The 113,276-nt window shown below is 72.8% G+C and carries 101 protein-coding genes, 3 tRNA genes and 1 pseudogene (1 of these 105 running past the window's edge); 55 read left to right on the forward strand and 50 right to left on the reverse strand.

What is annotated here, in order from left to right; translation table 11 throughout:
• Positions 1-1,539, reverse strand: a pseudogene (locus HCC30_RS22315) (hypothetical protein); the annotation flags it as partial.
• Positions 1,540-1,562: 23 nt separating this feature from the next.
• The gene (locus HCC30_RS22320) at positions 1,563-2,561 is read right to left on the reverse strand and encodes an SMI1/KNR4 family protein (RefSeq protein WP_169444461.1); all 999 of its coding nucleotides are present in this window, start codon (positions 2,559-2,561) and stop codon (positions 1,563-1,565) included.
• 459 nt (positions 2,562-3,020) lie between these two features.
• On the opposite strand from HCC30_RS22320, the gene HCC30_RS22325 reads away from it, so the two are divergent.
• Together HCC30_RS22325 and HCC30_RS22330 are read left to right on the forward strand one after the other, a co-directional pair.
• Positions 3,021-3,635, forward strand: a complete 615-nt coding sequence (locus tag HCC30_RS22325) for a YwqJ-related putative deaminase (RefSeq protein ID WP_206324191.1) — start codon at positions 3,021-3,023, stop codon at positions 3,633-3,635.
• Positions 3,632-4,138 carry an SUKH-3 domain-containing protein gene (locus HCC30_RS22330; RefSeq protein WP_169444465.1) on the forward strand — a complete coding sequence of 169 codons (507 nt, stop codon included), beginning with the start codon at positions 3,632-3,634 and terminating at the stop codon, positions 4,136-4,138. The genes HCC30_RS22325 and HCC30_RS22330 overlap by 4 nt, the downstream gene beginning before the upstream one ends.
• A 21-nt stretch (positions 4,139-4,159) precedes the next feature.
• Here HCC30_RS22330 and HCC30_RS22335 read toward each other — a convergent pair whose 3' ends face one another.
• Positions 4,160-5,605: a histidine kinase gene (locus tag HCC30_RS22335; protein ID WP_169444467.1), complete on the reverse strand. Its 1,446-nt coding sequence runs from the start codon at positions 5,603-5,605 to the stop codon at positions 4,160-4,162.
• 177 nt (positions 5,606-5,782) lie between these two features.
• Here HCC30_RS22335 and HCC30_RS22340 point away from each other — a divergent pair, with 177 nt between their 5' ends.
• The 7 genes from HCC30_RS22340 to HCC30_RS22370 all read left to right on the forward strand — a co-directional run bounded on the left by HCC30_RS22340 (position 5,783) and on the right by HCC30_RS22370 (position 11,689).
• Entirely contained in the window at positions 5,783-6,646 is an 864-nt protein-coding gene (locus tag HCC30_RS22340) for a hypothetical protein (RefSeq protein ID WP_169444468.1), read from the forward strand.
• Positions 6,647-6,675: 29 nt separating this feature from the next.
• Positions 6,676-6,747: transfer RNA gene (locus HCC30_RS22345), tRNA-Gln, on the forward strand.
• Between the two features lie 197 nt (positions 6,748-6,944).
• Positions 6,945-8,426, forward strand: coding sequence for a bifunctional UDP-N-acetylglucosamine diphosphorylase/glucosamine-1-phosphate N-acetyltransferase GlmU (gene glmU, locus HCC30_RS22350; RefSeq protein ID WP_169444470.1), 1,482 nt, complete (start codon positions 6,945-6,947; stop codon positions 8,424-8,426).
• A gap of 97 nt (positions 8,427-8,523) precedes the next feature.
• Complete coding sequence (locus HCC30_RS22355) at positions 8,524-9,504, forward strand: ribose-phosphate diphosphokinase (protein WP_169444471.1); 981 nt, start codon at positions 8,524-8,526, stop codon at positions 9,502-9,504.
• 200 nt (positions 9,505-9,704) lie between these two features.
• Positions 9,705-10,292 (forward strand): 50S ribosomal protein L25/general stress protein Ctc, encoded by a 588-nt coding sequence (locus HCC30_RS22360; RefSeq protein ID WP_169444473.1) that lies wholly within the window; start codon positions 9,705-9,707, stop codon positions 10,290-10,292.
• Between the two features lie 130 nt (positions 10,293-10,422).
• Positions 10,423-11,028 carry an aminoacyl-tRNA hydrolase gene (pth, locus tag HCC30_RS22365; protein ID WP_169444475.1) on the forward strand — a complete coding sequence of 202 codons (606 nt, stop codon included), beginning with the start codon at positions 10,423-10,425 and terminating at the stop codon, positions 11,026-11,028.
• Positions 11,029-11,164: 136 nt separating this feature from the next.
• Entirely contained in the window at positions 11,165-11,689 is a 525-nt protein-coding gene (locus tag HCC30_RS22370; protein ID WP_169444477.1) for a hypothetical protein, read from the forward strand.
• 107 nt (positions 11,690-11,796) lie between these two features.
• Here the strand turns inward: HCC30_RS22370 and ppc are convergent, their stop codons facing one another.
• Positions 11,797-14,472: a phosphoenolpyruvate carboxylase gene (ppc, locus tag HCC30_RS22375; protein WP_346776765.1), complete on the reverse strand. Its 2,676-nt coding sequence runs from the start codon at positions 14,470-14,472 to the stop codon at positions 11,797-11,799.
• A 477-nt stretch (positions 14,473-14,949) separates the two neighbouring features.
• Here ppc and HCC30_RS22380 point away from each other — a divergent pair, with 477 nt between their 5' ends.
• Positions 14,950-15,978 carry an acyl-CoA desaturase gene (locus tag HCC30_RS22380; RefSeq protein ID WP_240979817.1) on the forward strand — a complete coding sequence of 343 codons (1,029 nt, stop codon included), beginning with the start codon at positions 14,950-14,952 and terminating at the stop codon, positions 15,976-15,978.
• Positions 15,975-16,649: a TetR/AcrR family transcriptional regulator gene (locus HCC30_RS22385; RefSeq protein ID WP_169444480.1), complete on the forward strand. Its 675-nt coding sequence runs from the start codon at positions 15,975-15,977 to the stop codon at positions 16,647-16,649. The genes HCC30_RS22380 and HCC30_RS22385 overlap by 4 nt, the downstream gene beginning before the upstream one ends.
• A 22-nt stretch (positions 16,650-16,671) precedes the next feature.
• Here the strand turns inward: HCC30_RS22385 and HCC30_RS22390 are convergent, their stop codons facing one another.
• The 3 genes from HCC30_RS22390 to HCC30_RS22400 all read right to left on the reverse strand — a co-directional run bounded on the left by HCC30_RS22390 (position 16,672) and on the right by HCC30_RS22400 (position 18,230).
• The gene (locus HCC30_RS22390) at positions 16,672-16,983 is read right to left on the reverse strand and encodes a helix-turn-helix transcriptional regulator (protein ID WP_346776758.1); all 312 of its coding nucleotides are present in this window, start codon (positions 16,981-16,983) and stop codon (positions 16,672-16,674) included.
• Positions 16,980-17,330, reverse strand: a complete 351-nt coding sequence (locus HCC30_RS22395; protein ID WP_169444482.1) for a type II toxin-antitoxin system RelE/ParE family toxin — start codon at positions 17,328-17,330, stop codon at positions 16,980-16,982. Before HCC30_RS22395 ends, HCC30_RS22390 begins: the two co-directional genes overlap by 4 nt.
• Positions 17,331-17,405: 75 nt before the next feature.
• Positions 17,406-18,230 (reverse strand): methyltransferase domain-containing protein, encoded by an 825-nt coding sequence (locus HCC30_RS22400; protein ID WP_169444484.1) that lies wholly within the window; start codon positions 18,228-18,230, stop codon positions 17,406-17,408.
• A gap of 72 nt (positions 18,231-18,302) precedes the next feature.
• Here HCC30_RS22400 and HCC30_RS22405 point away from each other — a divergent pair, with 72 nt between their 5' ends.
• Positions 18,303-18,800, forward strand: coding sequence for a MarR family transcriptional regulator (locus HCC30_RS22405; RefSeq protein WP_169444486.1), 498 nt, complete (start codon positions 18,303-18,305; stop codon positions 18,798-18,800).
• Between the two features lie 91 nt (positions 18,801-18,891).
• Positions 18,892-19,659 carry an SDR family oxidoreductase gene (locus HCC30_RS22410; protein WP_169444488.1) on the forward strand — a complete coding sequence of 256 codons (768 nt, stop codon included), beginning with the start codon at positions 18,892-18,894 and terminating at the stop codon, positions 19,657-19,659.
• 9 nt (positions 19,660-19,668) lie between these two features.
• On the opposite strand, the gene HCC30_RS22415 is transcribed toward HCC30_RS22410, so the two are convergent.
• Positions 19,669-20,370, reverse strand: coding sequence for a FadR/GntR family transcriptional regulator (locus HCC30_RS22415; protein ID WP_169444489.1), 702 nt, complete (start codon positions 20,368-20,370; stop codon positions 19,669-19,671).
• Between the two features lie 198 nt (positions 20,371-20,568).
• On the opposite strand from HCC30_RS22415, the gene HCC30_RS22420 reads away from it, so the two are divergent.
• Genes HCC30_RS22420 through HCC30_RS22435 form a run of 4 tightly spaced genes read left to right on the forward strand, consistent with a single transcriptional unit; the run spans position 20,569 to position 25,863 of the window.
• Positions 20,569-22,689, forward strand: a complete 2,121-nt coding sequence (locus tag HCC30_RS22420) for a beta-galactosidase (protein WP_169444491.1) — start codon at positions 20,569-20,571, stop codon at positions 22,687-22,689.
• Positions 22,686-24,026 carry an extracellular solute-binding protein gene (locus HCC30_RS22425; RefSeq protein WP_169444493.1) on the forward strand — a complete coding sequence of 447 codons (1,341 nt, stop codon included), beginning with the start codon at positions 22,686-22,688 and terminating at the stop codon, positions 24,024-24,026. The genes HCC30_RS22420 and HCC30_RS22425 overlap by 4 nt, the downstream gene beginning before the upstream one ends.
• A complete protein-coding gene (locus HCC30_RS22430; protein ID WP_169444495.1) occupies positions 24,023-24,937 on the forward strand; it encodes a sugar ABC transporter permease in 915 nt (304 codons plus the stop codon). Before HCC30_RS22425 ends, HCC30_RS22430 begins: the two co-directional genes overlap by 4 nt.
• Complete coding sequence (locus HCC30_RS22435; protein WP_169444497.1) at positions 24,934-25,863, forward strand: carbohydrate ABC transporter permease; 930 nt, start codon at positions 24,934-24,936, stop codon at positions 25,861-25,863. Before HCC30_RS22430 ends, HCC30_RS22435 begins: the two co-directional genes overlap by 4 nt.
• Before the next feature lie 14 nt (positions 25,864-25,877).
• Here HCC30_RS22435 and HCC30_RS22440 read toward each other — a convergent pair whose 3' ends face one another.
• The 4 genes from HCC30_RS22440 to galT all read right to left on the reverse strand — a co-directional run bounded on the left by HCC30_RS22440 (position 25,878) and on the right by galT (position 30,362).
• Complete coding sequence (locus HCC30_RS22440) at positions 25,878-26,666, reverse strand: response regulator transcription factor (RefSeq protein WP_169444498.1); 789 nt, start codon at positions 26,664-26,666, stop codon at positions 25,878-25,880.
• A gap of 365 nt (positions 26,667-27,031) precedes the next feature.
• Entirely contained in the window at positions 27,032-28,249 is a 1,218-nt protein-coding gene (galK, locus tag HCC30_RS22445; protein WP_169444500.1) for a galactokinase, read from the reverse strand.
• Complete coding sequence (galE, locus tag HCC30_RS22450) at positions 28,246-29,241, reverse strand: UDP-glucose 4-epimerase GalE (RefSeq protein ID WP_169444501.1); 996 nt, start codon at positions 29,239-29,241, stop codon at positions 28,246-28,248. The genes galK and galE overlap by 4 nt, the downstream gene beginning before the upstream one ends.
• Positions 29,238-30,362 carry a galactose-1-phosphate uridylyltransferase gene (gene galT, locus HCC30_RS22455; protein ID WP_169444503.1) on the reverse strand — a complete coding sequence of 375 codons (1,125 nt, stop codon included), beginning with the start codon at positions 30,360-30,362 and terminating at the stop codon, positions 29,238-29,240. The genes galE and galT overlap by 4 nt, the downstream gene beginning before the upstream one ends.
• 267 nt (positions 30,363-30,629) lie before the next feature.
• Here galT and HCC30_RS22460 point away from each other — a divergent pair, with 267 nt between their 5' ends.
• Both HCC30_RS22460 and HCC30_RS22465 read left to right on the forward strand, forming a co-directional pair.
• Entirely contained in the window at positions 30,630-32,300 is a 1,671-nt protein-coding gene (locus HCC30_RS22460) for a sodium:solute symporter family protein (RefSeq protein WP_169444505.1), read from the forward strand.
• Positions 32,301-32,323: 23 nt separating this feature from the next.
• Positions 32,324-32,710, forward strand: coding sequence for a hypothetical protein (locus HCC30_RS22465; protein WP_240979818.1), 387 nt, complete (start codon positions 32,324-32,326; stop codon positions 32,708-32,710).
• Positions 32,711-32,770: 60 nt separating this feature from the next.
• On the opposite strand, the gene HCC30_RS22470 is transcribed toward HCC30_RS22465, so the two are convergent.
• The 7 genes from HCC30_RS22470 to HCC30_RS22500 all read right to left on the reverse strand — a co-directional run bounded on the left by HCC30_RS22470 (position 32,771) and on the right by HCC30_RS22500 (position 42,950).
• Entirely contained in the window at positions 32,771-33,463 is a 693-nt protein-coding gene (locus HCC30_RS22470) for a LuxR C-terminal-related transcriptional regulator (RefSeq protein ID WP_169444507.1), read from the reverse strand.
• A gap of 256 nt (positions 33,464-33,719) precedes the next feature.
• Positions 33,720-35,459 (reverse strand): hypothetical protein, encoded by a 1,740-nt coding sequence (locus HCC30_RS22475; protein WP_169444509.1) that lies wholly within the window; start codon positions 35,457-35,459, stop codon positions 33,720-33,722.
• 246 nt (positions 35,460-35,705) lie between these two features.
• Entirely contained in the window at positions 35,706-37,553 is a 1,848-nt protein-coding gene (locus HCC30_RS22480) for an ABC-F family ATP-binding cassette domain-containing protein (protein ID WP_169444511.1), read from the reverse strand.
• A 104-nt stretch (positions 37,554-37,657) separates the two neighbouring features.
• Entirely contained in the window at positions 37,658-38,509 is an 852-nt protein-coding gene (locus tag HCC30_RS22485) for a DMT family transporter (RefSeq protein ID WP_169444512.1), read from the reverse strand.
• Positions 38,506-39,051 carry a YbaK/EbsC family protein gene (locus HCC30_RS22490; RefSeq protein WP_169444514.1) on the reverse strand — a complete coding sequence of 182 codons (546 nt, stop codon included), beginning with the start codon at positions 39,049-39,051 and terminating at the stop codon, positions 38,506-38,508. Before HCC30_RS22490 ends, HCC30_RS22485 begins: the two co-directional genes overlap by 4 nt.
• 165 nt (positions 39,052-39,216) lie before the next feature.
• Positions 39,217-40,869, reverse strand: a complete 1,653-nt coding sequence (locus HCC30_RS22495) for a penicillin-binding transpeptidase domain-containing protein (protein WP_206324194.1) — start codon at positions 40,867-40,869, stop codon at positions 39,217-39,219.
• A gap of 308 nt (positions 40,870-41,177) precedes the next feature.
• A complete protein-coding gene (locus HCC30_RS22500; protein WP_169444516.1) occupies positions 41,178-42,950 on the reverse strand; it encodes a phospholipid carrier-dependent glycosyltransferase in 1,773 nt (590 codons plus the stop codon).
• Between the two features lie 98 nt (positions 42,951-43,048).
• Here HCC30_RS22500 and rsmI point away from each other — a divergent pair, with 98 nt between their 5' ends.
• From rsmI to HCC30_RS22535, 7 genes are all read left to right on the forward strand, one after another.
• The gene (gene rsmI, locus HCC30_RS22505; protein WP_169444517.1) at positions 43,049-43,891 is read left to right on the forward strand and encodes a 16S rRNA (cytidine(1402)-2'-O)-methyltransferase; all 843 of its coding nucleotides are present in this window, start codon (positions 43,049-43,051) and stop codon (positions 43,889-43,891) included.
• A 212-nt stretch (positions 43,892-44,103) separates the two neighbouring features.
• Positions 44,104-44,403 carry a hypothetical protein gene (locus HCC30_RS22510; RefSeq protein ID WP_169444519.1) on the forward strand — a complete coding sequence of 100 codons (300 nt, stop codon included), beginning with the start codon at positions 44,104-44,106 and terminating at the stop codon, positions 44,401-44,403.
• A 75-nt stretch (positions 44,404-44,478) separates the two neighbouring features.
• Entirely contained in the window at positions 44,479-45,300 is an 822-nt protein-coding gene (locus HCC30_RS22515; RefSeq protein ID WP_169444521.1) for a TatD family hydrolase, read from the forward strand.
• 128 nt (positions 45,301-45,428) lie between these two features.
• Positions 45,429-46,790, forward strand: coding sequence for a ubiquitin-like domain-containing protein (locus tag HCC30_RS22520; protein ID WP_346776759.1), 1,362 nt, complete (start codon positions 45,429-45,431; stop codon positions 46,788-46,790).
• Positions 46,791-46,858: 68 nt separating this feature from the next.
• Positions 46,859-47,767 (forward strand): 16S rRNA (adenine(1518)-N(6)/adenine(1519)-N(6))-dimethyltransferase RsmA, encoded by a 909-nt coding sequence (gene rsmA, locus HCC30_RS22525; RefSeq protein ID WP_206324204.1) that lies wholly within the window; start codon positions 46,859-46,861, stop codon positions 47,765-47,767.
• Positions 47,768-47,870: 103 nt separating this feature from the next.
• The gene (locus tag HCC30_RS22530; RefSeq protein ID WP_346776766.1) at positions 47,871-48,791 is read left to right on the forward strand and encodes a 4-(cytidine 5'-diphospho)-2-C-methyl-D-erythritol kinase; all 921 of its coding nucleotides are present in this window, start codon (positions 47,871-47,873) and stop codon (positions 48,789-48,791) included.
• A gap of 324 nt (positions 48,792-49,115) precedes the next feature.
• Positions 49,116-50,411 carry a hypothetical protein gene (locus tag HCC30_RS22535; RefSeq protein ID WP_169444526.1) on the forward strand — a complete coding sequence of 432 codons (1,296 nt, stop codon included), beginning with the start codon at positions 49,116-49,118 and terminating at the stop codon, positions 50,409-50,411.
• A gap of 65 nt (positions 50,412-50,476) precedes the next feature.
• Here HCC30_RS22535 and HCC30_RS22540 read toward each other — a convergent pair whose 3' ends face one another.
• A complete protein-coding gene (locus tag HCC30_RS22540) occupies positions 50,477-51,292 on the reverse strand; it encodes an SDR family NAD(P)-dependent oxidoreductase (RefSeq protein ID WP_169444528.1) in 816 nt (271 codons plus the stop codon).
• Between the two features lie 95 nt (positions 51,293-51,387).
• Here HCC30_RS22540 and HCC30_RS22545 point away from each other — a divergent pair, with 95 nt between their 5' ends.
• Positions 51,388-52,269, forward strand: a complete 882-nt coding sequence (locus HCC30_RS22545; RefSeq protein ID WP_169444530.1) for an arylamine N-acetyltransferase — start codon at positions 51,388-51,390, stop codon at positions 52,267-52,269.
• Between the two features lie 13 nt (positions 52,270-52,282).
• On the opposite strand, the gene HCC30_RS22550 is transcribed toward HCC30_RS22545, so the two are convergent.
• Positions 52,283-53,494 carry a serine hydrolase domain-containing protein gene (locus tag HCC30_RS22550; RefSeq protein WP_169444532.1) on the reverse strand — a complete coding sequence of 404 codons (1,212 nt, stop codon included), beginning with the start codon at positions 53,492-53,494 and terminating at the stop codon, positions 52,283-52,285.
• Between the two features lie 85 nt (positions 53,495-53,579).
• Positions 53,580-54,125, reverse strand: coding sequence for a zf-HC2 domain-containing protein (locus HCC30_RS22555; RefSeq protein WP_169444533.1), 546 nt, complete (start codon positions 54,123-54,125; stop codon positions 53,580-53,582).
• 188 nt (positions 54,126-54,313) lie between these two features.
• Between HCC30_RS22555 and HCC30_RS22560 the strand changes: the two genes are divergently transcribed.
• Together HCC30_RS22560 and HCC30_RS22565 are read left to right on the forward strand one after the other, a co-directional pair.
• Positions 54,314-54,715, forward strand: a complete 402-nt coding sequence (locus HCC30_RS22560; RefSeq protein ID WP_169444535.1) for an SsgA family sporulation/cell division regulator — start codon at positions 54,314-54,316, stop codon at positions 54,713-54,715.
• 74 nt (positions 54,716-54,789) lie between these two features.
• Positions 54,790-58,284, forward strand: a complete 3,495-nt coding sequence (locus tag HCC30_RS22565; RefSeq protein WP_169444537.1) for a S41 family peptidase — start codon at positions 54,790-54,792, stop codon at positions 58,282-58,284.
• Positions 58,285-58,592: 308 nt separating this feature from the next.
• Here HCC30_RS22565 and HCC30_RS22570 read toward each other — a convergent pair whose 3' ends face one another.
• Genes HCC30_RS22570 through HCC30_RS22580 form a run of 3 tightly spaced genes read right to left on the reverse strand, consistent with a single transcriptional unit; the run spans position 58,593 to position 62,043 of the window.
• Positions 58,593-59,480 (reverse strand): SDR family oxidoreductase, encoded by an 888-nt coding sequence (locus tag HCC30_RS22570; protein WP_169444539.1) that lies wholly within the window; start codon positions 59,478-59,480, stop codon positions 58,593-58,595.
• Positions 59,477-60,478: an alpha/beta hydrolase gene (locus tag HCC30_RS22575; RefSeq protein WP_169444541.1), complete on the reverse strand. Its 1,002-nt coding sequence runs from the start codon at positions 60,476-60,478 to the stop codon at positions 59,477-59,479. Before HCC30_RS22575 ends, HCC30_RS22570 begins: the two co-directional genes overlap by 4 nt.
• A complete protein-coding gene (locus HCC30_RS22580) occupies positions 60,478-62,043 on the reverse strand; it encodes an NAD(P)/FAD-dependent oxidoreductase (RefSeq protein WP_169444543.1) in 1,566 nt (521 codons plus the stop codon). Before HCC30_RS22580 ends, HCC30_RS22575 begins: the two co-directional genes overlap by 1 nt.
• 343 nt (positions 62,044-62,386) lie before the next feature.
• Here HCC30_RS22580 and HCC30_RS22585 point away from each other — a divergent pair, with 343 nt between their 5' ends.
• Positions 62,387-63,142 (forward strand): MerR family transcriptional regulator, encoded by a 756-nt coding sequence (locus tag HCC30_RS22585; RefSeq protein ID WP_169444653.1) that lies wholly within the window; start codon positions 62,387-62,389, stop codon positions 63,140-63,142.
• Positions 63,143-63,189: 47 nt separating this feature from the next.
• Here HCC30_RS22585 and HCC30_RS22590 read toward each other — a convergent pair whose 3' ends face one another.
• A complete protein-coding gene (locus HCC30_RS22590) occupies positions 63,190-63,993 on the reverse strand; it encodes an exodeoxyribonuclease III (protein WP_169444544.1) in 804 nt (267 codons plus the stop codon).
• An 89-nt stretch (positions 63,994-64,082) separates the two neighbouring features.
• Between HCC30_RS22590 and HCC30_RS22595 the strand changes: the two genes are divergently transcribed.
• A complete protein-coding gene (locus HCC30_RS22595) occupies positions 64,083-64,604 on the forward strand; it encodes a GNAT family N-acetyltransferase (RefSeq protein WP_169444546.1) in 522 nt (173 codons plus the stop codon).
• Here the strand turns inward: HCC30_RS22595 and HCC30_RS22600 are convergent.
• From HCC30_RS22600 to HCC30_RS22610, 3 genes are all read right to left on the reverse strand, one after another.
• A complete protein-coding gene (locus HCC30_RS22600) occupies positions 64,571-65,386 on the reverse strand; it encodes an acyltransferase domain-containing protein (protein WP_169444547.1) in 816 nt (271 codons plus the stop codon). The two genes, HCC30_RS22595 and HCC30_RS22600, sit on opposite strands and share 34 nt — an antisense overlap.
• Before the next feature lie 85 nt (positions 65,387-65,471).
• Positions 65,472-66,032 carry an HdeD family acid-resistance protein gene (locus HCC30_RS22605; RefSeq protein WP_240979819.1) on the reverse strand — a complete coding sequence of 187 codons (561 nt, stop codon included), beginning with the start codon at positions 66,030-66,032 and terminating at the stop codon, positions 65,472-65,474.
• A 258-nt stretch (positions 66,033-66,290) separates the two neighbouring features.
• Positions 66,291-66,530, reverse strand: coding sequence for a chaplin (locus tag HCC30_RS22610; protein ID WP_169444549.1), 240 nt, complete (start codon positions 66,528-66,530; stop codon positions 66,291-66,293).
• Between the two features lie 351 nt (positions 66,531-66,881).
• On the opposite strand from HCC30_RS22610, the gene HCC30_RS22615 reads away from it, so the two are divergent.
• The 4 genes from HCC30_RS22615 to HCC30_RS22630 all read left to right on the forward strand — a co-directional run bounded on the left by HCC30_RS22615 (position 66,882) and on the right by HCC30_RS22630 (position 69,033).
• Positions 66,882-67,289, forward strand: coding sequence for a rodlin (locus tag HCC30_RS22615; RefSeq protein WP_169444551.1), 408 nt, complete (start codon positions 66,882-66,884; stop codon positions 67,287-67,289).
• A 294-nt stretch (positions 67,290-67,583) separates the two neighbouring features.
• The gene (locus tag HCC30_RS22620; RefSeq protein WP_277348022.1) at positions 67,584-67,775 is read left to right on the forward strand and encodes a chaplin; all 192 of its coding nucleotides are present in this window, start codon (positions 67,584-67,586) and stop codon (positions 67,773-67,775) included.
• Between the two features lie 270 nt (positions 67,776-68,045).
• Positions 68,046-68,429 (forward strand): hypothetical protein, encoded by a 384-nt coding sequence (locus tag HCC30_RS22625; protein ID WP_169444554.1) that lies wholly within the window; start codon positions 68,046-68,048, stop codon positions 68,427-68,429.
• A gap of 196 nt (positions 68,430-68,625) precedes the next feature.
• The gene (locus HCC30_RS22630; protein WP_169444556.1) at positions 68,626-69,033 is read left to right on the forward strand and encodes a rodlin; all 408 of its coding nucleotides are present in this window, start codon (positions 68,626-68,628) and stop codon (positions 69,031-69,033) included.
• 157 nt (positions 69,034-69,190) lie between these two features.
• On the opposite strand, the gene HCC30_RS22635 is transcribed toward HCC30_RS22630, so the two are convergent.
• Both HCC30_RS22635 and HCC30_RS22640 read right to left on the reverse strand, forming a co-directional pair.
• Positions 69,191-70,822: an HtaA domain-containing protein gene (locus tag HCC30_RS22635; protein ID WP_169444558.1), complete on the reverse strand. Its 1,632-nt coding sequence runs from the start codon at positions 70,820-70,822 to the stop codon at positions 69,191-69,193.
• Complete coding sequence (locus HCC30_RS22640; RefSeq protein WP_169444559.1) at positions 70,819-72,261, reverse strand: HtaA domain-containing protein; 1,443 nt, start codon at positions 72,259-72,261, stop codon at positions 70,819-70,821. The genes HCC30_RS22635 and HCC30_RS22640 overlap by 4 nt, the downstream gene beginning before the upstream one ends.
• 186 nt (positions 72,262-72,447) lie before the next feature.
• Between HCC30_RS22640 and HCC30_RS22645 the strand changes: the two genes are divergently transcribed.
• From HCC30_RS22645 to HCC30_RS22655, 3 genes are read left to right on the forward strand one after another with little or no spacing between them, the layout of a single operon-like run.
• Positions 72,448-73,509 (forward strand): ABC transporter substrate-binding protein, encoded by a 1,062-nt coding sequence (locus HCC30_RS22645; protein ID WP_240979820.1) that lies wholly within the window; start codon positions 72,448-72,450, stop codon positions 73,507-73,509.
• A complete protein-coding gene (locus HCC30_RS22650; RefSeq protein ID WP_169444563.1) occupies positions 73,499-74,608 on the forward strand; it encodes an iron ABC transporter permease in 1,110 nt (369 codons plus the stop codon). Before HCC30_RS22645 ends, HCC30_RS22650 begins: the two co-directional genes overlap by 11 nt.
• Positions 74,605-75,471, forward strand: a complete 867-nt coding sequence (locus HCC30_RS22655; protein ID WP_169444565.1) for a heme ABC transporter ATP-binding protein — start codon at positions 74,605-74,607, stop codon at positions 75,469-75,471. Before HCC30_RS22650 ends, HCC30_RS22655 begins: the two co-directional genes overlap by 4 nt.
• A 35-nt stretch (positions 75,472-75,506) precedes the next feature.
• Here HCC30_RS22655 and HCC30_RS22660 read toward each other — a convergent pair whose 3' ends face one another.
• The gene (locus HCC30_RS22660) at positions 75,507-76,178 is read right to left on the reverse strand and encodes a biliverdin-producing heme oxygenase (RefSeq protein WP_169444566.1); all 672 of its coding nucleotides are present in this window, start codon (positions 76,176-76,178) and stop codon (positions 75,507-75,509) included.
• A gap of 211 nt (positions 76,179-76,389) precedes the next feature.
• Here HCC30_RS22660 and HCC30_RS22665 point away from each other — a divergent pair, with 211 nt between their 5' ends.
• From HCC30_RS22665 to HCC30_RS22675, 3 genes are all read left to right on the forward strand, one after another.
• Positions 76,390-76,785: a helix-turn-helix transcriptional regulator gene (locus HCC30_RS22665; RefSeq protein WP_169444568.1), complete on the forward strand. Its 396-nt coding sequence runs from the start codon at positions 76,390-76,392 to the stop codon at positions 76,783-76,785.
• A gap of 129 nt (positions 76,786-76,914) precedes the next feature.
• Positions 76,915-77,697 (forward strand): molybdate ABC transporter substrate-binding protein, encoded by a 783-nt coding sequence (modA, locus tag HCC30_RS22670; protein ID WP_169444570.1) that lies wholly within the window; start codon positions 76,915-76,917, stop codon positions 77,695-77,697.
• A gap of 63 nt (positions 77,698-77,760) precedes the next feature.
• Entirely contained in the window at positions 77,761-79,689 is a 1,929-nt protein-coding gene (locus HCC30_RS22675; protein WP_169444572.1) for an ABC transporter permease, read from the forward strand.
• 105 nt (positions 79,690-79,794) lie between these two features.
• Here HCC30_RS22675 and HCC30_RS22680 read toward each other — a convergent pair whose 3' ends face one another.
• Complete coding sequence (locus HCC30_RS22680; RefSeq protein WP_169444574.1) at positions 79,795-80,019, reverse strand: hypothetical protein; 225 nt, start codon at positions 80,017-80,019, stop codon at positions 79,795-79,797.
• A gap of 202 nt (positions 80,020-80,221) precedes the next feature.
• Here HCC30_RS22680 and HCC30_RS22685 point away from each other — a divergent pair, with 202 nt between their 5' ends.
• Together HCC30_RS22685 and HCC30_RS29225 are read left to right on the forward strand one after the other, a co-directional pair.
• The gene (locus HCC30_RS22685; RefSeq protein WP_169444576.1) at positions 80,222-80,938 is read left to right on the forward strand and encodes a class I SAM-dependent methyltransferase; all 717 of its coding nucleotides are present in this window, start codon (positions 80,222-80,224) and stop codon (positions 80,936-80,938) included.
• 283 nt (positions 80,939-81,221) lie between these two features.
• A complete protein-coding gene (locus HCC30_RS29225) occupies positions 81,222-82,970 on the forward strand; it encodes a bifunctional metallophosphatase/5'-nucleotidase (RefSeq protein WP_346776760.1) in 1,749 nt (582 codons plus the stop codon).
• Positions 82,971-83,039: 69 nt separating this feature from the next.
• On the opposite strand, the gene HCC30_RS22695 is transcribed toward HCC30_RS29225, so the two are convergent.
• From HCC30_RS22695 to galU, 8 genes are all read right to left on the reverse strand, one after another.
• Positions 83,040-83,582, reverse strand: coding sequence for a hypothetical protein (locus tag HCC30_RS22695; protein WP_169444580.1), 543 nt, complete (start codon positions 83,580-83,582; stop codon positions 83,040-83,042).
• 214 nt (positions 83,583-83,796) lie between these two features.
• Positions 83,797-83,870, reverse strand: a tRNA-Ala gene (locus HCC30_RS22700).
• A gap of 136 nt (positions 83,871-84,006) precedes the next feature.
• Positions 84,007-85,233, reverse strand: a complete 1,227-nt coding sequence (gene glpR, locus HCC30_RS22705; RefSeq protein WP_346776761.1) for a gephyrin-like molybdotransferase receptor GlpR — start codon at positions 85,231-85,233, stop codon at positions 84,007-84,009.
• A 182-nt stretch (positions 85,234-85,415) separates the two neighbouring features.
• On the reverse strand, positions 85,416-86,042 hold the full coding sequence (locus tag HCC30_RS22710) for a GNAT family protein (RefSeq protein WP_169444654.1): 627 nt from the start codon (positions 86,040-86,042) through the stop codon (positions 85,416-85,418).
• Entirely contained in the window at positions 86,039-86,545 is a 507-nt protein-coding gene (locus HCC30_RS22715; protein WP_169444584.1) for a MogA/MoaB family molybdenum cofactor biosynthesis protein, read from the reverse strand. Before HCC30_RS22715 ends, HCC30_RS22710 begins: the two co-directional genes overlap by 4 nt.
• Positions 86,542-87,096 (reverse strand): cyclic pyranopterin monophosphate synthase MoaC, encoded by a 555-nt coding sequence (moaC, locus tag HCC30_RS22720; protein ID WP_169444585.1) that lies wholly within the window; start codon positions 87,094-87,096, stop codon positions 86,542-86,544. Before moaC ends, HCC30_RS22715 begins: the two co-directional genes overlap by 4 nt.
• A 118-nt stretch (positions 87,097-87,214) precedes the next feature.
• Positions 87,215-88,519, reverse strand: a complete 1,305-nt coding sequence (gene glp / locus HCC30_RS22725; RefSeq protein WP_169444587.1) for a gephyrin-like molybdotransferase Glp — start codon at positions 88,517-88,519, stop codon at positions 87,215-87,217.
• Positions 88,516-89,442, reverse strand: a complete 927-nt coding sequence (galU, locus tag HCC30_RS22730; RefSeq protein ID WP_169444589.1) for a UTP--glucose-1-phosphate uridylyltransferase GalU — start codon at positions 89,440-89,442, stop codon at positions 88,516-88,518. The genes glp and galU overlap by 4 nt, the downstream gene beginning before the upstream one ends.
• Before the next feature lie 92 nt (positions 89,443-89,534).
• Here galU and HCC30_RS22735 point away from each other — a divergent pair, with 92 nt between their 5' ends.
• The gene (locus HCC30_RS22735) at positions 89,535-90,122 is read left to right on the forward strand and encodes a 5-formyltetrahydrofolate cyclo-ligase (RefSeq protein ID WP_169444591.1); all 588 of its coding nucleotides are present in this window, start codon (positions 89,535-89,537) and stop codon (positions 90,120-90,122) included.
• A 56-nt stretch (positions 90,123-90,178) separates the two neighbouring features.
• Here the strand turns inward: HCC30_RS22735 and HCC30_RS22740 are convergent, their stop codons facing one another.
• Positions 90,179-92,881, reverse strand: coding sequence for a penicillin acylase family protein (locus HCC30_RS22740; protein WP_169444593.1), 2,703 nt, complete (start codon positions 92,879-92,881; stop codon positions 90,179-90,181).
• A gap of 299 nt (positions 92,882-93,180) precedes the next feature.
• On the opposite strand from HCC30_RS22740, the gene HCC30_RS22745 reads away from it, so the two are divergent.
• The 5 genes from HCC30_RS22745 (at position 93,181) to mscL (ending at position 99,036) form a co-directional block, all read left to right on the forward strand.
• On the forward strand, positions 93,181-94,722 hold the full coding sequence (locus HCC30_RS22745) for a potassium/proton antiporter (RefSeq protein ID WP_169444655.1): 1,542 nt from the start codon (positions 93,181-93,183) through the stop codon (positions 94,720-94,722).
• A gap of 302 nt (positions 94,723-95,024) precedes the next feature.
• Entirely contained in the window at positions 95,025-96,320 is a 1,296-nt protein-coding gene (locus HCC30_RS22750) for an MFS transporter (RefSeq protein WP_169444594.1), read from the forward strand.
• A 67-nt stretch (positions 96,321-96,387) separates the two neighbouring features.
• Positions 96,388-96,768, forward strand: coding sequence for an FmdB family zinc ribbon protein (locus HCC30_RS22755; RefSeq protein ID WP_169444596.1), 381 nt, complete (start codon positions 96,388-96,390; stop codon positions 96,766-96,768).
• Positions 96,769-96,835: 67 nt separating this feature from the next.
• Complete coding sequence (locus tag HCC30_RS22760; RefSeq protein ID WP_169444598.1) at positions 96,836-97,666, forward strand: S-methyl-5'-thioadenosine phosphorylase; 831 nt, start codon at positions 96,836-96,838, stop codon at positions 97,664-97,666.
• 836 nt (positions 97,667-98,502) lie between these two features.
• A complete protein-coding gene (gene mscL, locus HCC30_RS22765) occupies positions 98,503-99,036 on the forward strand; it encodes a large conductance mechanosensitive channel protein MscL (protein WP_277348021.1) in 534 nt (177 codons plus the stop codon).
• 52 nt (positions 99,037-99,088) lie between these two features.
• Here the strand turns inward: mscL and HCC30_RS22770 are convergent, their stop codons facing one another.
• Positions 99,089-99,319, reverse strand: coding sequence for a hypothetical protein (locus tag HCC30_RS22770; RefSeq protein WP_169444600.1), 231 nt, complete (start codon positions 99,317-99,319; stop codon positions 99,089-99,091).
• A 44-nt stretch (positions 99,320-99,363) separates the two neighbouring features.
• Here HCC30_RS22770 and HCC30_RS22775 point away from each other — a divergent pair, with 44 nt between their 5' ends.
• Positions 99,364-100,479 carry a P1 family peptidase gene (locus HCC30_RS22775; protein ID WP_169444602.1) on the forward strand — a complete coding sequence of 372 codons (1,116 nt, stop codon included), beginning with the start codon at positions 99,364-99,366 and terminating at the stop codon, positions 100,477-100,479.
• A gap of 308 nt (positions 100,480-100,787) precedes the next feature.
• Here the strand turns inward: HCC30_RS22775 and HCC30_RS22780 are convergent, their stop codons facing one another.
• From HCC30_RS22780 to HCC30_RS22795, 4 genes are all read right to left on the reverse strand, one after another.
• Complete coding sequence (locus HCC30_RS22780; protein WP_169444603.1) at positions 100,788-103,028, reverse strand: fructose-specific PTS transporter subunit EIIC; 2,241 nt, start codon at positions 103,026-103,028, stop codon at positions 100,788-100,790.
• Between the two features lies 1 nt (position 103,029).
• Entirely contained in the window at positions 103,030-104,058 is a 1,029-nt protein-coding gene (gene pfkB, locus HCC30_RS22785) for a 1-phosphofructokinase (RefSeq protein WP_169444605.1), read from the reverse strand.
• A 5-nt stretch (positions 104,059-104,063) separates the two neighbouring features.
• Positions 104,064-104,825, reverse strand: coding sequence for a DeoR/GlpR family DNA-binding transcription regulator (locus HCC30_RS22790; RefSeq protein WP_169444657.1), 762 nt, complete (start codon positions 104,823-104,825; stop codon positions 104,064-104,066).
• 280 nt (positions 104,826-105,105) lie between these two features.
• The gene (locus HCC30_RS22795; RefSeq protein WP_169444607.1) at positions 105,106-106,122 is read right to left on the reverse strand and encodes a sigma-70 family RNA polymerase sigma factor; all 1,017 of its coding nucleotides are present in this window, start codon (positions 106,120-106,122) and stop codon (positions 105,106-105,108) included.
• A gap of 171 nt (positions 106,123-106,293) precedes the next feature.
• Between HCC30_RS22795 and HCC30_RS22800 the strand changes: the two genes are divergently transcribed.
• The 5 genes from HCC30_RS22800 (at position 106,294) to HCC30_RS22820 (ending at position 110,618) form a co-directional block, all read left to right on the forward strand.
• Positions 106,294-106,830, forward strand: coding sequence for a GNAT family N-acetyltransferase (locus HCC30_RS22800; protein ID WP_169444608.1), 537 nt, complete (start codon positions 106,294-106,296; stop codon positions 106,828-106,830).
• 195 nt (positions 106,831-107,025) lie between these two features.
• A complete protein-coding gene (gene wrbA, locus HCC30_RS22805) occupies positions 107,026-107,652 on the forward strand; it encodes an NAD(P)H:quinone oxidoreductase (RefSeq protein WP_169444610.1) in 627 nt (208 codons plus the stop codon).
• A 308-nt stretch (positions 107,653-107,960) separates the two neighbouring features.
• A complete protein-coding gene (locus HCC30_RS22810; RefSeq protein ID WP_169444612.1) occupies positions 107,961-109,862 on the forward strand; it encodes a glycoside hydrolase family 3 protein in 1,902 nt (633 codons plus the stop codon).
• Positions 109,863-109,966: 104 nt separating this feature from the next.
• Positions 109,967-110,039: transfer RNA gene (locus HCC30_RS22815), tRNA-Arg, on the forward strand.
• Between the two features lie 75 nt (positions 110,040-110,114).
• Complete coding sequence (locus tag HCC30_RS22820; RefSeq protein ID WP_169444613.1) at positions 110,115-110,618, forward strand: hypothetical protein; 504 nt, start codon at positions 110,115-110,117, stop codon at positions 110,616-110,618.
• Between the two features lie 21 nt (positions 110,619-110,639).
• Here the strand turns inward: HCC30_RS22820 and HCC30_RS22825 are convergent, their stop codons facing one another.
• The 3 genes from HCC30_RS22825 to HCC30_RS22835 form a co-directional block, all read right to left on the reverse strand.
• Complete coding sequence (locus HCC30_RS22825) at positions 110,640-111,251, reverse strand: carbonic anhydrase (RefSeq protein WP_169444614.1); 612 nt, start codon at positions 111,249-111,251, stop codon at positions 110,640-110,642.
• 216 nt (positions 111,252-111,467) lie between these two features.
• Positions 111,468-112,304: a DUF3048 domain-containing protein gene (locus HCC30_RS22830; protein ID WP_240979821.1), complete on the reverse strand. Its 837-nt coding sequence runs from the start codon at positions 112,302-112,304 to the stop codon at positions 111,468-111,470.
• A 373-nt stretch (positions 112,305-112,677) separates the two neighbouring features.
• Positions 112,678-113,276 carry the 3' end of a Cmx/CmrA family chloramphenicol efflux MFS transporter gene (locus HCC30_RS22835; protein WP_169444616.1) on the reverse strand. It continues 628 nt past the right edge of the window, so 599 of the gene's 1,227 nt are visible here — the last part of the coding sequence; the start codon falls outside the window, past its right edge — the gene reads right to left on this strand; the stop codon is at positions 112,678-112,680.

Consider the following 113,276-nt stretch of genomic DNA (forward strand, 5'->3'; position numbering starts at 1 on the left):
CGGGGGGCCCGGCGGCGGGGGCGGACCCGGGGCCGCGGGCGGCGGGCCGGGGGGTGCGGGCACGCCGGAGGCGGCCGGGCCCATGGCGGAGGGGTCGGCCAGCATCGTCGCGGCGTGGTGGACGCCGCCGCCGGACGCGCCGTCGGTTCCGTCAGCCGGAGTCGGGGTGCCCTCGCCGGAGGTGGCGTCGCGGCTGTCGGTGCCGGAGCCGTCCGTGGGGGCGGCCTCGGCGGAACGGGCGTCGCTCTCGTTCACCTGCGCGGCCAGCGCCTCGGCGGAGACCATCTGCGTCGGCACGTACCCGGCACCCGGCGAACCCGGCACCCCGGGACCCGCGCCACCCGGCCTGGCCCCCGGCGCACCGGGCGCACCCGGCGGCGGCGGAACGGACGGACCGCTGCCCCGCGACGCCTGCGCACCCGGACCACCCGCACCCGGCACCCCGGGCGGCGGGGGCGGCGGCGGAGCACCGGGAACGGCGGCGGGCGGCGGGGGCACGCCCGGACCGGCCGCCGACGGGTCGGCCGGCGTCGTCGCCGCGTGGTGCGCACCGTCGCCGGAGGTGCCGTTCGGGCCGTCCGAAGTGCCGGACGGCTCGGGAGAGTTGGTGCCGGCGACCGGGGACGGGTCGTCCTCGGCGTCCTCGTCCGGGCCCGCGCCGTCCGCGAGCACCGCCGTGCGCGCCTCGGAACGCTCGCTGGGCGGCGGGGGCGGGGTGTCGTCCTCGTCGCTGCCGCTGATCGGCGGCGCGAAGACCGTCGCGGGCGGGTGCTGCGCGTCGAAGGCGGCGCTGCTCGTCGTGTCGGCGGCGTCCCACGGGCTCGGCTCGGCGCCGGAAGCCGACGCGTACCCGTCCGGGGCCGGGGCGTCGGCCGGGGGCGGCGGAGGCGCGGCGGGCATCGGCGGCGCCCCGGCCGGGAGCACGTCCTCGGGCCCGGGAGCGGCGGAAGTGTCCTCCGCGGACGGCGAGTCGACCGGAACGCCCGCCTCGGTCGGGGCCTCCGACGAGGAGGCGGCGGCGCCCTCGGCCTCCGCGACCCCCTCCTTGAACGCCTCGAAGGCCTCGATCCCCTCGATGCCCTCGGGCTCCGAATCCGTTGAACTGCCGGCGCCCGCCGGGCCGTTGGCGTCCGCAGCAGCAGGACCGCCCGCCGGTTCCTGACCACCGCGCTGGTCGGCCGCCTCCTGGAGCCATTCCGGCGGGGTCAGCAGGAAAGAGGTCGCCTCCAGGTCCACGGGGCGGGCGAACACGCCGCCCTCCGGCTCGGCGGGGGCGGGGGCCGGGCCGTACTCCTCCTCGTAGCGGCGGATGACCTCGCCGACCGGCAGGGCCGGCCAGAGCGTCATGTCACCGGTGTCGCGCGCGATCACCAGCCGCGTCCGGCCGCCGTCCGTCGTCGGGCCGTCCTCGCGGTCCTCCGCCCACGCGACGAAGCCGAGATCGAACTCCCGCACCCGCACCTCGCGCCGCTGGAACGCCGTCACCTCGGCGTTCGCCCAGCGCTCCGCACGCTCCTGCGCCTGTGCGAAGGTCACCATCGTCCGTCCACCTCACACACCGCTCACACCTGGACGGCGCGCGCGAAGCCGCCGTCCACCATCAGGTTCGCCACGGTCTCCAGCTCGGGCGGATTGCCCGCGAGCCGCAGCAGGAAGTCGTCGAAGTCCGCGCCGCAGGGCCGCAGCAGCAGCTCGACCCGCTGCCGCACGTCCAGCCCGTCCCGGTCCTTGGCGTCGTCGAACGCGCAGAACCAGACCGAACCCAGCGCCTCGCCCCGCACCTTCACCGCCACCAGGCCGCCCTGCACGAAACCGACGCCCAGGTAGTCCTTCGTCAGATGGTCACGCAGACACTTGTTCACGTACACCAGGTCGTTCACCGCGGGGTCGTCGCGCACGGTGAGGAACGGCTGGTCCACCAGCAGCCCCAGCTCCGCGTCCAGCGCCACCCCGCGCGGGGCGCAACCGCCCGCGGCCTTCAGGAAGTCGCGGTACGCGCCGGGCAGCCGGTAGCCGAGACGTTCCTCCGCGTCCAGCACCGCCTCCTCGCTCACCGCCACCCCGTGCGGCACCTCGAAGTGCACCGGACGCGTCTCCTGCAACGGCCGCGTGCCGCCCTTGTCGTGGTCCACCGCCGTCGTCGCCAGCCCGCCGTGGTGCCGCAGCAGCGCCTTGACCTCCACCGGGACCAGCTCCATGCGGCGGCCGCCCGCCACGTGGTGCCACGTCCAGCCGTGCGGGGTGGCCACCGGCGGCAGGTCCGTCCACAGCTCGTGACCCGTCGCGTGCAGGGCCGCGTTCGCCGACACGTAGTCCGTCAGGCGGAGTTCGTCACCGCCGAAGCCCTCGGGCGGCTCCGCCACCTCGGCCGCCGCGCGCGCGTACGGGGAGAAGTCGGGAAAGCCCGCCTCGTCCACCCGCACACCCCGCGTGTGCCGGGCCCGGCGCACCGGGTCGGGAAAATTCACCACCTGTCCGGCATAGGCCCGGTTCGGTGGCGCGGCCGTCCCGCGGCCCGAGGGGCCGGGAGGTGCCTCCGGCCCGAGCCGACCTGACGTCATGGCGGTAGCCCCCTGCTGCATCCGATGGTTCCGCACAGCCTATGCCGTACGTCATGGGCCGGTCATCGCACCTCGGCAGACCCCACACCCCCTCCGCGAACCCCGCGCCCCACCGTTTCCCGGCGCTCCCGCCTCCGGCCCAACTCCCGCCCGGAGCACGCCCCACGAGCCCCCGTGAGCGCCGCCCGCACGCCCCCACAACCGGCCGCGCCCCCTCCCGCCCCACGCGCACGCCGTACGGGCCCACTTGGGCCCCCGCCACGGAACACCGGCGCCGGTACGGCACGTTCCGGCCCCGCACGGAATCCGTCACGGAGCCGTGACACGACCGGCGGCATGATCGACTCGTACCGCACACTGCATACTTGGCCCCGCCCCACGGCAAGTACCGCACACAACCGGCACACACGACACACACCGCACACACGGCAGAAGGGGCCGCGCGGGGAGGAAGCGCCAATGAACACCGCACCGCTGGACACCGCACCCGCCGCGCAGTCCCCCGCGCCGGGCAGCATCCCCCACCCCGCCGCGCAGGACCCCCGCGTCGGCTGGACCGCGGCCGACGACCAGGCGCCCACCCTCCACCAGCGCCGCGACGGCATCCTGCCCGCGATCGCCGCCGCCCTCTCCGTCCGCGGCGAGACCCTCACCTGCACCGGCAGCAAGGCCGACCAGCCACCCCCGGCCCACCCCCTCGTGCAGGACTTCCTCGACACCCTCACCGCCGAACGCCGCGAGCGGTACACCGGACGCTGCGCCGAGACCGTCCTGTTGTCCCGCTTCCTCACCGCCACCGAGGAGGAACGCGCCAACAAGGGCGGCAAAGGCGGCAAGACCGGAAAACGCGGCGGCAAGAAACCAGCCAAACCCAAGCCGCTCACCCACAACGAGGCCAAGCGCGCCCTCAAGCACGGGAAGATCACCGCCCGCCACATCCGCGAGGACGGCGACCCCCTGCACGGCGCCTACGCAGCCCCCTGCCGCTCCTGCACCGCCCTGCTCCACCACTTCGGCGTCCGCGCGGTCGACCCAGGACCCCACCCCGAACACCCGCAGGAGGAGACCCGTTGAGCCCGTCCCCCGACCGCAGCTCCACCCGCTTCCCCGTCGCCGTCGACGACGCGCTCAACGCCGCGGGCTGGCACCCCGGACGCTGGGACATACGGCAGGCCGAGCACTGGGCCGACGTCCTCCGCGAACACACCACCCCCGCCGGCCACACCCACGCCGTCTTCCCCGCCGCCGTCGAGGTCTGGGCCGAGTTCGGCACCCTCGACATCGCCCCCACGGGCCCCGGCCGCCACATCGCCCCCGTCACGCTCCGCGTCGACCCGCTGCCCGCGCTGCACGCGGCCCGCACCCTCTCCGACCTCGGACGCACCCTCGGCACCGGCATCTGCCCCCTCGGCACCGAACGCGACAGCCGAGCCCTCGTCTGCACCGACACCCGCGGCCGCGTCTACAGCATCGACCACACCGGCGACTGGTACCTCGGCCCCGACTTCGACACCGCCCTCTCCGCCCTCATCACCGGCAACCAGCCCACCCGGCTCACGCTGCCCGCGGACACCTGACGGGCGGAGGACGCCCCCGCCTCAGCCGCGGTCCGGGATCACCGCCGACACCCGGAACCCCCCGGCGTCCGTCGCCCCCGAGACGAAACCGCCGCCCAGCGACGTCACCCGCTCCCGCATACCGACCAGACCGTTGCCGCCGCTCGGCAGCCCCGCGTCCCCGGCACCGGCACCCTCACCCGGCGGCTCGTTCTCCACCTGCACCGCGACCTCGCCCGCACGGTGCGCCAGCCGCACCCGCGCCCGCGCCCCCGCCGCGTGCTTGTGCACGTTCGTCAACGCCTCCTGCACCACCCGGAACGCCGTCTGCTCCACCGCGGCCGCATAGCACCTCGGCTCCCCCTCCACCGAGAAATCCACCACCATCCCCGCCGTACGCGACTGCCCCACCAGCACATCCAGCTCCTCCAGCGAAGGCCCGGCCACCTCACCGTCCCCCTCACCGGCAACCTCCCCCGGAACGTCCGCACCCCCGGCCGGACCCCCGGACTGCCCCTCGGCACCGCCCGAAGCCCCCGCACCCCGGCCCGAGGACGACGCCGCGAACTCCGCCAGCCGCGCCGGAACCTCCGACGCCCCCGACGCACGCCCCCCACCGGACGCACCGGCGCCCTCCGCCTCCGCACCGTCCATCTCGTCCGCCCGCAGCACACCCAGCATCGTCCGCAGCTCCGACAGCGCCTGCCGCCCCATGTCCCCCACCAGCTGCGCGTTCTTCGACGCCTTCTCCGGGTCCTTCAACGCCACCGCCTGCAACGCCGCCGCGTGCACCACCATCAACGACACCCGGTGCGCCACCACGTCGTGCATCTCCCGCGCGATCCGGTGCCGCTCCTCACTCCGCGCCCACTCGGCCCGCTCCTCCGCACGCTCGGCCAGCAGCGCCAGCTCACCCTCCAGCCCCTGCGCCCGCTCCCGCAGCGACTCCACCAGCCGCCGCCGCGCCCCCACGTACAGACCCAGCAGCACCGGCGGCGCCGACAGACCCAGCGACATCACCACCGACACCAGCGGAATCAGCCACGACGGCGGATCGAAATCCGGGTCCCGCCCCATGCTCTGATGCATCCGCACAAAGGTGATCACCAGCGTGCCCACCGCCTGCATCCCCGACAGCAACGCGATGATCCGCCGCGGCACGTCCGAGGCCGCCAGCGAGTACAGGCCCACCACGCCGAGCAGGAAACCCATCTCCGTCGGCGTCACCGCGATCGCCACCAGCACCACGGCCACCGGCCAGCGACGCCGCAGCACCAGCACCGACCCGACGACCACGCCCAGCACGACCCCGGCCCACACCGGAAGCCCCGCCTCCTCGGCGAAACCCACGCCCTGCCAGCCGCACTCCCCCGCCGACGCCACCGCCAGGGAGACATCCAGCGCCGCACCACGCCGCCGCTCCCACCACAGCGGCCCGCCGCCCTCGGCGGCCGCTCCGACGGCCCGGCCATCCCCCGTCTCGGTCATACCGCCCAGCGTACGACCGGCCACGCCACCCCTCTCCGGAGAGGGCCCGAACTCGGCATTCCGCCCCACAAGCAGCTTCGACCCCATTCCGCAGCGGAACCTCACACATCCCCTCGAACCGGTGAATCGACAGCATTTTCGCACCCACCGGACCTCTGTGCGACGACGCTGTCCCCCATGACCCCCGACGTACCGGCCCCCGCCGCCCACCACGAAGAACTCCGCGACCGGGCCGTCGCCCTCCGCCGCCAGGGCCTCAGCCGCCGCCGCATCCGCGACCACCTCAAGATCGGCAACAACGACCTCCTCAACCGCCTCCTGCGCGGCGAACCCCCACCGGACTGGACCCGCCGCCCCAACGCCAAGGACGCCCAACGCACCCGCGCCCGCGAACTCCGCCGCGCGGGCCTGACCTACGACGAGATCGAGCTGGAACTCGGCGTCTCGAAGGGCTCCGTCTCCCTCTGGGTCCGCGACCTCCCCAAACCCCCGCCCCGCCGGGACCGGCAGGAACAGGCCCGCCTCGCGGCCACGAAGCGCTGGGAACACGAGGCGGCCCTCCGCGAGACCGAACGCCGCCGCACCACGGCGGCCGCCCACGACGAGATCGGCGAACTGACCGACCGCGAGCTCTTCCTGATCGGGGTGGGGCTGTACTGGTCGGAGGGGGCGAAGAGCAAGCCGTACCGGAGGCGCGAGCGCGTCGTCTTCGTCAACAGCGACCCGGGGATGATCAAGGTCTTCCTGGCCTGGCTGGACCTGCTGGGGGTGGCGCGAGACCGCCTGCGCTTCACGGTGATGATCCACGAGTACGCGGAGGTCGCGACGGCGGAGGAGTTCTGGGCCCGGGAAGTCGGCATCGACCGGCATCAGTTGCTCAAGACGACATTGAAGAAGCACAACCCGAAAACGGTGCGCAAGAACACCGGCGAGAACTACCGGGGCTGTCTGACCGTAGGAGTTCTGCAAGGAGCCGATCTGTATCGTCGCATCGAAGGCTGGTGGTGCGGCATAGTAGGGGCGGCACCTCGACCGGACTGACAAAATGTCCGTTTCGGTCGGCTTTACCATCCCCCGTGGTGTAATGGGCAGCACGACTTACTTTGGATAAGTTGGTTCAGGTTCGAGTCCTGGCGGGGGAGCAGTGCCAAAGTTCGGGTCCCGGCTCACACCGAGCCGGGACCCTTCGTCGTTCCCCGGCCCCCCGCGCGCCCCCGTACGCCGGGCGGCTTCGCCGGACGGGCCGGCCGCTCCTCCCGCCCCTCCTCTTCGGGTCGCGACCCCCCGGTATCCTGCGGGTGTCAGCCCCCCGAACCCCCAGTAGCCGAAGGGCACCCCCGTGAGCGCCAATCGCCCGGCAGCCGTCGTCGTACTCGCAGCGGGTGAGGGCACCCGCATGAAGTCGGCGACTCCGAAGGTTCTGCACGACATCTGCGGCCGTTCCCTGGTCGGTCACGTCGTGGCCGCGTCCCGCACCCTGGACCCCGAGCACCTCGTGGTCGTCGTCGGTCATGCCCGTGAGCGGGTGACCGCGCATCTCGCCGAGTGCGACGCCCAGGTGCGCACGGCCGTGCAGCACGAGCAGCGCGGTACGGGCCACGCGGTGCGGACGGCGCTGGAGGAGCTGGCCGGCTCCGGTGCGGCGCTGGACGGCACGGTGATCGTGACGTGCGGTGACACTCCGCTGCTGCGGGGCGAGACGCTGCGCGCGCTGGCGGAGACGCACGTGCAGGACAAGAACGCGGTGACGGTGCTGACGGCCGAGGTGCCGGACGCGACGGGTTACGGGCGCATCGTGCGCGACCCGGACAGCGGTGTGGTGACGGCGATCGTGGAGCACAAGGACGCGTCGGACGCGCAGCGGGCGCTCCGTGAGATCAATTCGGGTGTGTTCGCCTTCGACGGGCGGCTGTTGGCCGAGGCGCTGGGCAAGGTGCGGACGGACAACTCGCAGGGCGAGGAGTACCTGACGGACGTGCTGGGGATTCTGCGCGGGGCCGGGCACCGGGTGGGTGCTTCGGTGGCGGGGGACCACCGGGAGATCGCGGGGATCAACAACCGTGTGCAGCTGTCCGCGGCGCGGCGGATGCTGAACGAGCGTCTGGTCGAGGACGCGATGCTGGCGGGCGTGACGGTGGTGGACCCGGCGTCGACGTGGCTGGACGTGTCGGTGACGTACGAGCCGGACGCGGTGGTGGAGCCGGGTTCGCAGGTGCTGGGTGCTTCGCATCTGGGCGCCGATTCGGTGGTGGGTCCGCATTCGCGGGTCGAGGACACCGTGGTGGGCGCCGGGGCGAAGGTGCGCAATTCCGTCACGGAGGGTGCGCGTATCGGTGCGGGGACTTCGGTGGGTCCGTTCGCGTATCTGCGTCCGGGAACGGTGCTGGGTGAGTCGGCGAAGGCGGGGAGTTTCGTCGAGATCAAGAATGCGGAGATCGGGGACGGTACGAAGGTTCCGCATCTGTCGTATGTGGGTGACGCGTCGATCGGTGAGCACAGCAACATCGGTGCGGCTTCGGTGTTCGTGAACTATGACGGTGTGGACAAGCACCGGACGACGATCGGGTCACATTGCCGCACGGGGGCGGACAACATGTTTGTGGCTCCGGTCACGGTCGGGGACGGCGCCTACACGGCTGCGGGTTCCGTGATCACGAAGGATGTGCCGGCGGGTTCGCTGGCTGTGGCGCGTGGTCAGCAGCGCAATATCGCGGGCTGGGTGGCGCGGAAGCGGCCGGGAAGTGCGGCGGCGCAGGCGGCGCAGGGCGCCGGTGAGCAGCGGCCCGAGGGTTCGGACGAGGGGCCCGGGCGGGCCGGTTGATGGTCTTCGTCTCGTCGCTGGTGGGTACACGGTCCCGCCGGGCGGGGCGTACGGTAAAGAAGCACGGACGCGCAGCGGAACGCAAGGAGACAGTGCAGTGACCGGGATCAAGACGACCGGCGAGAAGAAGCTGATGCTCTTCTCCGGCCGCGCCCACCCCGAATTGGCGGAGGAGGTCGCAGAGCAGCTGGGTATCGATGTGGTCCCGACCAAGGCCTTCGACTTCGCGAACGGCGAGATCTACGTTCGTTTTCAGGAGTCTGCCCGTGGTGCGGACTGCTTTTTGATGCAGAGCCACACGGCTCCGATCAATAAGTGGATCATGGAGCAGATCATCATGATCGATGCGCTGAAGCGTGCTTCCGCGCGGAGTATCACGGTGATTGTTCCGTTCTACGGATATGCCCGGCAGGACAAGAAGCACCGTGGCCGTGAGCCGATTTCGGCGCGGCTGATGGCGGATCTGCTGAAGACGGCGGGTGCGGACCGGATTCTCACGGTGGATCTGCACACGGACCAGATCCAGGGCTTCTTCGACGGCCCGGTGGACCACCTGTTCGCGCTGCCGATCCTGGCGGACTACGTGGGCGCGAAGGTGGACCGGAACAAGCTGACGGTGGTGTCTCCGGACGCGGGCCGGGTGCGGGTCGCGGACCGCTGGGCGGACCGGCTGGGTGCTCCGCTGGCGATCGTGCACAAGCGGCGTGACCCGGACGTGGCGAACCAGGTGACGGTGCACGAGGTCGTGGGTGATGTCGAGGGCCGGGTGTGTGTCCTGGTCGACGACATGATCGACACCGGTGGCACGATCTGCGCCGCGGCGGACGCGCTGTTCGCGAACGGTGCGGAGGACGTCATCGTGACGTCGACGCACGGTGTGCTGTCGGGTCCGGCGGCGGACCGGCTGAAGAACTCGAAGGTGAGCGAGTTCGTGTTCACGAATACGCTGCCGACGCCGAACGAGCTGGAGCTGGACAAGATCACGGTGCTGTCGATGGCGCCGACGATCGCGCGTGCGGTGCGTGAGGTCTTCGAGGACGGTTCGGTGACGAGCCTGTTCGAGGGCGACGACGCCTGAGGCTTCCGCCCGGTTGATCGATTTTTCGGCGGCCTTCCTCGCCGAGTAGACTCATGAGGTCGCTCGGCGAGGGAGGCCGTTCGTGCGTGTATCGCACGGCTTTCGGCGTATCCGTTATCGACGCGCGCTCTTCGTAGCTGGTCTGTCGTGGACGGACCGAGTGACACCGCAGTTCGTTTTCTACTACGAGGAGCGCAGCCATGGCTGACGTCAATCTCACGGCAGAGGTCCGCAAGGAGTTCGGCAAGGGCGCTGCCCGCCGTCTCCGTCGCGAGGACAAGATGCCCGCGGTCATCTACGGTCACGGCGCCGAGCCGGTCCACGTCGCGCTGCCGCGCTACGACATGATGATGGCCCTGAAGACCCCGAACGTCCTGATCAACCTGGACATCGAGGGCCGCAAGGAGCTGGTGATCCCGAAGGACGTCCAGCGTGAGGCGATCCGCAGCTTCCTGCTCCACGCGGACCTGCTCGTCGTGAAGAAGGGCGAGAAGGTCACCGTCGACGTGCCGATCCACGTCGAGGGCGAGCTGGCCCCGGGTCAGCACCTGCTGGAGCACGCGCTGAACACGCTGCCGGTCGAGGCCGAGGCGACGCACATCCCGGAGACGGTGACGGTTTCCGTCGACGGTCTGGCCGCGGGTGACACGGTCTACGCAAAGGACGTGCAGCTGCCGAAGGGCACGACGCTGGCCGTCGAGGCCGACGACGTCGTGATCCAGGTTCTGGCCGCGCAGGCCGAGGAGCCGGCTGCCGAGGCCGCCGAGGGCGAGGGTTCCGGGGAGTAATTCCCGGCTTCCGCCGTCGTTTTGTTGCGATTGCCGTCGCGTGCCAGGGGTGCGCGGCGGCAGTCGTGTATGTGTGGGCGTGTGTCCGCGCGTGGGTGCGCGGGCCGGTGTGGATTGGGGTCTGTGCGGGATGGCTGAGGTGAACGGCGGGGACGCGTCGGGGCCGTGGCTCGTGGTGGGGCTGGGGAATCCGGGTGCGGAGTACGCGGGGAACCGGCACAACGTGGGTTTCATGGTGACGGATCTGCTGGCGTCGCGGATGGGCGGGAAGTTCAAGACGCACAAGGCGCGGGCGCGGGTGCTGGAGGGCCGGGTGGGGGCTCCGGGGGTTTCGAGTACGCGGGTGGTGCTGGCGGAGCCGATGTCGTTCATGAATCTGTCGGGCGGTCCGGTGACGGCGCTGCGGGACTTCTACAAGGTGCCGCTGGAGCGGATCGTGGTGGTGCATGACGAACTCGACATCGATTACGGGGTGTTGCGGCTGAAGCGGGGCGGCGGGGACAACGGGCACAACGGTCTGCGGTCGCTGTCGAAGTCGCTGGGCCGGGAGTATTTCCGGGTGCGGTTCGGTGTGGGGCGTCCGCCGGGGCGGATGCCGGTGGCGGATTACGTGCTGAAGGATTTCTCGTCGGCGGAGCGGAAGGAACTGGACTACTTCGTGGACCGGGCTGCGGACGCGGTGGAGTCGTTGATCGTGGACGGTCTGGAGCGGGCGCAGTCGACGTACAACTCGTGAGACGGTGCGGGGAGTTCGTGGTCGCGGTGGTGGGTGAACCGGCCGAGAAGGCGTGAAAGCGCCGATAGTGCGTCATCCCTGGCAAGCGGGATGCGGAGGTTGACCGTCCACTGTTTCTTCACGAAGGATCGCGGACATGCCATCCCGAACATCCAGCAAGCGCAGCCGTACCCGACGGGCCGGGGAGGGGCTGTTCGGTGTGCTGTTGCTCGCGAAGGCGCTGCTGATGGCGTTGATCGCGCTGATGCTGGTGTGCGCGGGGCTGTGGACGTCCTGGCGTGCGGCGGAGCCGGCGATGTTCGGCGAGCGGACGGGGACGGTCCGGATCGAGGACTGCGGCGGTGACGTGTGCACCGGCCGGTACTTCCCCGGTGACGCGACGGGCGGTGCGCCGCCCGAGGAGCGGCACGAGGTGACGATCGGCGAGTCGGTGTCGGGGCGTCCGGGCGAGACGCTGGAGGTGGCGCTGCGTCCGGGCACGAACGAGGTGGTCCGCCGGGACATGGCGGGCGTGCTGTACGCCTGGGTGCCGTTCGGTGGTTCGCTGCTGCTGGCCTCGCTGGTGGTGGCGGGCGGTCTGCGGATGCGGCGTACGGCGTGGTCGATGGGGCTGCTGGGTGCGGCCTCGATGGCGGCGGCCTGGGCGCTGCTGACGTTCTGAGCCCGGTGAAGCGCTCGCGCGCGCACGGGAGTTGAGCCGTGGATGCGGCGGGGCCCCGGGGAGTCGGTGACTCCCCGGGGCCCCGCCGCTTTTGCGCGCCGCGCGCGTCAGCCGGTGTTGCGGAGGCCGGCGGCGACGCCGTTGACGGTCAGCAGCAGGGCGCGGCTGAGGGTCTGGTCGGGTTCCTCCTGCGCCTTGGCGGCCTCGCGCTGCCGGTGCAGCAGGCTGATCTGGAGGTACGAGATCGGGTCGAGGTAGGCGTCGCGGATGGCGAAGGTCTGCTTGAGCACCGGGTCGGCGTCGAGGAGTTCCCGTTCGCCGGTGATGCGGAGGACCTCGGCGACGGTGAGTTCGTGCTCGGCCCGGATGGTGTCGAAGACGTGCTTGAGCTCCTCGGGCACCAGGGTGTCGACGTATGCCTGGGCGATCCGCAGGTCGGTCTTGGCCAGCGTCATCTCGACGTTGGAGAGGAAGTTCTGGAAGAAGTGCCAGTGCTCGTAGGCCTCTTCGAGAACGGTGTCGAGTCCTGCCTCGCGGGCGGCCTTGAGGCCGCTGCCGACGCCGAACCAGCCGGGGACGATCTGCCGGGACTGGGTCCAGCCGAACACCCAGGGGATGGCGCGGAGTCCGTCGAGCCCGGCGCCGCTGTCGGGGCGGCGGGAGGGGCGGGAGCCGAGGTGGAGTTCGGCGAGCTGGTCGACGGGGGTGGAGGCGAAGAAGTACGCGGGCAGGTCCGGGTCCTCCACGAGCTGCCGGTAGGCGGCGTGCGAGGCGTCGGAGACGGTGTCCATCGCGGCGTCCCAGCGGGCCAGTGCCTCGTCGGACTGGCGGGGCGCGGTGTGCAGCGCGGACGCCTGGAGGGTGGCGGAGACGGTGAGTTCGAGGTTCTCGCGGGCGAGGGACGGCACGAGGTACTTGTCGGAGATGACCTCGCCCTGCTCGGTGACCTTGATCTCGCCCTCCAGGGTGCCCCAGGGCTGGGCGAGGATCGCGTCGTGGGTGGGGCCGCCGCCGCGGCCGACGGTGCCGCCGCGGCCGTGGAAGAGGCGCAGCCGTACGCCGTGCCGGTGGGCGACGTCGCGGAGCCGGCGCTGGGCGCGGTGGATCTCCCACTGGGAGGTGGTGATGCCGCCGAACTTGGAGGAGTCGGAGTAGCCGAGCATGACCTCCTGCAGGTCGCCGCGGAGCGAGACGAGCTTGCGGTAGGAGGGGTCGGAGAGCATCGCGTCGAGGAGCTCGTCGGCGATCTTCAGCTCGTCGGTGGTCTCCAGCAGCGGGACGATGCCGATGCGGGCCCAGCCGGCGTGCAGGTCGATCAGTCCGGCCTCGCGGGCGAGGACGGCGGCGGCGAACACGTCGTCGGCGCCCTGGCACATGGAGAGGATGTACGACTCGATGACCTCGGGCCCGAAGGTGTCGAGGGCCTTGCGGACGGTGTGGAAGACGCCGAGCGTCCGGGCGCCTGCCTCGTCGAGCGGGGCGTGCGGCGGGGACAGCGGGCGGCGGGCGCGCAGTTCGCGGGCGAGGAGCCGCTCGCGGTAGTCGCGGGGCATGTCGGTGTAGCGCCAGGACTCCTCGCCGAGCCGGTCGAAGAGCTGGCCGAGGGCGTGGTGGTGGGCCTCGGCGTGTTCGCGGACGTCCATGGTGGCGAGCTGGAGGCCGAAGGCGGCGAGGGTGCGCAGGATGCGCTCCAGGCGGCCGTCGGCGACGAGTTCGCCGCGGTGTTCGCGCAGGGACCGCTGGAGGACGGTCAGGTCGGCGACGAGTTCACCGGTGCCGAGGTAGTCGCGTCCGGGGACGTGCGGGATGTCGGAGGCGAGCCGCTCGCGGGTGTTGAGGAGCTTCTGCCGTACGCAGGTGGCCTTGAGGCGGTACGGCTCCTCGCTGTTGAGCCGCTTGTAGCGGGGGCTGATCTCGGGCAGCGCGTCGAGGTCGGCCTCCAGGGAGGCGAGGAGTTCGTCGGTGGCGCCGCTGTTGCGGATGGAGTTGGAGAGGGCGCCGCGGAGTTCGTCGACGTGTTCCAGCGCGTCGGTGATGCCGTGCTCGTGCTGGAGCAGCAGGACGTCCCAGGTGACCTGGGGGGTGACGTTGGGGTTGCCGTCGCGGTCGCCGCCGATCCAGGTGCCGAAGGTGAGGGGGCGGGTGCCTGTGGGCAACGGGGCGCCGGCGCGGTCGAGTTCGGCGGCGAGGTCCTCCAGGACGTCGCCGACGGCGCCGGCGTGCAGCTCGTCGAGGTAGTAGATCGCGTTCCGGGCCTCGTCGGCGGGCTCGGGGCGGGCGACGCGGAGTTCGTCGGTCTGCCAGATGAGGTCGACGTTCTCGGCGATGCGGAGGTCGGTGCGGCGCCGCTCGGCCGGGTCGGTCTGCTCCAGCAGTTCGGCGATCTTGCGGAGCTTGGTGAGGACGGAGCGGCGGGCTGCCTCGGTGGGGTGCGCGGTGAAGACGGGGCGCACGCCGAGGTTGCGGACGGTCTCGGCGAGGTGCTCGGGGTCGGCGTCCTTGAGCATGTCGGCGGTGCGGGCGAGGTTGCCGCCCTCGGCCGAGCGGCGGGCGCGCAGTTCGCGTCCGCGGTGCACCTGCTCGGTGACGTTGGCCAGGTGGAAGTAGGTGGAGAAGGCCCGGACGAGCTTGCTGGCGGTGGCCAGGTCGGTCTTCGCGAGCAGGGCTGCGGCGGCGTCGCCGTCGCTGCGGGTCAGGGCGCGCACGCGCTCGACGAGGTCGAGGAGTTCGGAGCCCTCCTGGCGTACGAGGGTCTCGCCGAGGAGGTCCCCGAGGCGGCGGATGTCCGCACGGAGCGCGGAGGGGTCGGCCTCGTCGGTGGACCCGGTGACGGGTGCGGATCCGGCGGCCCGGTGCTGGTGGCTGTCGGCACTGCTCACAGGTGCGGCTCCTTGCGGCGTTCTCGGCGTCTCGGCTTCCCGTCCGGTCCCGGCCGGCGAGGGCAGGTCCGGGCTGTGTACGGGCGGGTCCGAGCGTTTCGGCTCAGCGGCTTGTGGCTCTGCGCAGCATGCTCCCGGTGCCGCTGCGCTCTGGCGGGTGCGGACCGCGCTGTCCGACGCTTCCCAGGATAGGTCGCCCTGCTCGGGGGCATCGGTGCCGTCCGATGGGTGACCACAGTTACGTATCCCCCGAACCCCCCTTGCTACGCGTGTGAGGGCTGCCATACTTACGAAGCCGTAGGTTACGGTCCCGTAGCTCCGCTCGGCTCACGGCCGTGGCCCGCGAAGATCCGTCCCCCCTCCGTATCGACGAGGAACCCCATGACCACAAGCCCGGACTTGCTCGACAGTGCCCGGGAGCCGTCCCCAGGCGGCGGCTCCGACGGCGCCTCCGACGACAGGCAGAAGCTCCCCGACCCGTCCCAGGTGTCCGCGACGCTGGGCGGCGAGAAGCGCCGCTCCGTCGAACAGATCACGCTGCTGCTCTTCATCACCCTCCCGTTCGTGGCGCTGCTGGCCGCGGTGCCGCTGGCGTGGGGCTGGGGCGTGAGCTGGCTGGACCTCGGCCTGATGGTGGCGATGTACTTCATCGGCTGCCACGGCATCACCATCGGTTTCCACCGCTACTTCACGCACGGCTCGTTCAAGGCGAAGCGCCCGCTGCGGATCGCGCTCGCGGTGATGGGCTCGATGGCCGTCGAGGGCCCGCTGGTCCGCTGGGTCGCCGACCACCGCAAGCACCACAAGTTCTCGGACGCGGAGGGCGATCCGCACTCGCCGTGGCGGTACGGGGAGACGGTGCCCGCGCTGCTGAAGGGCCTGTGGTGGGCGCACGTCGGCTGGATGTTCGACGAGGAGCAGACCCCGCAGCACAAGTACGCGCCCGACCTGGTCAAGGACCCGGTGATCCGCCGCGTCTCGCGGCAGTTCGTGCTGTGGACGGCCGTCTCGCTGCTGCTGCCGCCGCTGGTCGGCGGGCTGGTGACGATGTCCTGGCAGGGGGCGCTGACGGCGTTCTTCTGGGGCTCGCTGGTGCGGGTCGCGCTGCTGCACCACGTCACGTGGTCGATCAACTCGATCTGCCACGCGGTCGGCAAGCGGCCCTTCAAGTCCCGTGACCGCTCGGGCAACGTGTGGTGGCTGGCCGTCCTCTCCTGCGGCGAGTCCTGGCACAACCTGCACCACGCGGACCCGACGTGCGCGCGGCACGGCGTCGAGCGCGGGCAGATCGATTCCAGCGCGCGGCTGATCCGCTGGTTCGAGCGCGCGGGCTGGGCGTACGACGTGCGCTGGCCGAAGGCCTCGCGTATCGACTCCCGCCGCAAGGAGCCCGCGGCCGACGCGGCATGATGGTGTCCGTGCCGACCGACGACAGCAACGCCAACAGCGCGAAGAAGGAAAAGCGTACGCGCCGCCGCATGACCGGCAAGGAGCGGCGGGAACAGCTGCTGGACATCGGCCGCACTCTCTTCGCCGAACGCGGCTTCGAGGGCACGTCGGTCGAGGAGATCGCGGCGAAGGCCGGGGTCTCGAAGCCGGTGGTGTACGAGCACTTCGGCGGCAAGGAAGGGCTGTACGCGGTCGTCGTGGACCGTGAGATGCGGCAGCTGCTGGACATGGTGACCGGCGCGCTCACCGGCGGTCACCCGAGGGAGCTGCTGGAGCAGGCCGCGTTCGCGCTGCTCGACTACATCGAGCAGTACACCGACGGCTTCCGCATCCTCGTCCGCGATTCGCCCGTCGCCCAGTCGACGGGCACCTTCGCCTCGCTGATCAGCGACATCGCGACCCAGGTCGAGGACATCCTCGGCCGGGAGTTCAAGTCCCGCGGCTTCGACCCGAAGCTGTCCCCGCTGTACGCGCAGGCCCTGGTGGGCATGGTCGCCCTCACCGGACAGTGGTGGCTGAACGTCCGCAAGCCCAAGAAGGCCGAGGTCGCCGCGCACCTGGTGAACCTCGCCTGGCACGGCCTCGACGGCCTCGAGGCCAAACCCCGCCTCATCGGCCACCGCCGCGCCTGACCAGGGGGACGGGACGGCCGCCTCAGGCCGTCGCCGTTCCGCGGGGGGACATCGCCACGTGCAGGTCGAGCTCCAGGGCGCGGGCCAGCCGGTCCAGCACCGGGATGCTGGGCACCGTCCCGCCCCCCTCGAACCGCGCGACGGCGGACTGCGTCATCTGCGCCCGCCGTCCCAACTCCTCCTGCGAGAGCCCGAGTTCGAGCCGACGGGTGCGGACGGTGGAGCCGAGCTCGAAGCGGAGCCGCGCGGCCGCGTACTCCTCCTCGATCTCCGCCGTGATCGGCCGGGCCCGCCGGGCCTCGGCCAGGCCGGTGGTCCTGCGCTTCTCCGTCACTGCTGTTCCTCCTCCGCCGTGTGCCCCTCTGCCTGGCAACGCTTCATGGCCTGCCGCGCCCGCTCCACCTCGGCGAACTCCCGCATCCGCGTCTTGGGGAAGACCGTGAGCAGAACGATGCGCCGGTGGGGAGCGATCCAGTACGAGATGCGCATCCGCTGACCGCCGCAGTAGAAGCGCAGTTCACGGAGCTTCCCGTCGAGCTGTCGGGTGTAAGGCTCTCCCAGGTGAACGCCGTAGGCCTCCAGCAGGTCCAGGTGCATCAGCGCCTGGGCCCAGTGCTTGTCGTCCAGGCTCTCGAGCCATGACGAGACCTCAGGCTCGAGTTCGACGGTACCCCAGTTCATAGCATTGACGCTATGACCCTGCCGCCTGCCCGGACGGGGAAAAGCCGTCACCTCACCCGAAAGAGGCCACCCCCGTCACCCCCGCTTCCGCGCCACCGTGAAGATGCGGCGGAAGGGGAACGGGGTGCCGTGGGGGGTGGTGGGGTAGGCGGTGCGGAGGGCGGTGAGGTAGTCGGCGAGGAAGGCCTCGCGGGTTTCGGGGTCGTCTTCGAGGAGGGTGAGGACGGGGCGGAGGGTGGTGCCCTTGGTCCACTCCAGTACGGCGTCCTCGCCGGGGAGCAGGTGCAGGTAGGTGGTCTCCCAGGTGTCGACCTCGCAGCCGAGCGGGGCGAGGGTGGCGAAGTAGCCGGCGGGGTCGAGGACGGTGGCGCGGTGCGGGGCTTCGTCGTGCCGGGTGCCGAGGCGGGCGCGCCAGCGCGGGGAGTCGCGCAGTTCGTCGAGGAGGGTGTGGGAGGCGGCACCGTCGTTGCCGGGGACCTGGAAGGCGAGGACGCCGCCGGGCGGGAGCGCGTCGATCCAGGCGGGGAAGAGGCGGGGGTGCTCGGGCACCCAGTGGAAGGCCGCGTTGGAGAAGATCAGGTCGACGGAATCCGTGGCGGGGCGCCAGTCGGCGATGTCGGCCGGGGCGAAGTCGAGGCTGCCGCCGCCGGTGGTGGGTCCCGCGTGGGCGCGGGCCTCGTCGAGCATGGCGGGTGAGCTGTCGTAGCCGGTGACGCGGGCCGCGGGCCAGCGTTCGACGAGGTGGCGGCTGGGTTCGCCGGGGCCGCAGCCGAGGTCGGCGACGCGGGGTGCGGGGGCGCCGGGTGGTTCGGGGACGCGGGCGAGGAGGTCGCGGAGGGCGCGGGTGCGGGGTGTGGAGTGACGGAGGTACTGCTGCGGATCCCATGCGGAAGTGGTCACGGGCGCAGAATCTACCCCGGTTTGTCTCGACGTCAAGAGACTTCACGTCGACACAACTACTACACTGATCGCATGGAGGACGAGGTCGACCGACTGGTGGCAGCCTGGCGCCGCGAGCGCCCGGACCTCGACGTGGAACCGTTGGAGGTGCTGAGCCGCGTCAGCAGGCTCGCGCGCCATCTCGACCGCGCGCGGCGCATCGCCTTCGCCGAGCACAACCTGGAGCCCTGGGAGTTCGACGTGCTCACCGCGCTGCGGCGGGCCGGAGCACCGTACCAGCTCTCCCCCGGGCAGCTCCTCACGCAGACCCTCGTCACCTCGGGCACCATGACCAACCGGATCGACCGGCTCGCGAAGAAGGGCCTGGTCGAGCGGCTGCCCGACCCCAGCGACCGGCGCGGTGTACTGGTACGCCTCACCGACGAGGGCCGGGACCGGGGCGACTCGGCGCTGGCCGGCCTCCTCGACCAGGAGCGCGCCATCCTCGTCGAGCTCTCCTCCGCGCAGCGCGCCGAACTCGCGGGCCTGCTCCGCCAGTTGACGGCCCCGTTCGACAACATCCCGACGTAGCCGGGCGGCCGTCCGCGCCCGCTTCACTCCCGGGTGGACCGGCGGCGCGCGCCATGGCCGCGAGGCGGCGGCGGGGCCTAGCATGCGGCGCATGGACGGGGCTTGGGGACGTTTCGCGGACCGTACCGTCGTGGTGACCGGGGGCGGGGCCGGGATCGGGGCCGCTGTCGCGCACCGGGTCGCCGACGAGGGCGGGGCGGTCGTGCTGCTCGACAACGAGGAGGCGGGCGGGCACCGTACGGCGCGGGAGATCACCGCCGCCGGGGGCCGGGCCGCGTGCGTGCTGGGGGACGTGACGGACGAGCCCGCCTGGGAGCGGGTGCTGCGGACCGCGCACGACGGGTTCGGCGCCCGCGTCGACGGGCTGGTGAGCAACGCGGCGCTGATGCGGCCGGGGACGGCGGGCACGCTCTCGCTGCCCGAGTGGGAGGCACAGCTCGGGGTGAACCTCACCGGCGCCTTCCTCGGCTTCCGCGCCTGCCTGGACGACCTGCGCGAGCGGCGCGGCGCGGTGGTGCTGATGTCCTCGGTGCACGCGCACTTCGGGCTGCCGGGACGGCCCGCGTACGCCGCGACCAAGGCGGGGCTGACCGGGCTCGGGCGGCAGCTGGCCGTCGAGTACGGGCCGGAGGTACGGGTCAACTGCGTGCTGCCCGGGCCGGTTTGGACCCGGGCCTGGGAGGGCGTCGGCGAGGAGGACCGGCGGCGGACGGTCGAGCAGACGGTCGCCGGGCGGCACGGTTCGCCCGAGGAGGTCGCGGGGGCGGTGGCGTTCCTGCTGTCGGCCGACGCGTCCTATGTGACGGGGCAGGAGCTGGTCGTCGACGGGGGCTGGAGCGTGTACAAGACCTCGGCCTGACGGGCCGGCTCAGGGGTCGCGGCGGGTCTCGTCGCGGCGGGCCTGGGCGAGGAGGCGGCGGACGGCGGACTCGGCGGCCTCGGGGTCACGCGCGCGGACGGCGTCGAGGACGGCGCGGTGCACCGGCACCGGGTCCTCGTGCGGGGCCGCGTGGACGAGGCGGTCGCGCTGGGCGAGGCCCGCCTCGATGAACAGGTCCATGCGCGCGAGGAGTTCGTTGTGCGAGGCGGCGAACAGGGCGCGGTGGAAGGCGAGGTCGGCCTCGACGGCGCGGGCCGGGTCGCCGTACGCGGCGGCCATCGCGGCGAGCGCCCCGTCCAGCGCTTCCAGGTCGGCCTCGGTGCGGCGGAGGGCCGCCGAGCGGGCGCAGGCGGGCTCGACGGCGGCGCGGACCTCGGCGAGGTCGCGGAGGAGGCCGCCGCCGCGTTCCGGTCCGGCGGCGGCGAACTCCCAGCGCATGACGTCCGCGTCGAGGAGGTTCCAGCGGCCGCGCGGGGTGACGTAGGTGCCGCGGCGCTGCCGGGCGTCGACGAGGCCCTTGGCGGCGAGGACCTTCAGGGCCTCGCGGAGCGCGGTGAGACTGACGTCGAGTTCGGTCTCCAGGGCGGCGAGGTCGAGGGTGTGGCCCTCCGGCATCCGCCCCGAGACGATGCGGGTGCCCAGGTCCTCCACGGTCTTGCCGTGCACTCCGCGTCCCCGATAGGCCGCCATCCGCCGCGCTCCTCTCCCCGGGGCCGCGCGGCCGGTGCCGGCGGTTTCCCCTGACGTCTCCGGAACTTCGTCCGGATTTCACCGCTTTCCAGGGGTTCGGCCCGTTACCGCAAGAGGGTTGACCCCCGTTGAACTCATTAATTACTCATTAATGAATCAAGTCCACGCGTGTTCTTCCCGTCAAGGGGTGTGCGGCACATGGCAGTTGACCGGAACAGCGACAGTGGCGAAGCCGTCGGGGACCGCCGGGGACGGGTGTGGAGCCCGGGCACCGGCGGCCTGCTGTACGGCGGTGACTACAACCCCGAGCAGTGGCCCGAGCCGGTGTGGGCCGAGGACCTGGAGCTGATGCGGGAGGCCGGGGTCTCCATGGTCACGGCCGGGATCTTCTCCTGGGCGAAGGCCGAACCCTCCCCCGGCCGCTACGAGTTCGGCTGGTTCGACCGCGTCATGGACGGCCTCGCGGGCGCCGGGGTGCGGGTGTGCCTGGCCACGATGACGGCGTCACCGCCGCCGTGGCTGTCGCACGCGCACCCGGAGACGCTGCCCGTCGACGCCGAGGGCGTCCGGAAGTCGCCGGGCTCGCGGCAGCACTACTGCCCGTCCAGCCCGGTCTACCGGGAGCACGCGGCGCGGCTGGTGGAGCGGCTGGCGACGCGGTACGCGGACCATCCGGCGCTGGCGATGTGGCACATCGGGAACGAGTACGGCTGCCACACCCGGCAATGCTTCTGCGAGGTCTCGGCCGCGGAGTTCCGGCGCTGGCTGCGCGAGCGGTACGGCACCGTCGAGGAGCTCAACACGGCCTGGTCGACGGCGTTCTGGTCGCAGGCGTACGGCTCCTTCGCGCAGGTGCTGCCGCCGCGCGCGGCGCCGACCTTCCCCAACCCCGCGCACCAGCTGGACTACCTGCGGTTCAGCGACGAGGCGCTGCTCGGCTGCTACCTGACCGAGAAGGCGGTGCTGGACCGGGTCACCCCGCACGTCCCCGTCACCACCAATGTGATGCCGAACCACAAGCCGGTGAACGCCTTCGCCTGGGCCGCGCACCAGGACGTGCTGTCCCTGGACTACTACCAGGACCCGCACGAGCCGCTGCCCGAGGTGCGCGCCGGGTACACCTTCGACCTGATGCGCTCGGCCGGCGGCGGCCGCCCCTGGCTGCTGCTGGAGCAGGCGCCAGGCGCGGTCAACTGGCGGCCGCGGAACGGGCCCAAGGCGCCGGGGCTGATGCGGCTGTGGAGCTGGCAGGCGGTGGCGCAGGGCGCGGACGCGGTGCTGTTCTTCCAGTGGCGGCAGTCGCTGGGCGGGGCCGAGAAGTACCACTCGGCGATGGTCCCGCACGGCGGCCGCGACACCCGGATCTTCCGCGAAGTGACCGAGCTGGGCCGGGAGTTGGCGTCCGTCCCGGAGATCGCGGGCAGCCGCTCGGCGGCGGAGGCGGCGCTGCTGCTCGACTGGGACAGCTGGCGGGCGCTGGAGCTGGCGGCCCGCCCGTCGACGCTGAACCAGACGGAGCTGTCCCTCGGCCACTACCGGCCGCTGTTCGAGGCGGGCGTGGCCTGCGACGTGCTGCCGCCGGACGCGGACCTGACCGGCCACCGGCTGCTCGTCGCGCCGAACCTGTACCTGCTGAGCGAGCGGGACGCCGAGCACCTCACCGGGTACGTGACGGGCGGCGGGCACCTGCTCGTCTCGTTCTTCTCCGGCATCGTCGACCCGCACGACCGCGTGCACCCCGGCGGCCACCCGGGCGTGCTGCGGCGGCTGCTGGGGCTGCGCACGGAGGAGTTCTGGCCGCTGGCCGAGGACGAGCGGGTGACGCTCGAGGGCCGGGTCAACGGCCGGGCCGACCTGTGGTCGGAGGCCGTCGAGCCGGAGGGCGCCGAGGTGCTGGCCGTCTTCGGCAAGGACCACCCGGCCCTCGCCGGACGGCCCGCCGTCACCCGCCACCGGGTCGGCGCCGGCACCGTCTGGTACCTGGCGACCCGACCCGAACCGCGCGCCATGCGCGCCCTGATGGACACCGTACGGGCGGCCGCGGGCGTCGAGCCGGTGCTCCCCGGGCTGCCCGACGGGGTGCAGGCCACGCGCCGCGAACGGGCCGACGGCTCCGGCGGCTTCCTGTTCCTGCTCAACCACTCCGGGGCGGCCGCCGAGGTCGCGCTGCCCGAACCGATGACGGACCTGCTGACGCCCGCGCCCGGCGGGCCGCTGCGCGAGGTCCGGCTGGAGCCGTCCGGAGTGGCCGTCCTGTCCCGGCCCGGCACGGCCCGCGCACGGGACGGCGCACCGGACGGCGGGAGGCGAGGGGCATGACGCTCAGCCGGAGAAGTGCGCTGCGCGGGGCCGCCGTCGCCGGTTCGGCGCTGGCCGGCGCGGGGCTCGCGGGGTGCGCGGACGTGCCGGGCGCGGCCCGGACGACCCGGCAGGCGCCGCGTCGCGGGGACGGGCCCGTACGGCTGGTGTTCTGGACCTGGGTGCCGCTGCACCGGGCCGTGAAGCTGTGGAACCGCACCCGGGAGGACATCAAGGTCGAGCTCCAGATCATCCCGGCCAACATCAACGGCGGCTACCAGAAGATGCACGCGGCCCTGAAGTCCGGGAACCCGCCGGACCTGGCGCAGGTCGAGTACTACGAGCTGCCCGCGTTCATGCTGGTCCAGGGCCTGACCGACCTCTCCCGGTACGGCGCCGAGCGGCTGCGGGACGCGTATGTGCCCTGGCAGTGGGAGCAAGGGGTGTTCGACGGGCGGGTGTTCACGGTGCCGCAGGCCTCGGGCCCGATGGCGATGTTCTACCGCCGGGACCTCCTCGACCGCTGGGACATCCCCGTCCCCCGCACCTGGGGCGAGTTCGAGCGGGCCGCGCGGACGGTGAAGCGGCGCGGCGGCGGGGCCAGGCTCACCGCGTTCCCGCCGAACCAGCCGCAGTGGTTCACCGCGCTGGTGTGGCAGCACGGCGCCCGGTGGATCACGACCGAGGGCGACGAGTGGGTCGTCGACCTGGCGCATCCGGCGGCGCTGGAGGTCGCCGAGTTCTGGGAGCGGATGGTGCGGGACGGGCTGGTGTCCACGATGGCCGACCAGCAGAGCGGCTGGTACCGCGCACTCCAGACCGGCGAACTGGTCTCCTGGGTCGGCCCGCAGTGGGGCGACGCGCTGCTGCGCGGCAACACGCCCCGCACGAAGGGCAATTGGCGGGTGGCGCCGATGCCGCGCTGGGAGACCGGCGCCTCCGGCTCGGGCAACTGGGGCGGCTCCTCGACGGCGGTGCTCCAGGGCAGCCGCCACCCGCGGGAGGCGCTGGAGTTCGCGCACTGGCTGAACACCGCGCCGGAGAGCATCGCGCTGCTCACCGAGGCCGGGTACGGCTGGCCCGGCGCGCGGAACGCCGTCGAGGGCACCGGCCTGGACCGTCCCGACCCGTTCTTCGGCGGCCAGCGCTACAACGAGGTCTTCGCCGCCTCGGACCGGAAGGTCGACACCTCCTGGGCCTGGTCGCCGACGCAGGACCAGCTGTTCTCGCACGTCATTGACGCCTTCGGGGCCGCCGTCTCGGAACGCGGCTCGCTGGTGGAGGCGTTGCGCGACTGCCAGGGCCGCGCCGTCGACGACCTGCTCGCCAAGGGCCTGCGGGCGAGGAGCGCGCGGTGAGCGCCCGGCGCCGGTCCGCGCGCCCCGACCGGGCCGCCTGGTGGTTTCTCGGCCCGTTCGTCGCGCTGTTCCTGCTGACCTTCGCCGCGCCCGTGGTGTACGCCGTCTACCAGTCGCTGCTGACCACCGAGCGGCACGGGCCGCTCGGGCTCGGCGGCGCGAGCACCGGCTTCGCGGGGCTGGAGAACTACCGGCTGGCGCTGAGCGAGGCCGGGTTCCTGGAGGGCTTCGGCCGGGTGCTGCTGTTCGGCGTCGTGCAGGTGCCGCTGATGCTGCTGCTGGCGACGGTGCTGGCGCTGCTGCTGGAGCACGTCTCGCGCCGCTGGGCCGGGCTGCTGCGCGCCACCTACTTCCTGCCGTACGGGGTGCCGGGCGTGATCGCGTCCATCCTGTGGGGCTTCCTCTACATCCCCGGGGTGAGCCCGGTGGTGGAGCTGATGGGCGGGCTGGCCCCGGACTTCCTGGGGCACGGCACCGTGCTGTGGTCGATCGCGAACATCGTGATCTGGGAGTTCGCGGGCTACAACATGCTCGTCATCGTCGCCCAACTCCAGTCCGTCCCCCAGGAGTTGTACGAGGCGGCGCGGATCGACGGGGCCGGGCCCTGGCAGACGGCGCTGCGGATCAAGCTGCCGCTGATCCGTCCCGCGCTGGTGCTCACCGCTGTGTTCTCGATCATCGGGACGCTGCAGCTGTTCTCCGAACCGCTGCTGCTCAAGCCGCTGACGCCGAGCATCAGCACCGCGTACACGCCGAACCTCAGCGCCTACACCGACGCCTTCTCCAACAACAACGTCTATCTGGCGGCGGCCAAGTCCGTGCTCCTCGCGTCCGTCGCCTGCGTGCTCTCGTTCGGATTCCTCAGCCTGACCACCCGCAAGGACCGCGACAGCCGGAGGCGCAGCCGATGACGACGACCGCGACCCGGACCCGCGCCGACGACGAGCCCGGCGGCGGCCCCGCCCGCGCGGGGGCGCCCGCGCAGCGGACCGCGCGCCGCCGCCCGCGCCCCGGACGGGTGCTCATGGCGGGCTTCCTGACGGTGGCCGCCTGCTACTTCCTGCTGCCGGTCTACTGGCTCGCGGTGGCCTCCACCAAGAGCACCGACCGGCTCTTCGGCAGCTTCGGGCTCACCCTCTCCGACCCCCAATGGCTGCACAACATCAGCCGGCTGTTCTCCTACGACAGCGGCATCTACCTGCGCTGGGCCGTCAACTCGCTGCTGTACGCGGGCGTCGGCGCCGTGCTGGCCACGCTGCTGGCGGGCGCGGCCGGGTTCGCGCTGGCCACCTACCGGTTCCGGGGCCGGGAGGCGGTGTTCAAGGGCATCCTCGCGGGCGTCCTGCTGCCGACGACGGCCCTGGCGCTGCCGCTGTACCTGCTCTTCGGCAAGCTCGGGCTGACCGACACCTACTGGTCGGTGCTGCTGCCCTCGCTGGTCAGCCCGTTCGGCGCGTACCTGTGCCGGATCTACGCGGAGTCGGCGGTGCCCACGACGCTGCTGGAGGCGGCACGGGTGGACGGCGCGGGCGAGGGGCGGATCTTCTTCACACTCGTCCTGCGGATCATGAGCCCGGCGCTGGTGACGGTGCTGCTGTTCCAGTTCGTGCACATCTGGAACAACTACTTCCTGCCGCTGGTGATGCTCGCCGACGACCGCAAGTACCCCATCACCCTCGGCCTCGCGACCTGGCGCACCGCCGCCGACCGGCACCCCGAGCTGTACCAGCTGACCATCGGCGGCGCCTTCGTCTCCGTCGTCCCACTGGCGGTGGCCATGCTCGTCCTCCAGCGGTACTGGCGCACGGGGCTGACGGAGGGCGGGGTGAAGGAGTAACCGGCGGGCGGGGGTCAGCGCACGGGCGCCGGGTCGAGGTCGGCCGGGCCGACGCCCGCGCGGCGGGCCAGCGCGACGGCGGCGAGCGTCGAGTGCACGCCGAGCTTGCCGAGCACGTTCTGCATGTGGGTGCGGACGGTGTGCGGGGAGAGGTAGAGCCGCTCGGCGACGGCCTTGCGGCCGAGCCCCGCGACCATGCAGCGCAGCACCTCGCGCTCGCGCGGGGTGAGCGCCTCGACGAGGAGTTCGCTCTCGGTGCGGTGCTTGCGGGTCGCGGTGAGCTCGCGCAGGACGTGGGTGAGCAGCGCGGGCGCGAGGTGCGTCTCGTTCCGCAGCACGCCGCGGATCACCTGGAGCAGCCGCGAGAGCGAGCAGTCCTTGCCGATCCAGCCGCCCGCACCGGCCTGCAACGCGGCGGCGGCGCGCGCCGCGTCGTCCCGCTCGGCGAGGACGACGGTGCGCAGCCGGGGGTGCGCCGAGGCGACGCGGGCCAGGAACGGCGCCGGGGCGGCCGCGGGCTCGGCGCCCGAACCGCCCTCGGCGGGTGCGCCGTTGGGGCCGCCGTTGGCGGGGGCCGTCCCGTTGGCGGCGGGGTCCTGGCCGTCGAGGCCCGCGAGGCCGTCGTCGACGAGGACGACGTCGAAGCGGCGGCCGTCCGCCGCCGCCCGGTCCAGCGCACGCAGCGCGGCCGGGACGCTGCCGGCCGCGACGACCTCGACGTCCTGCTCGGCTGCCAGGGCCGCGGCGAGCGACTCGGCGAAGATGCGGTGGTCGTCGACCACCAGAACCCGGATCCGTGCCATGGAACCCCCTGCGTCGCGGGTACGGCGCCCGGCCCGGGGGCGGGCCCCGGCCGCGCGGCCGCCGCCGCGCGCGGGACCGACTGCCCCGCTCCGGGCGTCGTACCCGGTGCGCTCTCGCCCCCTGATCGGCGATCGGCACCGGCCCCCACCGGTGCCGCGCATACGCTTTCTACAGTACGGCCGGCCCCCGGCCACGGGAACAGATTCACCGAACTGCTTGGCCCCGATAGGGGCGCGGGGAACTGCGCGAACAACCACGGCGCACGGGGTGGCCCGGTGACGGCGTTGCGCACCCCGCGCCGTGGCGGGCGCTGCGCTTGCCGGCCCTGCGCCTTCGCGCAGACCTCCCAAGCGCAGCGCCCGGTTCAGCCCGTGCGCCGGGCGCCCCCGCCCGGCACCGCCTCGAAGACGCGCGGCTCCCGGTAGCCCGCCGCGGCGAACGCCGAGGCGACGGCCGTGCCGACCCGCTCCGCCACCGCGTCCTCGACCAGCACGATCGCCGAGCCGCCGAAGCCGCCGCCGGTCATCCGCGCACCCAGCGCCCCCGCCGCGTTCGCGGACTCCACGACGGTGTCCAGCTCGGGGCAGGAGACGGCGAAGTCGTCCCGCAGGGAGGCGTGTCCGGCGGTGAGGACGGGGCCGATGGCGCGCGGATCGCCCGCGTCCAGCAGCCGGATCGTCTCCTCGACCCGCCGGTTCTCCGTGACGACGTGCCGCACCAGGCGCCGCACCTCCGGGTCGTCGAGCCGCGCCAGCGCCTCGTCCAGCCCCTCGTAGGGCACGTCCCGCAGGGCGCGCACGCCGAGCGCGGCGGCCCCCGCCTCGCACCCCGCGCGCCGCTCCGCGTACGCGCCGGTGCCGAGCGCGTGCTTGACCCGGGTGTCGACGACGAGCAGCCGCAGCCCCCGCGCCGCGAGGTCGAACGGGACCTGGCGCTGGGTGAGATCGCGGGTGTCGAGGTGCAGGGCGTGGCCCGCGGTGCAGCAGGCGGAGGCCATCTGGTCCATGATGCCGACGGGTACGCCGACGAAGTCGTTCTCCCCGTGGCGGCAGATCCGGGCGATCTCCTCGGGGGTGAGCTCCAGCGCGTTCAGCTCGTCCAGCGCGAAGGCCGTGGCGACCTCCAGCGCGGCGGAGGAGGAGAGTCCGGCGCCGACCGGCACCGTCGACTCGATGTGCAGGTCGGCACCGCCGACCCGGTACCCGTGCGCGCGCAGCGACCACAGCACGCCGGCCGGGTACGCGGCCCAGCCGCCGCGGTCGCCGACCGGGCCGCGCGGCTCCAGCGTGTCCAGGTCGAGCTGGACGACGCCGGAGCCGATCTCCCCGGAGTGCAGCCGCAGTACGCCGTCGTCGCGGCGTGCGGCGGCGACGCGGCAGGTGTGCGGGAGGGCGAGCGGCATGACGAAACCGTCGTTGTAGTCGGTGTGTTCGCCGATCAGGTTGACCCGCCCGGGCGCCGCCCAGACGCCGTCGGGCGCGGGCCCGTAGACCTCGCGGAAGCCGTCGGCCGCGCGTGCCGCGTCGACCGCGTCCGTCGTGTCCCCCGTGCCCGTGCCGCTCGTTCCGCCCGTACCGGTCATCGCCTCGCTGCTCCCTGCTCCTGGTGTGCCACCTGTGCGAACTGCCACGCGTCCTCGACGATCCCGGCGAGGCCGGAGCGCGAGGGCTGCCAGCCGAGCCGCTCCCTGGCCCGCTCGGCCGAGGCGACGAGCACGGCGGGGTCGCCGCCGCGGCGCGGCGCGGTCACCTCGGGGACGGGGTGCCCGGTCACCTTCCGTACGGTGTCGATGACTTCGCGGACGGAGAAGCCGTTGCCGTTGCCGAGGTTGCAGACGAGGTGCTCACCGCCGGTGGCCGCGTCCAGCGCGAGCAGGTGGGCCTCGGCGAGGTCGGCGACGTGGATGTAGTCGCGGACGCAGGTGCCGTCGGGCGTCGGGTAGTCCTCGCCGAAGACGGAGACGGACTCGCGGCGGCCCTGCGCGACCTGGAGCACGATCGGGATGAGGTGCGACTCGGGGTCGTGCCGCTCGCCGAGCACGGTGCCCTCGCGGGAGCGGTAGGCGCCGGCGACGTTGAAGTACCGCAGGGAGGCGGCGGCCAGGCCGTGCGCCCGGCACTCGCCGCCGATCATGTGGTCGACGGCGAGCTTGGAGGCGCCGTAGGGGCTGGTCGGCTCGGTCGGGTCGGTCTCCGTGATGGGTGTGCGGACGGGCTCGCCGTAGGTGGCGGCCGTGGAGGAGAAGACGAGCTTGCGCACCCCGGACTCCCGCATGGCGGCGAGGAGTTCGATGGTGCCGCCGACGTTGTTCCGCCAGTACTTGTCCGGGTCGGTGACGGACTCGCCGACCTGCGAGTGCGCGGCGAAGTGCAGCACGCCGTCGTAGCTGCCGTCCAGGACGCGGCCCGCCTCCTGGATGCGTCCCTCGACGAACTCCGCGCCGGCGGGCACCCCTTCGGCGAAGCCGGTGGACAGGTCGTCCAGAACCGTGACGGTGTGCCCCGCCTCCAGCAGGTGGGCGGCCACGACGCTGCCCACGTATCCCGCTCCACCGGTCACCAGGTACTTGCTCATGTGCTCGCTACCTCTCGGAGTCGCTGCGCCGCGGCTTCCGGCGGCACGTCGTTGATGAATACGTTCATGCCGGATTCGGAACCCGCGAGGAACTTCAGCTTTCCGGAAGTGCGGCGGACGGTGAAGAGCTCGAGGTGCAGCGCGAACTCCTCGCGCGCGGCGGCCCCCTTGCGCCCCGTGCCGCGGGCCCGGAAGGGCGCCTGGTGCCAGGCCGCGATGTACGGGGTGCGCGGCTCGTGCGGACCGAAGATCCGGTCGAAGCGGCGCAGGAGTTCCAGGTAGACGCCGGGGAACTCGGCGCGGGCCGCCTCGCTCAGCGCGAGCAGGTCGGGCACCCGGGGCTTGGGGTAGAGGTGCACCTCGTACGGCCAGTGCGCGGCGTGCGGGACGAAGGCGACCCAGTGCTCGGCGTCGAGCACGATCCGCTGCCCGTCGGCGATCTCGGAGGCGACGACGTCGTCGAACAGGTTACGCCCGCCGGTGCGTTCCGCGTACTCGGCGGCGGAGCGCAGCATCCGGGCCGTGCGCGGGGTGGTGAAGGGGTACGCGTAGATCTGACCGTGCGGGTGCTGGAGCGTCACGCCGATCTCCTCGCCGCGGTTCTCGAAGCAGAAGACCTGCTCCACGCCGGGGTGCTGGGCGAGTTCGGCGGTGCGGTCGGTCCAGGCGTCGAGGACGAGGCGGGCCTGTTCCCCGGTGAGGGAGGCGAAGGAGGCGTCGTGGTCGGAGGTGAAGCAGACGACCTCGCAGCGCCCGGCGCCGGGGCGGTGCGCGAACAGCCCGTGCGGGCCGTCCTCGGTCTGCGGGCCGGGGCCTCCGGTGAAGGAGGGGAAGCGGTTCTCGAAGACGGCGACGTCGTAGTCCGCCTCGGGGATCTCGCTGAGCCGGCCCTCGCGTGAGGGGCACAGCGGGCACTCGTCGGCCGGCGGGTGGTAGGTGCGGCCCTGCCGGTGCGCGGTGACGGCGGTCCACTCGGCGAGCAGCGGGTCGTAGCGGATCTCGGAGGCGGTGGAGGTCGCGTCCAGGGGGCGCTGGTCGGGGGCGTCCCGCACCGCGTCGTCCCGGAGGTCGTAGTAGACGATCTCCCGGCCGTCGGCGAGCCGGTTCGAGGTCTTCTTCACGTGCGGACTCCCCATGTACGTCAGCTGTACGCCAGCCCCAGCAGCCTCAACTTCTCAAACATATTCGCACACGATAAATCACGAGCCAACAGCCCTCGGAGTCGTGCGCGGGTCCTAGGTTACATACCGGACATTAAGCACAATGGGCCCGATCAAGCGCAGAGGATCATCACAATCAAACAAACCTCAGCAACAACTCTCTTCAGAAAGGGACCCTCAGCGAGTAGCTTCACGTCCGTTCCGATCGCGCAATGAAGCGGGTACTCCATGCTCTATCTGGCCGAAGGGCTTCGGCTCCCCACCAACGGACTCGACTACACAATCCTGGGCATCTACTTCGTCGTCGTCCTCGGCATCGGCTTCGCGGCCCGCAAGAGCGTGAAGACGAGCCTCGACTTCTTCCTGTCCGGCCGGTCCCTGCCCGCCTGGATCACCGGCCTGGCGTTCGTCGCGGCGAACCTCGGCGCCACCGAGATCCTCGGCATGGCCGCCAACGGCGCCCAGTACGGCGTCTACACCGTGCACTGGTACTGGATCGGCGCCATCCCGGCCATGGTCTTCCTCGGCCTGGTGATGATGCCCTTCTACTACGGCTCGAAGGTGCGCTCCGTACCGGAGTTCCTGCTGCACCGCTTCGGGCCCTCCTCGCACCTGCTGAGCTCGGTCATCTTCGCCGTCTCGGCCGTGCTCATCGCGGGCGTGAACCTCTACGCGCTGGCGATCGTGCTGGAGGCGCTGCTCGGCTGGCCCGAGTGGGTCGCCATCGTCGTCGCGGGCTTCTTCGTGCTCGCGTACATCACGCTCGGCGGGCTCTCCTCGGCGATCTACACCGAGGTGCTCCAGTTCTTCGTGATCCTCGCCGCGCTGATCCCGCTGACCGTGCTCGGGCTCAAGCGCGTCGGCGGCTGGGACGGGCTCTCGGACAAGCTCACCGACTCGCAGGGCGCCTCGTTCGTGACCGCCTGGGAGGGCACCGGGATCGGCAGCGACAACCCGCTCGGCGCCAACTGGCTCACCATCGTCCTCGGCCTCGGCTTCGTCATGAGCTTCGGCTACTGGACGACGAACTTCGCCGAGGTGCAGCGCGCGCTGTCCGCCAAGAACGCCTCGGCCGCCCGCCGTACGCCGCTGATCGCGGCCTTCCCGAAGATCCTCATCCCCGCGGTCGTGGTCATCCCCGGCCTCACCGCGCTGGTCATGGAACCGGACCTGGGCAAGCCCGGCAGCGGCCTGGACTACAACCACGCGATCCCGGTGCTGATGCGCGACCTGCTGCCGAACGGCGTCCTCGGCATCGCCGTGACCGGCCTGATCGCGGCGTTCATGGCGGGCATGGCGGCGAACATCTCGTCCTTCAACACCGTGTTCACCAACGACATCTGGCGCGCGTACCTGAAGAAGGGCAAGCCCGACGAGCACTACGTGGCGACCGCGCGCTGGGTCACCGTCATCGGCGTGCTGATCGGCATGGGGACCGCGTTCATCGCGTCCACCTTCGAGAACATCATGAACTACCTGCAGACGCTGTTCTCGTTCTTCAACGTCCCGCTGTTCGTCGTCTTCATCATCGGCATGTTCTGGAAGAAGACGACCCCGGCCGCCGGCTTCTGGGGGCTGCTCTCCGGCACCGTCGCGGCGATGATCAACTACTTCTGGTTCTACCAGCAGGGCGTCATCGAGATCCCCAGCGACCAGGGCGCCAACTTCGTCTCGTCCATCGTGGCGTTCGTCGTCGGCGGCGTCGTGATGGTCGCGGTCACCTTCGTCACCAAGCCGAAGCCCGTGGAATCGCTGGCCGGACTGGTCTACGGGACGGTCTCGCCCGGACTGGCCGAACCGCCCGCCGAGGGCGACGACGCCTGGTACCGCAAGCCGGCGCTGCTCGGCTGGGGCGCGATCGTCCTGGCGGCCCTCTGCTACATCCCCTTCTCCTTCTGACCAGCGAAGGACACTGATCCACCATGAGCGACAACAACACCCACGGCGGCTCCGCGCAGGGCGGCCGCCCCGAGGAAGAACTCGGCGACCCGTTCGCCGTCGCCAGAGAAGTCGAGGAACTGGAGCGGAAGTCGGAGACCGCGGCCCGGCTCTTCGACGTACGCCGCATCATCGGCGGCCTGTTCGTGGTCTACGGCCTCATCGTCACGATCGCCGGGTTCTTCACGACCGACGCCGACCTGAAGAAGGCCCAGGACGTCAACATCAACCTGTGGACCGGCCTGGCCATGCTCCTGCTCGGCCTCGTCTTCCTGGTGTGGCTCAAGCTCAGCCCCACCATCCCGCCGCCGCCCGCCGACGAGCCGGCACCGGACGCGGGAGACGGCCCCGCCCCGGGCGGCGGTGCCTGAACCGCGCCCCGCTCCGCGCCCGCGCCCACCCGGGCGCGGGCGCGCGTCGTTCCCGCGGGGCTACGCCTCCGGGGGGCGGCGCGGCACCGGGAGGCCCGCGCGCTCCAGCAGGCCGGTGCGGGCCGCCAGGGCCGCGGCCTCCAGGCGCGAGCCGACGTCCAGCTTCATCAGCACCCGCTGCACATGCGTACGGGCCGTGCTCGGCGCGATGTCCATGCCCGCCGCGATCAGGCGGGTGTCCTCGCCCTCGGCGACCCGCATCAGCACCTCCGCCTCGCGCGGGGTGAGCAGCCGCAGCAGGCGCGCGCCCTCGTCGTCCGGCTCGGCGGCCGGATCGAGCAGCTCGGCGAAGGACTCCTGGAGCAACTGCGGTGCCACGGCGGCCTCTCCGGCCCGCGCCTTCAGCATCGCGCGCTCGACGCCCTCCATCCGCTCGTCGTGCCGTACGTAGCCCGAGGCGCCGGCGGCGAACGCGGCGGCGATGCCGCGCGGGCTCGGCACCGGGCCCAGCACGACCACCGCGATCTGCGGCTTCTCCCGCTTGATCCGGGCCACCGGGTCGAAGGCGCCCGGCTCCGCCGGGGCCGCCGTGCCCAGCAGGCACACCTCCGGGGCGCGGCTCAGCACCACCTCGGCCGCGCCCGCGCTGGGCGCGGCGGCGGCCAGCACCCGGTGCCCGCGCAGTTTCAGTGCCGAGGCCAGCGCCTCGGCGAGCAGACGGTGGTCGTCAACCACCATGAGCCGCACGCCCATTGAGCACCCCCACACACTCCTGTGACCCGGGAAGCTACACGCCCGAGGGGGCGCGGGGAACTGCGCCCGTCAGGGGCGCGGGGAGGATCGCCCCTCAGGGGCGCGGGGAACTGCGCGAACGGCCACGGCGTACGGGGCGGTCCGGTGACGGCAGTTGCGCACCCCGCGCCGTGGCGGGCGCTGCGCTTGCCAGCCCTGCGCCTCTGGCGCAGTTCTCCCAAGCGGGGCGGGCCCGCGAAAAGGCGCCCCGCAGGGGCTACTTCACCCCGAAGCCCACCGCCAGCTTCGGCTGGGACCCGGCGCGCGGCTCGGACACCAGCTTCTCCTGGAGGAACAGCTTGCCGTCCTCGAAGAGGATCGGCTGCCGCACCGAGTACGTGCTCAGCGAGAACGCCTGCTCCCCCTGCCCCACCTCGGACTTCGGCATCCGCAGCAGCGTCTTCTGCGCGCCGGACCCCGGCGTCACGCTGACGATCTCGCCGCCCTGCTGGTAGCCGGGCAGCTTGTACCCGAGCACCTTGCCGTCCTCCACCGTGAACGGGACGATCTGCCGGTCCTCCCCGGCCTCGGACTTCCACTTGGTCTTGCCGCTGTCCATGTCGAACGCCATGATCTCGTTCGTCCGGCGGCCCGCCTCACCGCTGCCCGCGTGCTCGGTCGTCGAGAGGTACACCTCGTCCTCGCCGACGGCCATGCCGAAGCAGGACTGCACCTCGGTGCCGCAGGGCTTGTTGTAGCGGTCGCCGAGGGAGATGCGCGCCTTCAGCTTGTGGTCGTCGCCGACGGTCATCACGTCCGTCGGGGTGCTCTCGCCCGCGCCGACGACCACGACGAGCGGGTCCGTCGAGGCGACCCGTACCGACTGGACGCCCTTCGGGGCCTGGAAGCGGCCCTGGGACTTGCCCGTCGCCGGGTCCAGCTTCTCCACGGTGTACTTCTGCGAGGAGTCGAAGCTGTGCCCGCACTGGACCACCGCGTACAGCTCCTCGCCGCCCGCGTACCCCTGGTCCTCGCACTGCGCGTCGTCCTTGGCCTTCCAGATCTGCTGGCCCGAGGAGACCCGGTACCCGGCGGCGCCGCCGATCCAGGCGGTGGCGACGGTGTCCCCGCTGATGGTGACGTTGTCGTTGCTGCGGGACGGGCGGTTGGGCAGCGGCTTGTCCCACTCGACCTTGTGGCGGGTCAGGTCGACGAGCACCAGCCGGTCGCAGTTGGCGTCCGAGGCGGTGCTGCCCTTGGCGACGAGCGCGACCTTGCCGTCGTCCGTCTTCTCCTGCGAGGCCGCGCAGATGCCGCCCTTGAGCGGGATCGTCCACGCCCGCGAGCCGTCGGTGACGCTGGTGCCGACGATCTCGGTGGCGGAGCTCTTGGCGAAGACGTCGCCGACGAGCCAGCCGCCGGACACGTTGGTCACCTCGCTGACGGTCGGCGCCTTCACGTCGATCAGCTGCTCGGCCTCGGCCCCGCCGCCGCCCGTGCCGGTGCCCGAAGTGCCGCCGGTGGCCGTGGTGTTGCCGCCGTCGTCACCGGAGAGGACCAGCCAGCCGCCGATACCGACGGCCACCACGAGCACCACGGCGACCGCGATGATCGCCGCGACCTTGGCGCCGCTGTTCCCGCCGCCGGTCTTGCCCGGACCGCCGGGGAAGCCCGGCCCCGGCATCCCCGGGTACATGCCGGGCGGCCCGGCCTGCGGGGCGCCGAAGGGCGGGCCCGGCTGCTGGGGCGCCCCGAAGGCGCCGCCGGGCGGCGGGCCCTGCTGCGGGTAGCCGTACCCGCCGCCCTGCGGGGGCGGCCCCGGCTGCGCGGGCATTCCGGGCTGCGTCGGCTGCGAGTGCGGCGAACTCCCGGGCTGCGGGGCGCCGGGCTGCTGCGGGTAGCCGTACGACGGGCCGCCGGCGGACGGGTCCTGCGGTCCGCCGAACCCGCCGGGCGGCGGCTGGTTCGGCGGCTGGTTCGGCGGTTGACCGGGCGGCGGGGGCGGCGGCTGAGTCATGCGGTTCCCTCGTTGACGGCCGGCCGGACGCCCCGTCCCTCAAACCCCCGTAGGGCGGAGCGAATCGGACATCCAACCCGCCCATGGATGGCTGGTGAACGGTAGTTCTTTCTACCACCGGACATCCCGCGCATCGCCCCCGGTTCCGCACCCCGGACCCCGGCGCCACGCCTCCGGAACGGAGTCGTGGCGGCACGCGGACCTGAGCACGGACCCCGGGGGCCGCCCCGGAAGACCCGCTACGCCCTATTCGTCATCGGCGAGTTCCAGCCAGCGCATCTCCAACTCCTCGCGCTGACCGGCGAGTTCGCGCAGTTCGGCGTCGAGCTCGGCGACGAGGGCGAAGTCCGTGGCGTTCTCCGCCATCCGCGCGTGCAGCCCGGACTCCTTCTCCCCCACCTTGTCCAACTGCCGCTCGATGCGGGACATCTCCTTCTGCGCGGCCCGCGAGAGACCGGCGGACCGGCCCGCCTTCCCCGCGTCCGCCGCACCGGAGGGCGCCGCGCCCGCGGACCCCGCGCCGGGCGCCGCCGGAGCGGCCACCGCCGCCTGCTGCTTCTCGCGGCGCTCCAGGTACTCGTCGATGCCGCGCGGCAGCATCCGCAGGGTGCCGTCGCCCATCAGGGCCAGCACGTTGTCCGTCGTCCGCTCGACGAAGAACCGGTCGTGGGAGATCACCACGAGCGACCCGGGCCAGCCGTCGAGCAGGTCCTCCAGCTGGGTCAGGGTCTCGATGTCGAGGTCGTTGGTGGGCTCGTCGAGGAAGAGGACGTTCGGCTCGTCCATCAGCAGCCGCAGCACCTGGAGCCTGCGCCGCTCACCGCCGGAGAGGTCGCCGACCGGCGTCCACTGCTTCTCCTTGACGAAGCCGAAGCGCTCGCACAGCTGCGAGGCCGTCATCTCCTTGCCCTTGCCGAGGTCGACGCGCGAGCGGACGCCCTCGACGGCCTCCAGCACCCGCAGCGTCGGGTCGAGTTCGGCCACCTCCTGCGAGAGGTACGCCAGCTTGACCGTCTTGCCGACCTTGATCCGGCCGCCCGACACCAGCTCCGAGGGACGCTCCCCGCCGGTGGCCGCGGTGTCGGCGAGGGCCCGCAGCAGCGAGGTCTTGCCCGCGCCGTTGACCCCGACCAGGCCGACCCGCTCGCCCGGCCCGAGCTGCCAGGTCAGGTGCTTGAGCAGCACCTTCGGCCCGGCCTGCACGGAGACGTCCTCCAGCTCGAACACGGTTTTGCCGAGGCGGGAGTTGGCGAAGCGCATCAGTTCGGCGGTGTCCCGGGGCGGCGGCTCGTTCGCGATCAGCGCGTTCGCCGCCTCGATCCGGAAGCGCGGCTTGCTGGTGCGGGCCGGGGCGCCGCGGCGGAGCCAGGCCAGCTCCTTGCGCATCAGGTTCTGCCGCTTGGTCTCCTCCTGCGCGGCGATCCGCTCCCGCTCGTTGCGGGCGAAGACGTAGTCGGAGTAGCCGCCCTCGTACTCGTGCACGGCGCCGCGCTGCACGTCCCACATGCGGGTGCAGACCTGGTCCAGGAACCAGCGGTCGTGGGTGACGCAGACCAGCGCGGAGCGGCGGGCGCGCAGGTGGCGGGCGAGCCAGGCGATGCCCTCGACGTCGAGGTGGTTGGTGGGCTCGTCGAGGACGATCAGGTCCTGCTCGGAGATCAGCAGCTTGGCCAGCGCGATCCGGCGCCGCTCGCCGCCGGAGAGCGGGCCGATGACGGTGTCCAGGCCGTGGCTGAAGCCGGGCAGGTCGAGCCCGCCGAACAGGCCGGTCAGCACGTCGCGGATCTTGGCGTCGCCGGCCCACTCGTGGTCGGCCATGTCGCCGACGACCTCGTGCCGGACGGTCGCGGCCGGGTCGAGGGAGTCGTGCTGGGTGAGGACGCCGAGGCGCAGGCCGCCGTTGTGCGTGACCCGGCCGCTGTCGGCCTCCTCCAGCTTGGCCAGGATGCGGATCAGGGTGGTCTTGCCGTCCCCGTTCCGTCCGACGACACCGATCCGGTCTCCCTCGCTCACCCCGAGGGAGATCCCGTCGAGCAGGGCTCGGGTGCCGTAGACCTTGCCCACGGCTTCCAGATTGACGAGGTTGACAGCCATCTCACTCCTGTACGCGGACCGGTCAGCCCTCCAGGGTAGTCACTCGCCGGGGGCTCCCCTCCCCCGGGAGACCGGAGGAGGGGAGCCCCCGGGCGGGACAGCGCTCAGCCGCCGTGCAGCATGAGCGCGATACCGCCGACCATGAGCACGGAGGCGGCTATCCGCGGGGCGCCGAAGCGCTCCTTGAAGAACAGCGCCCCGATCGCGGCCCCGGCGATGATCGAGGACTCGCGCAGCGCCGCGACCGGCGCCAGCGGCGCCTTGGTCTGCGCCCACAGCACCAGCCCGTAGGCGAGGACGGACAGCGCGCCGCCGAGCAGTCCGCGCAGTGCCACGGGCCGCAGTTGCGCGACGATCCGGCCACGGCGCGTGATCAGCGCGTACGCCGGTATGGCGAGCCCCTCCAGCAGCATCAGCCAGGCGATGTACCCGAGCGGCGACCCGGCGGCGCGGACGCCGATCCCGTCCACCGTGGTGTACGCGGCGATGGCGAGCCCGGTGGCGACGGCGGCGGCCAGCGCGCCCCAGTGCGGGCGGCGGCCGGCGCCGCGGATGCCCCACAGGGCGACGCCGACGAGCCCGGCGGAGGCCACCGCGACGCCGGCCAGCTGCCAGGCGTCCGGCGTCTCGTGCACGAAGACCGCGGCGAGGACCGTCACCACCAGCGGGGCGGTGCCCCGCGCGATGGGATACACCTGGCCGAAGTCGCCGAGCCCGAACGAGCGCATCAGCAGCAGCTGGTAGACGACGTGCAGCGCGGCGGAGACGAGCAGCGGCGGCCAGGCGGCGGCCGCGGGGAGCGGCGCGAAGCAGGCGAGGACGGCGCCGCAGAGGGTGCCGCCCGCGCCGACCAGGGTGAACGCGAGCACCTGGTCCTTGATGCCGTGCGCGAGCGCGTTCCACGAGGCGTGCACGACCGCGGCCGTCACGACCGCGGCGACGACCAGCGGGGTCACCGCACCGTCCCGGCGGCCGCGACGCCGGGCTGTCCGTCGCTCAAGTCGCTGGCCCCGGCGGGCCGTTCGCGGACGTCGGCAAGGCCGGCGCCCGCGTGCCGGACGAGTTCCTCGGGGCCGAGGGGGAAGACGGTGTGCGGGGTGCCGGCGGCCGCCCACACGGTGGTGTGCGCGAGCAGCCCGCGGTCGGCGAGCACCCGCATCGGGCGCGCGTGCCCGAAGGGCGGCACCCCGCCGATCGCGAACCCGGTGGCCTCCCGCACGAGTTCGGCGTCGGCCCGCCGGACGCGGCCCGCGCCGAGCTCGGCCCGTACCCGTTCGCGGTCGACGCGGGAGGCGCCGTCCATCAGGACGAGGACGGGTTCACCGTCGGCCTCGAAGATCAACGACTTGGCGATCTGGCCGAGTTCGCAGCCGACGGCCTCGGCCGCCTGGACCGCGGTGCGGGTGGCCTCGGGGAAGGTGCGGACCTCGACGCCGGCGAGCCCGCGCTCGGCGAGCGCGGCGGCGAACCGGGGGTGTGCGGGGGATGGCTGTGTCATGCATCCGACGCTATCCAGCGCCCCGCCGGGCACGCGACGGGATTCCACGCCGCGGACACCGGCCCGGAACGGGGCGCCGGGAGGGAACGACGACGGCCCCCGGCGGTGTGCCGGGGGCCGTCGTGCGCGTGGTGTGGGTGGGTGGCCCGGAGCGGGCCGGGGCCGTCAGCTCGCGCCCGCCTCCAGGACCTTGCGGACGATCGGGCCGGCGTTGGTGCCGCCGTGTCCGGCCGCCGGGACGACGGCGGCCGCGGCCACGTCGTCGCGGTAGGCGGTGAACCAGGCGTTCGGCTTCTTCTGGTTGTCGACCTCGGCCGAGCCGGTCTTGCCGCCGATGTCGCCGCTGAGTCCGGCCATCGCCTCGGCGGCGGTGCCGCTGGTGGCGGTGAGCTTCATCAGGGACTTCAGGTCACTGGCGACCTTCGGCTTCATGTCGCGCGGCGCCTTGGCGAGCTCGCGGCCGTCGATCTCCGGGGAGACGATCACGGGCTGCTTGAACGAACCGGACTGGACCGTCGCCGAGACGGAGGCCATCGTCAGCGGGTTCATCCGGACGCCGCCCTGGCCGATCAGCGAGGAGGCCATCTGCGCGTCGGACTGGACCGGGATGCTGCCGTCGAAGGTTCCGGTGCCGACCTGCCAGTCGAGGCCGATGCCGAAGACCTCACGGGCCTCCTTGGTGAGGTCGTCGTCCTTCAGCTTCTTGGCCTGGCTGATGAACGCGGTGTTGCAGGAACGGGCGAAGCTCTGCGCGAAAGTGCCGTTCTTGATCTCGAACTTGTCGAGGTTCTGGAACTTCCAGCCGCCGTACGTCTCGTACTTGGGGCACGGGTGCGGCTTGCCCGGCGAGGCGAGGCCCTTGTCGAGCAGCATCGCGCTGGTGACGACCTTCATCGTGGAGCCGGGCGCGTAGCTGCCGCGCAGCGCCGTGTTGAAGGACTTGGCCGGGGCGTTGGCGACGGCCAGGATCTCGCCCGTGCTGGGCTTGACCGCGACGACCGACCCCTTCTTCTTGGCCTTGACCGCGGCTTCGGCGGTGGTCTGCATCTTCTTGTCGAGCGTCGTCTTGAGCGTGCCCGGCGTGCCCTTGGAGAGGACCTTCAGGGTGGTGCCGGTGTCCTCGCCCTTGGCGTCGACGATGCGGGTCTCGACCCCCGGGGTGCCGTCGGTCTTGTCGCCGTACCGCTTGCGCAGGTCGTCGAGGACGCTGCCGAGGTCGGGGTGTTCTTCCTTGGTGATCGGGGAGCCGTTGCGGTCGACGGCCTTGATGGGCGGGGTGCCCGCTTCACCGGTCTTGACCGACTGGCCGTCCTGGAGCTTCGGGTAGAGCACCGAGGGCTGCCAGTCGACGACGGCCTCGCCGGTCTTCTTGTCCCGGACGACCTCCAGGGAGGAGGTGTAGGACCAGGACTGGTGGGACTCGCCGTAGGAGATCTGCGCCGTGGTGTCGAACGGCACCTTGGCGCCCGAGGCGCTGGACGGCGAGAGCGCGACCTTGACGACGCGGCCCTCGGTACGGAAGTCCTTCAGCGCCTTGGCTGCCTCGGTGGGGTCGTCGGTCAGCTTCGCCGCCTTGGCGGGACTGCCCGACTCCCACGCGGCGAGGAAGTCCTTCGCCGTGGCGGCGACTTCCTTCTTGCTGGGCGGACCGGTCTCCACGGAGTCCTGCTGCACGCCCTCGCCCGCGGTGGTGACGCTGTCGCCACCGCCCGCGCCGCCGTCCTCACTTCCGGTGAGGGCGTACACACCGAAACCGGTGGCACCGACGACCGCCGCGGCGACGCCGCCGATCACCGCCATCTTCTGACTGTCACGCATCGAAAAACTGCCCCTCCACCCCGCCTCAGCCACGCGACCAAGGACTGTTCGAGGCACCCTAGGGCACGAACGTGACGGAACGTGCCCCGGTATGCCCGTTCAGCGGCTTATCGCGGGGATGTGGATTCGAGGATTCACCGGATCCGGGGGTTTCGGGCCCGGACTGGAACCACAGTGGCAGACGCGTCAACCGGACTGTTCGGTTCCCCCCTTGTCGGGACGAGTTGCGGCGGGATGGTGTACCTGCGCGCACGCACCGGCGCGAGGAGTGGATCGCCCCAGGTCGGCACGGATGCCCAAGACCCGCCTCAGATCCAGGTGTCGAGCCACATCCGTTGTCGCCAGTCGTCCAGCGGCAGGGTGATTCCGGTGTAAATCGGCCAGAAGAACACGAAGTTCCAGATGATGAGCAGCACCAGGACGCCGCTGCCGACGATCCCCACCGTCCGCCTCCGGTCACCGACCCCCGGCGGACCGGCGAGCGCACCGATCAGCATCGCCAGCGCCAGGCACAGGAACGGCAGGAAGATCACGGCGTAGAAGTAGAAGATCGTCCGCTCCTGGTAGAGGAACCAGGGCAGGTACCCGGCGGCGATCCCGCAGAGGATCGCGCCCGCGCGCCAGTCGCGGCGCGCGATCCACCGGTAGAGCACGTACAGCACCGCGAAGCAGGCCGCCCACCACAGCAACGGCGTGCCCAGCGCGAGGACTTCACGGGCACAGCCCTCGGCCCGGTCGGTGCACCCGTCCTGGCCCGCCTTCGGGGAGTCGTAGAAGTACGAGACGGGCCTGCCGAGGACGAGCCAGCTCCAGGGGTTGGAGTCGTAGGTGTGTCCCGAGGTGAGCCCGACGTGGAAGTCGTAGACCTGCGACTCGTAGTGCCACAGGCTGCGCAGCGGTCCGGGCAGCCAGCCCCAGGGGCCCGCGGCGCCCTGCTTCTCGGCCCAGTCCCGGAAGTAGCCGCCCGAGGTGGCGAACCAGCCCGCCCACGAGGCGACATAGGTGACGACGGACACCACGACCAGCGAGACGAACCCGGGCAGCGCGTCCCGCCGCAGCATCGCGAGCGCGGGCCGGGAGGCACCGGCGGTGCGCCGCGCACCCATGTCCCACAGCACGAGCAGGATGCCGAACGCGGCCAGCACGTACAGCCCGTTCCACTTGGTGGCGCAGGCCAGCCCGAGACAGAGCCCGGCCGCCAGCCGCCAGGGGCGCAGGCCGAACCGGAGCCGGTCGCCGGTCTCCGCGTCCGGCCGTACCTCGCGGCCGCCGGGCCCGCTGCGGCCCGGGTCCTCGGGCAGGGCGCGCAGGAGTCTGCCGCGTACCCGGTCCCGGTCGACGAGGAGGCAGCCGAAGGCGGCCAGCACCCAGAACATGACGACGAGGTCGAGCAGCGCGGTGCGGCTCATCACGAAGTGCAGCCCGTCGACGGCCATCAGGCCGCCGGCGAGGCAGCCGAGGAACGTCGAGCGGAACAACCGCCGTCCGATGCGGCAGAGCATCAGCACCGAGAGGGTGCCGAGCACGGCCATCATGAAGCGCCAGCCGAACGGGTTCAGCCCGAACAGGCCCTCCCCCAGGCCGATGATCCACTTCCCGACGGGCGGGTGGACGACGTACGAGCCCTCCGGCGAGAGCGGGATCGTCTGCGGGTCGCCGAGGATCTGCTCGTTCGCCTTGTCCGGCCAGGTGCCCTCGTAGCCGTACTGCATGAGGGACCAGGCGTCCTTCGCGTAGTACGTCTCGTCGAATATCACCGCGTGCGGGGAGCCCAGCTGCCAGAACCGCAGCAGGCCCGCGACGAGCGCCACCAGCAGCGGGCCGCCCCAGGCCGCCCAGCGCGCCAGCCGCGCGCCCGCCTCGGGCGAGAAGCCGAACAGCACACCGATCCGCGGGTCGGGCTTCGGGAAGGACGGCAGCAGCCGCTGCGCCGTACCCGTACGCGGCCGCTCCTGGTAGCCGAAGCGGCGCAACCGGGCGCGCCAGGACGGCGGTTCGTCCGGTACGTCCGCCGCGCTCGCCCCGCCCGGCCCGTCGTGCGGCCCCGTCCGCCTGGCTGCCTCGGTCCCACTGCTCGTCACCGGCCCATCTTGACATCCGCCCCACCCGGGGCCGCCCCGCACGCCGTTGACGCTCGCCCCGTGCGGACGGGGTGCCGGCGGCTGGGAGGATGGGGCGCGTGACAGGGATGCTCGTACTTGCCGGAACGCCCATCGGGGATGTCGAGGACGCGCCGCCGCGGCTCGCGAAGGAGCTGGAGACGGCGGACATCGTGGCCGCCGAGGACACCCGGCGGCTGAAGCGGCTGACGCAGGCGCTCGGGGTGCGCCCCGCGGGCCGGATCGTGTCGTACTTCGAGGGCAACGAGGCGGCCCGCACCCCCGAGCTGGCGGAGGCGCTGGCCTCCGGCGCGCGGCTGCTGCTGGTGACCGACGCGGGCATGCCCTCGGTCTCCGACCCGGGGTACCGGCTGGTCGCGGCGGCCGTGGAGCGGGACGTCCCGATCACGGCCGTGCCGGGGCCCTCCGCCGTGCTGACGGCGCTGGCGCTGTCCGGGCTGCCGGTCGACCGCTTCTGCTTCGAGGGCTTCCTGCCGCGCAAGCGCGGGGAGCGCCTCTCCCGGCTCGGCGAGGTCGCCGCCGAGCGGCGCACGCTCGTCTACTTCGAGGCGCCGCACCGGCTCGACGCGACGCTGGAGGCGATGGCCGAGGTCTTCGGCGCGGAGCGCCGGGCCGCCGTCTGCCGCGAGCTGACGAAGACGTACGAGGAGGTCAAGCGCGGCCCGCTCGGCGAGCTGGCGGCGTGGGCGGCCGAGGGCGTGCGCGGCGAGATCACCGTCGTCGTCGAGGGCGCCCCCGAGCCCGACCCCGGTGAGCTGGACGCGACGGAGCTGGCCCGCCGGGTGGCCGTCCGCGAGGAGGCGGGCGAGCGGCGCAAGGAGGCCATCGCGGAGGTCGCCAAGGACGCCGGCGTCCCGAAGCGGGAGGTCTTCGACGCGGTGGTGGCGTCGAAGAAGGGCTGAGCCGGGTTTTCCCCGCGCTCCGGTAAAGGCGGGTAAACCCCGGTAAAGCAGTTTCCCGGTACGGCAAAGAACGGGCGCCCAAAAACCTCAGAGAGTCGCTCCCGCACCACACAGAGCCAAAACTCCGCCAATACTTGGCGCGACCTGGTGCATTCTCCGCCGAAAAGGAGTCCACTGAAAGTGGGCCTCAGGCTCGGATGAGAGGAGCTGCCATGCACCACGTCAGGACCAGCACGAGGACCACCTTCGACGAGGTCAGCGCCCTGGGGGGCACCGTTCGCGAGGCCTACTCCTTCGCCTGCATGAAATGCGGGCACGCCTGGGAGCAGGAATACGAGATAGAGCATCTCGAATACCCGGACGGAAGCCCGCTGTACGTGTACTACGCGGACGGAGAGCGCGTCCGTTCCCCGCTGAAGCATCCCCGGTGCATGTTCTGCGACGGGCGGGTACTGAGGATCATGCGGGCCGGCCGGGCCTCCGCCGCGATCGCGGCCGAACGCACCGGGTGACACACCCCCGGCGACGGCCGCGAGTGCCCCGAGGGGGGCGCTCGCGGCCGTCGTCGTGCCCTCTAGGATCGCGGCATGTCCCGCTCCGACGCCCCCAAGCCCGCTCCCCCGCTGCCCGAACCGCTGCGGGTGCCGGTCGCCGACTCGCACACCCACCTCGACATGCAGGACACCTCCGTGCCGGAGGCCCTGGAGGCGGCCGCCTCGGTCGGTGTGACGACGGTCGTGCAGGTCGGCTGCGATCTGGAGCGTTCCCGCTGGGCCGCGCGGACGGCGGCGGAGCACGCCTCGGTGCACGCGGCCGTCGCCCTGCACCCCAACGAGGCGCCCCGGGCTCCCGACCTGGACGCGCAGCTGGCCGAGATCGAGAAGCTGGCGGCCCTGCCGCAGGTCCTGGCCGTCGGCGAGACGGGCCTGGACTACTTCCGCACCGGCGAGGAGGGCATCGCGGAGCAGCAGCGCTCCTTCCGTGAGCACATCGCCATCGCCAAGCGGCTGGACAAGGCCCTGGTGATCCACGACCGGGACGCGCACGAGGACGTGCTCCGCGTCCTGGCGGAGGAGGGGGCGCCGGAGCGCACCGTCTTCCACTGCTACTCGGGGGACGCGGCGATGGCCGAAGTGTGCGCCGCCAAGGGCTACTTCATGTCCTTCGCCGGAAACGTCACGTTCAAGAACGCACAGCCGCTGCGGGACGCCCTCGCGGTGGCCCCCGCCGAGCTCGTGCTCGTCGAGACGGACGCGCCCTTCCTCACCCCGGCGCCGTACCGCGGGCGGCCGAACGCGCCCTACCTCGTTCCGGTCACCCTGCGGGCGATGGCCGAGGTAAAGGGGATGCCGGAGGAGGCGCTGTCCGAGCACGTCGCGGCCAACACCGCGCGCGCGTTCGGTTACTGAACGGGCCCCGTACGGCCCTCTCCGGCTCGCGACACGAAACACACCCTGTAATCATCTGACTTTGTTTAGTTACCACCGCTCGGCTACAGTCCGGCGCGCTGTCCCATCGGACCTGGGAGTGCGTTGTCGTGACTCAGCATCAGGGAAGCCCACGAGGGAACCGGCAGCACGAGCGCCCGGCGCGGGAGACCCCTCCCGAACGCCGGGCCGAACGGCCGGGCAGACGCCGTCTCCGCGTGCGGCGGCTGGACCGCGACCGGCGTGACACGGGCGGCGAGCCCGCCAGACCCCGCAGCCTCCGAAAACCCGAGGCCCCCGCGGCCGACGCGCTGCGGCGCCTCCTCCCCCGCGCCCTCGTCCTCGCCGTCCTCGCGGGCGGGACGACGGCCTACGTGCTGCACGACAAGCAGGTCGAGCTCAGCGTCGACGGCGCCCCGAGATCGCTGCACACCTTCGCCGACGACGTGGACGGACTCCTCGCCGAGGAAGGCGTCGAGACCGGCCACCGCGACATCGTCGCCCCCGGCCGCGAGGCCCGCCTGAACGGCGGCGACCACATCGCCGTACGCCACGGCCGCCCCCTCGTCCTCACCCTCGACGGGCAGCGCCGCGAGGTGTGGACGACCGCCGGCACCGTCGACGGGGCGCTGCGCCAGCTCGGCGTCCGGGCCCAGGGCGCGTACCTGTCCGTCTCCCGCGCGGCGCCCATCGGCCGCGAGGGACTCTCGCTGGACGTGCGGACCGAGCGCACCGTCACCCTCGTCGCCGACGGCCGCTCCCGCACCGTCCGCACCAACGCCGCCACCGTCCGCGGCGCGCTCGCCGAGCACGGGATCTCCCTCGGCGCCGAGGACACCGTCTCGGCCCGGCCCGACAGCTTCCCCCGCGACGGGCAGACGGTGACCGTCACCCGGGTCGCCACCGAGGAGAAGGTGCGCGAGGAACGCATCGGCTTCCGGCACGTGCGCCGCGAGGACCCGGACCTGGCGCGCGGCACCGAGGTCGTGGCCCGGAAGGGGAAGCCGGGCCTCCGCCGGGTCACCTACCGGCTGCGGACCGTCGACGGGGTCGCGCAGGAGCCGCGCCGGACCGGTTCCGAGACGGTCCGCAGGCCACGCGCCGAGATCGTCGAGGTCGGCACCAGGCCCCGGCCGAAGCCCCCGTCCACCCCCTCGCCCTCGGCGTCCCCGCACAAGCCGGCCAAGCCGAAGCCCTCCAGGACCGGCTCCGGCAGCGGCCCGTCGAAGGCGGACGGGCTCAACTGGCGGGCGCTCGCGCAGTGCGAGTCCGGGGGCAGACCGAACGCGGTGGACCCGACCGGCACCTACGGCGGGCTGTACCAGTTCGACCTGCGGACCTGGCGCGGCCTCGGCGGCACCGGACGGCCGCAGGACGCCCCGCCCGCCGAGCAGACGGCCCGGGCCAAGCAGCTCTACGCGGAACGGGGGGCGAATCCGTGGCCGGTCTGCGGCCGTAAACTGACGCGGTGAGCAACGCCCCCTCCCCCGACGATTCCGGCGCCACCGACGAGTCCGGCGCCACCGGTGCGCCGGGCGCCTTGGACGCTTCCCCCGAAGCGCCGGAGGCGCCCGGCGCGGCCGAGCCCGGCACGGACGCCCTGCTCGGCGCCGCCGACATCCGCGAGCTCGCCGAGGCACTGGGCGTCCGCCCCACCAAGCAGCGGGGGCAGAACTTCGTCATCGACGCGAACACCGTCCGCCGCATCGTCCGCGGCGCGGACGTCCGCGCCGACGACTCCGTCGTCGAGATCGGCCCGGGGCTGGGCTCGCTGACGCTGGGCCTGCTGGAGACGGCCGAGCACGTCACGGCGATCGAGATCGACGACCAGCTGGCGGCCGGCCTCCCCGCCACCGTCGAGGCCCGACTGCCGCACCGCGCCAGGCACTTCACGCTGGTGCACGCGGACGCCCTGCGCGTCACGCCCGAGGACCTCGGCGAGCGGCGGCCGACGGCACTGGTCGCCAACCTTCCCTACAACGTGGCCGTTCCGGTGCTGCTGCACATGCTCGCCACCTTCCCCAGCATCGAACGCACCCTCGTCATGGTGCAGTCGGAGGTCGCCGACCGGCTCGCCGCGGCGCCCGGCTCGAAGGTGTACGGGGTGCCCTCGGTCAAGGCCGCCTGGTACTGCGAGGTGAAGCGGGCCGGGGCGATCGGGCGGAACGTCTTCTGGCCCGCGCCGAACGTCGACTCCGGCCTGGTCTCGCTGGTGCGCCGGGCCGAGCCGCTGCGGACGGAGGCGAGCCGCGAGGAGGTCTTCGCCGTCGTCGACGCCGCGTTCGCACAGCGTCGGAAGACGCTGCGGGCCGCGCTCGCCGGGTGGGCCGGCTCGGCGGCGCTCGCCGAGGAGGCGCTGACCGCCGCCGGCATTTCGCCGAAGGCCCGGGGCGAGGCGCTGACCGTCGAGCAGTTCGCCGCCATCGCGGCGCACAAGCCCCGCGCCTGAGCACCACAACTCCCCGTCCCCGTAGTCCCGCAGAGGAGAACGCCGCGTGACCGGCAGCACCACCGACGTCAACAGCACCGAGGCGGACGGCGCCTCCGGCGGGATACGGGTGCGCGTGCCCGCGAAGGTCAACGTCCAGCTGGCGGTGGGCGGTCTGCGCCCCGACGGCTTCCACGGGCTGGCCAACATCTTCCTCGCCGTCGGCCTGCACGACACCGTCACCGCCTCCCCCTCGGAGACGGACGGGGTGACGCTCAGCGCCTCGGGGCCGTTCGCCCGCCGCGTCCCGCTGGACGGCACCAACCTCGCGGCCCGGGCCGCACGGCTGCTCGCCGAACGGCACGGGCTCGGCGAACCGCGGGTCCGCCTGCACATCGCCAAGGACATCCCCATCGCGGGCGGCATGGCGGGCGGCAGCGCCGACGCGGCGGGCGCGCTCGTGGCCTGCGACGCGCTCTGGGGCACCGGCACGCCCCGCGAGGAACTCCTGGAGATGTGCGCCGAGTTGGGCTCGGACGTGCCGTTCAGCCTGCTCGGCGGGGCCGCGCTCGGTCAGGGGCGCGGCGAGCTGCTGACGCCGCTGGTGACGGGTGGCGCGTTCCACTGGGTGTTCGCCGTCGCCGACGGCGGGCTCTCCACCCCGGCCGTCTACCGCGAGTGCGACCGGCTGCGCGAGGAGGAGGGGACGGGTGCGGACGTCGCCGCCGTCCCGGAGCCCGAGCCCTCGGCCGCCGTCGTCGAGGCGCTGGCCTCCGGGGACGCGCGGGCGCTGGCCGCCGCGCTCACCAACGACCTGCAGGCGGCGGCGGTTTCGCTCCGGCCCGCGCTGGCCGACACGCTCGCCGCGGGGACGGCGGCCGGGGCGCTGGCCGGGATCGTCTCCGGGTCCGGGCCGACGTGCGCGTTCCTCACGGGGGACGCGGAGAGTGCGACGGCGGTGGCCGAGGCGCTGGTCGCCTCCGGTACCTGCCGCGCGGCGTATCCGGCCACGGGGCCGGCTCCGGGGGCGACACTTCTCGGGTAGGCGCCTTCTCGGGGTGCGGGTGCGTCGTGGCTCGGGGTTTGCGCAGTTCCCCGCGCCCCTGATCGCGGGCCCGCCCCGCTTGGGAGAACTGCACCATAGGCGCAGCGCGGTCACCCCCGCGCGGGGTGCGCAATGCCGTCACCGGACCACCCCGTACGCCGTGGCCGTTCGCGCCGTTCCCCGCGCCCCCACACAGGGGCGCGTCGCACGGACGGACTTTCCGGGATGGCACGGGGGCGCGGACGATCGTTGACTGTCACGCAGCGTGCTTGACCGCGTGCCATGCGTCCATGGCGCTCGCCCCTAGTTCCGTGGAGTTCCCGTATGTCCTCCGAACCACGTATTCGCGCCACCGGCGGGGCCGATCCGCTCGTGGCCGACCTGCCCGAAGAGCCCGTCCCGGTCGCGGAGGCGGAGGCCGTGCCGGACGCGGCGTCCGTCCGCACGCTGCTGTGGACGGCGGCCACCGAGCGGCCGCTCGACGAGGTCGCCTGCCTCGTCGAGCTGCTGAAGCGCGTCGACGGGTTCCCCAACCCCGGTGACGAGGCGCTGCGGGTGGCGGCGCTCGCGCGTCCGGTCGGCGAGATCCGGCAGTTGATCTCGCTGCTCAACGAGCCACCGCACACCCCGGATTCCGGCGAGGCCGCGCTGCGCGCCGTCGCCGTCGGCAGGCCGGTGGAGGACGTCGCGCAGCTCGCCGTGCTGCTGAGCGAGGCGAGGAAGGCGGCGGACGGGGAGGAGGCGGGGAGCGGCATCCCCGGCGTCACCGATCCGGACCGGGAGGCGGACGACACCTTCGACCTCACCGCCGCCCTGCGCGTCAACGGCCATCCGACGGGACGCCCCGGGCCGGAGAGCGCCAAGTCCCCGCCCGAGCCCGAGGATTCCCCGGACGAGCACCACATCCCGGAGAGCCGCGCCGGCTTCGGCCCCGAAGCACCGGACGAGGAGAAGGACGAGGACACCGGCCCCGAGCTGACCTGGGGCACGCACCCCCCGGAGCCCGCAGCCGACCGCACCGCCGAACCGGAGCCGGAGACGGAACCGCGAACGGAGGCGGAACCGGAGGCCCCGTCCGGCGCGGCCCGCCGGACGGCCGTCACCCCGGCGGCGCTCAGCGACGACCGCTTCTTCGACGCCCTGGGCCGCGGCGGCAGGGCCGGCCGCAGGGACCACGAGGCCCGCGCCGAGGAGAAGGAGTCCCACGGCCGCGAGCCGGGCGGGGCGCCCCGGTTCGCGCTGCGCTTCTGCACCGCCGTCGCGCTGGCCGTCAGCGGGCTGGCGCATCTGATGGTGAGCCTCTGGCCGGTGCCGACGGCCTCGCTCGGCACCGCGCTCTCGCTGGCCGTCACCGCCGTGTGCCTGCTGGCCGCGCTCTGGCTGGCGGCGCGGGACACGGTGCCGGCCTGGCTGCTGGGCACGGCCGTCGCGGTGGGCGTGATCGCGCTCCATCTGCTGTCGCGGGTGGGCGCGTTGGACGTGTTCGCCTCGGCGCAGAGCAGGGTGGCCGACGCGTCCGCCGTGCTGGCGGTGAGCTTCGCCGCCGTCAGCGTCGTCCTCGCCGGGACGGCCCTGATCCGGCGCCCCCGCCGGCTGGAGACCGCCCCGGCCGCCGCCTGACCGGACGGAAACCCACGGAAGGCCCCTCCTCGGAGGGGCCTTCCGCTGTGCCGGGGCGCTGCCCGTCAGCCGGTGGCGCGGGGCCGGTCCGGGTGCAGGGCGCGGAAGAGGCCGAGGTTGCCTGAGGTGAGGCCGCCGTCGACGGGCAGTGTGACGCCCGTGATCCAGGCCGCGTCGGCGGAGGCCAGGAAGGCGACGGCGGCCGCGACGTCCTCGGGCAGGCCCACCCGGCCCAGCGGGTACTGCCCGGCCGCGCGCTCCAAGGCGTCCTCCCGGTCCGCCCAGTTGGGCGTGCGGACGGTGCCGGGCGCGACGAGGTTGACCCGGACGCCGCGCTCCGCGTTCTGCCCGGCGAGCGTCCGCGTCAGCGAGCCGAGCCCCGCCTTGGCGGCGCTGTACGCGTGGTTGCCGAAGTCCTGGAGGCCGTTGACGGAGCCGATGCCGACGACGGCCCCGCGCCCGCCCGCCGCCGCCAGGTACGGCATGGCCGCGCGGGCGCAGCGGAAGGCGCCGCCGAGGGTGATGTCCACATCGCGCCGCCAGTCCTCGTCCGTCTCGTGCTCCAGCAGCTCGGCGTCGCCGTGGCCGGAGAAGGCGTTGTTGACGAGGACGTCGAGGCCGCCGGAGCGTTCGGCGGCCTCGGTGACGGCCGCGTCGACGGCCCGGCTGTCGCCGACGTCGAGGGTCAGCGCCTCGGCCCGGCCGCCGTCGGCCCGTACCCGTTCCGCGGCCGCCGTGGCGCGGGCGCCGTCCCGGTCGGTGAGCCACACCCGGGCGCCCTCGCGCGCGAGCCGCCGCGCGACGGCCTCCCCGATGCCGCGCCCGGCGCCGGTGACGAACGCCGTGTGCCCCTCGAACCGCCCGCCGTCGTATCGCCGCATCGGCCGAGCGTAGCGCCGGTCCGCCGGGCCGGGAACAGGGCGAGGGAGCAGGCTGGGAGGGGAATGCGGCGGGCGCGCGAGGTGCTGGAGAGGACATGGAGCAGCACATATGGAGCGGCGACGGGTTCGGCCTGGACGCCTACCTGGACCGGATCGGGTTCGAGGGCGAACGCGCCCCGACGGCACGGACGCTGCGCGCCCTGCACCGCGCCCACACCCTCTCGCTGCCGTTCGAGAACCTGGAGGTGCTGTTCGGCCGCGAGGTGCCGCTCGATCTCCCGTCGCTGGAGCGGAAGCTGCTGCGCAGCCCGCGCGGCGGCTACTGCTACGAGCACATCTCGCTGTTCGCCGCCGCGCTGGAACGCCTCGGCTTCGGCGTCACGGCGCTGGCCGGACGCGTCCGCATGGGCATGGACAAGATCCTGCCGACGACGCACGCGCTGCTCCGCGTGGAGACCGCTCCGGAGGCGGACGGCACCTCCCGGGTGTGGCTGTGCGACGTCGGGTTCGGCGCGAGTCCGCTCGTCCCGCTCGAACTGGCCGACGGGGCCGAGGAGTCGGAGGGGGACTGGCACTACCGGCTGCGGCACGAGCGGGAGGTCACCCCGGGCGCCGAGGGCTGGGTGCTCTCCTCCTGGGAGGCGGACAGCGGCAGTTGGCTGGACCGGCACGACTTCACGCTCACCCCGCAGTACCCGGTGGACTTCGAGGTCGGCAACCACTTCATCGCCACCCACCCGCGCTCCCCGTTCGTCCCCCGCGCCTTCGTGCAGCGGGTCTTCCCCGACCGGCTGCACGTCCTGGACGGCAACGCGCTGACGGTCTTCCGCCCGGGCGACGGCACCCGCGAGACCCGCGACATCCCGCCCCGGGAGCTGCCCGAGGCGCTCGACGAGCTGTTCGGCATCCGCCTCGACGGTCCGGACGCCCGTGCCCTGGCGGCGAGTTCGGGCCGCCGCGTCGCCCCGGCGCTCTGAGCCGGAGGGCGCGTCAGAGGCAGGTGGCCAGGGCGCGGACGAGGGCCTCGGCGCGCGGGTCGGAGGTGACGGACTGCTGGAGCCCGCCCGTCACGTAGCCGAAGGCGATCCGGGACTCGGGGTCGGCGAAGCCGAGGGAGCCGCCGCGTCCGGGGTGGCCGAAGGAGCCGGGGCCGAGCATCGGCGCCGAGGGCCCGTGCAGCATGAAGCCGAGCCCGAAGCGGGTGCCGACGACCAGGACCCGGTCGGGTCCGGCGGACTCCTCGGAGCGGGCCTGGGTGAGCGTCGCCGGGGTGAACAGCCGCGGCGCCCCGGGCAGCGGGCCGATCAGCGAGGCGTAGAAGCGGGACAGCCCGCGCGCGGTGGCGACCCCGGCGGAGGAGGGCAACTCGGCCGCGCGGTAGGCCGGATCGTTCTCGTCCGGATGCGGGGTGATGACGGCGAAGGCGCGCCGGGTCAGCGAGTCCGGGTCGCTCCAGGCCGCCGTCACGGACGGCTTGGGCCGCACCCGCAGACCGGGCCCGGCGGGCGTCTCGGGGGTGGGCACGTCGTGGACGGGGGCGACGCGTCCGGCGCCCTCGACCTCGGGCGGCAGGCCCATCCACAGGTCGAGCCCGTAGGGGCGGGCGACCTCCTCGTCGAACCAGCGGCCGATGGTGCGGCCGGTGGCCCGGCGGACGACCTCGGCCAGCAGCCAGCCGTAGGTCTGCGCGTGGTAGCCGTGCGTGGTGCCGGGCTCCCAGGCGAGGCCCTGGGCGGCGAGCGCGGCGGGCCCGCTGACGCCGTCGACGGCCTCGGCCGGGGTGAGCGGCACGTCCAGCACGGGCAGTCCGGCGCGGTGCGAGAGCAGGTGGCGGACGAGGACGCGGTCCTTGCCGTTGGCCTTGAACTCGGGCCAGTAGGTGCCGACCGGCGCGTCCAGGTCGAGGCGTCCGCGCTGGTGCAGGATGTGCAGCACGGCGGCGGCCGGGCCCTTGGTGGCGGAGCGGACTATGGCGGCGGTGCCGGCGTCCCAGGCGGAGCCGGCGCCCGTGGTGCCGCCCCACAGGTCGACGACCGGCTCGCCGTCCCGGTGGACGGTCAGCGAGGCGCCGGTGTCCCCGCGCTCCTCGAAGTTCCGGATGAAGGCGTCCCGGACCGGCTCATAACCGTCCGCCACCGTGCCCTGGACGTCGACCACGTTTCCTTCGCTCCCGCCGTTTTCGGTCTGCTGTGCACCATCCATGGTGCTACGCGCGGGGGAGCGCCCGAGCGCGGGGGTGGCGGCCACGCGGAAGCCCCGCACCGGGTACGGGAGTTGACGGCGCGGCTCAGCCGGGCGGTCGGGCCGGGGCCGCGCGGGTGCCGAAGCGGAGCGGGCCGAGGACCACGCCGGTGCCGGTCCCGCGCCCGCCCAACGGGCGCAGGCCGGCGCCGTCTTCGGCCGAGGACAGCTCCAGCAGCGCGGCGGTGACCGGGATGCGCCGCCCGGCGCGGGCCAGCGCCCGCGCGCGCTCCCGGCAGTCCGCGCAGCCGGCGAGGTGCGCGTCGAGGGCCTGGGTGGCGCGGACGGAGGCGGCTCCCCTGGCGTACGCGGGCAGCCTGGCCCAGTGCGGCGCGCACGCGGGGCCGAGCGGGGCTCCGGGCTGTTCCCGCAGGTACGCCTGGCGGACGCCTTCGCGGGCGCGGTGCAGCAGCAGGACCGTCACGTCGGGTCCGGTGCCGAGTCTGCGGCTGATCTCCTCGGCGGAGGCGCCCTCGATCTCCGCGAGCCACAGGGCCTTCACCTGCTCCTCGGGCATCCGCCGCAGCAGCCGCACCAGCAGCCCCACGCCGCCCGCGCCGCCGGTCCGGTGATCCGTTCCGTGGTCCGTCATCGGGGAGCTCCTGTCCGTGAGCACTGATCAAGACCCGTACGTACCGAATGTCCTCTTTGAGAGTGTGGGGGGTCACAGCCCGATCGGTCTGTGGTGTACCTCACCCCGGCCCCCGCGTGACTCTCCCGGCGCGCCGCACGTCTGTCACAGCGAAGGGACTGTGCGTCCCGACCGCTTAAGGAGTCACGATGTCCGCAGTCATCGACCACACCGTCTCGGCCCAGCTGCTCGCGGAGCGCCCCCGGACGCTGTCCACGGTGCTCCGCTTCACGACGTGCGATCCGCTCGCCGTGCAGCTGCGCTTCGCGGCGGACGCGTCGCTGGACGGGACCGAGGTCGTGTGGACCTTCGGGCGGGAGCTGCTGGAGGCGGGCACGCACGCGCCCTCCGGCGAGGGCGACGTGCACATCCGGCCCGACGCCCCGGGCCGGACGGTGATCGAGCTGCACTCGCCGCAGGGCGTCGCCGTCCTGGAGTTCCCCACGGCCGCGCTCCGCCACTTCCTGACCCGCAGCTACGCGGCCGCGCCCGACGGCCAGGGCCACCCGGAACTCGACAGCGCGCTCACGGCCCTGCTCCGCGGCGTCTGACGCCGGCGCCCGGGCTCGCTCCCCGTACCGCGACCGTCACGCACGAGTTGCCGGGCCCCCGGGGGCGCCGAACCATGGGACGGGTGACGGACCGACGCGCGAGAGACGACCGGCAGGCGGCGCACAGGGACGGACCCGGCTCGTACCTGCGCCAGCCGCACCTCCACGGCGACCTGGTCTGCTTCGCCGCCGAGGACGACCTGTGGGTCGCCCCGATCTCCCCGCACGGCGGCCCGGACCCCGCACCGGGACCGCTCCAGGCGCGGCGGCTGACCGTCGACCGCACCCGCATCGGCTTCCCCCGCTTCTCGCCGGACGGCACCGGCATCGCGTACACGTCCTGGCGCAGCCTCGACCCCGAGGTGTACCTGGTGCCCGTGGACGGCGGCCCGGCCCGCCGGCTCACCTACTGGGGCGCCACCGACACCCGGGTGTGCGGCTGGACCCCCGAGGGCGACGTGCTGGCCGTCGCCTCGCACGGGCAGCCGTTCTCGCACTTCACCTGGTCCTACCGGCTGCCCGTCGACGGCAGCCCCGGCAGCCGCCTGCCCTGGGGCCCGGTCTCCGACATCGCCGTCGCCGAGCTGGAGGGCAAGCGCCGCACCCTGCTGCTGACGGGGACGCCGCCGCACGAGCCCGCCTCGTGGAAGCGGTACCGGGGCGGCGCCACCGGCCGGATGTGGCTGCACGGCGAGCAGCTGCTGGCCGGTCTCGGCGGGCACCTGGAGTCGGTGATGTTCGTCGGCGCGCGGATCGCGTTCCTCTCCGACCACGAGGGCATCGGCAACCTGTACTCCTGCCGCCCCGACGGCTCCGACCTGCGACGGCACACCGACCACGACCGCTTCTACGCCCGGCACGCGGCCACCGACGGACGCCGCGTCGTCTACCAGTGCGCGGGCGAGCTCTGGCTCGTCGACGACTTCGCCGCCGCGGCCGGCCCCCGCCGCCTCGACATCACCCTCGGCGGCGCCCGCACCGGCCGCCGCCCGTACCAGGTCCCGGCCGCCGCGCACGTCGAGTCGCTCGCCGTGGACGCGACGGGCCGGGCCAGCGCGGTCTGCGTGCGCGGCAGCCTGTACTGGCTCACCCACCGCGACGGCCCGGCCCGGATCATCGCCGACACCCCGGGCGTCCGGGTGCGGCTGCCGGAGATGCTCGGCGGCACCGGCGCGATCGCGTACGTCACCGACGCGGAGGGCGAGGACGCCGTCGAGATCGCCGACCTCCCCCGCGCCCTGCGGGCCAGGCCGCCGCGCCGCCTCGCGGCCGGGCGCCTCGGCCGGGTACGGGAGCTGGTCGCCTCACCGGACGGGGCGACGCTCGCGCTCGCCTCGCACGACGGGCGGCTGCTGCTGCTCGACGCGCGCCCGCCCGGGGACGGCGGCCCGGCGGAGGGCGAGGACCCCGTCACGGAGCTGATCCGCTCGCTCAACGGCCCGGTGCACGACCTCGCCTTCTCGCCCGACTCGCGCTGGCTGGCGTGGGCACACCCCGGGGTCGGCCGCTCGCTCAGCCAGATCAAGATCGCGAAGCTGGGTGCGAGCGCGCCCACCCGGCTCACCCAGGTCGCGGGGCCCGGCGAGGACGCGATGCCCGGGACCGCGACGGCGACCGCCGCCTCCTGCACCGTCCTCGACGTCACCGACGGCCGGTTCGAGGACGAGCAGCCCGTCTTCACCCGCGACGGCCGCTACCTCGCCTTCCTCTCCTGGCGCGGCTTCGACCCGGTGTACGACGTGCACACCGGCGACCTGTCCTTCCCGCTCGGCTGCCGCCCCTACCTCGTCCCCCTCTCCTCCGCGACGCCCTCGCCGTTCGCGCTCTCGCCGGAGGGCCGCCCGGCGGCCGGGGGGCTCGACCCGCAGGACGCCGGCCCCGCCGGGCAGGAGGAGGGCGCGGTGCTGGTGGAGGCGGAGGGGCTGGCGAGCCGGGTGACGCCGTTCCCCGTCACCGCGTCCAAGTACTCCTCGCTGCGGCCCGTCGCGGGCGGCGGGCTGCTGTGGCTGCGCTACCCGATCTCCGGCGCGCTCGGCGAGACCTTCGCCAACCCGGCCGACACCTCGGGCCGCCCCACCCTGGAACACTTCGACCTGACCAAGGCCAAACGCTCCGAACTGACCGCCGACGCCGACCAGTTCGCCGTCAGCGGCGACGGCAGCCGGATCGTGGTGAGCGCCGAGGGCGAACTGCGCGCCGTCCCCGCGTACGAGCCGCCGGACGCGGACACCGTCGCGTACATCGACATGCGCCGCATCCTGCACGACGTGGACCCGCCCTCCGAGTGGCGGCAGGCGTTCGAGGAGGCGGGGCGGCTGATCCGGGCCTACTTCTGGGAGCCCGGCATGTGCGGCATCGACTGGGACGGGGTGCTCGCGCAGTACCGTCCGCTGGTCGAACGCGTCGCCTCCCCCGACGAGTTCGCCGACCTGCTCCGCGAGGTGCTGGGCGAACTGGGCACCTCGCACGCCTACGTCAGCCCGGCCCGCCGCAACGAGGGGCCGCCGCACTACCAGCGCCCCATCGGCCTGCTCGGCGCCAACCTCAGCCACAGCCAGGACGGCGAGTGGATCGTCTCCCGCGTCCTGCCCGGCGACTCCTCCGACTCCAAGGCCCGCTCCCCGCTGGCCGGTTCGGGCATCCGGGAGGGCGCGGTGCTCACCCACGTCGACGGCCGTCCCGTCGACCCCGTCACCGGCCCGGGACCGCTGCTCGCGGCGGCGGGCGGCACCACCGTCGAACTCTCCTTCACCCAGCCCGAACCCGGCGCGCGGGACGGGGAATCGGACGAGGAGAGCGAGGAGGACGAGGAGCCCGCGCCGCGCCCGCCCCGGCCGCAGCGCCGCGTGGCCGTCGTCCCGCTGATCGACGAACGGCCGCTGCGCTACCAGGACTGGGTGGCCAGACGCCGCCGCGTGGTCCGCGAGATGAGCGGCGGCAAGTGCGGCTACCTGCACATCCCCGACCTGGGCGGCTCCGGCTGGGCCCAGTTCAACCGGGACGTGCGGATGGAGGTCTCCCGCCCCGCGCTGATCGTCGACGTACGGGGCAACGCGGGCGGCAACATCAGCGAACTCGTCATCGAGAAACTGACCCGCACCATCCTCGGCTGGGACCTCACCCGCAACGCCCAGCCCGTCAGCTACACCAGCAACGCGCCGCGCGGCCCGATCGTCGCCCTCGCCGACGAACTGACCTCCTCCGACGGCGACATGATCACCGCCGCCTTCCGGCTGCTCGGCCTCGGCCCCGTCATCGGGGCGCGCACCTGGGGCGGCGTCGTCGGGATGACGGGGCGGCACCGGCTGATCGACGGCACCGTGATCACCGTGCCGATGAACGCGGCCTGGTTCGACGCGTACGGCTGGTCCGTGGAGAACCACGGGGTCTCGCCCGACATCGAGGCGATCCGGACGCCCGTCGACTGGGCCGAGGGCCGCAACGCCGTCCTGCACACCGCGATCAGCACCGCGCTCGACCTGCTGGAGCGGCACCCGGCGGCCGAACCGCCCGACTACAGCGACGTCCCCGACCGCCGCCGCCCCCACCTGCCACCGCGGCGCCGCTGACGCCCGGAATGCGAGCCTCCGGCACCCGTGGCACGGTGGGGAACAGCCCCGCGCGAGGGGTGAGCGGTCCAGGAGGGGAGGGCGCCACCGCGACCGCAACGATCCCCAACGCGGCACGCCTTCCCCTCCTTCCGGCCCCCGAAAGGGGCGCGGGGAACGGCGCGAACAACCCCGACGGGGGCCGCAGCCGACGACGCACGGACAGGGGCACCCCGACAGGGGGCGCGGGGAACGGCGCGAACAACCCCGCACGCACCCGCACCCCGCGACGTACCAAACGGGGCACCCCGGACCGCCAGCGCAGCGCCCTACCGCTTCACGCGGAACCGCTCGTCCGCCGCCCCGCCCGCACCGACGAGCCCGGTGGACGTCCCGTCCGCCTCCAGCCGCGGCGCGAACCTCCGCATCTCCCGCTGCCCGACCGCCCCGCCGATCACCGACGGCAGGTACCCGCGGATGCCCTGCATCCCCCGCAGCCACCACTGCGCGTACACATGCACCGAGCGCCGCTCGATCCCGGCCACGATCCGGTCGATGGCGGGCCCCAGCGGATACGTCTTGTTCGCCGGCCAGGGCAGGCTCTTGCGCAGGTCCCGCATCACGTCGTCCTGGTCGGCCCCGCGCACCATGTCGGTGTCGGTCCACGACAGATAGCCGACGCCGACCCGTACGCCCTTGTAGCCGACCTCGGCCCGCAGGCTGTGCGCGAACGCCTCGACGCCCGACTTGGAGGCGCAGTACGCCGTCATCATCGGCGCCGGGGTGATCGCCGCCAGCGAGGCGATCTGCAGGAAGTAGCCGCGCGACTCCGCGAGCACGGGCAGGAAGGCCCGCCCCGTCACGGCGCCGCCGATCAGGTTCACCTCGATGACCCGCCGCCACGCCACGGGGTCGGAGTCCATGAACGGACCGCCCGCCGCCACACCGGCGTTGGCGACGACGACGTCGACCTTGCCGAAGTGCTCCTTGACCTCGCCCGCGACCCGCGCCATCGCCTCGTGGTCGGTGACGTCCACGTGCCAGTGCGCCGAGTCGGTGTACAGCGAGTCGCTGACCCGCTTCAGCTCCTCCGGTTCCAGACCGAGCAGCGCGATCCGCGCGCCCCGCGCGGACAGCTTGCGCGCCAGCAACTCACCGACCCCGCGCGCCCCTCCGGTGACGACGGCGACCTGACCCTCAAGGCTCCAGCGGCTCACGAGTCCTCCTTCTGCTGCGTTCCGGTCTTCCGCTTCCGGCTCCCCCGCTTCTCCGGCTTCGGCACGCTCCCGGCGTCCGCCGTCAGATGGTCGCGGGCCAGCCCCTTCAGCACGGAGGCCACCGCCTCCGGCGCCTCGACGGGTGCCATGTGGCCCAGGCCCGTCAGCGTGTGCAGGCCCGCGCAGTCCGGGAGTTGCTCGGCCAGCTCACGCGCGTGCACCTGCGGCGTGAGCCGGTCCTCGGTGCCGATGACGACGGCGGCCGGCGCCGTGAGCGCGCCGACCTTCGCGCCGAGGTCGAGGTGCGCGAGCACCTTGCCCCAGGCGGCGCGCACCCCGGTCGGGCAGGAGTGCACGATCCGGGCGGTGAAGTCCACCTGCGCGGGCGCCGAACCGGCGCCCATCGTGGCGTACTTGAGCGCCTTCTTGGTCAGCGGCGAGACGGGCCCGAGCGGCGCGCTCGAACCGAGCACCAGCTTGTGCGCGCGGGCCCGCGCCCCGGGCGTACGGAAGGGCAGCACCCGCGCCTCGCTGAGCAGCCGCCGCGCGCCGGTGCTGCACAGCAGGTAGGCGGCCGCGTGCTGCTCCAGCTCGGGGCGTCCGGCGGCGGCCATCAGCGTCATGCCGCCCATGGAGTGGCCGCCGACGACGGCGCGTTCGCCCGCGGCGAGGGCCGTGCCCAGGACGGCGCACAGGTCGTCGGCGAGCGTGGCCGGGCTGTACGCCTGCGGCGTCGCGGCGGGCGTACGCCCGTGCCCGCGCTGGTCGTAGGCCACCACGCGGTAGCCGGCGGCGGTGAGTTCGCGGATCACGGGTGCCCAGAAGGCGATGGAGCAGGTCCAGCCGTGCGCGAGCACGATCGCCGGGTCGCTCTCGTCGCCGAACACCTCGGTGTGGATGCGGACCCCGTCGGCCGAGACCGCCGACAGCTCCCGCGTGGGCACCGGAAGCGGAATGCCGCGCCGGGTACCGGCCAGGCTCTGGGTGAGGCGCGCCATCAGGCCTCCTCCCCCGCGTGGAACGCCGAGGCGCCGCTGCCCCGGCCGCTCACGGCCCCTGCCAGGGCCCGGGACCCGTTCGTCCCGCCCGCGCGTATCACGTCGTACTCCTCCAGCCGTACTTCCTTGGTGACCTTGCGGAACTCGGCGGTGGTGCCCGGCCAGACGGTCGTGTTGCGGCCGTTGGCGTCGAGGTACCAGCTGTCGCAGCCGGTGTTCCACACGGTGCGCTTCATCCGGTCCTGCACGTGGTCGTTCCAGGCCGTGACGGCCTCGGGGCGCGGGTCGAGGGCGACCTTGCCGCCCAGCGTCTCCAGCTTCTTCACGTAGTCGACCATGTAGTTCAGCTGGGCCTCGATCATGAGGATCATCGAGCTGTTCCCGAGGCCCGTGTTGGGGCCGATGATGGTCATGAGGTTGGGGAAGCCCTCGGCGGTGCAGCCGCGCAGCGCCTCCATCCCGCTCGACCACTTCTCCGACAGCCGCGTCCCGTCGGCACCCTTGATCCGGTGCGAGACCGGCATGTCGGTGACGTGGAAGCCGGTGCCGAAGATGATCACGTCCACCTCGGCCTCGGTGCCGTCGGCGGCGACGAGGGTGTTGCCGCGGATCTCCTTCAGGCCCGAGGCGACGACGTCGGTGTTGGGCGCGGCGAGCGCCGGATAGTAGCTGTTGGACAGCAGGATGCGCTTGCAGCCGATGCGGTAGCGCGGGGTCAGCTTCTCCCGCAGCACCGGGTCCTTCACGGCCCGCTTCATGTGCGCCCGGGCGAGCTTCTCGACCAGGCCCAGCTGGTTCGGCCGCTTGGTGAACGCGCCGACCTGCAACTCGCGGATCGTCCACAGCAGTTGGCGGCGCGCGTACCGGGTGGCCGGCAGCTTGCCGTGCAGCCACCGCTCCACGCCGCTGATCTCCCGGTCGGCGCGCGGCATCACCCATGCCGGGGTGCGCTGGAACAGCGTGAGCCGGCCGACCTGCGGCTGGATCGCGGGGACGACCTGGATCGCGGAGGCGCCGGTCCCGATGACGGCGACGCGCTTGCCGCGCAGGTCGTAGTCGTGGTCCCACTGCGCGGTGTGGAAGACCTTGCCCTCGAAGCCGTCCAGCCCGGGGATGTCGGGCAGCTTCGGGTCGGACAGCGGACCGGTGGCGGAGACCACGACGTCGGCGGTGAGCCGCCGTCCGTCGGTGATCTCGATCTGCCAGTGCAGCTCCTCCGGGTCCCAGCTCATCAGCTGCACCTCGGAGTGGAAGCGGATGTGCTGCCGCAGCCCGAAGGTGTCGGTGACCCGCTCCAGGTAGGAGCGGATGTGCTCCTGCCCGGAGAAGTTCCGCGGCCACTCGGGGTTGGGCGCGAAGGAGAAGGAATACAGGTGTGAGGGCACGTCACAGGCGCACCCGGGATAGGTGTTGTCGTGCCAGGTGCCGCCGACACCGTCCCGCCGCTCCAGTACGACGAAGTCCGTGATTCCGGCGCGGCGCAGCCGTACGGCAGCCCCCAGGCCGCCGAATCCGGATCCGATCACCGCCACCCGTACGTGCTCTTGCTCGCGCTCGGCCGCCATGCCGCCGCCTCCCGAGGGTCTGCCGTCCCGCCAGTTATTGCGCCAGTGATTACTGGCACGGTGGGAGAGTAAGGCCAGACGGCTACCGGAAGGTAGGGGTTGAACCGAGGAAAGTTACCGCTGGTTGCACCCCGGGCCTCCCGGCAGTACGCACATACGACCGACCGCCCTGGATAGGCTCCCTCCCGTGCCCGAACCGCCCACGGAACCCAGCGCCGCACCCCACGCCGACGCGGACAGCACCCCCGTCCACCCGCCCGGCGAGCCCCCGCACGCCCCGGACCAGGACCCGGCCGACGACGCCGGGGACACCCAGGAGGCGGACGGGAAGCGGGAGTTCCGGATGGCCGAGCTCGCCGAACGCGCCGGCATCACCACCCGCACCCTGCGCTTCTACCGCGAACGCAAGCTGCTCTCCCCGCCCCGCCGCGAGGGCCGCATCGCCTGGTACAACGAGCACCACCTGGCCCGCCTGCGCACCATCTCGGCACTGCTCGCGCGCGGCCACACCCTGGGCGGCATCCGGGAGTTGCTCCACGCCTTCGAGCACGGGCGCGACTCCCGCAGCTCCGCCGAGGCCCTCGGCCTCGACCCCGCACTGATCTCCCCCTTCACCGAGGAGACCCCCGTCCGCCTCACCCCCGAGGCACTCGCCGACCACTACGCGGGCGAGGTCACCGTCGACAACCTCGCCACGTCACTCGACATCGGCTATGTCGCCGTCGACGGCGACGAGTTCATCCACGTCAGCCCGCGCCTGCTGAACGCCTCGGCGGCACTGGTGAAGACCGGCATCCCGCTCTCCGCCGTCCTGGAGGCGGGCCGCACCGTCCGCTCGGCGACGGACTCGATGGCCGAGGCGTTCACCGAGATCTTCCGCACCCACCTGCTCCCGAAGAAGCTCGCCGACGCCCCCGACGGCCTCGACGCCACCCGCGTCAACGCCCTCCTCGCCGAACTCCGCCCCCTGGCCAAGGAGGTCGTCGAGGCCGAACTGGCCCTCGCCCTCGACCGCCACACCCGCACCCACCTCGACACCTGGCTCACCCCGGACAACGCCCCCACCCCCGACGAAGCCCCCGACGACGAGCAGCCCTGACCGGGGAGGTCAGGGCTGCTCGGAGGGCTCACGCGGAGGCGGGCCCGCTACCGCTCGAAGGTCACCGTCACCGGGGCGTGGTCGCTCCAGCGTTCGTCGTGGGTGGCGGCGCGTTCGACCTCGGCCTTGAGGGCGCGGTCGGCGAGGCCCGGGGTGGCGACCGCGTAGTCGATCCGCCAGCCCGAGTCGTTGTCGAAGGCCCGGCCCCGGTACGACCACCACGAGTACGGCCCCGCGACCTCGGGGTGCTGCTCGCGCACGACGTCGCGGTAGCCGCCGTCCGCGGCGTCGAAGACGCGGGTGAGCCACTCGCGCTCCTCGGGGAGGAAGCCGGAGTTCTTGCGGTTGCCGCGCCAGTTCTTCAGGTCGGCCTCCTGGTGCGCGATGTTCCAGTCACCGCAGACCAGCACCTCACGCCCGTCGGCGGCCGCCCGCTCCCGCAGCTCCTTCAGGTACGGCAGGAAGGCCGCCATGAAGCGCTCCTTCTCGTCCTGCCGCTCCGTGCCGACCTCACCGGACGGCAGGTACAGGCTGGCCACCGTCACACCGGGAAGATCGGCTTCCACGTAGCGGCCCGAGTTCTCGAACTCCTCGACGCCGAAGCCGATCCGCACCCGCTCCGGCTCCCGCCGCGTGAGCAGCGCCACACCGGCCCGGCCCTTCGCGGCGGCCGGCGCGTACACCGTGTACCAGCCCTCGGGCTCGCGCACCTCGTCCGCGAGCTGGTGGGCCTCGGCGCGCACCTCCTGGAGGCAGACCACGTCCGCCTCGGTGGCCGCCAGCCACTCCACGTAGCCCTTCCTGGCCGCGGCGCGCAGGCCGTTCACGTTCACCGTCGTCACCTTGAGCAAGGCGTGCTCCTCACCTCCGCGCGAGGAGTCGCAGACCTCACGTGCGCGGTCGTCACCTTCAGCTTCCGAGCCACCCTACGATGCCCCGTATGCGGATACGTCCCGTGCGCTACGACCACCCCGACGCCCTGAAGCTCGACGGCATCGTCCAGCAGGAGTACGCCGAGCTGTACGGGAACGACGGCGACGCCACCCCGCTCGCGCCCGCCATGTTCGCCCCGCCCCACGGCCTGTACCTCCTCGCCCACGACGAGACCGGCCGCCCCGTCGGCACCGGCGGCTGGCGCGCACAGGACGACACCTCGGAGGGTTACGAGGAGGGCGACGCCGAGATCAAGCGGATGTTCGTCGTCCGCGAGGCACGCGGCCGGGGCCTGGCCCGCCGCATCCTGGCGCTCCTGGAGGACGACGCCCGCCGGGCGGGCCGCACCCGCATGGTGCTGGAGACGGGGGCACGGCAGCAGGAGGCCATCACGCTCTACGAGTCCTCCGGCTACGTCCCCGCCCCGCGGAAGTTCGGCCTGTACCGCTTCGAGGCCCTCAGCCGCTGCTACACCAAACCGCTCCGGCAGCCCGCTCAGGCCCCGCCGCCCCAGCCGCCCGCCAGATAGCGGCCGGTCGCCGCGTCCCAGCCCTCGCCCGCGAGGGACGGATCCGCCGGCTCGTCCTCGGGCACGGCCGAGGGGTCACCGCCGCGCGCGAGGACGGCCGCGTCCGCGATCCCGTGCTCCTCGACGGAGACGACCCGCAGCCCCGGCATCTCCTCGCCCGCACGGTCCGCGAGCACCCGCCCCGGCGGCAGCTCCAGCACGTACGCGGCGCCCTCGCCGGTCATCGCCGCGGCCAGCGCCGGCAGCCGGGGCGGCCTGGCCGCGGACTGGGCGAGGTCGTCGAAGACGGCGTTGGTGTCGTCGTGCAGGCACCGGCCGAGCACGGTGCTGACCCAGGGCAGCGCCTGCGGCCGCCGCCCGACCGTCGCCAGGTGCTGCGCCAGCCGGACGGCGACGTGCCCCGGCGGCAGCCCCCGCTCCAGCAGCTCGCCGCGCAGCCGCACCGCGCGCAGCGCCTCCTCGAAGGTCAGCACCCCGGCCGTCACCGCCGCCGCGTAACCGCCCGCGTCGAGCCCCACGACCAGCAGCGGGCTCAGCCCCTCGTCCTCGGCCAGCGCCCGGGCCCCCGCCACCCCCGCGACCAGCAGCGCGGTGTGCCCGGCGACGGGGGAACCGAGCGCGTCGGGGGTGTCGAGCTCGGCGATCCCGCCCGGGACGTCCAGCTCCCGCAGCGCCATGTCGGCCTCGGCGAGCACCGTCGCGGACGCGGTGGTGTCGGGAAGCCGGTGCAGCATGCCGGGACGCTGCGAGCCCTGGCCGGGGAAGAGGAACGCGATGCTCATGGGGCAAGCCTCACCCGCGGCCCGCCACCGGCGCCAGTAGAACCCGCCCCGTGGCCCCGGCTCCCTTTCCGCCGGTCACCACCGGCTAGCCGGCCCTGCGGGTACGGGCGCGGAGGCTGAGACCCGTGACGATCTCGGCGAGGCCGAGCCCGAGCAGCCACACACCGGTGAAGATCGTCAGGGCGGTGATCGATTCGAGGGGCGCGAGCAGCAGCACCAGACCGCCCAGCAGGCTGACCACGCCGAGCGTGATCTGCCAGCCGCGGGCGGGCGCGTCCGGGTCGCCCGCCGCGCCCGCGATCTGCGTGATGCCGCGGAACAGCCAGCCGATCCCGATCCACAGCGCGAGCAGCAGCACCGACTGGAGCTCGTCACGGAAGCAGAACAGCCCCAGCAGGACGCCCACCGCGCCGCTGACGACACCGATCACCCGCATCGGCGTCGTCATCCGCGTCCCGAACGCCGACACCACCTGCACGATCCCGCTCACCAGCAGATACGCGCCGAAGAGAATCCCGGCGGCGAGCAGCGTCGCCCCGGGCCAGACCAGCGCCAGCACACCGAGGATCAGCGCGACGACGCCCGAGGCCAGCAGCGACTGCCAGCTGCCGCGCACCGCGAGCCGCACCAGCGGCGAGTCCGGCAACGGCCCCCACCTCTCCCGCGCCGGTCCGGCGTCACCGGCGTCGGCGTCACCGGACGCGGGGCCGGGGGGCCGTGTGACGCGCTCGGCGCCATGGGAACTGCGAGGTCCGTACGGGTCACCAGGGGGCGAGAAATCCGACATGTCAGCATTCTCCCTCCCGTAGCCACGGGCCGTCGTACGGGGCCCGGCCGAACACGCCCCGCGCACACGCGAGAGGCCCCGTCCGGGGACGGGGCCTCAGGCGCGCGGCAGCGGGACTCAGCTGTTGACGCAGGTGTTGCCGAACGTCGGGTTGAGCAGGCCGATCACGTTGATCGTGTTGCCGCAGGCGTTGACCGGGATGTGCACCGGAACCTGGATGGCGTTGCCGGACACGACGCCCGGGGAGTTGGACGCGCCGCCCTGCGCCCCCGAGTCGGCGAGCGCCGAACCGGCAGAGGCACCGGCGGCGAGGCCGGCGCCGACGACGACCAGTGCGGCCTTCTTGGCAGTCTTCATGGAGTACTCCTGCAGATGAATCGTCAGCGGCGCTGGGTGACGCCGCGCACAGGAGAGAACGCTGCGCACCGGCGCGGGACACGGACCCCCCGCGCAATACCTTCGATCGGCTGAGCAGGCCGGCACCTCTTCGCAAAGCTCTCCGCACAACTCCCGTACGGCTCCCCGCGGTTCTCCCGCTACTCCCCCGGCACGGAAAACCCGCCCCGAAATAGCCCTCGACAAGGGCCCGTTCCGTGCCGATCTCCCTACTAATTCATTCCGTTCGGGTGACGCTCCAGAACCAAACCCGCACAGGGGAGTTGTTCAGATAGCTCCGCCAACGGGACTCAGTAACAAGAAGGGTTAATCGTGATCAAGAAGGCTCTGGCTACGGCCGCCGTGGCCGCCTCCATCGTCGGTGTCTCGGGCGCGACCGCCTCTCAGGCGATGGCCGACGACGGCGACGGCACCAAGTCCATCACCGGTAACGGCTCCACGCAGTCGCACGGCAACTCCGCCACCAACGGCAAGATGAGCCCCCAGCTCGGCCTGGTCCAGGGCACCCTGAACAAGCCGTGCGTGGGCCTCCCGCTGAAGGCGAACGTCGGCTCGCTCATCGGCATCGTTCCGATTACGGTCCAGGACATCAACGTGCTGTCCAGCCCGCAGAACCAGCAGTGCACCGAGAACTCGACCCAGGCCAAGGGCGACGAGGCGCTGTCGCACCTGCTGGACGACATCCCGGTTCTGTCGAAGAACGGTGTCGGCAACGACTGACTCCCGGAGTCAGAAGGTCCGGGCCGTCTCCCTTCCTCCTGAGCGGCCCGGGCCTTTCCCTCACCTCACGCGAATGTCCCCCTGCTGGGCCATTCGCGTGGTTACCGAACAACTCCCGTTCCGAGAGCTCGACTTGAGGCCGGGAGGCCGTTACGCATACCGGCAGCGGTGTGACGGGCGGCGATTCGATCGCCGCCCGGGGCGGCACGAAATCCGTGCCGCCGCCGGCTCCGCTGCAGAAAGGGCTGAACAATGAAGTACAAGAAGAGCGTGGTCATCGCTGCCGGATCCCTGATGGCCCTGGGCACCGCCGCCCCCGCCATGGCCGACTCCGGTGCCCAGGGTGGCGCCAACGGCTCCCCCGGCGTCATTTCCGGCAACGTCGTGCAGGTTCCGGTGCACGTCCCGGTGAACGTCTGCGGCAACACCATCGACATCATCGGGCTGCTGAACCCGGCGTTCGGCAACACCTGCGTGAACAGCTGAGGTTGACCCTTCGGGCCGCGTGCCCGGAAAGCCTCACCGTGGCCCCGGAACCCCTCGAGTGTTCCGGGGCCACGGGCCGTTCACGACCGTTTCCCCCGGGAAGCGGTCTCGTTGTGCAGGAGGACCGCAGCGCGCGGAACGGGAATCCGCCGGCCCGCACTCCCGTCGCCCCGGAGAAATCCGCGGCGGCGGCCGGTGATTCGGACGGACCCGGGCAGAGCGAAGAATCGCCTCCGTGACAGCCGCTGCCCTCGAGAAGGAAGGCCGAAAGTGAAGTACGCGAAGTCCGCCGCTCTCGTCGCCGGTTCGATGATGGCTCTGGGATCGGCGGCCCCCGCCTTCGCCGCCGACACCGAGGGCGGCCCGTACAAACCCCAGGCGTTCAGCCTCAACGGTGGCCTGCAGGAAGGGCTGACGAAGAGCCTGCCGCAGGGAATCGCGCACAGCGCCGGCGCCCAGCCGTCCATCGGTTCCCAGATCCGGCCGCTGACGGACACGGTGACGGGGACGACGGACAAGGTGCAGGGCGCGGGCGAGAAAGTCCTCGCGCCGGTCGAGGAACTGACGCAGAACAAGGCACTCGCCCCCGTTTCCCAGGCCGCCGAGGGCGTCACCGGATCGACGCCGCTGCTCGGCGGGCTTCCGGTCCGCTGACGTCGCCGGGAAGAAGCACGGAAAGTGAATTCCGGGCAACACGTCCGGAGCTCAAGGGAATTCGAGACGGTTTTCGGTACCGGCCGGGGATTCCCGTCACGGCGGCACCGTTTGAGTGAAGCCGCACAACCAATCCTGTTGACGCCGAGTTGTCCAGAGAGCTCCGCCAACGGGTACCGCAAAAGAAGGGTAAATCGTGATCAAGAAGGTTATGGCTACGGCCGCTGTGGCCGCCTCCATCATCGGCGTCTCGGGCGCGACCGCCTCCCAGGCCATGGCCGACGACGGTGACGGCACCAAGTCCGTGACCGGCAACGGCGCCAGCCAGAACTACGGCAACTCCGCGACGCACGGCGACATGAGCCCGCAGTTCGCCCTCATCCAGGGTTCGCTGAACAAGCCGTGCATCGCTCTGCCCGCGAAGGCGAACATCGGCTCGCTCCTCGGCCTGGTGCCGATCAGCGTCCAGGACATCAACATCCTCTCCTCCCCGCAGAACCAGCAGTGCGTGGAGAACTCGACCCAGGCCAAGGGCGACGAGGCGCTGTCCCACCTGCTGGACGACATCCCGATCCTCTCCAAGAACGGCGCCGCGAACGACTGACGTTCCGGTACGGAAGCCCGGGCCCGGCAGGTTCTACCTCGCCCCTGCCGGCCCGGGCTTCCCCCTGTCCGGTGCTTCCCGGAACCGGACAGGGGGTGGTGTGTGCCGCCGGACAGGGCCTGGCAACCGGCGGCACACACCGTGGAGGGCTGGACCGTCAGCCCTCCGACGCGCGGCGGCGCACAGCACAGACCGCCGCCGCACCCGCCGCCACCAGGGCGGCGGAGCCTCCGAGGAGGAGGGGAGAGGAGACACCGGCGCCCGTGGCGGCCAGCGAGCCGCCGCCACCCGCCACCGCGCCGTCCCCGGAGCCGCCCCCTGCGACGCCTCCGATCGCGGTGTCTCCTCCGTCTGTTCCCGTACCGCCGGCGGGGCCCGCTGCGGGGCCGCCGGACGATGCACCCCCCGATGCACCGCCCGACGCTCCGGAGGCGTCACCGGCCGGACCGGACGGCAGTTTCGCGTCCTTGTCCAGCGACACGGCTGCCGTGACCGGGTCGAGCGCGTCGCCCGGACGGTAGAAGCCGCCGAAGGCTTCCGCGCCCTTCGCGGTGAGCGCGGCCGGTGCCCGGTCGAGGGTGACGACACCGTTCTTCGGCGTGAGGCCGCCCTTGGGCAGCTTCAGCTTCGCGACCGGGAGGCCGTCGTGCCGGGTGACCTTTCCGGACTCGCGGTCCTTGGACGAGACGTCGGCGACGAGGGTTCCGCCGTCGCCTCCGGCCCGCACGCGGATACGGGAGAAACTCAGGTCCAGGGCGTACGCGCCGCCCTGCTGGTGGGCGCGGAACCGGACGCCGCCGTCGAAGCCCGCGTCCAGGGACGGGGACTTGGCGTCGAAGGTGCCGCTGCCGCCGGGGAAGCGGTAGCCCGCGTTCCCCTGTTTTTTCGCGCCGCCGGACACGTCGGCCCTGCCGTTGCCGATGGGGCCGGTGACGTAGTCGCGGAAGGACTTTTTCACGCCCCAGTCGAGGGTCCCGTCGACGATCCGGCCGGACTCGGGGCGTGCGGCCCTCTTGGCGGTGGGGCGGTCCGCGGCCGGGGTTTCGGTGACGGGGGTCTTCGTCGTGGGGGCCGGGGTGGACGGTTTGGCGCTTCCCGGGGCCGTGGCGGGTTCGTCCGTGGGGGCCGTCCCCGGGGTGAGGGCGAGGGTGACGGGGTCGAGTTCCTCGTCCTTGTCGTACATGCCGTCGAAGGCCGCGGCGCCGTCCGCGGTGAGGCGGGCGGGGATCTCGGGGAAGGCGAGGGTGCCGTCGGCGGCGGCGCGCGGGGTGGTGTCGGTGAGGTCGAGGGTGGCGAGTTCGACGTTCCGGTCCGTGCTGCCGTCCGTGGTGACGTCGGCGCTGATGCGGCCGGAGGTGCCCGGCCCGGTGACGAGGCGGAGGCCGCCGAGGGTGATGTCGAAGCCGTGCAGTTTCGAGCGGAAGCGGACCTCGCCGTCGAAGGTGGCGGTCACCGCGTGGTCCTGCGCCGCGTACGTGCCCTCGCCCGGGCCGAAGCGGAAGGTGCCGTCCGGGCGTTCGGAGGCGCCGTCCGAGGTGGTGATCTCGCCGAAGGCGATGCCCTGCACATAGCCGCGGAAGGACTTCTTGAAGCCCCAGTCCAGCGTCGCGTCCTCAAGGGCCGTCCGCTGGGCCGCCGTTGACGCCGTGGCGGACGGTTTCGCCGCGTCGTCCCGCGCCGTCCCGGTGGCCGCCGGGAGGGTGAAGCCGGTCGTCGCCAGCACGGCGGCGGTGGCCGCCGTCACGGCGAGCGCGCCGGCGAGGGGTCTGCGGGCCGGTATCGAGGTCATGGTGTGCGGGTCTCCTTCTGCGCGGAGTCGGCTTCCGGCGCGGTGGCCGGAGTGGCGTCGGAGGTGTCGGTGGCACGGGTGCGGCGGGCGCGTACGGCCACGGCCGCGCCGGCGGCGAGGAGGACCGCCGCGCCGCCCGCGGCGACGGGCACCAGGACGGAGCCCGTACCGGACGCGGCGGCGGACGGCGAAGCGGAGGCGTCGCGCGGGGCGGCGGACGGGTCGCTGCCGAGGTCGGGCAGGGCGGGGAGTTCGGCGTCCTCGTCGAGGGGGACGGCGAGGGAGACCGGGTCCATGGCGGTGCCCTCGCGGTACATGCCGCCGAAGGCGCGGGCGCCGTCCGGGGTGAGCCGGGCCGGGGCCTCGGTGAGCCGGACCAGGCCCTTCTCGGGTTTCGTCTTCTGCGGGGGCGCGTCGAAGGTGACGAGGGGGCGGCCGGGGCGCGGGGTGCCGCCGTCGCGGGTGACGTCGGCGGAGACGGTGCCCTTGCCGTCGCGGACGCGGACCGTGAACCCGTCGAGTTTCAGGTCGAGTCGGTGGCCGGTGAAGCGCACGGCGCCGGTGAAGCGGGCGTCGAGTGCGCCGGATTCCGGGTCGTGCTCGCCCTTGCCGGCCGGGAAGCGGAACAGTGCTCCGCCGTCCTGTGCGCCGCCGGTGAGCTTCCAGGCGCCGTCCGCGACGGGGCCCGAGACGTACTCCCGGAAGGTGCGGCGTACGCCCCAGTCGAGGGCGGCGGCCGTGAACTCCCCCTTGTTCTGGCGGGGTTCGGACTTCTTGTCGCCGTCCGGCTTCCCGGACGGTGCGGGGCCGTCCTTGACGTCCGTCGAGAGGCTGACGGGGTCGAGCGGTGTCCCCTCCCGGTAGTAGCCCGCGAAGCCCTGGGCGCCCTGTGCGGTGAGCCGGGCGGGGACCCGGGTCAGGGCCACGGGGGACTTCGCGCCGCGCATGTCGACGCCGCTCAGGTCCAGTGCGGCGAGGGGGACTTGGGCACGCTCGGTGACCTTGCCCGTCGCCTTGTCCTTGCTGCGCAGGTCGGCGTGGAGGGTGCCGCTCCGGGAGCCGGCGGGGATGCGGACGGTGGGGCTGCTGAGGGTGAGGTCCAGCGCGTACCCGCCGTCCGGGCCCCGGTGTCCGGTGAAGTGGACGCCGCCGGAGAAGGAGGCGTGGAATCCGCCGTCGTCCGGGTCGTAGCCGCCGCGGGCGGAGTGGAAGCGGAACAGGTCCTGGCCCACCGTGGCCGCGCCGCCTTCGAGGCGCCAACTCCCCTCGGCGACGGGGCCGGTGACGTAGCTCTGGAAGGACGCCTTGACGCCCCAGTCCAGCCGTCCGCCGGACACCGTGCGCTCGGCCGCCTGCGCGGGGAGTGCGGGCAGCAGCGCCACCGTCAGGGCGGTGAGCGCGGCCACGGCGAGCGCACGCACGGGTCCGGCGGACAGCATGAAACGTCCCCTCCTCCAGCGGAGTCCGAGCGGACCCCGCTTCCAACTAAGGGAAGGCTAACCTAAGCTATTGTCGGCTTCACCGAAAGTCCACCGGACGATTCCGCCGCACGCCCGTCCTCCGCGGTCGCGCCCAACGGCCGGTCGAGCGGCGGCAGTCGAGCGAAAGGCCCACCCTTGCCTCCCTTGAACCCCCGGCAGCTCAGACCCGCGCGGAGCCGGGCGACCGGCGCGCTGGTCGCCGTCCTGCTGCTCGCGCTGCTCGCCACCGGCTGCGGAAGCGGAACGTCCGGGACGGACGGGGGCGGTGAGAAGGCAGCTCGGAGTGCGGCCGCCGACCGCGTCGAGCCGCTGGCGGGTCCCGTGCCGGAGCCGGAGCTTCCGGTGACGGCCGAGTCGGCGGACGGGAAGCGGAGCGAGGTGCGCAGCGCGCGGCGGATCGTGCCGCTGTCCGGCTCGCTCTCCGAGATCGTCTTCAGCCTGGGCCTGGGCCGGAACGTCGTCGCCCGCGACGTCACCACCACCTTCCAACAGGCCCGGAAACTCCCGGTGGTGACCCGCGCGCACGACGTCTCGGCCGAGAGCGTCCTCTCCCTGAAGCCGAGCGTCGTCCTCGCCGAGACCAGCACCGGGCCGGAGGAAGCCGTCGAACAGATCCGTGACGCGGGCGTCCCCGTGGTCACCGTCGCCCCGGCGAAGGGCCTGGACGACGTGTCGCGGAGGATCGACGCCGTCGCCGGCGCGCTGGGCGTCGAGGACGCGGGCCGGAAGCTGGACGCGCGCACCGGCGAACGCCTCGACGCGGTCCGCGCGCAGCTGCCGGACGGAAGCGGAACCGGAAACGGAAGCGGCGGGAAGCCGCGCGTCGCCTTCCTCTACCTGCGCGGCTCGGCCTCCGTCTATCTGCTCGGCGGCGCCCGCTCGGGTGCCACCTCGCTGATCGAGGCGGCGGGCGCGGTGGACGCGGGCGCCGAGTCCGGCCTGAGGAAGGACTTCACACCGCTCACCAGCGAGGCCCTCGCCAAGGCGGCGCCCGACGTGATCCTCGTGATGCGCAAGGGCCTGGAGTCGGTGAACGGGGTCGACGGCCTGCTGAAGATCCCCGGCGTGGCCCAGACCCCGGCGGGCATGGACCGCCGCGTCGCGAGCGTCGACGACGGCGTCCTGCTCAACTACGGCCCGCGCACCGACCGCGTCCTCGCCTCCCTGGCCGAGCAGATCCACGGCCGGCCCGGCGATGACCGCTGACCCGGCGACGGTGACGGCGGACGAGCGCGGAACCGGAACCCCCGCCCCGGCGGAACCTGGCCCCCGTCAACGCCCCGCCCGCACCGCCCTGTTGACCACCGTCCTCACCGCCGCCCTGGCGCTGGCCGCCCTGCTGTCGGCCGGAATCGGCGCCTACGGCATCCCCTTGGGGGACGTGCTCGCCTCGGTCGCGCACCGTGCCGGGGCCGGCGGGCACCCGCTGGACCGGGTCGCGGAGAGCGTGCTGTGGAACGTGCGGCTGCCGCGCACCGTGCTGGCGCTGCTCGTCGGCGCCTCCCTGGGCTGCGCGGGCGCGCTGATGCAGGGCGTGTTCGGCAATCCGCTCGCGGAGCCCGGGGTCATCGGCGTCTCCTCGGGTGCGGCAGTGGGCGCGGTGGCGTCGATCGCGCTGGGGCTGACCTTCGCCGGCACCTGGACGGTGACGGTGTGCGCCTTCGTCACGGGACTGGTGACCGTCACCCTGGTGTACTTGCTGTCACGTGCCGAGGGGCGCACCGAGGTGGTGACGCTGATCCTCACCGGCATCGCGGTCAACGCCTTCGCGGGCGCGCTGACCGGCCTGTTCGTCTTCCTCGCCGACGACGCGCAGCTCACGCAGATCGCCTTCTGGCAGCTCGGCTCGCTCTCGCAGGCGACCTGGCCGAAGGTCCTCGCCGTGCTGCCCTGCGCGCTCGCGGGGCTGCTCCTCGCCCCGCTGTCCGCGCGCCGCCTCGACCTGCTGGCGCTCGGCGAACGCGCGGCGCGGCACCTGGGCGTCGACGTCGAGCGGCTGCGCGTGGTGCTGATCCTCGTCGTCGCGCTGCTGACGGCCGCCGCCGTGGCCGTCGCCGGGATCGTCGGCTTCGTCGGGCTGCTCGTCCCGCACCTGCTGCGGATGGCCGCCGGGCCAGGGCACCGGTTCCTGGTGCCGGGCAGTGCGCTGGGCGGGGCGCTGGTGCTGGTCGCGGCGGACCTGGCGGCGCGGACGCTCGCGGAACCGGCGGAGCTGCCGCTGGGTGTGCTGACGGCGCTGCTGGGTTCGCCGTTCTTCTTCTGGCTGCTGCGCAGGACGCGGCGCGGACAAGGGGGTTGGGCATGAGACGGCTGCCGTGGGCACGGCCGGCCGACGCCGCACCGGTACGCCCGGACGCCGGGGACGAGGCGGCCGCCGCCGAGGGGCTGACGGTGCGGCTCGGCGGGCGGACCGTGCTGGACGGCGTCGGCCTGACCGTCACCGCAGGTGAGGTGCTGGCGCTGGTGGGGCCCAACGGGGCGGGAAAGTCCACGCTGTTGGCGGCGCTCGCCGGTGACCTCCCGGCGCGCTCGGGCACCGTACGGATCGCGGGCCGGCCCGTGCGGGAGTGGACGGCGCGTGAACTCGCCGTCCGGCGCGCGGTGTTGCCCCAGTCCGCTTCCCTGGCCTTCCCGTTCACCTGCGAGGACGTCGTCCGCATGGGCCGCGCCCCGTGGACGGGTATCCGCGCCGGGCGGGACGGGGACGAGACCGCGGTGGCCGCCGCGATGGCCGCGACGGAGGTCACCGGCTTCGCCGCGCGCCGCTTCTCGGCGCTCTCCGGCGGGGAGCGCGCCCGCGTCGCGCTGGCCCGCGTACTCGCCCAGGACACCGCGCTGCTGCTGCTCGACGAGCCGACCGCGGCGCTGGACCTGCGGCACCAGGAGCTGGTGCTGCGGGTCTGCCGGGAGCGGGCGGCGCGGGGTGCCGCCGTCGTGGTGGTGCTGCACGACCTGAACCTGGCGGCGGCCTGCGCCGACCGCGTCGCCCTGCTGCACGACGGCGCGGTGACGGCCGTGGGTACGCCCGCCGGGGTGCTCACGGCCGAGCGGCTCACCCTCGCGTACCGGCAGCCCGTCGAAACGCTGCCGCACCCGGCCGACGGCAGCCCGCTCGTCCTGCCCGTCCGCGGGCGCCCGGCCGGGGGCACGCGGACGGGCCGGGCGTGACGGTCGCGTCGCGGCCCGGCCCGCGCCGGAGCGGCTCAGGCGGAGATCGGGTGCTCCCGGCCCAGGTCGCGGAAGACGGCCGTGTTGAGGGTGAAGGCGTGCTTGCACTCCTCGACGATCCGCCGCTTCTCCAGGGCGTCGGCGGGGACCGCGTCCAGCAGGGCGCGGTACTCCCGCTTGAACGCCGCGGGGTTGGGGATGCCGTCGAAGGTGTAGAAGCGCACGCCGTCGCCCTTGCGCGCGAAGCCCCAGTTCTTCTCCGCCGTGCCGCGGATGATCTGGCCGCCGGAGAGGTCGCCGAGGTAGCGGGTGTAGTGGTGCGCGAGGTACCCGCCCGGCCACTCCCGCGCGACCTCGCGCACCCGCTCCACGTACGCGGCCGTCGCGGGCAGCGGCACCAGGGCGGAGCGCCAGCCCGAGCCGCCGTGCAGATGGTCCAGATCCTGCTCCAGCGCGGCCAGGCGGGGCAGCCCGGGGTGCAGGAACGGGCCGACCACCGGGTCCTCGGCCAGCCGCTCGACGTGCGCCTCCAACTCCCGGTAGATGCACCACAGTTGCTCGGTGTAGTGCGTGTACGCGCCGACGCCGAGCCCGCCGCCCAGGAGGTCGCCGACGAAGGAGGAGTTCTCCGCCTCGGTGTGCTGCTCGCGGGAGGCGGTGCGGATCAGCGTGGAGAACGGGGTGTCGTCGGGAGCAGTCAAGGTCATCCTCCGGTGCGGAGCGGTAGCGGGCGCAAGCACGACGTACAGCAGATCCTGCCCACTTAGGCTTGCCTAAGTCAAGAGTTTACCGACGCCTTGTCGGAAACTTCGCGAGCCCCTCGCAGCTCCCGCCACTCACCCTCGGAACCCGGCAACTGCGCCTCCAAATCCCGGAAGCCATTGCAGATGCCAGCCGGGCGGGCATATGTTTCCGCACATGCAGTCGTACACAATCGGCCGGGCGGCGCGGCTGCTGGGCGTCAGCCCCGACACCGCGCGCCGCTGGGCGGACGCCGGACGCGTCGCGACCCACCGCGACGAGACCGGCCGCCGCCTGATCCGCGGCCGCGACCTCGCCGCCTTCGCCGTCGAACACGGGCAGGGCGGCGGCACGGACGAGGACGTCGCCTACACCTCGGCGCGGAACGCGTTCCCCGGCATCGTCACCGCCGTGAAGCTCGGCGACGTGTCGGCCCAGGTGGAGATCCAGGCCGGACCGCACCGCCTCGTCTCCCTCCTCACCCGCGAGGCGGTCGAGGAACTGGGCCTGGAGGTCGGCGTCGAGGCCACGGCACGGGTGAAATCCACCAACGTGCACATCGACCGCACCTGAACCGGCCGCCACCCGGTCTCCCCTCGCGGCGCCGCCCGTCCCCGGCGCGCGTGTCCGTATCCGCCGCCGTCTCTCCGCCGTCCCGCTGCCGCCGCAGCCGCACGGCGAGCACCGCCAGGAGTCCCGCACATGCCGCTCACCTCACCCGTCGCCCGCCGCACCGCCGCCGTCGCCGCGTCCGCCGCACTGCTCCTCCCGCTGACCGCCTGCGGCGGCGCCGCGCAGGACAGCGCGGAGGGCGGGGAGAAGAAGGAGCTGACGGTGCTCGCCGCCTCCTCCCTCACCGACGTGTTCAAGAAGGCGGGCGCCGCCTACGAGAAGGACCACCCGGACACGAAGGTCACGTTCTCCTTCGCCGGTTCGCAGGAACTCGCCGCACAGGTCCGCCAGGGCGCCCCCGCCGACGTGCTCGCCACCGCCGACACCAAGACGATGGACGGCCTCCGGGCCGACACCGGAAAGCCCGACATCTTCGCGAAGAACCGCCTCGTCATCGCCACCCGCGAGGGCAACCCGCGCGAGATCGGCTCCCTCGACGACCTCACCGGCGACCGGCTCAAGGTCGTCCTCGCCGCGTCCGAGGTCCCCGTCGGCCGCTACAGCGCCCAGGTCCTGGACAAGCAGCACCTCGACGTCGAACCGGTGTCCCGCGAGACGAACGTCCGCGCGGTCCTCAGCAAGGTGGAACTCGGCGAGGCCGACGCGGGCCTCGTCTACCGGACCGACGCCGCCACGGCCCCGGGAAAGGTCGACGCCGTGGAGATCCCCGACGAGCAGAACGCCGTCGCCTCCTACCCCGCCGCCACCCTCAAGGAGTCCGAACACACCGGCGAGGCCGACGCGTTCGTGACATGGCTCGGCTCGCCCACCGCACAGAAGCTCATGCACGACGCCGGCTTCCAGAAGCCGTAACGTCGACGCGCCGCCGGCCCCCGGAGCGCGCATCCCGTCCACCGATCCGCCGATGAGCCGCCCATGAGCCAGCACCCCCGCACCCGCCCGCCCGTGGCCCTCGCGCTGCCCGCACTCGTCGCCGTCGCGTTCCTGCTGCTGCCGCTGCTCGGCATCCTCGCGCGCACCCCCTGGGGCGACTTCGCGACACACCTCACCAGCCCGGACGTCCTCCAGGCGCTGCGGCTCTCGCTCGTCGTGTCCTTCTGGGCGCTGGGCCTGTCGCTGCTGCTCGGCGTCCCGCTGGCCTGGCTACTCGCCCGCGCCGAGTTCCGCGGCAAGGCGGTGGTGCGTTCGCTGGTCCTGCTGCCGATGGTGCTGCCGCCGACGGTCGGCGGCGTGGCGCTGCTGCTCGGCTTCGGCCGCCGCGGGCTGCTCGGACCGTGGCTGGAGGACACCCTCGGGGTGACGCTGCCCTTCCACACCTCCGGCGCGGTGATCGCGGCGGCGTTCGTCGCCATGCCGTTCCTCGTCATCAGCCTGGAGGGCACCCTCGCCGGGCTGCGCCCCGCGTACGAGGAGACCGCCGCCTCCCTCGGCGCCTCCCCGCTCCGGGTCTTCTTCACCGTCACACTGCCGATGGTCGCCCCGGGACTCGCCGCCGGTGCCGCGCTCACCTGGGCGCGGGCGCTGGGTGAGTTCGGGGCGACGATCACCTTCGCGGGGAACCTGCCGGGCACCACACAGACCCTCCCGCTCCAGGTCTACCTGCTGCTCCAGGACGACCCCGAGGCCGCCACCTCCGTCTCCCTGCTGCTGCTCGCCACCGCCATGGCCGTCCTCGTCGGCCTCCGCGGCCGCTGGACGGGCGCCACCTCCCGCACCCCCGCACGGAAAACGGAAGCCGAACCGGAATCCCCGGACCCCACTCCCCCGCCCCCGGCGGACGATGACGCCACTGCACCCGGGGACGCCCGCTGGCCGCTGCACGCCGAACTCACCGGCTTCACCACCCTCACCCTCGACGCGGAACCCGGCACCACCGTCGCCCTCGTCGGCCCCAACGGCGCCGGCAAGACCACCCTGCTCCGCGCCCTGCTCGGCCTCACCCCCCGCGCCCACGCCGCGCTCCGCGTCGGCGACCGCGAGCTCGGCGCGCTGCCCCCGCACCGGCGCGGCGTCGCCTGGGTCCCGCAGGACGGCGCGCTCTTCCCCCGGCTCACCGCGCTCGACAACACCGCGTACGGGCCGCGCGCCCAGGGCGTGCCCCGCGCCGAGGCCCGGCGCGGCGCCCAGCGGTGGCTGGACCGGCTCGGCGTCGGCCACCTCGCGCACCGCAGACCGGCGCAGCTCTCCGGCGGCCAGGCCCAACGCGTCGCCCTGGCCCGCGCCCTCGCCGCACACCCCCGCCTGCTCCTCCTCGACGAGCCGCTCGCCGCGCTCGACCAGACGACGCGCGCCCGCGTACGGCACACCCTCCGCACGCACCTCGCGGGCTTCGGCGGCGTCTGCCTGATCGTCACGCACGACCCCGTCGAGGCCGTGTCCCTCGCGGACCGGGTACTGGTCCTGGACGACGGCCGGGCCGTGCAGTACGCGCCCCCCGCCGAGGTCACCCGGCACCCCCGCTCCCCCTGGGTGGCCCGCATGCTGGGCCGCAACGCCTGGCGCGGCACGGCCTCGGCGGACGGCACCCTCGCGCTGGCCGGCGGCGGCACCCTCGTCACGGCCGACGGCCCAGGACCCGGCACGGACGCGCTGGCCGTCGTCGCCCCCGAGGCCGTGTCGCTGCACCGCGACAAGCCGGGCGGCAGCCCGCGCAATGTCTGGCCGGGCACGGTCCGCGAGATCACCGCGGTCGGCAGCAGGCTGCGCGTCCTGGTCACCTCCGACCGGACGCCGGACGTCGTCGCCGAGATCACCGCGGAGGCGGCCGGCGACCTGGGCCTGGGCGACGGCGTGCCGGTCTGGACGAGCATCAAGGCGACGGAGGTCACCGTCGTCCCGCTCTGAGCCGGAATTCCTCCGGACACACACCGGGGCCCCGGCCGGAACGGCCGGGGCCCCGAACCGGGAATCCGCCGTCGGAACGGCGATTTCCGCGGTGCTCGGCCGACGTCAGCGGCCGATGTGCTCGTTCTCGTCCTCGAAGTTCATGTCTCCGATGATGATGGAGTCCTCGATCTCCTTCTCCCAGATCTTGGTGAGGTCGAAGTCCCAGCTCTTGTTCGACTCGTAGGAGTAGTGCTTGGGGTGGGACATGGCCTGGGCCGACCCGGCACCCACACCGGCGAGACCGAGAACCGCGAGCCCGACGACGACGGGGCGAAGAACACGACGCATGAAGAACCTCCGCGTGCTGAAAGGGGAACAGCACCAATATCGGCCGCCCCTCCCGGAGGCTCACAGGAAACACGCGCGCCGGTTTCGCAATTACCCCCGGTTGTACGTATAGCCGGAAGACCGCATCAGCTGCATTCACCCGTCTCGCGCATTCCTTTCCCGGCCGGAACGGAAACGACGGACCCCGCCTATGCTGAGCGTGATGTTCACCCCCGAGGGCCCCACCGTCCGCGAACTCGCCGTCCAGGCACTGTCCTCCGTCGAGCGCGGCTACGACCTGCTGGCACCGAAGTTCGACCAGACGCCCTTCCGCACCCCGGACGCCGTACTGGACGCGGTGACCGACGCGCTCGCCCCCTTCGGGCCCTTCCGCGACGGGCTGGACCTGTGCTGCGGAACCGGCGCCGGCACCCGCGTCCTGCGCGAACTGTGCGAGGGACGCACCGTCGGCGCCGACCTCAGCGAGGGCATGCTCACCGTCGCCCGGACCGGAACCGGAAGCGGAGGCGACTGGGTGCGGGCCGACGCGCTCGCGCTGCCCTTCCGCTCCGCCTTCGACCTCGTCGTCAGCTTCGGCGCCTTCGGACACTTCCTGCCCTCCGCGCGCCCGGCCCTCTTCGCCCAGGCCCACGGGGCGCTCCGGCCCGGCGGCCGCTTCGCCTTCCCCGTCGCCGCGCCCCCGCCGGTGCGCTCCTGGGGCCACTGGGCGCTGCTCGGCTTCGACGTGGCCATGCGGGTACGGAACGCCCTGTGGCGGCCCCCGTTCGTCATGTACTACCGGACGTTCCCCCTCGGCGCCGTGCGCCGCGATCTGGCCGCCGCCGGCTTCGGCGTCGACGTGCTGCCGCTGCCCCGGCTCGGACTGCGACCCGACGGCTCGCCCCGCTGCGCCCTCGTCGTGGCCACCCGCCCCCGCTGAACGCCCCGAACTCCCCACCGCAGGAAGGCAGTCCGGCGCGGAGGAGCTCGTACGAGTGGATTGGCGCGGGCGGCCCCGTGTCACCGGCCGCGGCACCGTACCGGCTCACTACGCTCCCCGCGGCGTCGCAGGTCACGGCCCTTCCGCGGCCGGTCCGGCGCGCCCCGAGGCGGCGTGGGCAGGCCCGCAGCGTCTCGGTCCCGCAGACCGCTCCTCCCGAAAGGCAGCCTCCGTGCACGGAGCCCAACGGCCTCCCCTTCTCCGCCGTCTCGCCCTCCTCGGCGTGGTGACGGCATCCGTCCTCGCGCCCGCGCTCGCCGCGTCCCCGGCCACCGCGCAGCGGAACGCGGACACCGTCCCCGTCCAACTCCTCGCCCTCAACGACCTGCACGGCAACCTCGACGCCGTCGAGGGCCCCGCGGGCGCCGTCACCCGCACCGGGCCCGACGGCGCCCCGGAGAAGGTGCAGGCGGGCGGTGTGGCGCGACTGGCCACGCTGCTCGACAAGTCCCGTGCCGACGCGGCCGGTCACGAGTCGCTGACCGTCGCCGCCGGGGACATGATCGGCGGAAGTCCCCTGCTCTCGGCGGCATTTCACGACGAGCCGACCGTCGACGCGCTGGAGGCCCTCGGGCTGGACGTGACCGCCGTCGGCAACCACGAGTTCGACGAGGGCCCCGACGAGCTGCACCGCATGCGGCACGGCGGCTGCCACCCCGAGGGCGGGTGCAGCATCGAGGGGAAGCCCTACGACGGCACCGACTTCCCCTACCTGGCCGCCAACGTCACCCGGAAACAGGCCGCGGAGCGGAAGGCTCCGGGCGACCCGATCCTCCCGCCGTACTGGATCAAGAAGCTGCCCGGCGGCGAGCGCATCGGCTTCATCGGCCTGACGACCCGCCACACCGCCGCCTCCGTCAGCGCGTCCATGGTCCGCGACCTGGAGTTCGGCGACGAGGTCCGCACCATCGACCGGTACGCCGACGAACTGGACCGCAAGGGCGTCAAGGCGATCGTGACCCTGCTGCACGAGGGCGGCGAACGCGCGGGCAGGACGTACGACGCCGACTGCGACACCGAGGGCCCCGGAAGCCGGCTCTCCGGACCGGTGAAGGAGATCGCGGGCAGGGCCTCGGCGAAGGTCGACGCGTTCGTCACCGGCCACACCCACGAGCCGTACACCTGCACCGTCACCGACCCGGAGGGGCAGCCCAGGCTCGTCACCCAGGGCGCCTCCTTCGGCCGCACGTTCACCGACCTGCGCTTCGACATCGACCGGGCCACCGGGGACGTCGTCCGCTCCTCGGCCTCGGCCGGCAACCACGTGGTCACCCCGGAGACCGAGCGGCAGCCGGCGGTGCGCAAGACCGTCGAGGAGTGGCGCGCCCGCTCCGCCGACCTGGCCCGCAAGCCCGTCGGCCACATCGCCGCCGACATCCCGGGCCGCGGCTCCGACCAGTTGGAGACCCCGCTCGGTGACCTGATCACGGACACCCAGGTCGAGGCGACCCGCGGCGAGGGCGCCGAGCTCGCGCTGCTCAACTGGGGCGGTATGCGCGCCGATCTGACCCACCGCGCCTCGGGCGACGAGGGCGACGGCGTCGTCACCTACGGGGAGGCCTTCCAGGTCCAGCCGTTCGGCAACCCGCTGGTGACGATGACGCTGACGGGCGCGCAGCTGCGCGAGGTGCTGCGGCAGCAGTTCTCCGGCGCCAACGCCGGCTCCCCCGAGGTCCTCCAGCTCTCGGACGCGCTGCGCTACGAGGCCGACCTCTCGCGCGAGGGCGCCGCCCGCCTCCTCGAGGACACCATCCGCGTCAAGGGCGAGCCGCTGCGGGACGACGCCACCTACCGCGTCACCGTCAACGACTTCCTCGCCGAGGGCGGCAACGGCTTCTCCGCGCTGAAGAAGGGCACCGACCGCGAGAGCTCCACCACGGACCTCGCCGCCTTCACCGACTACCTCGGCAACCACAGCTCACCGGAGAACCCCCTCCCCCGCCCGGCCGCCGACCGGGTCACCCTCCGCTGAACCACACACGCCACTGCCCCCGTCACCACACACGTGGCGACGGGGGCAGTCCCGTACCGGCAGGCTCCCTCAGCAACCGCTCCGGAGGGGCTCGAACTCGATGCGCCGGCGCGGCTCCTTGTCCCGCACCTCGCCGTACGTCTCCCGGTCGACGCGGTACCAGACGTCGTCCCGCGCGCGCTTCTCCCGCGCGTCGTCCTGCTTCACCCCATCCAGCCGCACGCACCAGCGCTCGGGCCGCACGACGCGCTTGTACGTCTCCGTGCCCTTACGGACCTTGGAGCACTTCTGGTAGTGCCGCGTCGTGTACCAGGTACGGGTCCGCTTCTTGCTGCCGCTGCCCGTGCGCTTCGTGTGCTTGACCTTCTTGGTGGCGGGCTTGCAGCTCTTCACCAGATGCGGCCGCTTGGCCTTGACCGTCTTCTTCGTGACGTGCCGGACGCTGTCCCGCAGCCCCGAGACGGTTTCCCGGCCACTGTCCGACGCGGAACCCTGCGCGCTCCTGCCCGGAGCCGAGCCGCTGCTCCCGGCCTCCGAGCTCCCGCAGGCCCCGAGCACCGCCATCAGAAGCGCCGCCACTCCGGCGACCGCGACCCGCTGCTTCCTGCCCATGCCTCTCCCCCCTCGCAGAGAGCGGCCCACCCGTCCCCGCCCTGGTCACCGCCTGCTCGACGGCAGCGGCAAGAGTAACTGACGGGCCACTACACGGGGTTGGCCGCACGAACCGGCGGAAACCGCACCGGGGCGCTGTTCGTGAGGGCTGCACGCGCACACGAAAAGAGCCCCTCCGCCCAGCGTTTCCGCTGTGCGAAGGGGCTCCTCGCTGTGGACCTGAGGGGATTTGAACCCCTGACCCTCTCGTTGCGAACGAGATGCGCTACCGGACTGCGCCACAGGCCCTTGCGACGTGTGAAACTCTAGCACCATCCCGCCGTCGCACGAAAATCCGCTCCGCCGCTGCCCGGGAGGGCCGGAATCACGGCCCGGGACGCCGCTCCGGCCTCCCCGAGAGAGGCGTCCCGCGCGGTGACTTGGGTCACTCGTTGGCCGCGCGGGGCCGGTCCTCGTCCTCGTACTGGTCGAAGAGCGGCGTACGCCGGTCCCTCGGACGGCGCGGCCCGCGCTCGGCCTCGGGGGCCGGCCCGCGGGAGCCGGTGTCGTGCACCTCGGGCGGCTCGTTCGCGCCGACGGCGCTGGACCGCGCCGAGCTCCAGGTGTCCGGCGCCTCCAGATCGACACCCCGCGTACGCCGCGGCGCGACGGGCGCGCTGACGTACGTGGGCAGCGGCACCGGCACCGGGTCCCAGCCCTCGCCGTCGTACCGCTCCGGGTCCGGGGCACGCTGCTGGTCGACCCACTCGGCGTGGTCGGTCTGCTCGACCAGGGCGCGACGGTCGGCCGCCCCCTGCTCGTCCTCGACGGGGCCCGCGCCGGTGTCCCGGCCGCGCCCGCCGTGCGCCGCGGGAGCGGCCGCGTCCGGGGCGACGGCCGGAGCGGCCTGCGCGGCGGCACCGGAGCGCCGGCCCCGGCGCTCGTGCAGCCGGGAGGCGGCCGCCTCGGCCTTCCGCCGGTCCATGGTGACGACGAAACGACGGCGCTCCTGCACCCGCAGGTGCACGATGTACGCGCTCAGCAGCACCGCGGGAACGGCGGGCGCCCACAGGAAGGCGAGGCCGCCGACGGCGGCGACGACGGTGCCCAGCGTGAAGGCGAGGAAGAGCACCATCGTGGTGCGCCTGCGCCGGGCGAGGACCTGGGCACGCTTGCTACGCGCGTCAGCCTTGCTGCGCTGCGCACTGCCGTCCGCGGACTGCGCGCCCGGGGCCCGCTCGCTCTCCGGGCCGTCGTACCGGCCGGGGGCACTCCTGGCCGCGGCCGCCGGGGTGTCCACTATTTCGGTGGGCGCCTCGGCGTCGCGTTCTCCGACCATGGTTTTGGGGTCGGCGAACGCCCGGACGTCCACCGCGTTCTCCGCGGCGTCCGGGTCACTCTCGTCCGCTTCGTCCATGCCGGTTCCGGCGACGGACGCGCTGTCGTCGAAGTCGTCGCGGTCGTCGGGGAGTTCGTCCGTCTCCCGACGCTCCGCGTCCTTCGCGTAGCGCCGCTCCATCGCCGCCTTTCCGGACAGAAGCCGGATGGCGGTGCTGAAGCGTTCCGTCGGACGAGCTTCATTCAGCTCGTCCTGCCTACGGAGCCACATCGGCACCAAGTAGGCAGCCCAGGCCCCGACGATGACTGCATAGATGAGGCCACTACTGCTCACACTCACACGGTAGAGGTCATCGCATGAGCCCATCTGCCAAATAGGGCGGTGTGTCGCACGATCTGGCCGATCTCTCCAGATTTTTTTCCGACTATTGAGATCCGGGACACACATGGACCCCAACACGTCCGCACCGGGCGGGAGTTACCGGCCACCGGGAACGGGACCCCAATATCGAACACCTATTTTATTTCCGTGGCCCCCGGCGCCTCGTGCCGCCATCGGGCCAGTACGCCCTCCGGCACTTCCTCCGAAGTCAGTGCGAACACCAGGTGGTCGCGCCAGGCGCCGTCGATGTGCAGATAACGCGGCCTCAAACCCTCTTCCCGGAAACCGAGTTTCTCCACCACGCGGCGGCTGGGCAGGTTCTCCGGGCGGATGCAGATCTCGATCCGGTGCAGCCCGACACTGCGGAAACAGTGGTCCGTCGCCAGGGCCACCGCTGTCGTCATCACCCCGCGGCCCGCGACGCCCTGGTCGATCCAGTAGCCGATATGGCCGGAACACATCGACCCCCAGGTGATCCCGGCGACGGTCAACTGCCCCACCAGACGGCCCTCGTACTCCACCACGAACGGCAGCATCCGCCCCGCGTGCGCCTCCGCGCGAAGGTGCCGCACCATCTGTCGGTACGTGGGGCGCTGGGGCGGCATCCGGCCGGGAGGCGACGGGGGGATGGTCGCTTCCCACGGGCGGAGCCAGTCACGGTTGCGCCTGTTCACCTCGCGCCAGGCACGCTGGTCACGCAGCTTGATCGGACGGACGAGCGTGACACCGTCCGTCAGTTCGGCAGGCCAGGGCGATTTCAGTTCGGGTTCCCTCTCGGGTGGTCGCCGCCGCGCATCTGGTCGACGGCGTGGACGAGCAACCGGTCCAGTACGGCCAGGCCGTCGCGCACGCCGCCCGACGAGCCCGGCAGGTTGACGATCAGGGTGCCGCCGGCGACGCCCGCGACACCGCGGGACAGTGCCGCGGTCGGCACCTTCGCGAGGCCCTCGGCGCGGATCGCGTCCGCGATGCCGGGGACCTCGAAGTCGAGGACACGACGGGTCATCTCCGGCGTACGGTCCGTCGGCGAGATGCCGGTGCCGCCGGTGGTGACGACGACGTCGTAGCCCGCGTTCACCGCGGCGCCGAGCACCTCGGCGACGGGCTCGCCGTCCCGTACGACGCTGGGACCGTCCGTCTCGAAGCCCATCGCGGTCAGGCCGCTGACCAGCAGCGGGCCGCCCTTGTCCTGGTAGACGCCGTCGGCGGCGCGGTTGGAGGCCGTGACGGCGAGGGCGCGGTAGGGCTGCTCGGCCGGACTCATGCGCCGGCTCCTTCCTGTGCTGCTCCCGGAACGGTTTCCCGCGCTCCGGACGGCGCTTCCCCGGACCCGGTGCGCGCCCAGTCGCCCGACTTCCCGCCCGACTTCTCCTCCACCCGGACGTCCGTGATGGTGGCCGCCTTGTCGACGGCCTTGACCATGTCGACGACGGTCAGTGCCGCGACCGTCACCGCGGTCAGTGCCTCCATCTCGACACCCGTCCGGTCGGTGGTCTTCACCCGGGCCGCGATCTCCACCGCGTCGTCCGCGACGGCGAGTTCGACCTTCACGCCGGACACGGCGAGCGGGTGGCAGAGCGGGATCAGGTCCGGTGTCCTCTTCGCTCCCATGATCCCCGCGATGCGCGCGACGGACAGCGCGTCCCCCTTGGGCACGCCCTCTCCGCGCAGCAGTTCGGTCACCCGGGGTGACACCAGGACGCGCCCCGTGGCGCGTGCCGTACGGGCTGTGACGTCCTTGGCGGAGACGTCGACCATGCGGGCCGCCCCGCTGTCGTCGACGTGCGTGAGGTGCTGCTGACCGGCGCTGCTCATGGATCTCCCGCTCCCGTCTGTGTGCCCGGACACGGTACCGGGCGCACAGCGGCGCGGCGCAGCGCGGAGCCCCGTGGGCGGCAGCGGTGGGTGACCGCCGCCGCGTCCGGGGGCGGGGCTAGACGAGCGGGATGACGGAGACTTCCTCGCCGGGGCCGATGTCACAGGTCCGCTCGGGGATGTCGATCAGCGCGTCCGCCTGGGCCAGCGCCGTGATCAGGTGGGAGCCCGCGCCGCCGACGGGGCGCACCGTGCCGAGCTCCTCGCCCTCCTGCGGCGGCGTGTAGCGGCCGCGCAGGAACTGGCGCTTGCCCTCGGGCGAGGTGAGCGCGTCCCGGGCCGCCAGCTGCGCCGCAACGGCCGGACGCCGTACGGGTGTGACGCCCATCAGCGCGCGGACGGCGGGGCGTACGAACAGCTCGAAGGAGACGTACGAGCTGACCGGGTTGCCGGGCAGGGCGAGCAGGGGCGTGCGGTCGGGGCCGATGAGCCCGAAGCCCTGCGGCTTGCCGGGCTGCATGGCGAGCCGGCGGAACTCCACGCTGCCGCCCGCCTCGTCGACCCGGGACAGCGCCTCCTTCACCACGTCGTACGCGCCGACGCTGACCCCGCCGCTGGTGACCACGATGTCGGCGCGGATCAACTGGTCCTCGATCGCGGCACGCAGGGTGTCGGCGTCGTCGGCGACCGCGCCCACCCGGTAGGCGAGCGCCCCGGCGGAGCGGGCCGCTGCGGTGAGCACGTAGCTGTTGGAGTCGAAGATCTGGCCGGGACCCAACTCGCCGCCGGGCTCGACGAGTTCGCTGCCGGTCGAGAGGACGACCACGCGCGGGCGCGGGCGCACCCTGACCGTGCCGCGGCCGATGGCGGCCAACAGGCCCACCTGCGGGGCCTCCAGAACCGTTCCCGCCGTCAACGCGACGGTGCCGGCCCGGACATCGCTGCCCTGCTCCCGCACGTGCGCCCCCGCCGCGACGGCGCGGTGGACGCGGACCTCGCCGCCGGCCGCCTCCGGGGCGGCGCTGCGGGCCGGCATGGAGTCCGCCGGGCCCTTCCCCGTGCCGCCGTCCGTCCACTCCACGGGGACGACGGCCTCCGCGCCGGGCGGCATCGGGGCGCCGGTCATGATGCGTGCGGCCTGGCCGGGAGCGACGGTGGGCAACTCCCCGCTGCCCGCCGCGACGTCACCGATGACGGCGAGCACGGCGGGGAACTCCTCGGACGCGCCTTCGACATCGGACACCCGGACCGCGTAGCCGTCCATGGAACTGTTGTCGAAGGGCGGCAGAGAAGCCGGCACGGTGATGTCCTCGACGAGGACACAGCCCTGCGCGTCGAGCAGCTGGAGCTCGATCGGTTCCAGCGGACGCACGCTCCGCAGGATGTCGTCCAGATGCTCCTCTACCGACCAGGTCTTGTTCACAGTTCCTGCATCTCCTCGCTGACGTAACTGCGCAGCCAGGCCCGGAAGTCCGGCCCCAGGTCCTCACGTTCGCATGCCAGCCTGACGATGGCGCGCAGATAGTCTCCCCGGTCCCCGGTGTCGTAGCGGCGTCCCCGGAAGACGACACCGTGCACCGGGCCGCCCGGGGCGCTCCCGTCGGCCGCGTGCGCGGCGGCGAGGGTCTGGAGGGCGTCCGTCAGCTGGATCTCCCCGCCGCGGCCGGGTTCCGTCTCGCGCAGGACGCCGAAGACGGCCGGGTCGAGGACATACCGGCCGATGATCGCCAGGTTGGAGGGCGCCTCGGCCGCGGAGGGCTTCTCCACCAGACCGGTGACCTCCACCACATCGCTGTCCCCGGTGGGCTTCGCGGCGGCACAACCGTAGAGGTGAACGCTCTCCGGGTCGACCTCCATCAGCGCGATGACACTGCCGCCGCGCTGTTCGCGGACCTCCGTCATGCGGGCGAGCAGCGGGTCGCGCGGGTCGATCAGGTCGTCACCCAGCAGGACGGCGAACGGCTGGTCCCCGACGTGCGGTTCGGCGCACAGCACCGCGTGGCCGAGACCCTTCGGGTCGCCCTGGCGCACGTAGTGCATCGTCGCGAGGTCGCTGGACTCCTGGACCCGGTCGAGCTTGGTCTCGTCGCCCTTGTCCCGAAGGACCTGCTCCAGCTCGTAGTTGCGGTCGAAGTGGTCCTCCAGCGGGCGCTTGTTGCGCCCCGTCACCATGAGGATGTCGGAGAGCCCGGCCGTCACGGCCTCCTCCACCACATACTGGATCGCCGGCTTGTCGACGACCGGGAGCATCTCCTTGGGAGTGGCCTTGGTGGCGGGAAGGAAGCGGGTACCGAGGCCCGCCGCGGGGATGACAGCCTTGCTGATCCGAGTACGGGATGTGTTCATGACCCGCACGATAACCGGTCGGTTTGTGCGGTAGACACGCATCCGCCGGTCATGTGACGGTCCGCGCACACAGGAAGGGTTTGGGCGGAACTGTGAGCGACACCGAGGCTAGTAAGCGCGCGTTGCGACGGGACATCCTCGCGGTGAGGAACGGGTTGACGGCCGATGACGTCGAGGCGGCGGCGGCCCGTCTCGCCCGCAGGGCACTGGAGTTGCCCGGCATCGCCCAGGCGCGCACCGTCGCCGCGTACGTGTCCGTCGGCCAGGAGCCCGGCACCCGGCCGCTGCTGGACGCGCTGCGCGCCCGCGGCGTCCGCGTCCTGCTCCCCGTCCTGCTCCCGGACAACGACCTGGACTGGGGCGACTACGAGGGCGCGGACACGCTGGTGCGCGCCCGCAGGGGCCTGTGGGAGCCCGGAGGGCCGCCGCGCGGCCGGGAGGCCGTGACGGCGGCCGACGTGGTGCTGCTGCCCGGACTGGCCGTGGACGCGCGGGGGATGCGGCTGGGCCGCGGCGGCGGAAGCTACGACCGCGTGCTGGAACGCCTGGACGCGGCGGGCGCCGAACCGCTGCTGGCGGTGCTGCTGTACGACACGGAGACGCTCGGCGAGGTGCCGGCCGAGGCGCACGACCGCCCGGTGCACGCGGTCGTCACCCCGTCCGGGACCCGCGGGTTCTGAACGCGGCGGCGCCCCGCACCGGCCGTCACAGCCGGTGCGGGGCGCCGCCGGGGCCGTCACGGCGTGAGGGCCATCTTCTCCTCGGTGCGCTTCTCCACGGCTTCCTCGCTGAAGGACCAGGGCAGCAGCTCGCCCTTGGCCCACTTGTCGGTCTGGTCCGTGTAGTGCGCGTTGAACGCGTGGCCCGACGCACCCGTGAGGTTGATCCAGCGGGACTTGTCGAGGTTGTCCATGTTGACGACCATCCGCATCGAGGGCACCCACGTCACGTGGTAGCCGCCCGCCGCGTTCCAGCCGGTCGCGTTGACCGCTGCCTCGCCGCCGCCGAGGTCCCACGGGCCGCGGTTCAGCAGGGCCTGCATGAAGCCGGGGCCGTCGGTGCCGATCGTCTGGTTGTTCAGCATCAGACGGTGCAGCCTGCCCCAGCTCCAGGTGTCGATGTCCTTGCCGAGCTTGGAGGTCAGCTCCCAGCGCGCGTCCTTCATGGCGTGCGCGAGGAGTTCGTCGCGGTTGCGGTCGCCGGGCTCGTTCCGGGTGCCCTCGGTCTTCCACCACTCGTTCTCGGGCTCGTCGAGCAGCTTGCGCACCACCTCGTACCAGCGGTCGCCGCCGTCCGGCTGCGCCGAGTCGGCGGTGCGCTGCCCGCATTCGCGGACCAGCCGCTCGTTGCCGCTCAGGTCGTCCACCGGGCCCGAGTCGTCGGAGGGGCGGACGTTGAGGCAGTCGCCCTCCAGGCGGAGCTCCTTTGGCAGCTTGTTGCCGAAGGCCAGCTTCAGCACGTTGCGCCACACCGCGTTGAAGTACGCGGCCGGTGCCGAGTCGGCGTCCTGGGTGTAGTCCCAGCCCTCCAGCAGCTGCTGGGCCTCGCGCACGTAGGAGCTGTCCACGTCCGTCTTCAGCAGGTAGGGCACCAGCAGCTTGGCGATCTCGCTGCTGTTGTCGGTCTGCATGGTCTGCATGTCGTCCATGGAGACCTTTCCGCCGTCCTTGATCTTCGACTGGATGAGGTCGTTGATGCGCTGGCTGCGCGCGCCGTAACCCCAGTCCGCCGTCAGCAGGTACGGGTACTTCTTCTCGTCGACGACGGCCTGGTTGGCGGTCACGATGTAGCCGCGCTCGGGGTTGTACTCCCAGGGCAGCGCGGACTGCGGGACGTAGCCCTTCCAGCGGTAGCGCGGGTCCCAGCCGGGGGCCGGGTAGCGGCCATCGCCGGCGCCGCGCACGGGGATGCGGCCGGGCGCCTGGTAGCCGATGTTGCCCTTGGTGTCGGCGTAGATCAGGTTCTGCGAGGGGACGGCGAAGTCGCGGGCGGCGGACCGGAATTCCTTGAAGTCGGAGGCCCGGTTGAGCTCGAAGACCGCGTCCATGGTCTTGCCCGGCTCCAGCGCGGTCCAGCGCAGCGAGACGGCGTAGCCGTCGGCGCGGTCGGGGGCCGCGTTGTCGACGGGTGCCTCGTCGCCGACCTTGCGCAGCTCCTCGTCGCGGTCGGAGATGATCGGCCCGTTGTTGGTCTCCCGCACCGTGATCTTGCGGCTCTTCCCGTCGGCGACCTTGATGGTCTCCTTGCGGGTCTTGTACGGGACGCGCTTGCCGTCGTAGACGTACTCGCCGTCGCGGATCTTCTGCAGGTAGAGGTCCGTCACGTCGGCGCCCAGGTTGGTCATCCCCCAGGAGATGTCCTGGTTGTGACCGATGACGACACCGGGCATCCCGGCGAAGGTGAAACCGGAGACGTCGTACGGGCAGGAGGCGTCGACCTGCCGGCAGTGCAGCCCCATCTGGTACCAGACGCTGGGCAGTTGGGGCGCCAGGTGCGGGTCGTTGGCCAGCAGCGGCTTGCCCGTCGTGGTGTGGTCGCCGGAGACGACCCACGAGTTGGAGCCGATGCCGCTCCCGTTCGGGCCCAGCAGGGAGGGCACCTTGTCGAGCTTGTCGGAGATCTCTCCGAGCTGCGCCGAGGCGTTCTGCGCCGCCTCCTTCGCGGAGGCCGAGGAGGCGCCCGCCCCGCCCTGGCCCTGCGGGTCGAAGGTGTCGCTGCCCGGCGAGACCGAACCGCCCTCCACGATCGGCTTGTTCCGCTCGTAGGGGTACTCCGGGTACAGGTCCTCGATCTGTTCCTTCGTGAGCCTGCTGGACATCAGCGCGCGGTCGGTCTCGTCCGCCATGTTGCCGCGCAGGTCCCAGGCCATGGCCTTCAGCCAGGCGACGGAGTCGACGGGGCTCCACTTGTGCGGCTCGTAGTCGTGGGAGATGTCGAGCGCCGCGAACTCCAGCGAAGCGGCGGAGCCCTTGTGTTCCTTCAGGTACGCGTTGACGCCCGCCGAGTACGACTGGAGGTACTTCTTCGTCTCCGGCGAGAGCATCCTGTACTCCTGCTCGGCGACCTTCCGCCAGCCGAGCGTGCGCAGGAACGCGTCCGTCTCGACCTGCTCCTCGCCGAACATCTCGGACAGCCGCCCCGAGGTCATGTGCCGCCGGACGTCCATCTCCCAGAAGCGGTCCTGCGCCTGCACGTACCCCTGGGCACGGAAGAGGTCGTCCGAACTGTCCGCGTAGAGCTGCGGGATGCCGTTGCCGTCACGCTTGACGGTGACGGGGTCGTCGAGCCCCTTGAGTTTGAGTGAACCGGAGGTCTGCGGGAAGGAGTCCCGCACGGTGCTGACCGTCCAGAACGTGCCGCCTCCGATACCGGCCACGAGCAGCAACACGACTGCGATCACGATCAGGCGGGCGCGTCGCGAGGTCTTCTTGGCGGGCATCGCTGTCCTTCGAGGGCAGGTTGGACCTTGGCTGTTGAAGGCCCGGACTGTTCCGTGCGGAACAACCATAGGCCGAGCGGATGTACCGCATTGCAGGGAGTCGCCCTCCCGGCCAACCGGGGACCGCTCCCCGGCCGCCCGCGCGCGACGGCGGAAGGCGCCGGAACCGGAATATTCAAGCGATGGTAAATTATTAGCTACACAAACGAACTATGCAGAGCGGCCGCGGCATCCGCCCGGCCGTCAGCACCCCATGACTGGCGGCCGCGGCACTGCCGCCACGGAGAGAGGATCCGCCCCTGACTGTCGACCGGCTCAACGAACTTCTCCTGTACAGCGCCCTCGTCCTGCTGTTCGCCGTCGCGGCGGTGCGGCTCTCGTCGCGCACAGGACTGCCCAGCCTGCTCATCTACCTCGGGATCGGCATCCTCCTCGGACAGGACGGCCTCGGCCTCCGCTTCGACGACGCCGAACTCACCCAAGTCCTCGGCTACAGCGCCCTCGTGGTGATCCTCGCCGAAGGCGGACTCGGGACGAAATGGCAGGAGATCCGCACCGCCGTACCGGCGGCCGCCGTGCTCTCCACCGTCGGCGTCGCCATCAGCGTCGGCGTCACCGCGGCAGCGGCCCACTTCCTGGTGGGCCTCAGCTGGCAGGCCTCGCTCATCATGGGCGCCGTCGTCTCCTCCACCGACGCGGCCGCGGTCTTCTCCGTGCTGCGCAAGGTCCCCCTGCCGAAACGGCTCACCGGGGCGCTGGAGGCGGAATCGGGGTTCAACGACGCACCGGTCGTCATACTCGTCGTCACCTTCTCCGCACTGCACGAAACCGGCTCCCACGCCTGGTACATGATCGTCGGCGAGATAGCCATGGAGCTGGCCATCGGCCTCGCCGTGGGCCTGCTCGTCGGCAAGCTGGGCGCGCTCGGCATCGGCCGCGTCGCACTGCCCGCCTCGGGCCTCTACCCGATCGCCGTCCTCGCGCTGTGCGTCGTCGCCTACGCGGGCGGCGCGATGGCCCACGGCTCCGGCTTCCTCGCCGTCTACGTCGCCGCACTGCTGCTCGGGAACTCGCCCCTGCCGCACCGCCCCGCGGTGCGCGGCTTCGCCGACGGCATCGCCTGGATCGCCCAGATCGGCCTGTTCGTCCTGCTGGGACTCCTCGTCACCCCGCACGACCTGGTGGACGACTTCCTGCCCGCCATCGTCATCGGCCTCGCACTGACCGTCGTGGCCCGGCCACTGTCCGTCCTGGTCTCCATGCTGCCGTTCAACATCCCCTGGCGGGACCAGGCGTTGCTGTCCTGGGCGGGGCTGCGCGGGGCCGTGCCCATCGTCCTGGCGATCATCCCGATGGTCGCCGAAGTGGACGACAGCAAGCGGATCTTCAACATCGTCTTCGTCCTGGTCGTCGTCTTCACCCTCGTCCAGGGGCCGACGCTGCCCTGGCTCGCGCAGCGGCTGCGGCTGAACGACACCAAGGAGGCCAAGGACATCGAGGTGGAGTCCGCTCCCCTGGAGCGGCTCCGCGGACACCTGCTGTCCGTCTCCGTGCCCGACCACTCCAAAATGCACGGCGTCGAGGTCACCGAACTGCGCCTGCCCGGCGGCGCCGCCGTCACCCTCGTCGTACGCGACGGCACCAGCTTCGTCCCCCAGCCCTCCACCGTGCTGCGCACCGGGGACGAACTGCTCGTCGTCGCCACCGACCAGGTGCGCGACGCGGCGGAACGACGGCTGCTCGCCGTCGGACGCGGCGGCAAACTCGCGGGCTGGCTCGGCACGGGCAGCAGCGCCTCCGGAAGGGCGGCGGACCGCGGCAGTATCGGGCTCGCGGAGTAGCACCCCGTGTGGTGCGCGTGGTGACTTCCCGCACACCGCACGGGCGGGCGGGCCGCCCCGGGCCCGGCCGCGCACAGCACCGGACGGAGCAGAGCGCCCGGTGTCGCTTATGGCGTGATGCAGCCGACAAGACAGCACGCGACCTGCTGCTACGCTTCTGTAGTTGTTTTCCCGTCTCTGCCTGATGCAGGGCTGGCGCGACCCCACGCGATCCCCGGGGTCATGCGCGAGCGGACAGCCCTCGGGGCGTATACGCGAACCCCGCGTAACGACGCGCTACCAGGCGGTAGAAAGGCACGGCCGTGTCATCCCCGGCCACCACCGTTGAATCCCGCCCGGGTTACGGGCAGTTGCTGCGCACCCGTGGCGCCTGGACCTTCCTCCTGCCCGGCTTCTTCGCCCGGCAGCCCTTCGCCATGCTCACCATCGGCATCGTGCTGCTGGTCGAGCACACCACCGGCTCGTACGGGACGGCCGGCGCCGTCTCCGCCACGGCGGGCGTCGCCATGGCGGTCATCGCGCCGCAGAGCGGCAAGCTCGCCGACCGGTTCGGACAGAGCGCCGTTCTCGTACCCGGCGCCGTCCTGCACGCCGCCGCGATCGCGACGCTGATCGCGCTCGCGCTGAACGGCGCCCCCGTCTGGGCACTGTTCGTCGCGGCCGTGCCCGCCGGTGCCACCACCCCGCAGATCGGGCCCATGGTGCGCGCGCGGTGGTCCGCGAAGCTCAGCGGATCCCCGCTGATGACCACGGCGGCCGCCTTCGAGTCGGTCACCGACGAGTTCACCTTCGTCGTGGGCCCCGTGCTGGCCACGGCGCTGTCCACCGGGGTGCACCCGGCGGCCGGGCTCGGCGCCGAGGCCGCCCTGATGCTCATCGGCGGGCTCGTCTTCGCCTCCCAGCGCGCCACCCAGCCCGTCCCGTCCCGGAAGCAGCCCGGTACCGCGGGAGCGGCGGACGGCGCCGGCTCGGCGCTGCGGATTCCCGGCGTACGCGTCCTGGTCGTGGCGTTGTTCGGGATCGGCACCGTCTTCGGCGGCATGCAGGTCTCGTTGACCGCGTTCACCCAGTCCGTCGGCCAGCCCGGCATCAACGGCGTGCTCTACGGCATCTTCGCCGGGGGCAACATGCTCGCCGCCGTCGCCGTCGGCGCCGTCAACTGGAAGCGCAGCGCCCGCACCCGCCTGCTGGCCGCCTACCCGGCGCTGGTGCTGGCCGCGCTGGCCCTCGCGACCATGGCGCAGGTGGCACCCTGGCTGCCGCTGCTGGCCGGACTCGGGCTGCTGATCGGGCTGTGCGTCGCACCGTCGATGATCACCAGCTTCACGCTGGTCGAGTACCTGGTGCCCGCGGGCTCCCGCACCGAGGCGTTCATGTGGCTGACCGGGGCCATCGCCCTCGGCCAGGCGGGCGGCTCGACGATCGCGGGCCAGCTGGCCGACAGCTTCGGCGCGAGCGCCGGATTCGTCGCGCCGCTGGTCGGCACGGGCCTCGCCGGGATCGTGCTGTTCCTCTTCCACAACCGCCTCGCGACCCGCTCCGAGGGACGGATAGCGGCCTGCGGCACAGGACACAGAACACCGGTCGCGGTGGACTGATTCGCGGGAATACTGCACTATGGAGCGTCGTTAGCACTCAACGAGTGAGAGTGCCAGGAGGAAGAACGTGCCGACGTATCAGTACCAGTGCACCGCGTGCGAAGAGGGCCTCGAGGTGGTGCAGAAGTTCACCGATGACTCCCTCACCGTGTGCCCGAAGTGCGACGGACGCCTGAAGAAGGTCTTCTCCGCCGTCGGCATCGTCTTCAAGGGCTCCGGCTTCTACCGGAACGACAGCCGCAACTCGTCCTCCAGCAGCACCCCGGCGGGCAAGAGCAGCGGCTCCGGTTCCGACTCCTCGTCGAGCAGCTCCTCGTCCTCCTCGGACTCGGGCTCCAAGTCCGCCGATTCCGGGGCGGGTTCCTCGTCCGGTTCCGGTTCGGACTCCGGCTCCTCCTCGTCCGGCAAGGGCGAGAGCAAGAGCACCTCGACGGCCGGCGCCGCCTGAACCAGGCGCCCCGAGCGCTGCGCGGACACCCTGACGGGCCGCCCGGAGCGGCCCGTAGGGTGACGCCATGGCTGAACAGGCAGAGATCGGCGTCATCGGCGGTTCGGGCTTCTACTCGTTCCTCGACGAGGTGACGGAAGTCACCGTCCGGACCCCCTACGGCGACCCCAGCGACTCGCTCTTCTTCGGCGAACTCGCGGGCAGGAAGGTCGCCTTCCTGCCGCGGCACGGCCGCGGGCACCATCTGCCGCCCCACAAGATCAACTACCGCGCCAACCTGTGGGCCCTGCGCGCCGCCGGCGTACGCCAGGTGCTCGCGCCGTGCGCGGTCGGCGGCCTTCAGCCCAAGTACGGCCCGGGCACCCTGCTGATCCCCGACCAGCTCGTCGACCGCACCAAGACGCGGGCCCAGAGCTACTTCGACGGCGAGGCCCGCGCCGACGGCGTCCGCCCCAAGGTCGCCCACGTCGGCTTCGCCGACCCCTACTGCGAATCGGGACGCCGCGCCTCCCTCACCGCGGCCCGCGGCCACGGCTGGGAAGCCGTCGACGGCGGCACCCTGTGCGTCGTCGAGGGCCCCCGCTTCTCCACCCGCGCGGAATCCCGCTGGCACGCCGACCAGGGCTGGTCCGTCGTCGGCATGACCGGCCACCCCGAAGCCGTGCTCGCCCGCGAACTCGGGCTCTGCTACGCGTCGCTGTGCCTGGTCACCGACCTCGACGCGGGCGCGGAGACCGGCGAGGGCGTCTCGCACGGCGACGTCATGCGCGTCTTCGCGGAGAACGTCGGACGGCTGCGGAACGTCCTCTTCGACGCCGTCGGCAACCTCCCCGCCGACCGCGCCTGCGCCTGCGCCGACGCCCTCGACGGCATCGACACGGGCATCGACCTGCCCTGAGCACCGAGGGGCACACGGGCGCGGGGGCTCACCGTCGCGGGTAAGCCCGTTGTCCACAACTGCCCGCTCATCCACAGATTTCGACGCCTCTCGGCGGGCTTCGTCCCTCGCCGTGCACTGTGGGCGCAGCAGGTCCGGCGAGCCCCTCGGGCCTGCTCCCCTACAGCAGGCGGTGATGCGCGGTGCCCCGGATTCCCAGCGTCCACCACGGCGGTCGCGCGGCCCGGACGGGCCGTGCGGACCGCGGAAGCCCGGCCGCCCGGCTGCGGCACCGCTGCACCGTGCCCGATTTCACACCCGTCAGAGCGGGGCGCGGCCGCCACTCTCCATCGCTCCGCATGCACGGAAAGCGACGAAGAGCGGCGCTCGGCCTGCTCGCCCTCGCGGCCTCGATGACCGCGCTCAGCACCCAGGCACACCGGAACGACGGGGACCACGCGCCCCCGGCGCCCTCACCAACTGCCCCGACTCGGGGGAAAACTGGCACAACAGGCGCAAACCAGCACGTGTCCGTACCTGTCCGCCTCGCGGACCCGGGCGTGGCCCAACTCGTGCACCAAGGCGACCGGGTTGATGTGATTGCCGACACACGAGGGAGCGGTCGTGGCCGAGTTGTGGCACGACGTGCCCGAGTGGCCCTTGTGCCCCGCTCCGGCGACACTGTCACGAGCGACGGAGCGCTTGTCGTGCTCACGGTGCCGCGAGAGACGGCCCCCGCGTTGGCAGCCGCCTCGGCTTCGACGAGGCTGGCGGTGACCCTGTGGTGATCACCCGCTTCGTTCGCGCCCTGATTCGTGTACGCAGTTGGCTGAGAAAGCTGGGAAAGAGGAAGTTCGTTGAGCGAGCAGGCGGCCGCGGAGCCCGAGAAGAAGAGCGTGCTGGCAGGCTTCAGAGAATTCCTGATGCGCGGCAATGTGGTCGAACTGGCCGTTGCCGTCGTGGTCGGAGCCGCGTTCAGCAAGATCGTGGACGCCGTCGTGTCCGGAATCATCAACCCGTTGGTGGGTGCGATCGGCACGCAGGACCTGTCCGAGTACAAGTCCTGCCTGACCTCGGTCTGCGGCACCGACCCGAAGACCGGCGAGACCATCGGCATCCCGATCAACTGGGGCCCCGTCCTCAGCGCCTCGCTGACCTTCCTGATCACCGCCGCGGTCGTGTACTTCCTCATGATCCTGCCGATGAACAAGTACAAGGAGCGCCAGGCCGCCAAGCTGCCCCCGGTCGAGGAGCCGGAGACGGAGCTGCAGGTCCTCTCCGACATCCGCGACGCCCTCATCACCCAGCGCGACGGCTCCACCGACGCAGCCTCCGCCCTCGCTCAGCCCCGCGACCCGGCGGGTACGGAGAAGGTCAACACGGAGAAGTAGCGGTACCGGCCCCGGGGCCCGCGCGCGAGCGCCTGCGCCCCGGCGGCATCGCTCACAGGTGGTGCGGCGGCTTTTCGTCCAGGAAGCGGGCGAGGTCCGCCGCGCCGCTGTTTCCGCCGCTCGACGACGCGCCCTCGCCCCAGCCCCGGTCGGTGTCGTCCGACGACGGCAGGCTCAGCGGATCGTCGAAGACGAGCGCGGCACCGGGCCTGGGCGCGTCCGCGTCCTGGCGGGAGTGCCCGTGCTGCGGCTGCTCGTCGGAATGCTGCGGGCTGGAGCTCATGCGTCCAGGGTACGGGGACGGCCTGCCCCTGGTATCCAGGGCGTATGACGACGAGGGACGCGATCACGGACGTCGGCGGGATGCGGGTCGGTCATGCGCAGCGGACCGGCGACGGCTGGCTGACGGGGACGACGGTGGTGCTGGCGCCGGCCGGCGGCGCGGTGACGGCGGTCGACGTACGGGGTGGTGGCCCCGGCACCCGCGAGACGGACGCGCTGGACCCGCGGAACGCGGTGGAGCGCGTCGACGCGATCACGCTGAGTGGTGGCAGTGCGTTCGGACTTGCTGCCGCGACGGGGGTTGCGGAGTGGCTGGAGGAGCAGGGACGTGGTGTCCCTGTGGGCCCGGACCCGGCGCAGGTGGTTCCTGTCGTTCCTGCGGCCGTCCTCTTCGACCTGGGACGTGGTGGCCGCTGGCGTGCCCGCCCGGATGCCCCGATGGGCCGGGAGGCCGTCGAGGCGGCTGCCCGTACGGAGCTGGGTGCCGAGGTGCCGCAGGGCTCGGTGGGGGCCGGGACGGGTGCGGTGGCGGGTGGCCTGAAGGGCGGGATCGGCTCGGCGAGCGCGAAGCTGCCGTCGGGGACGACGGTGGGCGTCATCGCGGCTGTGAACGCGGCGGGGTCGGTTCTCGACCCTGGTACGGGCGTGCTCTACGGGGAGTTGTACGGCGCGCTCTCCGGCGCGCGGCCGTCGGAACGGCCCGGTGGTCTTCCGCTTACGCCCGGGGAGGCCGAACATGCCGCTGCGCAGCGGAGGTTGACGGAGGCGTCGGCGGAGACCGGGAGGCGGACGGCGGGCGTCCTGCGACCACCGTTGAACACCACCCTGGCCGTGGTGGCGACGGACGCCCGGCTGACCCGCCCCCAGGCGCAGAAACTGGCCGGCACGGCACACGACGGGCTCGCCCGCGCCGTCCGGCCGGTGCACCTGATGCACGACGGCGACAGCGTCTTCACGATGGCGACGGGCGAACGCCCACTGGCGGAAGGCGAGTTGAACGACCTCCTCACCGCGGGAGCGGACGTCCTGACACGAGCCGTGGTGAAGGCCGTACTGGCAACGGAGACCATCGACGGCCCCGGCGGCGTCTTCCCGTCGTACCGCGACTTGTACGGGCTCACCACATCCCCGGACGCCTCGCGGGGGTACGGCGACGCCTGATGGGGGCGGGGGCGGCGTGGCTGGGGGCGTCGCGGTCGCCGCAGCTCCCGGGCCGGCCGCCTGCGCCCCGTGGCCGTCAGGCGGCGACCCAACGTCCCTCGGTGCGGCCCCGGTTGCCGGAGGTGCACCCGGTGGGGCCGGAGCCCTCTTACGCCCCCACCGATCCTGGCGGCCCCGTGCGCGAGGGACGCAGCGGGCTTGAGCGTCGTGGGCCGGGGAGGCTCCGGGCCCCGGGCGGGACGCCCGCCCCGGACACCGATCCGCCCCCGCTCCCGGAACAGCCCCGGGAGCCGGAGGTGCGCCGGGTGTCAGGCCGTGATGCCGACCTTGCCGGTGTCGTCGTTCGTGCCGGACGGTTCGTCGTCCGGGCCGGAGCTGCCGTTCGCCGCCTCGGGCTGCTTGCCGGAGCCGCTGCCGGTGGCCGCGTGGGCTCCGGAGGTGGCCGTCGCGGGCCGGCGGAGGCCCTTGAGCAGGAGGATCAGTGCGGCCGTGACCAGCGTTCCCGCGATGACGGCGACGAGGTACAGCAGCGGCGATCCGATCAGCGGGACGACGAACGCGCCACCGTGCGGCGCGCGCAGCGTGTTGCCGAAGCTCATCGTCAGCGCGCCGGTGACGGCACCTCCCGCCATGGAGGCGGGGATGACGCGCAGCGGGTCGGCGGCGGCGAAGGGGATGGCGCCCTCGGTGATGAAGGAAGCGCCGAGGACCCAGGCGGCCTTGCCGTTCTCCCGTTCCGTCCTGGTGAACAGCTTGCCGCGGACGGTGGTCGCGAGGGCGAGCCCGAGCGGCGGGACCATTCCGGCGCCCATGGCGGCGGCCATCACCATCAGGCTGCCGGTCCCGGGATCGGCGGAGGCGACGCCGCCGGTGGCGAAGGCGTAGGCGACCTTGTTCACCGGTCCGCCCAGGTCGAACGAGATCATCAGCCCGATGAGGACGCCCAGCAGCACGGCGTTGGCACCGGACAGGCTGCCCAGCCAGTCGGTCATGGCCTGCTGGGCGGCCGCGATGGGGGTGCCGATCACGACGAACATCAGCGTGCCGACCACGGCCGACGAGAGCAGCGGGATGACCACGACCGGCATGATGCCCCGCAGCACGGCGGGGATCCTGACCTTCTGGATGGCCAGGACCACGGCTCCGGCGAGGAGTCCGGCGGCCAGACCGCCGAGGAACCCGGCCTCGATCTTGACGGCGATGGCCCCGCCGACGAACCCGGGGACGAGACCGGGCCGGTCGGCCATGCCGTAGGCGATGTACCCGGCGAGGACGGGGACGAGGAAGTCGAACGCGAGGTCACCGATCTGGTACAGCAGCGCGGCCCAGGAGTGGGCCTCGCTCCAGACGAACTGGTCGGCGACAGACTTGGCGTCGGTGATGCCGTAGCCGCCGATGGCGAAGGAGAGCGCGATGAGCAGCCCGCCGGCGGCGACGAACGGGACCATGTAACTGACGCCCGTCATCAGCCACTTGCGCAGCCGCGTGCCATAACCGTCGCCGGTTTCGGTGTCCTTGTCCATGGGCGCCGGTCCCCGCGCGTCCTGTCCCGGTGCCGTGGGTGCGGCCTGTTCACCGTCCTCGGCGGCGGCGCGGACCTCGGCTATGAGCTCGGCCGCCCGGCTGACGGCCGCCTTCACACCGACGTCGACACAGGGCTTGCCCGCGAACCGCTCCTTCTCCCTGACCTCGACGTCGTGGGCGAGGATCACGCCGTCGGCCTCGGCGACGGTCTGCCGGTCGAGCCGCTCGAAGCCGGCGGAGCCCTGCGTCTCGACGGTGAGGTCGACGCCGGCGTCGGCGGCCGCCCGCTCCAACGCCTCGGCGGCCATGTAGGTGTGGGCGATTCCGGTGGGGCAGGAGGTGACGGCGACAATGCGGAACCGTCGCCCCTCCCCCGCTTCCGGCGCGGTCGTCCCACCGGCCGGCGTCTCGTCCGGCTGGTGTGCCTCGCCGGAGTGCTGGCCGCTGCCGTCTGCGCCGGACTGACCGTCCTCGGCCCGGGGTTCACCGTCGCCGCCGTCGGCTGCGGCACCGCTTCCGGCATCGTCACCGGCTGCGTCCTGCGCGGCGTCCTCGGCAGGGGCGGCAGCGGGGCCGGTGGGGACGCTGTCGCCACGGATGAGGGCGGCGACGTGCTCGGGGCCCGTGGCCGTGCGGAGTGCGCCGGTGAAGGCCTCGTCCATCAACTGCCGGGCGAGGGCGGACAGGATGGTGAGGTGGTCACTGTCGGCGCCGTCCGGGGCGGCGATGAGGAAGACCAGGTCCGCGGGGCCGTCCGGGGCGCCGAAATCGACAGGGTCGGTCAACCGGCCGAAGGCCAGGGTCGGTTCGGTGACGTGGACGCTGCGGCAGTGGGGTATGCCGATGCCGCCGTCGAGCCCCGTCGGCATCTGCGCTTCCCGGGCGGCCACATCGGCCAGGAAGCCTTCCAGGTCGGTGACGCGGCCCTGCGAGACCATCCGCTCCGCGAGTGAGCGGGCGGCCTGGTCCTTGCCGGTCACTCGCAGGTCGAGGTCGACCAGCTCCGCATTGATCAACTGGCTCATCTCACGGCTCCGTTGGCGCGGTTGGGGAGAGGTGGCGGTGGGGGTGGGTGGGCGAGGGGGAGGGGGAAAGGAGAGGAACGCCCAGCGCCTGGTCGTACGGCACCTCGGTGGTCACCGTGACGGCAGTCCGCCGCAGGTCGTCGGGGGCCGGCATCTGGCTGCCCGGAAGTTGGACGGCGGCCGCTCCGTGCGCGACGGCCGAGACCAGGGCGTCGGGGCCGGCTCCTCCTGCGGCGAGGAAGCCGGCGAGTGAGGCGTCGCCCGCGCCCACGTCGCTGCGCACCGTGTCGACCGGCGCGGTGGCGAAGTACGTTCCCGTGCCGTCGACGAGGAGCTGGCCCGTGGCGCCGAGGCTGGCGAGCACGGCTCCGGCGCCTGCCTCGCGTACCTCTTCGGCTGCCTGGACGGCGTCGCCCACGGTGACGAGGGGGCGGCCGACCGCGTCGGACAGTTCGTCGGAGTTCGGTTTCACCACGTCGGGGCGCTCGCGGAGAGTGGCGGCGAGCGCCGGCCCGGACGTGTCCAGCGCGATGCGGACGCCTCCGGCGTGGACGCGGGCCGCGAGTTCGGCGTACCAGTCGGCGGCGAGCCCGCGGGGCAGGCTGCCGCAGCAGGCGATCCAGCCGGCCTGGGAGGCTGCGGCGCGCTCCTCGACGGTGCGCAGCAGCAGCTCGGCCTCGGATGCCGTGATCTCGGGACCCGCCGCGTTGATCTTGGTGAGGGTGCCGTCGGGTTCGGCCAGTGACGCGTTGACCCGCGTCGATCCCGCGACCGGCACTCCCGCGACCTCGATCCCGAGCCCTTCGAGGAGCCCCGCGAGAGAGTCGCCCTCCGGTCCGCCCAGCGGCAGGACGGCGACGGTGCGGTGCCCGGCGCTGGCCACGGCGCGGGAGACGTTCACGCCCTTGCCGCCGGGGTCGATGCGGTCTGTTCCGGCACGGTTGACGGCGCCCCGGTCGAGCCCGGCGATCTCGTAGGTGCGATCGAGGCTGGGGTTCGGGGTGACGGTGAGGATGGTGCTGACGGACATGGGGTTCACACGCGCCTTACCTGTGTGCCGTGACGTTCGATGGCCCCGGCGTCCTCGGACCTGAGGCCGGTGTCGGTGATGAGCAGGTCGATCTGGGAGAGGTCGCCGAAGCGGGCGAAGTGTTCCTCCCCGAACTTGCTGGAGTCGGCGAGCAGCACCACCCGGCGGGCGGCCGCGATCAGGGCACGTTTGACGGCGGCTTCGGCCAGGTCGGGGGTGGTGAGTCCGGACTCGGGCGAGAAGCCGTTGGTGGCGACGAGGGCGACGTCGGCGTTGATCTCGCCGTAGGTGCGCAGGGCCCAGGCGTCGACGGCTGCCCGGGTGCGGTGCCGGACGCGGCCGCCGACGACGTGCAGGTCGATGCCGGGGTGGTCGGTCAGCCGCGCGGCCAGGGGCAGGGCGTGCGTGACGATGGTGAGCGCGCAGTCGACGGGGAGCCCGGCGGCGACACGTGCGGTCGTGGACCCGGCGTCGAGGACGACGCTGCCGTCGGAGGGCAGCTCGTCGAGGGCCGCGCGGACGATGCGGTCCTTCTCGTCGGTGGCCGAGGCTTCGCGTTCGCTCAGGTCGGGCTCGAAGTCCAGCCGTCCGGCCGGGATGGCCCCGCCGTGCACGCGACGTACGAGCCCGGAGCGGTCGAGGGCCTTCAGGTCGCGGCGCACGGTCTCGGGGGTGACCTGGAATTCCCCCGCGAGGGAGGGCACGTCCACCCGTCCGCGTTCGTGGGCGAGGCGCAGGATCTCCTGCTGACGCTCCGGTGCATACATGTGGGTTCGAGTCCGTTCCATGCCCGTTCTTGTGGGTTGCTCGCCACAGTAAGGCCATGAGACGGCGAAGTAAACACATCCGGGCAGGGTGGCGGACATGAACAGACACCGGACGCCCGCCCCGACCGGCTGCGGACAGAAAAGAGCCCCGGCGCTCGGGGGAGGGCGCCGGGGCTCGTCCTTCGGCGGCGGCGCGAGGACTGGCTCGCGCGCGCCACCACGTCTCGATCGGCTCTGCTGCCGTGATCCGTCGTGGTGTTTGTGCAGTTGTGCCGCCCCGTCAGGCCGCGGCGTCGAAGCCCGTGTCGTGGGCCATGCGCTTCAGCTCGACTAGCGCGTGCTTCTCGATCTGCCGGATCCGCTCCCGCGTCAGGCCGTGCTGCTTGCCGACCTCGGTGAGCGTGCGCTCCTTGCCGTCGAGCATCCCGTAACGCGCCTTGATGATCGACGCCGTGCGGTTGTCGAGGCGGCCGATGAGGTCGTCCAGTTCCTCGCGGCGCAGCACCGTCAGCACCGACTGCTCCGGGGAGGCCGCGGAGGTGTCCTCCAGGAGGTCGCCGAACTGCGTCTCGCCCTCGTCGTCCACCGACATGTTGAGGCTCACCGGGTCGCGCGCCCAGTCGAGGACGTCGGTGACGCGCTCCGGCGTGGAACCGAGCTCCTTCGCGATCTCCGCCGGCTCCGGCTCGCGGCCGGTCTCCCGGTTGAACTCGCGCTGCACCCGGCGGATGCGCCCGAGCTCCTCGACGAGGTGCACGGGGAGCCGGATCGTCCGCGACTGGTCGGCGATGGAGCGGGTGATGGCCTGACGGATCCACCACGTCGCGTACGTCGAGAACTTGAAGCCCTTGCTGTAGTCGAACTTCTCCACCGCACGTACCAGGCCCGCGTTGCCCTCCTGGATCAGGTCGAGCAGCGGCAGCCCGCTACGCGGGTAGCGGCGCGCCACGGCCACGACGAGCCGGAGGTTGGACCGGATGAAGATGTCCTTCGCCCGCTCCCCCGCCGCGACGATCGCTTCGAGCTCCTCGCGGTTCGCCGACGCGGAGGGCGATTCCGCGGTCAGGGGTTCCTCGTCACCGTCCAGTATTCGGCGGGCGTAGACGCCCGCCTCGATGTCCAGCGAGAGGTCGACCTCCTTGGCCGCGTCCAGCAGCGGTGTACGGGCGATCTCGTCCAGATACATGCCGACCAGGTCACGGTCCGCAATTTCGCTGCCTGCGGCGCGAACACTGCTTGCCGTGTCATTGGCACCGGTAGCGGTGGCCTGACGACGGGCGACGGCACGGGTTGCCATGCGTGCTCCCTTGCGTGTGGACTGAAATCTGGCCGGTGGTGGCTGGTGGGCGCTCGTTCCGAGCACCGCATCCACAGGGGACAACGAGGGGAATCCGGACAGAATTCCCAACTCGCGCATCATTTTCCTGATCATGCAGTACCCTGTGCCGCCACAAGGAGGGGATCTTCCATGGCCGACGGCGCGGAAATACTGGTCAGAGCCGGAAACGAGGGCGATCTCGAAGCCCTGACGAGCCTCTACAACCACTACGTGCGTGAGACGCCCGTCACCTTCGACATCGAGCCCTTCACCCCGGAGGAGCGACGTCCTTGGCTGCTCTCCTACAGGGAGGACGGCCCATACCGCCTCTTGGTTGCGGAAGAACGCGAACCGGGCCCCGACGCCCGTGGCCGGATCCTCGGCTACGCGACCAGCAGCAGGTTCAAGCCGAAGGCCGCGTACGACACATCGGTCGAGGTCACCGTGTACCTCGCCCCGGACGCGGGCGGGCGCGGCATCGGAACACTGCTCTACAAGCGCCTCTTCGAAGCCCTGGCCGAGGAGGACCTGCACCGCGCGTACGCCGGGATCACCGTCCCCAACGAGGCGTCCGAACGCCTGCACCGCCGTTTCGGCTTCGAGTACGTCGGCACCTACACGGAGGCCGGCCGGAAGTTCGGACGCTTCCACGACGTGCGGCGCTTCGAGAAGCGTCTGTCTCCGTGACCCGCACGGGCGTCAGCGCTCCCGCCGACTGAGGCATTCCCGGGCACCGGCCGCCCCAGCGCTCCTGTGGACGGCCACTCCGACGCCCGGCGACCGGATGCCACCCTCCGGACATCACGCCAGAATCGGGCAGAAGCGCGCCCCCGTGGGCGCGATACCGCCTCGTGGCAGCCGATCCGTATGGGAGCGCAGCCGATGAGCACAGCAGACCCCGTGAAGGTCGCCGTCGTCTACTACTCGTCCACCGGCATCATCGCCGCAATCGCCAAGGAGATCAGCTCCGCGGCCGAGAACGCGGGCGCCGAGGTGCGGCTCCGCAGAGCGAAGGAGCTGGCTCCGCAGGCGGCGATCGACTCCAACCCCGCCTGGGCCGAGAACGCCCGTGCCACCGCCTCCATCCCCGAGGCCGTGCCGGACGACCTGCTGTGGGCGGACGCCATGGTCCTCGGCACCCCGACCCGCTTCGGCAACGTCTCCTCGCAGCTCAAGCAGGTCCTCGACCAGCTCGGCGGGGCCTGGGAGAAGGGGCTGCTGGCCGACAAGGTGTACAGCGGCTTCACGTCCTCGGCGACCCTGCACGGTGGCCAGGAGTCCACGCTGCTCGCTCTGTACAACACCATGCACCACTTCGGTGGCCTGATCGCGTCCCCCGGCTACACGGACGGGAGCAAGTTCGTCGACGGCAACCCGTACGGAACCTCGCACGTCGACGGCGCCGGAGAGAACCCCGTCGACGACGTCACGCGCCAGGCCGCGCGCGTACAGGCCGAGCGGGTCGTCCGGATCGCCCGCGCGCTGAAGTCGGGCCTCGCGCAGACCTGACCCGGCGCTTCCGCTCAGCGCGCTCCCCCACTCCTCCGCCCCGGAGCCGCGGCCTGCCCTCCATCCGTCACGTCCCGGATGGTGCGGCGGCAGGCCGCGGCTCCGGTGCCGTGGTTGCCCCTTGTCGGCTGCTGTATCCGCGCGGCGTCTGGTCGATCCCCCGCGGCGCTGCGACGATATGCGCTCTCCACATGCCCGCACGCCCCGCGCACGCGCCCCCACGAGCCGTTACCACCTGGGCACGTCGCGCCCCGCGCAGCCGCCCCCTCACGGGGGCACAGGCCCACCGCCCATGTGAGGAGCGTCCGATGAGACAGCGCCCGTCCCGCCAGCCCTCCGCCCCGCACGCCCCGGCTCCGTCCCGGACCGATGACCAGCAACCGGTGCACGAAGCGGACCGGTCGACGACCCGCAGGCAGGTGCTCGCCGGTGCGGGCGGCCTCGCCGCCGTCGGGCTCACCGGCTCGTACTCCGCCCACGCGGCCGCGCCCGAAACGGCAGAGCGCGACATCACGGCGCGCGCCCGCGCGCTGGCCCGCGACATGTCCCTCGAGGACAAGGTCGGACAGCTGTTCGTCGTCGAGGTCTACGGGCAGTCGGCGGACTCCGCGCACCCCAAGAACGAGGCCCTGTACGGGGTGTCCACACCTGCCGAGGTCATCACCCGCTTCCGTCCTGGCGGAGTGATCTACTTCGACGCCCGCCGCGGCCCCGACAACCTCAAGGACCCGCGCCAGATCGTCCGGCTCTCCAACGGCCTCCAGCGCGCCGCGCTGCACAGCGGCGCCCGCGTCCCCCTCCACATCTCCATCGACCAGGAGGGCGGCAGCGTCGTCTACCGCATGGGGTCACCCGCGACGGAGCTGCCCGGCAACATGGCCCTCGCGGCGTCCCGCTCCGGCGCCAACGCCCGGCGCTCGGCCGAGATCATCGGCAGCGAGCTCGCCGCGCTCGGCATCAACCAGAACTACGCGCCCTGCGCCGACGTCAACGTCAACCCGCAGAACCCGATCATCGGCGTCCGCTCCTTCGGCTCGGACCCGGCGCTGTGCTCCGAATTCGTCACCCAGTCCGTACGCGGCTACCACCGGTCGGGCACGGCCAGCGCCGCCAAGCACTTCCCCGGGCACGGCGACACGGACACCGACAGCCACACCGGCCTCCCGGAGATCACCCACACCCGCGAAGAGCTCGACCGCATCGACCTTCCCCCGTTCCGTGCGGCGATCGACGCCCGGGTGGACACCATCATGACCGCGCACATCGTCGTCCCGTCCCTCGATCCGAGCCGCGCGCCCGCCACCATGTCGCACCGCATCGTCACCGGCCTGCTGCGCGAGGAACTCGGCTACAAGGGACTGGTCGTCACCGACGCGCTGGACATGCAGGGAGCCACCGAGGACTTCCCGCCGGACGTCGCCCCCGTACGGGCCTTCCGCGCCGGCGTCGACCAGCTCGTCCTCGCGCCGCAGCTGCGCACCGCGCGCGAGGCCGTGCTGTCGGCCGTCCGGTCCGGGGAGATCACCGGGCGGCGGCTGGACGAGTCCGTGGTCCGCATCCTCGAACACAAGCTGCGCAACGGCCTGTTCCCCGACCCCTACGTGCACGAGACCCGCGCGGAACGGACAGTCGGCAGCCGGCGTCACGCGGCGGCCGCGGCCCGCATCACCGACCGCGGCATCACCCTCATCCGGAACGAGCGCGACACCCTCCCGCTGTCCGGCCGGAACCGGCGCACCATTCTCGTCACCGGCTGGGACGAGGCCCAGGTCAAGCTCCTCGCCCGCACCATCGGCGAGCGCACCGGCCAGCGGACCACCGCCCTCGCGACCGGAGCAGCGCCCGACGCCGCGAAGCGGGACGCGGCCGCGTCGGCAGCCCGCGAGCACGACGTCACGGTCGTCCTCACCAACGCGGCCGCCGCCACCGGCGACAAGGGCGCCGCACAGGCCCGCCTGGTGGACGCACTCGGCGCGACCCCCACCACGCTCGTCGCCGTCGCCCTCCGGAACCCGTACGACATCCAGCGCTACCCCGACGCCCCCGACGCCTACCTCGCCACCTACGCGTACGGCGCCCCCACCCTGGCCTCCCTCGACCGGGTCCTCTACGGCGACACCAAACCCACCGGCCGGCTCCCCGTCCCCGTCACGGCCCACGACGACCCGAAAACGACCCTCTATCCGTACGGCCACGGCCTGACCTACTGACGTGCCCCTCCGCCCGCCCACCGAGCGGGACAATCCCTGCACGGCCCTGGGCGTCCATCCGCTACGCTGTCCTGGGCCGCACCAGCGGACGCGGCCCAGGCCCCGCCTCCGTAGCTCAGGGGATAGAGCACCGCTCTCCTAAAGCGGGTGTCGCAGGTTCGAATCCTGCCGGGGGCACAGGCGAAAAGGCCCTCAACCGATCGTGGTTGGGGGCCTTTGGCGTTGGCTGATGGCATCGGCGGTGGAGGGGGCATGGGCCGGGGCGAGGCGATGGGGCGGCTGAGGCTGTTGGCTGAGGAGCGGGCCTTCGGCTGGCACGTCGGGTCCGACCGGCTCATTCAGGCGGGGCTCGACGCGCTCCTGGCCGATGTGGCCTCTCCCTCGCTCGCGTCCCTGGCCGGGCTCGGGGTCCGCGAGGAGCATCTGGCGGGAGAGCTGTTCGACGACGTGGTGGGGGAACTGGGGCTCGGGTTCGAGGTGCCGGGGGATCCCGGGGCAGCGCGGTGGGCCCTCGCTCACTGGCTGGCCGGCCGGATGGTGGACGGGGAGCTGAGTCCGGGGCACGGGGCCGGTCTGATCTGGACGGAGGCCGCGTTGGCGCTCGACCATCCGGAAGGGCTGCGGGAGATCGTGGAGTACGCGACCCTGCTGGACGGCTGGGACGAGAACTGGAGCATTCCGCGGGAGCGGCTGGAGGAAGAGGTGCTGGACGCCGCGCGTGAGCTGCTGAAGCGTCGGGACGGTCTCGCGTCCTGAAGGGTGGAGGGTCCCTCCCCGTCACAGGTCGGTGAACGTCCGGTTCTCCGCGTCCCAGGTCTGCACCTTGGCGTCGCAGCCGTGGTGGTACCAGGTATGCACGCGCAGGCGGCGGGTGACCAGGCGGCGGGTGACGCTCGGGTAGGTGCGCAGGTGGTGCATCTGCGTGAGCAGGTGGCGGCGTTCCGCGGCACGGACGCGGTCCTCGTCGTCGGGGACGGCGCCGTCGAAGTGGGCGGGGTCGGGGGCCGCGAGGCCGCGCCAGGCCTTCAACGAGGGCTGCTCGGCGGCGGATTCGCCGTCGTCCCACAGGCTGCGCACCGCGGCGCAGCCCGCGTGGCCGCACAGCACGATCTCTTCGACGCCCATGGTGGCCAGGGCCCACTCGATGGTCGTGCCGACCTCGTCGTCCGCGTCCATGCGGTACCGGGGGACGACGGCGCCCGCCGTGCGCGCCTCGACGACCTCGTGCGCCTCGGCTCCGAGCGCGAACGGCGCGGACAGCGGGAAGTCGGAGCAGCCGATGAAGAGCACTCGCGGATTCCCGCTGCGCGGCGAACCGTTGCTCTCCCGCGACGGCTGGACCGTGCGGCCGGAGGGCGTGTGCGCGGGGCGGGTAAGCGCTCGCATCATGTGGCGTCCTTCGTCTCCAGGGCCGCGGGCCCCTCGGGGCGGGCCGCTGCGGCTTCGGCTTGAACGGTCCTCACCCTGCGACGGTCAGCCTGAAGCCACCCTGAAGGAGCCTGAAGATCGCTTCAGGTCCGGCCCGGGGCGGTGAACGCCGGGGCCGGAAGGGAGCGTTGGTTTCCCGCGCTCCATTCCGGCCGTGGGACGGACGGTGGGACGGTTTCAGCGCTCCTCGTAGACGACCCAGGTCTGGCCGGGGTCGAAGGGCATGCGGTCGCCGTTGGGGAGGGTGAACGTGGTCCCCGCCTCGGCGTCCGGGCGCTTCCACGTCGTCTCGAAGGCGTGGCCGTCCCGCAGGACGGTCGCCGGGCCGCTGCCGACAGTCTTGATGTACGGGGTCTTGCCGCTGGAGTCCGGCGGCATGTCGGTCTTCTGCACGATGACCGTGGTGCCGCCGAGGCGTGCGCCGCCGGTGCTCTTCGCGGGTTCGCCGTCGAAGGAGGCGAGCCAGCGCTTCTCCTTCGCCGACCAGGTGAAGGAGGTCTCGGAGCGGCCGTAGTTCACGGTGTGCTCCTCGGTCGGTTCGCCGCCCTTCGGCTTGTCGCCGAAGCGGTATCCGATGTCGTCGCTCAGGCTCGCCTCGGGGGCGAGCGCGAGGGCCTGTTCGGGGCGCAGGTAGAGGTTGTGGGGTGCTTCGTTGTCGCCGCCGCGGAAATAGGGCGCCGGATGGTCGTCGTGCGAGATGCCGTGGAGGGGCGATTTCTTGATGAGGTCGACGACGGCCTCGCGGGCGCCCGAGTAGGCCAGTGCGGGGCGGTCGAAGGTGCGGAGCTGCTCGACGTTGTACTCGCGGGCGCTGCGCACCGGTCCGACGGCTTCGGGCAGGTCGCTGGCGTACACGCCGATGAGCCGGCTCAGTCCGCCCTCGACCTTCTCGACGACGACGATGTCGGCTCGCTCCAGTCCGGTGTGCGGCCGGGCGTCGGCGTGGTTGTCCATCTTCACGGCGAGTACCGGTGCCGGGTCCGCGGGCAGGCCGGTGAAGGGTGAGGTCTGCAACGTCTGCTCCTGGGGCCGGTGTTCGTCGTCCGCCGCGGAGGGCGCTGCCGTGCCCGCGGCCAGGGCTCCCGCGGCGGCGAGCGCCGCCAGCGCGCGGACCGCGCGGCGTGGTCCTCGGGATGTACCGGATGTGGGGCGTGGGGTGCTCGTGCGGTGCATGGCGCAGCCCTCCGTCGTGGGGTCCGGCTGGTGGTGAGCCGGCTGGCGGGACGTGTCGCATGTCCACATGGCGCTTGATGGTGTACGGACAGCTCATCTCCGTCGGTTCCCGGAGTCAAGAGCCGCATACGCCGGAACTCCCGGGCAGCGGAGCCCTGTTGGGCTCCGCTGCCGTATGGGGACTCGGTCCCGCCGTTGCCTCGCGGCCGGCCGGTCAGTGGGACGGTTGGGGCCGCTCCTCCGCTGTCTGTCCGGCTGCGCCGGGCTGGACGGAGCCGGCCGGGCGGTGCGCCCGGGCTCGGTACGCCGTGCGGGCCGTGAGCACGGTGACGGCGAGGAGGGTCAGGGCGGCGCTGCCCCACGGCGGCGCGGCGTGGCCGAGGGGTGTGGCGAGTGCGAGGCCGCCTGCCCACGGGCCCAGGGCGGCGCCCACGTTGAACGCCGCCGTGGCGGAGGCGCCGCCCAGCGTCGGGGCCCCGGAGGCCGCGTACAGCACCTGGGAGATCAGCGTCGCGCCCACCGCGAAGGACAGTGCTCCCTGGACGAGGACCAGGACGATCACGGCCGGTGCGCTGTCGGACAGCAGCCCCAGCGCGGCCCAGCCCAGCGGCAGCAGCGGGCAGCCGACGGCCAGGAGCCGTCCGGGCCGCGCGTCCGCGAACCGGCCTGCGAGTGCCACGCCCAGGGAGGAGCCGATGCCGAACAGGGCGAGGAATCCGGGCACCCAGGAGGAGCCGATGCCGGCGACGTCCGTGACGAAGGGGGCGAGGTAGGTGAACGCGCAGAACGTCGCACCGTTCACGAGTGCGCCGA

This window comes from Streptomyces sp. HNM0574 (genome assembly GCF_012726235.1).
In the GTDB taxonomy this organism is placed as follows: domain Bacteria; phylum Actinomycetota; class Actinomycetes; order Streptomycetales; family Streptomycetaceae; genus Streptomyces.

Bases quoted from the DNA above. Each gene is read 5' to 3' on its own strand.
- HCC30_RS22320 (WP_169444461.1), bottom strand. From the start codon at position 2,561: ATGACGTCAGGTCGGCTCGGGCCGGAGGCACCTCCCGGCCCCTCGGGC.
- HCC30_RS22325 (WP_206324191.1), top strand. From the start codon at position 3,021: ATGAACACCGCACCGCTGGACACCGCACCCGCCGCGCAGTCCCCCGCG.
- HCC30_RS22335 (WP_169444467.1), bottom strand. From the start codon at position 5,605: ATGACCGAGACGGGGGATGGCCGGGCCGTCGGAGCGGCCGCCGAGGGC.
- HCC30_RS22340 (WP_169444468.1), top strand. From the start codon at position 5,783: ATGACCCCCGACGTACCGGCCCCCGCCGCCCACCACGAAGAACTCCGC.
- HCC30_RS22360 (WP_169444473.1), top strand. From the start codon at position 9,705: ATGGCTGACGTCAATCTCACGGCAGAGGTCCGCAAGGAGTTCGGCAAG.
- pth (WP_169444475.1), top strand. From the start codon at position 10,423: ATGGCTGAGGTGAACGGCGGGGACGCGTCGGGGCCGTGGCTCGTGGTG.
- HCC30_RS22370 (WP_169444477.1), top strand. From the start codon at position 11,165: ATGCCATCCCGAACATCCAGCAAGCGCAGCCGTACCCGACGGGCCGGG.
- HCC30_RS22380 (WP_240979817.1), top strand. From the start codon at position 14,950: ATGACCACAAGCCCGGACTTGCTCGACAGTGCCCGGGAGCCGTCCCCA.
- HCC30_RS22385 (WP_169444480.1), top strand. From the start codon at position 15,975: ATGATGGTGTCCGTGCCGACCGACGACAGCAACGCCAACAGCGCGAAG.
- HCC30_RS22395 (WP_169444482.1), bottom strand. From the start codon at position 17,330: ATGAACTGGGGTACCGTCGAACTCGAGCCTGAGGTCTCGTCATGGCTC.
- HCC30_RS22405 (WP_169444486.1), top strand. From the start codon at position 18,303: ATGGAGGACGAGGTCGACCGACTGGTGGCAGCCTGGCGCCGCGAGCGC.
- HCC30_RS22410 (WP_169444488.1), top strand. From the start codon at position 18,892: ATGGACGGGGCTTGGGGACGTTTCGCGGACCGTACCGTCGTGGTGACC.
- HCC30_RS22415 (WP_169444489.1), bottom strand. From the start codon at position 20,370: ATGGCGGCCTATCGGGGACGCGGAGTGCACGGCAAGACCGTGGAGGAC.
- HCC30_RS22420 (WP_169444491.1), top strand. From the start codon at position 20,569: ATGGCAGTTGACCGGAACAGCGACAGTGGCGAAGCCGTCGGGGACCGC.
- HCC30_RS22425 (WP_169444493.1), top strand. From the start codon at position 22,686: ATGACGCTCAGCCGGAGAAGTGCGCTGCGCGGGGCCGCCGTCGCCGGT.
- HCC30_RS22435 (WP_169444497.1), top strand. From the start codon at position 24,934: ATGACGACGACCGCGACCCGGACCCGCGCCGACGACGAGCCCGGCGGC.
- HCC30_RS22440 (WP_169444498.1), bottom strand. From the start codon at position 26,666: ATGGCACGGATCCGGGTTCTGGTGGTCGACGACCACCGCATCTTCGCC.
- galK (WP_169444500.1), bottom strand. From the start codon at position 28,249: ATGACCGGTACGGGCGGAACGAGCGGCACGGGCACGGGGGACACGACG.
- galE (WP_169444501.1), bottom strand. From the start codon at position 29,241: ATGAGCAAGTACCTGGTGACCGGTGGAGCGGGATACGTGGGCAGCGTC.
- HCC30_RS22460 (WP_169444505.1), top strand. From the start codon at position 30,630: ATGCTCTATCTGGCCGAAGGGCTTCGGCTCCCCACCAACGGACTCGAC.
- HCC30_RS22465 (WP_240979818.1), top strand. From the start codon at position 32,324: ATGAGCGACAACAACACCCACGGCGGCTCCGCGCAGGGCGGCCGCCCC.
- HCC30_RS22470 (WP_169444507.1), bottom strand. From the start codon at position 33,463: ATGGGCGTGCGGCTCATGGTGGTTGACGACCACCGTCTGCTCGCCGAG.
- HCC30_RS22475 (WP_169444509.1), bottom strand. From the start codon at position 35,459: ATGACTCAGCCGCCGCCCCCGCCGCCCGGTCAACCGCCGAACCAGCCG.
- HCC30_RS22480 (WP_169444511.1), bottom strand. From the start codon at position 37,553: ATGGCTGTCAACCTCGTCAATCTGGAAGCCGTGGGCAAGGTCTACGGC.
- HCC30_RS22490 (WP_169444514.1), bottom strand. From the start codon at position 39,051: ATGACACAGCCATCCCCCGCACACCCCCGGTTCGCCGCCGCGCTCGCC.
- HCC30_RS22495 (WP_206324194.1), bottom strand. From the start codon at position 40,869: ATGCGTGACAGTCAGAAGATGGCGGTGATCGGCGGCGTCGCCGCGGCG.
- HCC30_RS22510 (WP_169444519.1), top strand. From the start codon at position 44,104: ATGCACCACGTCAGGACCAGCACGAGGACCACCTTCGACGAGGTCAGC.
- HCC30_RS22515 (WP_169444521.1), top strand. From the start codon at position 44,479: ATGTCCCGCTCCGACGCCCCCAAGCCCGCTCCCCCGCTGCCCGAACCG.
- HCC30_RS22535 (WP_169444526.1), top strand. From the start codon at position 49,116: ATGTCCTCCGAACCACGTATTCGCGCCACCGGCGGGGCCGATCCGCTC.
- HCC30_RS22540 (WP_169444528.1), bottom strand. From the start codon at position 51,292: ATGCGGCGATACGACGGCGGGCGGTTCGAGGGGCACACGGCGTTCGTC.
- HCC30_RS22545 (WP_169444530.1), top strand. From the start codon at position 51,388: ATGGAGCAGCACATATGGAGCGGCGACGGGTTCGGCCTGGACGCCTAC.
- HCC30_RS22550 (WP_169444532.1), bottom strand. From the start codon at position 53,494: ATGGATGGTGCACAGCAGACCGAAAACGGCGGGAGCGAAGGAAACGTG.
- HCC30_RS22555 (WP_169444533.1), bottom strand. From the start codon at position 54,125: ATGACGGACCACGGAACGGATCACCGGACCGGCGGCGCGGGCGGCGTG.
- HCC30_RS22560 (WP_169444535.1), top strand. From the start codon at position 54,314: ATGTCCGCAGTCATCGACCACACCGTCTCGGCCCAGCTGCTCGCGGAG.
- HCC30_RS22565 (WP_169444537.1), top strand. From the start codon at position 54,790: ATGGGACGGGTGACGGACCGACGCGCGAGAGACGACCGGCAGGCGGCG.
- HCC30_RS22575 (WP_169444541.1), bottom strand. From the start codon at position 60,478: ATGGCGCGCCTCACCCAGAGCCTGGCCGGTACCCGGCGCGGCATTCCG.
- HCC30_RS22580 (WP_169444543.1), bottom strand. From the start codon at position 62,043: ATGGCGGCCGAGCGCGAGCAAGAGCACGTACGGGTGGCGGTGATCGGA.
- HCC30_RS22585 (WP_169444653.1), top strand. From the start codon at position 62,387: ATGGCCGAGCTCGCCGAACGCGCCGGCATCACCACCCGCACCCTGCGC.
- HCC30_RS22595 (WP_169444546.1), top strand. From the start codon at position 64,083: ATGCGGATACGTCCCGTGCGCTACGACCACCCCGACGCCCTGAAGCTC.
- HCC30_RS22600 (WP_169444547.1), bottom strand. From the start codon at position 65,386: ATGAGCATCGCGTTCCTCTTCCCCGGCCAGGGCTCGCAGCGTCCCGGC.
- HCC30_RS22610 (WP_169444549.1), bottom strand. From the start codon at position 66,530: ATGAAGACTGCCAAGAAGGCCGCACTGGTCGTCGTCGGCGCCGGCCTC.
- HCC30_RS22620 (WP_277348022.1), top strand. From the start codon at position 67,584: ATGGCCCTGGGCACCGCCGCCCCCGCCATGGCCGACTCCGGTGCCCAG.
- HCC30_RS22635 (WP_169444558.1), bottom strand. From the start codon at position 70,822: ATGACCTCGATACCGGCCCGCAGACCCCTCGCCGGCGCGCTCGCCGTG.
- HCC30_RS22640 (WP_169444559.1), bottom strand. From the start codon at position 72,261: ATGCTGTCCGCCGGACCCGTGCGTGCGCTCGCCGTGGCCGCGCTCACC.
- HCC30_RS22650 (WP_169444563.1), top strand. From the start codon at position 73,499: ATGACCGCTGACCCGGCGACGGTGACGGCGGACGAGCGCGGAACCGGA.
- HCC30_RS22655 (WP_169444565.1), top strand. From the start codon at position 74,605: ATGAGACGGCTGCCGTGGGCACGGCCGGCCGACGCCGCACCGGTACGC.
- HCC30_RS22660 (WP_169444566.1), bottom strand. From the start codon at position 76,178: ATGACCTTGACTGCTCCCGACGACACCCCGTTCTCCACGCTGATCCGC.
- HCC30_RS22665 (WP_169444568.1), top strand. From the start codon at position 76,390: ATGCAGTCGTACACAATCGGCCGGGCGGCGCGGCTGCTGGGCGTCAGC.
- modA (WP_169444570.1), top strand. From the start codon at position 76,915: ATGCCGCTCACCTCACCCGTCGCCCGCCGCACCGCCGCCGTCGCCGCG.
- HCC30_RS22675 (WP_169444572.1), top strand. From the start codon at position 77,761: ATGAGCCAGCACCCCCGCACCCGCCCGCCCGTGGCCCTCGCGCTGCCC.
- HCC30_RS22680 (WP_169444574.1), bottom strand. From the start codon at position 80,019: ATGCGTCGTGTTCTTCGCCCCGTCGTCGTCGGGCTCGCGGTTCTCGGT.
- HCC30_RS22685 (WP_169444576.1), top strand. From the start codon at position 80,222: ATGTTCACCCCCGAGGGCCCCACCGTCCGCGAACTCGCCGTCCAGGCA.
- HCC30_RS22695 (WP_169444580.1), bottom strand. From the start codon at position 83,582: ATGGGCAGGAAGCAGCGGGTCGCGGTCGCCGGAGTGGCGGCGCTTCTG.
- HCC30_RS22715 (WP_169444584.1), bottom strand. From the start codon at position 86,545: ATGAGTCCGGCCGAGCAGCCCTACCGCGCCCTCGCCGTCACGGCCTCC.
- moaC (WP_169444585.1), bottom strand. From the start codon at position 87,096: ATGAGCAGCGCCGGTCAGCAGCACCTCACGCACGTCGACGACAGCGGG.
- galU (WP_169444589.1), bottom strand. From the start codon at position 89,442: ATGAACACATCCCGTACTCGGATCAGCAAGGCTGTCATCCCCGCGGCG.
- HCC30_RS22740 (WP_169444593.1), bottom strand. From the start codon at position 92,881: ATGCCCGCCAAGAAGACCTCGCGACGCGCCCGCCTGATCGTGATCGCA.
- HCC30_RS22760 (WP_169444598.1), top strand. From the start codon at position 96,836: ATGGCTGAACAGGCAGAGATCGGCGTCATCGGCGGTTCGGGCTTCTAC.
- HCC30_RS22770 (WP_169444600.1), bottom strand. From the start codon at position 99,319: ATGAGCTCCAGCCCGCAGCATTCCGACGAGCAGCCGCAGCACGGGCAC.
- HCC30_RS22775 (WP_169444602.1), top strand. From the start codon at position 99,364: ATGACGACGAGGGACGCGATCACGGACGTCGGCGGGATGCGGGTCGGT.
- HCC30_RS22780 (WP_169444603.1), bottom strand. From the start codon at position 103,028: ATGAGCCAGTTGATCAATGCGGAGCTGGTCGACCTCGACCTGCGAGTG.
- pfkB (WP_169444605.1), bottom strand. From the start codon at position 104,058: ATGTCCGTCAGCACCATCCTCACCGTCACCCCGAACCCCAGCCTCGAT.
- HCC30_RS22790 (WP_169444657.1), bottom strand. From the start codon at position 104,825: ATGTATGCACCGGAGCGTCAGCAGGAGATCCTGCGCCTCGCCCACGAA.
- HCC30_RS22795 (WP_169444607.1), bottom strand. From the start codon at position 106,122: ATGGCAACCCGTGCCGTCGCCCGTCGTCAGGCCACCGCTACCGGTGCC.
- HCC30_RS22800 (WP_169444608.1), top strand. From the start codon at position 106,294: ATGGCCGACGGCGCGGAAATACTGGTCAGAGCCGGAAACGAGGGCGAT.
- wrbA (WP_169444610.1), top strand. From the start codon at position 107,026: ATGAGCACAGCAGACCCCGTGAAGGTCGCCGTCGTCTACTACTCGTCC.
- HCC30_RS22810 (WP_169444612.1), top strand. From the start codon at position 107,961: ATGAGACAGCGCCCGTCCCGCCAGCCCTCCGCCCCGCACGCCCCGGCT.
- HCC30_RS22820 (WP_169444613.1), top strand. From the start codon at position 110,115: ATGGGCCGGGGCGAGGCGATGGGGCGGCTGAGGCTGTTGGCTGAGGAG.
- HCC30_RS22825 (WP_169444614.1), bottom strand. From the start codon at position 111,251: ATGATGCGAGCGCTTACCCGCCCCGCGCACACGCCCTCCGGCCGCACG.